Source organism: Geopsychrobacter electrodiphilus DSM 16401 (assembly GCF_000384395.1).
In the GTDB taxonomy this organism is placed as follows: domain Bacteria; phylum Desulfobacterota; class Desulfuromonadia; order Desulfuromonadales; family Geopsychrobacteraceae; genus Geopsychrobacter; species Geopsychrobacter electrodiphilus.
In genome coordinates, this window is sequence record NZ_ARWE01000001.1 from 2130989 (window position 1) to 2246331 (window position 115343).

Consider the following 115343-nt stretch of genomic DNA (forward strand, 5'->3'; position numbering starts at 1 on the left):
GATTGTTGCGCTGACCTTGTGATAAGCAATTGCATCAGCAACATAAAGACATCTCCACCCACAAAAATGAGCTCTGATACACAAATCAGAGTCTTCCAGGATAAGAAAGAAATCTTCATCAAAAAAACCGACGTCATCAATCATCTTCCGCCTATATACAGCCGCGGCTGCGCAAACAGATGTCACATAACGATTTTCTAAAAATTTTTGCGGGTCTTCAAACTCACCTTCCTTTGTGCAGGTAAAAGCTGTGGTAAAAGCATCTCCCGCACTATCAATAAGCCCGGTTTCAGGCACAATCAGACGAGAGGCGCAGATACCTACCTTTTCATCAGTCCCCAATGCCTGCTCCATTTGGACAATCCAATCGGGCAGCAAATAGGCATCGGTATTGAGTAGAGCGATAACATCTCCACTTGCGTATGGAAGGCCGGCGCAATTACCGCCAGCAAAACCTTTGTTTTCGGATAGACAAATGACTTTGACATCAGGGTAATTGGCCCGGACAAAAGCGACTGAATCATCATGAGAAGCATTATCAACAAGAATGATTTCGTATTTATCATATGTCTGCTGATAGATTGAATCGAGGCAACTCTCAAGGAGGCACCGACCGTTCCAATTAACAATAATAAAGCTGTACAGCGCACGGTTTGGCATTACTCACTCTTCCCTAGTGGTTGCCCGACTCCATCAAGAAAAGGAGGGATATCCACCCCTATCATCAAACCAGCAAACATTTTTGCACGAGCAATACGGCCAAATAAAAGGCGAGTCAATACTGCGCCAAACAGGCACAACCAAACAGTCACTATTGCTTCAGGGAAAAATCTTCGTGTGAAAAGAAGTCTATTCCTTGCGCTATAGTAATCACAGGCCAGACTCTTCTTGTTGGGCAAACTCGACGTCCCGATACTCGCACCGACCTTGTGATAAACGACACTTTCTGGTGCATAAACCAAGGAAAATTTACCTTCTGCACGAAGAGCCCAGTCAGTCTCTTCAAAATAAAGAAAGTAATCCTCACACATCAGGCCTATATCTCGAAGGAACTTTCTTGAGACGAGCATTGAGGCCCCGACAATATAATTCATCCACCTTTCCGCTCGATCTCGATTGCGTTTCAGTTCGGCTCGTTGCAACCGACCTTGATGCCAAGGCAGACCAATCCACTTACAATAGTACCCCCCGCCTAGCGCCTGAACCTTTTCTGGATGGTCATAATATAGCAGCGTTGACCCACAGATCCCGGCATCCGGCTTTCCATGCATCCTCTCGACCATATATGAAAGCGCATCGGAATTGACAACGGTATCGTTGTTCAGTAGCCAGACATAGTCAAAATCATCCCGCGCCAAGACATAGCGAAGCCCAACGTTATTACCACCGGCAAACCCCAAATTGGCACCAGTTCGAATCAGGATCAGTTCGGATATCTCACGACCTGTTCCTCCTGCTTCAGCTGCCTGGCGGTCATATTCAACATACGAAACTGGTTTAGTGACCGGCGGAAAGGACCGCAAACGATGCAAACTGCCTGCCGCAGGTAAAACGTTCAGTCGCCCTTCGGCCCAGGCTTTGATCCGCTCCATGGAACTGTCGGTAGAGTCGTTATCACAGATAATTATTCGAGGGATAGGAGCGTCAAGCCGATATAGGCTCTCTAGACATTCAAGCGTGTCGGCCCAACCGTTCCAGTTGAGTAGCAAGACGTAAGGGGAGCTCACTGGTAAATGCTCCACCCAACCATGACCGCCCACACGAATCCGGTGCAAAACAATGCTGGATCCCGCAACAGCGACTGGGTAGGATCTCCACCCTTGCCGGATTTGACTCGCAAAATATAACGCATCAAGCCGAAACAGCAGAGGGGTACGGTATAAATGAGCGCGGGCCGGGCGACCACATACATGGTATAGGTCACCAAAGCTGCCGCACCAACCATATACATTATTCCATCGAGAAAGCCTTCTGGATAACATTCCAAAACAGGCCGATGTTCTAGGGCGTTATCGGCAAGGACTATTTTTTCGCAAAGCCTCTTGCCTATGCTGAGGAACAAAGCTAGAAAAAACACACTTAGAAAAAGCCAAGCAGAGATCGCTGTACCAAATGCTTCACCGCCAGCCTGCAGACGCAACAGAAAGCCGGCGGAGATACAGAAAAGATCCAATAATGGAAGGTTTTTAAGGCGGAGCGAATAAAGCAAGTTGACCGCAACGTAAGCCAAGATCAACGCAATGAAAACGGGGGAAACCTGAGCAGCGAAAAGCAGCCCCGCGAGTAGCAGAACTGTCGCGATCAAATAAGCGGAGGAAGGCGAGATTTCTCCCGAGGCCAAAGGCCGCATCTTCTTGTTTTTGTGGACACGATCCTGTTCAATGTCACGCAGATCGTTAACAACATAAGCCGCACTGGAGACAAGACAGAAAGCCAACAAAGGGGAAATGGCGCTAACCACGCTGACCTGCATTATGTTCCCACCTAGAAACGAAGGGAACAGCAGAATAAGATTTTTAAGCCACTGGGCAGGCCGTAAAAGTCTTATGTATGAGAACGGAGTCATGGTGATTTCAGGCGCTCCGCAAGTTTTTGGGATGGTTTCTTATAAATTGAATTGTCGGGAAATTCTTCAGCGGCTTTAGCGAAAAATTGCTGTGCAGTTGCTGATTCATTAAGCTGAAGGTACATATTCCCCAACCTATAGTAATAGAAAGGGTTCCCCGATAATTCATGCAAGCGCCCTAGCCAGGATATGACTTCGCGTCTAAGACGAGTTTTCTCTATAACACTTGGAGATGACGCGACCATCTCCATCGTTAGTTTCACCAGAACTTCCAAGGATCTACTTTCAAGAGAATCTGAAGCTTCAACGTGGCTGAGCAACATCTTCCTCGCGCCATCAACATCACCATCACTAAAACGGAATAAAGCCTTGTTCAACGATGCAGCCTGCATCCCAGTACCATCTAGATTTCGTATAATTTCAAGAGCCTCTGCCGTTTTACCTTTTTCCCTCAGGGCATTGGCCAGTTCATTTTTGGCGGCGACAAAAGAAGGAGACTTCGCCACGGTATCTCTAAACAAAGCCTCGTTATCTTGCCAGGTCAGACATCGAGAAACAGTGGCATATGCAGTTGTGACCATAAATACAGGGAATAAAAGAATAAGGAATTTTTGAACCAATTTTTTGGTGGCAACAATCTTCCAAAGTAAAAATGTAACACCAATAACAAAAGTAGCACAGGGGATATACATATACCTCTCTGCAAACGGAGTCCACATGCCACCAGTAAAGACAGCTAAAAGAGCAGATGACCCTAAAAAGGCACTCATAAGAAAAAAAGTGGTCAGCACGTTTCGTTTCATAAATAAAAAAACAACAAGTATCATTAGAATAAAACCAGGAAGAACATAGCCATTTCCTACTTCAACGATCCCGAAATTAAGAGGGAATGGCATTACTAACTTGGTTAAATAAAAACCGCTGGTTTTAAGGAACAGAGTCGAAACGCTTACCAATGTAGAGATAACGTCAGATACAGATTGTGCTGAATTTTGTTCAGCAAAAGAGAGGACATACCTCACACCTCGGTCTGAATTTACAGCAATGAATCTCATTATGAAATATACAACTGCCGAAAATCCGTAACACCCCAATAGCGACAGTCGAAAAGTCAGATCAGTACGAGAAAACCAGAGTGAAGATGATTTCGGCAAAAAAAGCAGTAAAAACACACCTGGTATGAAAAAAAGTGCCGTTTCCTTACTCAAGCAACCGACTAACAAAAAGAACGCACCATACAGACCGTATTGAAAAGAGCCGAACCTTAAGGCGAATAGTAAAAATAACAACGCCAAAAGAACAAAGAAACCAGCAAGAAGGTCTGTCCGACCTACAACCCAGGCGACTGATTCAACATTGATAGGATGAATAGCAAAAATGACGCTAGAGAAGAACGGTAGGGTAACATTTTGAATTGAGAGAATACGACAAAGCTGCAATGAGATAAAAAAAACGAGGAGAACATTTGATAGATGGAGTAACACGTTTTCTAGATGCATAAAGGACGGATCGCCGCCCCATAAACACTGATCAGCAACATAACTAAGCATCAATACTGGGCGATAATAATTATGTTCACCGCCAGGAAAAAAATGTTTTGCTAAGTCAAAATGACCCAGATTTAATAAATATTTTGATAAAGCGAGGTCGTCGACAGAATTAAATGGAGAAAAAATAAGCGGGTAGTAAACTCCCAAAACAATAAGGCTCAATAAAAGGCAAACATATTTTTTGGATATCTTCATTGCCTATCTCGGTGAACGATATCCAAGAAAAAATCCTCCAGATTGTTCCTATTGGGTTCAATCTGGCTCACCTCTGCTCCGGATTTATGTACTTTCATCATAAAATTGTTAAATGCCACTTTTGGGACATAAACTTCAAAGTTGTTCCCAGCAGATTCACACTCAAATCCTACGAAGGATTCCTTGCTTCCACCGACCAATTGAACCCGGTAACCATCAATGCCTGTTTTCATAATGTCCTCAACAGAACTCAATGCGCGCAGGCAACCACCAACAATAACTCCAACCCGATCACAGACAGCTTCGATATCAGAAGTAACATGGGTGCTAAAAAAAACCGTTTTTCCCTGACTCTTTAGCTCGGTTAAAATCTGCTTAACAAGTGCTCGTCCGATAGGATCAAGACCACTCATCGGTTCATCCAGAATGTACACATCAGGGTCATGAATAAGCACCTGGGCAAGGCCAACGCGCTGCACCATACCTTTACTATATCCTCGCATGGGGCGTTTGCGACTTTCCCACAGGTCTAAAAGTTTTAGTACCTGTTCACTCTTTTCACGCAATATAGAACCCGCCAAGCCAAAGGCTCTCCCGACAAAATCAAGATACTCTACGCCAGTCAGAAAATCATAAAAGGCGGGATTCTCCGGCAGGTAACCAACGTTCAAACGAGCATCGGGGCATGAGATATCGAGTCCCATAATTTTGGCGCACCCCGAGCTGGGCCGAATAAGACCCACCAAGCTTTTAATGGTAGTACTTTTCCCCGCACCGTTTGGTCCAAGGAAACCAAAAACTTCCCCTTGTGCTACGCTTAGACTTAGATCGGTTAAAGCCTCTACACGCCTCCCCCTCTTCCCCCTGAACGTTTTACTCAAAGCCAAAGCTTCTATTGCATCCATATATGCCTCAATCTCTTTAATTTTTCTTTATTTTTTTGGCGAAGGCAAAATTACTGGTGGTTTTAACTTGGCCATCAGGCGCAAGATAAAACTCTCCCCCATAGGGATCATTGGGTATTTTTGCCAAATAGCCTCGGTCAATCAGGCCAGCTATTGATTTCGCTTGTCTACCCAAATCATGTTGAAAAGCAGCACTGGCGGATTCGATCTTTTTTACAGCAGTCAAGGCTGCTAAGCGTGTATCGAACACCTGTTTGACGGCAGCATTTTTGGCATTTTTTGACATGGTCGACAGATACACCAAAGCCAGATCGGTCTGCCCAGACTCTTGCATATAACGGCTTGCAAGATTGCTGAAAAGCGGTGAGCCTGAAAGTGCCCCGGCCAAACGATAATATTTAGCGGCCTGTTTAAAATCTTTAAGAAAATAGGCATGGTTAAACCCTGCAAAAAAAGGTAGGTACCAATCCCAAGTACGATACTTCATGCCGTAATCCAATAGGTTATTTGCCAACTGGATCTGCCCGACATCCCAGACAAGGATCGACTGCCCAAAATAATAAGCATCCATATTATAGGGATCGAGCTTAACCGCAGCATGCAGGACACGCGACATCGCTGGATAATCAGGGGGAATAATATATTCGGCTTTATTCTCCTCCATTAACCCGCCGAAATACATTATGACCTTCAAAATCAACAATTCACCAACCAATGTTTTTTGGTCGGCTGCACCAAACTGTATCAATTTGATACTGGGCATATTCCCGATTTTTTCGACAAACGGCTTATTTTGCATGTAGGTTGAAAAAGGGGTAACCAAAAAAACATAACAGGACAGTGCAACGAATAAAAACAAGTATCCCCTTGCTTTCGTTCTGGTCCAAAACAAACCCTGATTTTTGGTCTTTCCTCTCATTTACTTTATTTCTCTGCGAGAAAAAAGCATCGTGGCCAGTGTCAACACGATAGCGGAGTAAACAACAAGGTAACCTAGGGTCAGAAAAATACCCTCTGTCGCAATCGGCAACCCATATATGGCGTTAACCTTAAAATCAAAAGCACTAAAATTAGGTACAATATAATACAAACCTGATGCGCAGTTGCGGACCGTGACTGATAAAACCTGGCCGGCCGCAGAGTGAACATAGTCATAAACTTGCTGTGATGCATTCCCAACGAAAAAAATAGAAATAGCGCCAAATATGGGAAGGAAAAATGATGTACTAACCGTTGAAAAAAGTACAGCGAAGGCGACAAGTAAGATGTACTTGAGAGCATCAAAGCAAATGGCACTAACAATATTTAACCAGACAATTGGCCTATCGGGAGGAAAGTTACCGGAGACAAACCAGATAACCAACAGGGCGAGACCGCCAAGGATAAAAGCCGTAAACAGGAGAAACAGCGCGACACCAAAAAATTTACCGAGCAAATAAGATGTTCGTGATACGGGTAATGAAAGCACGCTGAAAGTGTAGCGCCTTTCCATATCTTTCCATATTGACGTGCCACCAAGAAATACTGCCAGAAGGAGGAGAATAAAAGATATCAAAGAAAGTGACAAAGTGATGGACAACTCTGTCACCTGGCGCATCGAAAACTGGCTGAGTAGCGGAATTGACAACAACAGCAATGCAACCATAAGTATCCCGTGAAATACACGATCCTTAAATATCCCCTTCATGGTTACTTGTAAAATCAAAAACATCACCTGGATCCTTTTTTGTTTTCAGTTCCTCTGCCAAGTTCCTTCGACAATTTCAATGCTGCCTTGTAGTAGTAAGCCGTGGGTACTGTTTGTGCGGCAGCACGGCCGAAGGCTTCTTGGGCATGTTCTTTATCATTCAAAAATAAATATGCCTGCCCCAGACGATAAAGATAAAAGGGATCATCAGACAACTCATAGAGGCGGATCAACAAGGGTACGGTTTCTGGAAGTATGAGTTCTTGGCCTGAGTCCAAACGCATGATCAATTGATCATACTGTGACAAAAAATGTTTAAGAATTTGCTGTTCGTAGCGGCCTGGGTTTTTAAGTGCCCTCTGAAGTAACCCGCGGGCAGCATGAATCTTGCCCTGCTGAAAAAGAGCAGTGGCCTGATCCATCAGCACGGAGGGCGAACTGCCTAAGGGATGCGCACCTCTTAAAGACACAAGTCCATCCTTTCCACTAATATCCAGCCCTTGTTCCTGCATGGCAAGGGCTAAATGAATTTTTGCCGGAGTAAAATAAGGGGATTTGTTCAGGGTATCCTGAAACAGCGCCAGATTACTCTGCCACAATAGGGTTCGCGTTTCGGTAGCATAAGCAAAACCACACAAAAGCACGCCTATAGAAAGCACTAAAATATGTGGGCGCGGTAACCGCACTGCCCAGGGTGTAGTTAAAAGTACTACCCCTACCACAAAAAAAGCAGAAGGAATGTACATATAACGCTCGGCCAATGGTGTCCAAGTCGCCTCGAGAAGGGGAACGAGCAGAGCAGAACTACCAATCGTAGCGGCGCTAAAGAAAAAATATGTGGTTAGGGTCCTTCTTTTTAGACAGAAGAAAACCAGTAACACAGCAAATACGCCGACAGGAATATAAAGGTCAGAGACATGAATAATGCCAAAATTTAACGGAAAGGGTATAAATAGCTTTTTTAGATAAAAACCAGCAGCCTTTAAAATCAGATGAGCACTCTCAAACAAACCGAAGCCCTGCCCACCTGTCAGTCGCGAAACGACATGAGAAACCCCTGCATCGCCACGAACAAACATTAAATGACGGAAGACAAAATAACCGATCCCCATTACAGGAAAAAAAATGAAAAGCGGCCAATGACTCAACAAAAAATAGCGGATAGAGGGACGACTTGGGGTTTGTGCTGGCAGGAAAAAAGGCAGTAACACTGCCGCAGGAAGATAAAAAATAGCCGTTTCTTTAGCCAAACATGCGACAAAAAGGCTTGTTGCCGCCAGAAGAACCACACCCCAATGACATTTTTCCCGCAGTAAAAGCCAGGTTGAAAAAAGTAAAAACAGTGCAGCAAGTAAATCAGTTCGGCCGACAATCCAATTCACCGCTTCGGTATTGAGTGGGTGAAGTGCAAAGATCAACGCTGCGATAAGTGGCGGCCAGTGTGAGCGAAAATTTTTCAACAAAAAGACGCGGTGCGCAACCGCAAAAACTAGTAGGACATTCAACAGATGGAAAACCATGTTTTCCAGGTGCATAAAACTCTCTTCCAACCCCCAGATATACTTATCGGCCCAATAAGACAGCCAATAGACCGGACGATAATAATGAACGCTACCCGCCGTAGAAAACATTTCCCGAATGCCAAAACTATTAACATTCAACAGGTAAGTGTAGACACCGGGGTCGTCTACCGAATTGAACGGTGAAAAGATGACCGGATAGTAGGTTCCCAGCACGACACATATAATTAACAATACGGTTGTGCGTGTTGTCATTTGCATAGACATATTTTAACCAAAAAAAAGCGGAGTGCCGAAACACCCCGCTTTAGTTAGCCAACAAAACTTTATTGTTTACATTGCAGTCCAGCTTGCAAAGTCAGTCGTACCTATATTGGTAAAGTTGGACGTTGCCGTCCCTGCTGTAACAACCTTCGAATAGATTGACGTAGAATCATTGGAAGAAGCAAAAGCCTTGGTTCCATTAAGGTGTTGTGTCACTGCAGCATAGCCAAGAGTGGTAGATTTGATACTGCAGCCAACCCCAGAAGAGGTCTTACCAATCAATGCAGCGTTGACATTCGTAGCGCTAGCATCTGTAGAATCACCGTAGACAGTTTTACCAGTGTTGGCCTTATCGAAAGTGGTGGGGAATGTAATAGCATTGGTAGCAGCAAATGCGGAAGAGGTCATAAATACAGCAAAGATTGTAATAATAAGTATTTTTTTCATAGGTAGATTCCTTTTCAATTGCTGATGAAATTAACGATAAGACATATCTGAGGGATATGCTTGATTATCGGCCATATACGCTTCCATACCGGTCTTGATGTTCTTCAAATCCGAGTTGGAAGCTGCATTGTAAGCCTTGGCACGGTATGCCGAGAACTGCGGAATAGCGATAGCAGCCAGAATACCGATGATCGCAACAACGATCAGCAGCTCGATCAGGGTGAAACCCTTTTCGTTTTTACGGAACTTCTTCAACATAGTAATTCTCCTTTGTCTATGGATGATAATTCGCCATATTTAAAATGGCTTCTGAATGTTTCGGGGGAGAGTATATACAGAAGTTGTGCCAAATCAACTAAAATAAAAAAAACTGTATATTTTCAAAGAGATAACCAGAGATTTCCAATTAAAATCGGTCATCCCTTCCACCAGGGTGACAGCCTGCGCGCCCCAGAATGACATTTTTTGTCACCCGTCAGAAATAACCGGAGATACTTCATTTCCCCACACACAGGTGATTCACTCTGGCATGCCTAAGATTCACCAGATCTATTTTAAGCTAATCTCTTGTCTATAGTGTTATTGTCAGACCCTTGTTTAATCGGCCAGACAAGAGTCTCCATCCCCCCATAGTTCAGCCCTCGTCGTCATCACCACCCAGACCAAGCTTCGCCAGCCGATAACGGATCGAACGAAAGCTGATGCCGAGGAGTTCGGCGGCGCGCTTTTTGACTCCCTGGCGTTGCTCCAGTGCCTGCAGCAAAAGCATACGCTCAATCTCAGCCATATGAGCTTCCAAGTCGAAACCTGATTCAGGAATTTTTGCTAACGCCTGGGCAGGCCGGGTACCCACCGCCGCCAACAATTGCGCGGGTAGGCAGTCCGCTGTTATTTCCTCATCCCAGCCGAGCACCACGCACCGCTCAACCAGATTTTGCAGTTCACGAATGTTCCCTGGCCAGTCGTATTCAAGCAGAAGGCGCAAGGTATCCCCCCGCACAGGCAGATGTTTCTCACCGGTCCGTTCTGCGTAAAAATAGTCGAGCAGCAGCGGAACATCTTCCAGACGTTCCCGCAGCGGCGGCAAGTTAAGGCTTACAACATTCAGCCGGTAATAGAGATCCTCACGAAATTTGCCACAACTGACCTGCGCCTCAAGATTTTTGTTGGTGGCCGCAACCAGGCGGATATCCAGAGGGTGACTTTGGGTGCCTCCGACCCGCCGGAACTCACGTTCCTGCAATACGCGCAACAGCTTGACCTGCATGCTCAACGGCAGCTCCCCAATCTCATCCAGAAACAGGGTGCCGCCGTTGGCGGATTCGAACAAGCCCTCTTTTTTGCGATCGGCACCGGTAAAGGACCCCTTTTCATGACCAAACAATTCAGATTCAATCAACGTTTCGGGAATAGCACCACAGTTAACGGGGACAAAAGGACCGCTCTTGCGTGGGCTATTAAAGTGAACCGCACGCGCCACCAGTTCTTTGCCGGTGCCACTCTCACCACACACGAGCACATTGGCCTGGCTGTCCGCGACCCGTTCAACCATCGAATAAAGCCTTTGCATTACGGGACTTTTACCGATGAGGTTGGAAAAAGAGTAGCGTTCACCCAGGGCGGTTCTCAGCGCAACATTCTCGCGCTTAAGCTTCGAATTCTCGAGCGCTTTGCCGATGACCAGACGCACTTCGTCGGTCTTGAACGGCTTTATAAAATAATCATAAGCTCCCAGCTTCATGGCCTCAACCGCTTCTTCAGTGGTCGAGAAGGCGGTCATCATAATCACCAGAGCATCAGGTTCGAGCGCTTTGATTTCGCGTAACAAGTCAATCCCCCCCATATGGGGCATGCGAATATCGCTGATTACCAGATCGATGTCGCCCTGACGGAACATCTCTAGCCCCTGAGCGCCATCAGACGCAGAGGAGACAGCGAAACCATCGCGAGTCAGCATGATCGCAAGCATTTCTCGCATACTGGCTTCATCGTCAACAACCAAAACCCGTTTTTCCTGTTTAGCCATAGTCAAATCCGACTTTCTTGAAAATACAGTTTAAAAGCCGCCCCTCCAAGGGGACTTTCGCCGAGGTCAATCCGTCCACCATGTGCTTCAACGATAGAAAAAACGTTCGCCAGTCCGAGACCAGTCCCCTGCTCTTTGGTTGAGAAAAAGGGGTCAAAGATTGTTTTACGAATATCCGCAGGGATCCCAGGCCCAGAATCTTCGATCGTCAGCCGGTTCGACACTTCGTCGAAGGCCAGGGTGATCTGCCCGGTATGATGCATGGCATCAACCGCGTTAAGTAACAGGTTCCACAACGCCTGACGGAGCATGTTTCGATCGGCACTCAGCCAGGCATCGAGACTGCAGTCAATCTGCAGAACAACCGCCCTAAATCGCTGGTCGGCTTCGAGGATGCTCTGCAGTTCGCGAAACAGCTCCACAACCCTGACCTTTTCATATTCGGGAGCGCGCGGGCGGGCGAACACCAGAAAATCGGTTAACAGTCGGGAGAGACGATCGGCCTCACGCAGGACGATGCGCATAAGTTGCGTGTCTTCCGCTGAAAGATGCGAACCTTCAAGCAGTAACTGCACCGAGCCGCTGATTGAAGCCAGCGGGTTGCGAATTTCGTGCGCCATGCCTGAGGCCAAGCGACCGACGGCGGCGAGCCGATCTGCCCGTTGAAGTTGGGCCTCAATCTCCTTTAACTGGGTCAGGTTCTGGAAGGTCACCAGCAAGCCGACATCCGCTTCCGTATGATCCTTGATCAGGATGCTGGCATACCCGATAATAAGCCTTTGCTGGTGGCGGTCCTCGATAACTGTTTCAGCGCGCGAAATGATGCGATACCCCTCCTCATCAATCAGACCTAATCCCGGGAAAAAATCATCGACCCCCGAATCATAAATCTCTTCAAGCCGGTAACCGGTTATCTCCTCGGCAGCCGCGTTAAACGAACGGATTCGACCGCGCCGATTAACGATCATCAAGCCGCTGCTGATATGCGACAGAATTGTGCGGTTGAGCCGTTCAAGTTCTTGATAATCTATCTGCTTACGCTGCAGTTCAACGGCACTGGAATGCCAGCGCTCCCCAAGCGTACCACTTAAAAATCCAGTCAGCAAAAAGGCAATAACATGCACAAAAACTGAATACAGGTAGGGGGCATATTCGGTCGAAACTTTGATATCAAGAAAGTTTAAATAACCGAAATACTGAAGATCGAGGATACCGCCGTAGAGAATTGCAGCGGTACCAGCAACATAGATCGTTTGTCTGCGCGCGAGTAAAAAACTGCCCGAGACAATAACCAGCAAATAGACAAAGGAGAAGGCGCTGTCAACGCCTCCTGTAATCAGAATGATAGCCGTAACGAACAGGAGGTCCCAGAAGAGTTGAATCTGGGCAAACAGGCGGAACCCTTTGATCCAAAGCAGGGCAAGAGCAGAAATGAGGGCTTCGGTATAGGAAAGGGCAAGCAGAAAAAAAAGAAGAGGAGCGATATCGCTCCCCATCTTGCCATTCAAAAAAAAGACTGCTGAGCCACCCAGAAAAAGGGTAATAACCGCGACCCGAAAAGCGAGAAACCAGGCCAGGCTTAGACGGTCAGGGCCGAGCCCGGAGAAGAGCTGTTTTCGGTCAGACATCAACCACCAACGGTGCCGGCAAGTTTAAAGATCGGGAGATACATGGCGATAACCAGGCCACCGACAGTGACCCCCAGGAAGAGCATCAGCAACGGCTCCATCATGGCAGTTAGATTGCCGACCGCATCATCGACCTCATCATCATAAAAATCGGCAATTTTGCTGAGCATCGCATCCAGAGCACCGGCCTGCTCACCGACTTCGATCATCTGGCAGACCATTGCCGGAAACACCCCGGACTGCTTGAGTGGTTCAGCTATGGTTTTACCCTCACTGATACTCTCACGCACATTGGCGATGGCCTTCTCTACGGTTCGATTGCCGGCAGTCTTCCGCACGATATCCAGGCCATCAAGAATCGGGACCCCACTCGAAATCATGGTGGACATGGTGCGTGCAAACTTGGCCACGGCCACCTTACGGATCAAAACACCGAAAACTGGCGCTTTCAGGGCCCAATCGTCAATAAAGTCACGTCCTTTATTCGTTGCATAGATCTTTTTAGTCCCAACTATAATGGCAAAAATTCCGGCGATAATAACAATAATATAATTCTGAATAAAGTTGCTCAGATTGATAACGATCTGGGTCGGCATTGGTAAAGAGCCCCCGAAATCGGCGAACATCTTCTCGAATGCGGGAATAACAAAGATCAGGATGACCGAGATAACCACCAGGGCGATACCAATGATGGTGGTCGGATAGGTCATGGCGCTTTTGACTTGTTTTTTCAGCTTGAGGGCTTTTTCAATGTATTCCGCCAAACGGTTCAGGATGGTATCCAGGATACCGCCGACCTCACCCGCCGCGACCAGGTTGACATAGAGCTCATTGAATATTTTCGGATGTTTACCCAGTGCATCGGCAAAGGTTGCACCGGACTCAACATCTTCCTTGATTTGCAGCAGCGCTTTTTTAAGGGTTTTATTCTCCTGCTGACTCGAGAGGATATCCAGACACTGCACCAGCGGGAGTCCGGCGTCGATCATGGTCGCAAACTGACGCGTAAAAACCACCAGATCTTTGGTAGTAACCTTCTGTTCAAACCCGGGGATCTTGATTTCGAAATCGAGACCGCCACCGCGCTGTTTGATGCGACCCGGCATGATCCCCTGACGACGTAACAGTGCGGAGGCCGAGGCCTCGCTTGTCGCTTCTATCTCCCCTTTGACGTTTTTACCGTCACGAGAACGACCACTCCAGGAAAATTTTGGCATCGATCCACCCCTTTCGGAATCGGTTTATTGAATTCAGCTAAACTAATAACTCGAACCGGCAGGCGCCATCGCTTGCTGCCGCCTTAATATTGCAGCTGGGTTAGCGAACATCTGCTTCAGTTCTTCGAGGTCCGAAGAACGAGACATGGCATCCTCCTGGGTAATCTTTCGATTATGTGCCAGCATAAAGAGGGTCTGATTCATGGTTTGCATGCCGAATTTATCTTGCCCGATCTGCATCTGTGAATAGATCTGATGGATCTTGTCTTCGCGAATCAAATTACGAATCGCGGGGTTTGGAACCATTACCTCCAGAGCCATTTCCCGGCCTGTCCCTGAAGCGCTCTTGATGAGTGCCTGCGAAAGCACCCCTTCAAGTACAAAAGAGAGCTGGGTCCGGATTTGCGATTGCTGGTTGGTCGGAAAAACATCGACAATGCGATTAATCGTCTGCACGCACCCGTTGGTGTGAAGTGTGGCAAAACAGAGGTGACCGGTTTCGGCGATGGTCAGAGCGGCCTCAATGGTTTCAATATCGCGCAACTCGCCGAGCAACACCACGTCTGGATCTTGACGCAGAATATATTTAAGGGCTTTTTTAAAACTCAGAGTGTCGGCCCCGACCTCGCGTTGATTAACCAGACATTTTTTATGCGGATGAAGATATTCGATCGGGTCTTCGATAGTAATGATATGTTCGGCACGCTCGGAATTGATAGCATCAATAATAGCGGCAAGAGTTGTTGACTTGCCACTTCCTGTCGGCCCCGTCACCAGGACAAGACCCCGTGGTTTTTTTGACATCTGTTTGACAATAGCCGGCAAGCCGAGTTCGTTGAAGCCTTTGATTTCAAACGGAATCGCACGAAATGCTCCGGCAACTGCGCCGCGCTGCATAAAGATATTGCCCCTGAAGCGCGACAGGCCTTTTACCCCGAAAGAGAGATCCAGCTCGTTCTCTTCTTCGAATGTCCTTTTTTGAGCATCGGTCAGGACGCTATAACACAGTTTCTTGCTTTCAGCCGGCGTCAATGTTTCAGTTTTAAGCACCACCATCTGCCCGTCTATGCGGATCTGCGGTGGAGATCCGGTAGAGAGATGCAGATCGGAGGCGCCTTTTTCAATCATGGCTTTGAGTAATTGATGCATATTAAGCATATGTTTTTCCTTCAGGAAAACACGCGTTGATTATCTTTTCAGTCATCGCCTACAGTGCAGCGCAAAACCTCTTCGAGAGTCGTCACCCCCTCCATAAATTTGGTCAAGGCTGATTGACGCATGGTTTTAACGCCCAGGCGCATAGATTCCTGCTTTATTTCAGCAGTATTTGCTCCAGAAAGGACCATCTCCTTAATCCCCTCAAACATCGGCATAACTTGATAGACGCCGATCCGACCTTTGTATCCAGTATCGTTGCACGTACTACACCCTCGCCCCTTATAGGTAACAAAGGAACCGAGTTTATCGGACGGGATGCCTGCTGAAATCAGGGCCTCATTGGAAAGCTCTGCTGGCTCCTTGCATTCGGAGCAGACCCTGCGGCCAAGGCGTTGGGCCGAGATCAGGTTCACTGCTGATGCGACCAGGAAGGGTTCAATCCCCATATTCAGCAGGCGGTTGATGGTACTCGGCGCATCATTGGTGTGCAGGGTTGAAAGAACCATGTGACCAGTCAAGGCAGCTTTGACCCCAATCTCAGCCGTTTCAAAGTCGCGGATCTCACCAATCATGATAATGTCGGGATCCTGACGTAAAAAGGCCCGCAACGCCGCCGCAAAATTCAAGCCGATCTCTTCATGCATCTGGACCTGATTGATCCCGGCAAAGTTAAACTCGACAGGGTCTTCAGCAGTCGAAATATTTTCGCTGATTTTGTTCAGTTCGGATAAGGCCGAATAAAGCGAAACGGTCTTGCCGCTGCCGGTCGGCCCGGTTACGAGGACCATCCCGAAAGGTTTATGAATCTCCTTTTTGAACCAGGAGAGCGCCTGTTCTTCGTACCCAAGTTTCGTCATATCGAGTTGCAGGTTGCTTTTGTCGAGCAGCCGCAGAACAACTTTTTCACCGAACAGCGTCGGCAGGCAGTTGACCCGGTAATCCATCTCAACGCCACGCGACAACTTTATTTTGATGCGACCGTCCTGAGGTAAGCGACGCTCGGCAATATCCATGGTCGCCATAATTTTGATGCGCGAAGTGATGGCATTTTTCAGTTTTTTGGGTGGTTTCATAACCTCATAAAGCACACCGTCTATGCGATAACGGACCCGAAAAACATGTTCGTAAGGTTCAATGTGAATATCGGAGGCTTTCCTCTTGATGGCATCCGTTAATATCAGGTTAACCAGCTTGACGACTGGAGCATCCGCACTGGCCTTCTCTAGAGAACCGGTGTCTTCCAGTTCGGCATCATCAACAAACTCAAGATCATCAAAATCCTCGAGATTCCCCATGACATCTGCGAGCGTAGCACTCTGATCATAATACTTATCAATGGCTTCCTTGATCGCCGCTTCGGCCGCGACAACCACTTCAACATTGTAACCGGTCATGAATTTGATGTCGTCGATGGCAAAAATGTTCGACGGGTCGGCCATGGCAACAATCAGCGTTGCACCGGCGCGATTGATCGGGATCATCTGATATTTCTGGGCAACTTCAGGTGGGACGGTTGCTATAATCGCGGGTTCAATGTCAAATTCGGAGAGATTAATCGATGGGACACCGTAGTGCTTGGACAAAAAGGTCGCGAGGTCCGCTTCCTGAATGTATCCGAGTTTGATCAGGGCAGCCCCCAGTCGGGTGCCCTCTTTCTTCTGTTCATCTATCGCTTTTTTCAACTGATCGTCGGTAATCAGCTGATTGCGGATCAGCAGCTCTCCAAGGCGATTTATACTCATTACAGTCCCGACCCCTCCATTAAATATTGCTTTTGGCACAGAGTTGTTGCAGGCATTTTTTCATCAGCCCTTTCTCAGGAGACAAACCAAACCAGAGACTAAAGGCCTCTTCCCCTTGCCCCGCAAGCATTCCCATGCCATCGGCTGCTGACAAACCAAGAGTTTTTGCCGCACGCACGAAGGGCGTTTCAGCCAGCGAATATACCATATCGTAAACTAATGCACTAGCTTTAATCTTTTCGAGCGGACAGAACGAGATGGGCTCACCCTTAAGGCCAAGGGAGGTAGTATTAACTACCAGATCAGCCTGCCGCAAGTCGGTTAGATAGGCACAATCACCAACGCCTCGGGCAATAATGTGCTGGTTCGGGAAGACCGGCACAAGCTGGCGGACAAGTCGTTCTGCGCGTTCCAGGTTGCGATTAACGACTGTCAAAGACCCGGTCCCGGCACGCAGAAGTGAGACTGCAGCAGCGCGACAGGCCCCCCCGGCACCGAGTAACAGCACCCGCTTCCCCTCTGGAATAAAATCAAGGTCTTCATCCAGGGCGCGGATAAATCCGAGACCATCGGTATTGTAGCCGACGAGTTCGTCCCCTCTTCTGACAAGAGTATTAACGGCGCCAATCAAGGCAGCGTCTTCGTCCACCCGATCAAGCAGAGGAAGAATCTGCTCCTTGTGAGGCAAGGTGATGTTGACTCCACCAACATGCAAAGCACGAAGCCCCTCAACCGCAGCAGGTAAGTCTTGAGGAACGACATGGAAAGGAAGATAAACGGCGTTCAGGCCGGCTTGGCGCATCGCCTGATTCTGCATGGCGGGAGAGAGTGAATGTGTCACCGGGTCACCCAAAATACCGTAAATCTGAGTCAGTCCATCTATCGCGCGCATGTGTTGTCTTCCGAGAGATACTCTTGATACTGAATAATTTTCGCGTCTTTAAGGAGCTCACGACCAAGTGCGACATCTTGCCTGATAGCGGCTATCAAGGCGTCGCTATCGGCAAAGATCTTCTCTTCGCGCAATCTGGCGACAAAATACAGGCGCAATTCATCAGCGTAAATATCCCCGCTGAAATCGAGCAGATAAACTTCGATGGTGGTTGCGCCTGGGCCATAGGTCGGCCGGCAGCCAATATTCACCAGACCCTGATAGTCGGTATTTTTATGCCGCACAATAACAGCGTAAACCCCTGCCGCCGGGAGCTGCTCTTTCTCGGTAGAAATATTCGCGGTCGGAAACCCCAGGGTGCGACCGCGCTTCTCACCGCCTACGACCTTTCCGGCAAGGGTATAGTGCCGACCGAGTAGCGAGGGGATCGCCTCAACCCGTCCCTCAGCTAGGAGTTCACGCACCCGACTGGAGCTGTAAGGCTGACCATCCATCCCTACCGGTTGCAGGACATCAACGCTGAACCCGTAAATTTCACCCTGAGCTCGCAAAAAGTCACCGGTTCCCCGTCTATCACGACCGAAGGCAAAATCATATCCAATCACCAGCGCGCGAATATGCAACTGCCCCACAAGAACATCTCGCACAAAATCTTCGGCCTCACAGGAAGCCAAAGCCACCGAAAAAGGGATGCACGCAAGGATATCGATATTGGAAGCAGCAATCAGGCGAACTTTCTCTTCGGCTGTGTTCAGGAGAAGAGGGGCCCGTTCCGGGGCGAGAACCTTCAAGGGGTGAGGATCAAAAGTATAAACCAGAGACCTGACCCCCAATTCTCGCGCGCGTCGCACCAGAGTGCGAAAGATGTCACGATGACCGAGGTGAACTCCATCGAAATTCCCCAGGGCAACCGCAGTGCCCTCCCCTGCGTCTTTGATATTGGCAAGATGATCTATCACCTGCATAATTACAGAACCCGTAAATGAAAACAAAACAAGATGAAATGCTTGATACTCTAACGAAATTACACATGGACCAACAAGCACAAAATATAACAGCTTTCACCTTCAAACCGAGCCACTAATTTGCTCTAAAAACCGGAAAGCGTATAATCAAGCGAAGGCCCTTCACCCTCATCAGCCCTCAGCCTCCAAAAGGAAAGCGCTTGAGCACCAATTCTAAACCATCATACCGCTATTGTATTTTCATCCTGTGCCTGTACCTTCTGACTCTTTCTGGGTGCTTTGGCCCTAAAGGGGGTCAAAATTCGACTTCGGCCGATGAGGAAGTCTACATTGATCTCAAACAGGGATTCTCCATCGTTGTGCCGACTTCATGGCAACGTCAGCATATCCCCGTCTCTTCCCCGAGATACAAGTCTGACACGGTGGGATGGAGAATTCCGGGGAAGAATGGATCCGAAAATTCCCTGAATATCAGATCAACACCCCAAACAGATTCCCCGGTGACATCCGAAACCTTGACCGACCTGCTCCCGAGGAGCGCGGGGGATGAGATCGTCACCCCCCTTAACTTTAAACATCCGGCGGGACAGGCCATTCGGGTCGAAAGCCAAACACCCTCTGGCAAACTCATCTCTCTCGCCATCGCGGGCCCGCACCGCTCCTATTTGCTTTCGGTTATTATCTCAGCGGCCGATTATGATCAGCTGCAATCAACAATCGAAAAGGTCCTTCTCTCCTTCTCTATTTTAACTGCAGACAATTTATGAGCTTTTCGCATCCAGCCGACCTTATCCGCAAGTACTATCAAACATCCCCGGCGGCTCACCGCTTATTACTCGAGCACAGTCGCCTGGTAACACGCAAGGCGCTGCACATTGCCCGTTCTCTTTCAGGGGTCTCTCAACCTGATCTTCAATTCATCGCCGAGGCCGCAATGTTACATGACATCGGCATGATTTATACTCATGCCCCCGAACTCCAATGTTTTGGCCAACTTCCCTATCTTGCCCATGGCATCAAAGGGGCAGAAATTCTTAGAACAGAGGGGATGCCGCGACACGCGCGGGTATGTGAACGACACACGGGCATTGGCCTGACGGCCGAGGAGATTCTGCAACAAAAGCTGCCGTTGCCACCTCGAGACTATCTACCCGAAACCCTTGAAGAAAAAATCATCTGTTACGCCGATCTCTTTTTTTCTAAAAACCAGCGTGACCATGGCCGCCAGAAAAGTCTGGCCGAGGTTCGAAAGACTCTTGTGTCCTTTGGAGAGGAGAAAGGTGAAGTGCTCGATGACTGGGCCAAACAGTTCGAGCCCGCGTCAGGGCAAAGGTCTGATTAATGGATGCCTGGCTTCAACAGATTGTTGTGCACTTACCGCATGGAACAACCTACCTTATCATCGTTGCCCTGATTGCATTTTTGGAGTCTATACCCCTCATCGGCCTGGCGATGCCAGGGAGCACTCTGATAGTTTTAGCAGGATTCCTTTCAGCTCACGACAAGGGGCAGTTCCTGGCCATCTGCCTTTATAGCGCTGGCGGCGCATTTGCGGGTGACCTTCTCAGCTATGGGATGGGACAGAAGTTAGGCCATAGGCGAATGACAACCCCCTGGCTTGCGAGACAGGAGAAAAAACTTCTGGCCTCACAAAAATTTTTAGCAGTTCACGGAGGGAAAAGTCTGCTATATGCAAGGTTTTTGGGCCCGATCCGCGGCACAATCCCTTTTTTAGCCGGCATGTCAAAAATGAAGAGAGCATTCTTCATCAGGGTCTCGCTTTGCAGCGCCCTGCTTTGGGGTCTGGCCTATCCCGGTCTTGGATATCTGGGTGGGGAGAGCTGGCGGCAAGCTGAAGATTTCACCGGTCGCTTCGGGCTGCTTATCCTTCTGGGCCTCGGCGCCAGCCTTTTTCATCTCTGGCTGAAACGTAAAGTAAAATAAAAAACGGCCGCCCCCTTGAGGAGCGGCCGTTTCTGTACAGTTTTACTGATTTAGTTAAAGCGTTTTTTCGTAACCAGCCATCTCGTCAAATTGCAGATATTGATAAATGGTCTCTTTGTTGGGAGAAACCTTCTCTTTAAAAACTGTCATATATTCGGCCGGTGTTGGGAGTTTACCCAGAGTTGAAGTTACGGCTCCGAGTTCAGCTGACCCCAGATAAACCTTGGCCCCGTTCCCAATACGATCATCGAAGTTCCGGGTACTGGTGGAGAACATATTCACGCCATCGGGAACCCGAGCCTGATTGCCCATGCAGAGGGAACAACCCGCAATCTCAATTCGCGCGCCCATGGCGCTGAAAACCGAGAACACCGCCTCTTCCTTTAGTTTCGCCTGATCCATACGGGTCGGGGGGCAGATCCAGGTACGAACATTCGGATTGAATTTCTGACCACGCCAGATTTCAGCAGCTGCACGGAAATGACCGATATTGGTCATACAGGAACCGAGGAAAATATCCTGAATCGGAGTCCCCTGAACATCGGACAGAAGCTTGACATCATCCGGATCATTCGGGCAGGCCAGAATAGGCTCTGTAATTTCCGCCAGATCAATTTCGATCACTGCGGCATACTCGGCGTTGGTGTCTGCTTCGAGGAGCTTCGGCGCTTTGAGCCACTCGGTAACGGCATCGATACGATTTTGCAAGGTCTGCGCATCTTGATAGCCATCGACAATCATCTTCTTCATCAGAGCAACGTTGGAGCGCAGGTAAGTGCTGACCGAGGCTTCACTCAGCTTAATGCAACCTGCTGCTGCACTTCGCTCGGCTGCAGCATCAGTCAGTTCAAAAGCCTGTTCAACGGAGAGGTCGGGCAGGCCTTCCATCTCAAGAATACGACCGTTGAAAATATTAACCTTGTTCTTCTTGGGCACGGTCAGATGACCTTGCTTGATCGCCCAATAGGGGATGGCATTGACAGCATCGCGCAGGGTAATACCTTCGTTGAATTTACCCTTGAAACGCACCAGTACTGATTCTGGCATATCCAGCGGCATGAAACCAAGCGCACCGCCGAAGGCGACCAGACCAGACCCGGCGGGAAAGCTGATACCAATCGGGAAGCGGGTGTGAGAATCGCCGCCGGTGCCCACAGTGTCAGGGATCAGCAACCGGTTCAACCAGGAGTGGATGACGCCATCGCCAGGACGCAAGGGGACACCGGCACGATCAGAAATAAATTTTGGTAGGTTAGCGTGCATCTTCACATCTGCCGGCTTCGGATAGGCGGCGGTATGACAGAACGACTGCATAAACAGCGGTGACAGAAACTTGAGGCAGGCCAATTCTTTAAGTTCATCTGCAGTCATCGGCCCGGTGGTATCTTGCGAACCAACTGTTGTCATCTTCGGCTCGCATGCGGTCCCGGGCAGAATCCCTTCGACGCCGCAAGCGCGACCGACCATTTTCTGGGCCTGAGTATAGCCCTGTCCCGCCTTGGGTATCGGATTTTCGGGCTGAGCGAAAAGAGCAGGTTCCTTCTTGCCGAGCGCCTTGCAGGCCATCGTTGTCACAGCGCGACCAATAATCAAAGGGATGCGGCCACCCGCACGAAACTCATCAGGGACGGTATTCGGCTTAATATCAAAGGTCGATACCACATCACCGGCCTCATTGGTCACTTCACCCTTCACCGTATTAATGGTGACGACATCACCCATATTCAGCTTGGTAACATCCATGCGCAGCGGCAGAGCACCGGAATCCTGAGCGGTGTTAAAGAAGATCGGCGCAATGACGCTACCGATGATAACGCCGCCACGCCTTTTGTTCGGCACAGCGGGAATGTCATTACCAATGTACCAAAGCACACTATTACACGCCGACTTGCGGGAAGAGCCAGTACCAACGACATCCCCTACAAAAGCGACCTGATGACCAGCTTCACGCCATTTAGCAATTTCATTGATACCACCAGGGAAACGGGTTTTACCCATGGCTAAGGCGTGAAGTGGAATGTCAGGACGACTCCATGCATCGCCTGCCGGCGAGAAATCATCAGTATTAATTTCCCCTTCGACCTTGAACACTTTGACCTTAATCGTTTCGGCCACTCCTGATTTGCTGGTGAACCACTCGGCATCGGCCCAACTTTCAACAACCTGCTTGGCAGCAGAATTATTTTTCGAAAGAGCAATGACCTGCAGAGCGGCATCATAAACGTATGTCATCCCGGACAGGGCGCTAACCGCCTCGTTTGCGAGCTCGGAGATTGATAACGCCTCAATCAAAGGTTGCACGTTATAGCCACCGATCATCGTCCCGAGGATTTTAACCGCCTGGACCTTACTGATCAGCGACGAACTCTTGGCACCAGTGAGTATCTCCGCCAGAAAAGCCGCTTTAACCTCGGCCGCAGGGTCGACTCCGGGTGAAATCCGTTCAGTAAACAAGTTGAACAGAAAGGCTTCCTTTCCTGCAGGGGGATTTTGGAGCAATTCGCATAATGATGCGGTTTGCTCGGGAGTCAATGGCAACGCCGGAATCCCCTGGGCGCTCCGTGCTTCTTCATGCTTCAAATAAGCTTCAATCATCTCTCTTCTCCATTATCAAGTGCGCAGCATCCGCTGCAAAACAACATCAAACCCTGGTCTCTGCGATACATAAAATGCACATGTGTCTCGCAGTTAATTGCATACTGTATACGATCCAGAATAGCATTGTCAATCAATTGCCGGGCACTATTCCGGGCAAGATATCGATAACGTTTTACGAAATAGAGTTACACAAGTACTTAGTATTATTAGCTTATAGTTTAGTGACATATTGTGTCATTCCAAGCTTATAGAGTTACAGCAACAAAGAAAATATGCTGATTAGGAACGAGGAATCAATGTTCGAAATACTCATGATAGTCTGCCTGATATTTCTCCCCTTAAGTCAACTCTTACCCCTGGGCCCCCAGACAAAAAAAGGGTCCGCACCAAAGTGCAGACCCTCAAAATAAGCTTGTTATAAGTAGTTATTTTTTAACGACCTTAAGCAATTCAACTTCAAAAACCAATGTGCTTCCCGGTCCGATAACCGGTGGTGCCCCACGGTCTCCATAGGCGAGTTGAGGAGGGATAACAAGTTTGAGCTTACCCCCTTCTTTCATCAACTGCAAAGCTTCAGTCCAACCCGGAATGACACCACCAACCCGAAAAGTTGCAGGCTGGCCACGTTTGTAGGAGCTATCAAATTCCGTCCCGTCAACAAGGGTACCACGATAGTTCACCGTAACTTGATCGTCAGCTGTAGGGGTAGCGCCTTTTCCGGCAGTCAACACTTCGTATTGCAGACCGCTGGCGGTCGTTTTAACACCAGTTTTTTTAGCGTTTTCGGCGAGAAAAGCCTTTCCGGCCGCCTTGTTGCTCTCAGACGCAACGGCAGCTTTGGCTTTCTGTTTTTCTTGCATCTCTTTCTGGAAAGCAACCAGAACTTTAACCATTTCATCTTCACTCAGAAGCGCATCAGTCTTATTGTAAGTCGCAGTCAATCCTGCCGTAAGTTGACCAAGATCGAGCTTAAGGTCCTGACGCAACAGGTCACTTCCGATACTCATGCCGATCGCGTAACTCAATTTTGACTGTCCATCTTCAAGAGGCGCACTAAAAGCAGGTGTCGCCAGACCGATGATGAGCAGCAACAAAGCCAAACGTTTCATGTTTAAACCTTTCATCTTAATAAAAGTAAAAAAAGACCCGGCACAATAGCCGGGTCCAGATAATAACAGTCAGATTCTAAAAATCAAAAGTTTTATTTTCCCAGCGCTTCTTTGACTTTCTGGAAACCGATGCTGTAGGCCTTTTTATTCAATTCAATAAAGGCCTCGGGAACTTTAGCTAGAACAGCTTTCTCACCGGATTCACGTGAAACAACATCAGTCAGTGCTATCATCGCCCCGAGGGCGACGACGTTGGCCACGATTTCACGGCCAATTTCCTCTTTAGCGGTGCGCATGATCGGAATTTTGACCACTCTGAAATCGCCAACCGGAACATTCTTCACAAAATCGGTATCGATCAGCAGCACGCCACCCGGCTTAATGCCATTGGCATATTTATCCGCAGCCACCTGGGTCATGGCCAAGCAGGCATCGACAACTGTTGCCTTGGGATAATCGATGGGGCTATCCGAGATAATAACCTCAGATTTAGATGCTCCACCACGAGCCTCAGGACCGTAGCTTTGCGACTGGACAGCGTACTTGCCTTCAACAATTGAAGCTGCCTCCGCTAAAATAATTCCGGCCGTAATCAAGCCCTGACCACCAGCACCGGAAAAACGAATTTCATATCTTTCTGCCATGATTCAAATCTCCTTGAGTTGATCAGAGGCCCTGAGCGCGTTGTATGACCTTGGCATATTGCTCAGTGTACTCAGGACGGTCTTCTTTATGCAGCACACCGGTCAAAACCTTGCCTTCGAGTTGTTCTGGGGTCATCTTGGCGGCGGCGGCAACAGGAACAGCAATGTCCTTGAGACGCTTCATCATGTCGATAACGCTACGAAATTTGTTGCGACGACCGTAGGTGGTCGGGCAGTCGTCGAGAATTTCGATAACGGCCATCCCCTTGTGCTTGATCCCCTCGGCGATCAACTTATCGATCTGAGCTGCATGGAATGCAGTACCACGAGCAACGAAGGTCGCACCAGCACCAATTGCCAACTTGGCGATATCAAATGTCGGATCGGGGTTACCGTAAACCGTGGTCGACGCCAGGGCTCCGGTCGGCGTGCAGGGTGAGAACTGACCACCGGTCATTCCGTAAATATTGTTGTTCATGATGAGGTAGGTCATATCGATATTACGCCGACAGGCGTGGATAAAGTGATTACCACCGATCGCGGTACAGTCACCATCGCCACTGACAACTAGCACCGTCATCTCCGGCTTGGCCATTTTGACCCCGGTAGCGAAGGCTGCAGCCCGACCGTGAGCAGTATGCAGGGTACAGGAATCGATATAGCCGGGCAGTCGACTGGCACAACCGATACCCGAGACGATGGCCGTCTGCTTAAGATCGAGTTCACAGGTGTCCATTGCCCGAATCAAGCCCTTCATGACAATCCCGTGACCGCAGCCTGGGCACCAGATATGCGGCAGCTTGCCAGGACGGAGTGATTTTTCGTAATCGTAAGCCATTATTAGACCTCCTTGACCTTGTCGATGATCTGGCCGGGATTAATCGGCTCCCCATCGACACGCCCGATATGGGAAACTGCACAATTCCCCTTTGCCACGCGCTCAACCTCACGCACCATCTGTCCCAGGTTCATCTCAGGGCAGATGATCGCCTTAGCCTGAGCAGCCAGTTCGGCAACACGCTTCTCCGGGAAGGGCCACATGGTCAGAGGACGGAACAGGCCAGCCTTCACGCCCTCTTTACGCAATTCATTAACTGCGTAACGAGCACTACGACTGGTCGAGCCATAAGCAAAAATAACAACCTCGGCGTCATCCAGCAGATATTCATCATTCTTCTGGATATCGTCCTGATTCAGCAGGACTTTGTCGATCTGACGCCGTTCTTCTGCGTCTACCAGTTCAGCTTTGGTAGTGGGGAAGCCGTCAGCGGCCTTATTCAGACCGGTCACATGAAAACGGTAGCCACTGCCGAAAGAAGCCAGCGGCGGAACAAGACCCTTACTTGAATCATAAGGTTTGTATTCCTCTGGTGTTGCCGTAGGAACTTCACGGTTAATAACCTCAAGTTCGCCGGGCTCAGCGAACACCACCCGCTCGCGCATATGCGCGCAGATTTCATCAAGCTGAATCTGAACCGGCATGCGATATTTCTCGGCCAGATTGAAGGCCCGCACGGTCTCTTCGTAGATCTCCTGGCATGAGGCTGGAGTCAGAACAATCGCCGCATGGTCGCCGTGGGTTCCCCACATCGCCTGCTGCATATCCGACTGACTCGGACCGGTCGGCATACCGGTCGAAGGACCGCCACGCTGGACGTTAACGATGACACAGGGGACTTCAGCAATGCAGGCATAGCCAAGCAGTTCCTGTTTGAGCGACATACCCGGCCCGGACGTGGAATCGAGAGCCTTGGCCCCGGTCAAGGCGGCGCCGATCAGTGCGGCAGTCGCACCGATCTCATCTTCCATTTGAATAAATGTTCCACCAATTTTGGGAAGTTCGATCGACAGAACTTCGGCAACCTCGGTTGACGGAGTAATCGGATAACCAGCGAAGAAATTGCAGCCAGCATAGAGCGCACCTTGAGCACACGCTTCATTGCCCTGCATAAGAGCTACTTTTTTAGCCACGAACCAACCTCCTGTCTCGACTACAGCTTGTGAACTTTAATGGCAAAGTCAGGGCAACGCAGTTCACACTGCATACATGCGATGCAAGCATCGGCATTCTCGACTTTCGCTACAAAGGCATCGATCGCCAGCACTTTCGTGGGGCAGAATTCTACACAAATACTGCACCCTTTACAGTACCGTTCGTTGATCTCAATATTCGCTTTCGCACCGCTCATTCGTATTCTTCTCCTTGCACGTTTTGGTCTGTCCTGCGACAGATATGACAAAGCGGCGGAATCCTACCACAGGCGGCAAACCCAAGCCAATAAAAACTTGTCTACAGGTTTTCCCGCATATTCCGCTTGTCTCTCCAGTAAATACCCGGTATCAAAAGTCACATACCGTATTATTCAGATATTGTAATATTAGTATTCGATAAGAGGGGTAGCCAGGTGGCTACCCCTCTTATCGTGCTGTTAAATAATAATAGAACTCAGAGATTCATGCTGCCGACAAGTTCTTTGACGGCGGCCACGGAGTTATCCATCAACGCCTGCTCGGTGGCATCAAGCTTAAATTCAATAATTTTCTCAATTCCACCAGCTCCCAGAACACAAGGGACGCCGACATAAAAACCATTGACCCCGAACTCTCCCTTTAACAGAGCACAGGTCGGCATAACCCGCTTCTGGTCTTTGAGGATCGACTCAGCCATGGCCACGGCAGAAGAGGCAGGACTATAGAAAGCGCTGCCGTTGCCGAGAAGCTTAACAACTTCGCCGCCAGCAGCCTTGGTCCGCTCAACCATGGCGGTCATGACTTCGTTGGCTTTTGCAGCGCTACCATATTTTTGCTCCAGCAATTCCATGACAGGAATTCCATTAACCGAAGCATAACGGACCAGAGGAACCATGGTGTCACCATGACCACCCAGAGTCATTGCGTTAACATCTTTAACCGAAACACCCAGTTCCCAAGCGATAAACGCCTTGAAGCGTGCTGAGTCAAGAACGCCCGCCTGACCCATGACGCGTGCAGAGGGGAACCCGGTAATTTTCTGACAGAGAGTCACCATCGCATCGAGCGGATTGGAAATAATAATAACAAAGGCATCGGGAGCGTTGTCGCGGATTCCCTCAGCAACTGAGGTCATGATTTTGGAGTTAACCCCGATCAGGTCATCACGGCTCATCCCGGGTTTACGCGGCAGGCCGGCAGTAACAATAACAACATTGGCGCCAGCGATATCTTTGTAAGAGTTGGTTCCGGTGACGCTGACATCAAACCCGTCGACCGGAGCAGCTTCGGCAATGTCGAGGGTTTTCCCTTGCGGCATACCTTCGACGATATCAAACAGCACAACATCGCCCAGTTCACGCAACGCGCAGAGTTGAGCCAGAACACCACCAATCTGTCCACCACCGATCAGAGCAATTTTAGGTCTTGCCATTTTCTCTCTCCTCTAGTCAGACTTAATTAGGCCTGCAGCATTTGTCAGGCACGGTTATCCCTCATCTAGCGAATAAAACCCCATATAATCTATATGCTGTATACAGTATACAAACGATATTTTACTGTCAAGATGCCTTTATACTTTGAAGTCATTTTAACAGAAGCAGTCATTACCAGCCTCTCACCTCTTGAAAAGAGGTCTGATTGAACATCGGATCAATCAACATGAAAAGGGGCGAAACTGCAACAGGTTTCGCCCCTTTTCCCAACAAAAACTGTGAATTAAAAATCAGTTAATAGCGTTAATAATCGCATTGAAGGTCGCGCTTGGGCGCATCGCTTTTTCGGTCATGCCAGCGTCTGGCTTGTAGTACCCGCCGATATCAACGGGGCTACCCTGAGCGGCAAGTAACTCTGCATTGATCTTGGCTTCATTCGCTTCGAGAGCTGCAGCAACATCGATGAAGCGGGCTTTAAGTTCTGCATCCTTGGTTTGAGACGCCAACGCCTTCGCCCAATATAAAGCCAGATAAAAACTGCTACCCCGATTATCAATCTCATTCACTTTGCGCGAAGGCGCCTTGGAGTTTTCCAGGTAATCTGAAACGGCCTGATCAAGGGTATCCGCGAACAGCTGCACCCGGGCATTACCAGTCCGATTGGCTACATGTTCAAGAGCCGGCACCAGCGCGCAGTACTCACCCAAAGAATCCCAACGCAGGTGGCCCTCTTTAAGGAACTGCTCGACATGTTTAGGAGCCGAACCGCCCGCGCCGGTCTCAAACAGCCCACCTCCTTGAAGCAGAGGCACGATAGAAAGCATTCTGGCACTGGTCCCCAGTTCGAGAATCGGGAAAAGGTCAGTCAGGTAATCACGCAGCGCATTGCCGGTAACGGTAACGGTATCTAAGCCCTTTCTAGCTCTGTCACAGGCTAACTGCATCGCTGCGTCAGGCGTCATAATACGAATGTCGAGTCCGGTCGTATCGTGGTTTTTCAGATAGGTTTCAACTTTTTTGATAAGCTGGGCGTCGTGACCGCGCTTGGAATCCAACCAGAAAACAGTCGGGACACCACTGGCCTTGGCACGCGTGACGGCCAACTTGACCCAGTCCTGAATCGGAGCGTCTTTGGTCTGACAGGAGCGAAAGACATCACCCTCTTCAACAGACTGCTCCAGCAGGGTCGCACCCGAAGCATCGACAACCTGGATTTTACCCTTGCCGGTGGCACGAAAGGTTTTGTCATGGGAACCATATTCCTCTGCCTTCTGCGCCATCAACCCGACATTGGAGACATGCCCCATGGTCGCAGGATCAAATTGACCGTGTTTCTGACAATCCTCGATGACGGTCTGATAGATAGTGGCGTAACACCGGTCAGGAATCATGGCGATGGTATCCTGCAGTTCATCCTGAAGGTTCCACATCCGACCACCATCACGAACTACAACAGGCATCGAAGCATCGATGATGACATCATTCGGTACGTGCAGATTAGTGATCCCCTTACGGGAGTCAACCATTGCCAGAGCAGGGCGGGTTTTGTAAACCGCCATGATGTCCGCTTCAATTTCAGCTCTTTTTGCTTCTGGCAGACGCTGGATTTTTACATAAACATCCCCCAGACCGTTGCTGACATTTACGCCCAACTCCTTGAAGGTCGCGCCATGTTTCTCGAAGACATCCTTATAATAGACGGTGACGCACTGACCGAAGATATAAGGGTCTGAGATTTTCATCATCGTCGCCTTGAGGTGCAGAGAGAGTAGCACCCCTTCATTTTTCGCGTTTTCAATCTGCTCGGCGTAAAATTTGCGGAGTGCCTTAATGTTGATCGTCGAGGAGTCAAGAACCTCCCCTGCCTGCACGGGCATTGCTTTTTTCAATACGCTTACGCTGCCATCAGCCGCGACAAATTCATAATTAACCGTAGTCGCCTCTTTAAGAGTCACTGAAGTCTCGCTGCCGTAAAAATCATCTGCCGTCATGTGGGCCACACGAGTTTTGGATCCAGCGGGCCAGGGTTTCATCATGCGATGAGGATTTTTCTGAGCAAATTTCTTGACCGAAGCAGCGGCCCTGCGGTCGGAGTTCCCTTCCCGCAAGACAGGATTGACAGCGCTGCCCAGACATTTGGCGAATCTGGTTTGTAGTGCCTTATCAGCCTCAGTCTTAGGTTCTTCAGGATAATCAGGGATGTCGAACCCCTTAGCCTGAAGTTCTTTAATCGCCGCCTGCAGTTGGGGGATGGAGGCGCTGACATTCGGTAACTTAATAATGTTGGCCGTTGGATCCTGTGTCAGATCACCGAGCTGGGCTAGATAGTCGGCGACTTTCTGATTGTCATTCAACTTGTCAGGAAAGTTGGCCAGGATTCGACCAGACAGGGAGATATCTCGCGTTTCAACCGAGACTCCGGAGCCCTGAAGATACTTTTGAACAATCGGAAGCAGGGCGTAGGTTGCCAGGGCGGGAGCTTCATCAATTTCTGACCAAATTATTGTCGATGTTTCCTTTGACATGTGTCTCTCCTCAAAATTGTTTCTGATATCGCCAGGGGCGGAATAAACCAGCTAAGCAATTACTTCTTTAATTCAAGCAGGTTATACCGAAGTTCAGAAGATATAATACGCTCGAACGCGGTATACAGTATGCAATATATTGAATACTGTCAAGCGAAAACAGGGCGATTTAAAGGCCCGCATCCTGCAGAAAACTACTCATTTCAACCCGACTGACCAGACACCGGACCGACACAACTTCAGGCTGATAAGGGGTTGATAATAAAGAAAGACAACAAATAAATACGGCCCGGAATGAACCACTTGAGGTAAGTTACCCTGTTCGGTAATTTTGGAATTATTAAAAGACCGGCTAACGCGGGAACAGGTCTGATTCACGAGCCTCTTTACGTGCAGCTTCCTTTTCCTGCTCAGTCTTGTCTCGGGGAATAGTAAGAATCTGTCCCTCAAAAATTTGCTGCGGGTCCTTAATCTGGTCACGGTTAGCTTTGTAAATCAGCGGCCAGAGCAGAGGCTCACCGTAGATATCCCGACGACTGGAAAGACTAAAAAGGGTCTCCCCAACCGAGACCCGCACCTGATCAAGAAGAACGATTTTTGGTTTTTGCACCACAGTTTTTACCGGTTCAGGCTTGAGTGGCGGGGGGGGCACCGGCTTTTTTTTGGCCAAGGCTCTGGCTATTTTTTCTGCAGCCTCTTTTGCCAGTTGGTCTTTATGGTTTTGGGCCGCAATTTCTGCGCTCTTCTCCTGGGCAAGGCTTGTAGCTTTGGCTGCGCTCAAAAGTGCCCTGTTTAAAACGGCCCGCGCATGGTTAAAACTCCCATGATAAACAAGAGTCTCCGCATCGTTCAAGGCCTTTGAAGCAGCATCATACGCCTCTGGTGCCAGAGTTCTCGCACCAGAGGCATAGGCTTTTGCCACCTCATTTCGAACAATCTCAAGCTCTATTTGTGGTCGCGTCGCACAACCAGCTAAAAGCAATAGTCCGAGACCTAAAATAATAAATTTTTGATACATTAAATCCTTGTACACCTTTATGTTCAGTGGTGGTCACTTAACAGGTTTGCGCAACCGGATTCCCAACTCCTGCAACTGTTTTTCACTTACCTCCCCCGGTGCTTCGGACAACAGACAAGTGGCTCTTTGCGTTTTCGGGAAGGCGATGACGTCACGGATCGAATCTGTTCCAGCAAGAATCATGACCAGGCGATCAAGACCGAAGGCGATTCCGCCATGAGGGGGTGCACCAAAGCTGAGCGCGTCCAGTAGAAAACCGAATTTTTCGCGCGCTTCTTCGCTCCCGATCCCGAGCAAAGAAAACATCTGCTGCTGAATTGCCTGATCGTGAATCCGGATAGATCCACCGCCAATCTCGGAGCCGTTCAGCACCAGATCATAGGCTTTGGCCCGTACTCTCCCCGGCTCGGTATCGAGATATGGGACATCCTCATCAAGAGGAGCCGTAAAAGGATGGTGTACGGCGAAGTGGCGTTGCTCCGCTTCATCCCATTCAAAGAGCGGAAAGTCCGTCACCCAGACAAATTTAAAATCATCCTTTTTTGCCAGGCCCAGTTTCTGCCCGAGGTGCTGACGCAAGCGACCGAGGGATTCATTCGCGATCTTAGCCGAATCCGCGATAAACAAGAGCAGGTCGCCTGCTTCGGCCCCCAGAGCCTTTTCAATCGAGCTCAACTCTTCAGCTGTGAAAAATTTAGCAATTGGCGACTGCCAGCCATCGGCATTAACCTTGACCCAGGCCATCCCCTTTGCCCCATAAATCGCGGCGAAAGCGGTCAGATCATCAAGTTCCTTGCGCGAGAAGGTTGCAGCGCCTTTGACATTCAGCGCCTTGACCATACCACCTTTGGCAGCGACTTCGGCAAAGACCTTAAACCCACAGCCTTTAACAAGCGAGGTAAGTTCGACCAACTCCAGGTTAAAGCGCACATCAGGGTTATCAACCCCGTATTTATCAAGGGCCTCAGCATAGGTAATCCGGGGTAGTGCGACCGGGATTTCAACCCCGATCCCGTCCTTGAAGACGCGCCGGATCATCCCTTCCATAATCGACATGACATCATCGCGATCAACGAAACTCATCTCACAGTCTATTTGAGTAAATTCCGGTTGCCGATCAGCGCGCAAGTCTTCATCGCGAAAACACTTTACGATTTGGGCATAACGGTCAAAGCCTGACACCATCAACAACTGTTTAAAGAGTTGCGGAGATTGCGGCAGAGCGTAAAACTGTCCATTGTTGACCCGACTCGGGACCAGATAGTCTCGCGCTCCTTCTGGAGTGCTTTTGGTCAACACCGGGGTCTCAATTTCGAGAAAGCCATTTTCGTCGAGATAGGTACGCACTGTACGTGAGACCCGATGACGCAGCATCAAACAGTTTTGAACCGCCGGACGCCGCAGATCAAGATAGCGGTATTTCAGCCGAATATTTTCAGCCACGTCAGTGTATTCATCCAACATGAAAGGAGGAGTTTCGGAGCGGTTCAAAATTTTGAGCTCACTGACTTCAATTTCGACCTCCCCGGTTTTCATTTTGGGATTCACGGTCCCGTCAGGACGCGGCGAAACCTTCCCTTTAACCGCGACGACAAATTCGTTTCGGACCTGGGCGGCTTTCTGATGTGAGGCCTGATCACGGTCAGGGTCAAGCGCCAGTTGAAGCACTCCTTCCCGGTCACGCAGGTCAATAAAGATCAACCCGCCGTGATCACGGCGGCGCTGGACCCAACCCATCACGCAGACTTCCTGTCCCAGTTGTGCGGCGGTGACAGTGCCGCACAGTTGTGTGCGTTTCCAATTTCCTAATGTATCGTTCAAGGTTGACCTCCGAGTATCGAGTTGCTGTTCCGACTAAAAACAAAAATATTATTAATAAAAGTTCAAACTGTTAATTATAAAGATAGGGTTCTTTTAAGGTCAAGCGGAAGCTCGTAATACGCCCATCCGGGCAATCAGTTCGTCAAGCCTGATCTTCTGTTGCGAACTCTGATCCATATCTTTCAATTCCGCCTCACCGCTCACCAACTCCTGCTCGCCAAGTATCAGCGTGTAGCGCGCGGCCAATTTATTGGCCCGACGCATTTGTGCCTTGAGACTCCTCCCCTGATAATCCATCTCGGCGCGAATACCCACGCGTTGCATCTGCGACATCAACACAAAAGCTTTTTCAGCTGCTTCATCCCCCATGGCGGCCAGGAATAAATCAGGACGGGGCGCCTGAACCCGTTCATCCCCCTTCATCAGAGCCAGTCGCTCAACCCCGATGGCGAAACCGATTCCCGGCAACGCAGGGCCATCCAGACTTTCAATTAAACCATCATAGCGTCCACCAGCCGCAACCGCGCTCTGGGCTCCCAATTTATCGGTAACCATCTCAAAGGTCGTCCGCACATAGTAATCCAGCCCACGCACCATCCGCGCATTAATCACAAAGGGGATCTGCAGGGCGCCCAGATGTTTCTTAACGTCCGAAAAGTGTTCTTCACAGCCACCGCAAAGATGTTCGAGCACCGAGGGTGCGCCCTGAGTTGACTCTTTACAGCCAGGGACCTTGCAATCGAGCACGCGCAGGGGGTTTGTCAGATAACGCCGCTGACAGTCCCCACATAAGGCATCGAGGCGACTTTCCAGAAACGTAATCAGCGCCTCTCGATAACCAGGGCGACAATCCGGGCACCCGAGGGAGTTCACCTGCAGCTCCACTGTTTCAATCCCGATTGCGCAAAAATAATGATGCAGCATCGCCAGCACCTGAGCATCGATCATCGGATTTTCGACTCCGATCACCTCGGCCCCTATCTGATGAAATTGACGATAACGCCCTTTTTGCGGGCGTTCATAGCGAAACATCGGCCCCATGTAATAGAGCTTATTGACTGGGTCAAGGGCATGTAAGCGGTTCTGGATAAAAGCCCGCATGACCGGAGCAGTCCCTTCGGGACGCAGGGTCAAACTGTTATTGCTCTTGTCGCCGAAGGTATACATCTCCTTCTCAACAATATCTGTTGTTTCGCCGATTGAACGGCAGAAGAGTTCAGTTTTCTCCACCACCGGGGTACGTATTTCACTAAATCCGTAGGTTCCAAAAACCTCCCGCGCCTTCTGCTCCAGAAACTGCCAGGTTTCAACATCACCCGGCAGGATATCGTTCATCCCTTTAATTGCACTGATTGCCAATGTCTTATCCTCTCAAACTATTTTGCGCTGATACCTTGGGGGGAACCCCGTCAATCACATCTGTCTCTTCCCGAACCAGGCGATCAGCCAATTCTATCCCTGCGCCACTCAATCCTTCGAGGCGATAGACCTTACAGGATGTCGTCTTCCCTTTCAACTGAATCGGTTCACAAGCAGCGACCAGCACAAAATCCCTGACACATGCGTAGGTCTGTTCCGATATGAGAATTTCACCGGCCCGGGCTATAGACTGCAAGCGGGCCGCGACATTGACGCTATCGCCAATAACCGTATACTCCATACGCATGGCAGAGCCGACATTACCGGCAATCACGGGCCCGGTATTAATCCCGATGCCAGCCAGAAGTGTTTGTTGCCCTTTTTTTTGCCCGGCCTGATTGAACTTCTGCAGCGCGGCCTGCATCGCAAGGGCGCAACAAACGGCTCGCATGGCCTCATTACCAACCGTTATCGGAGCCCCGAACAGGGCCAGCACCGCGTCCCCCATAAACTTATCGACCATGCCTTCAAAACGACCGATAACCTTGACCATCTCAGAGAAATAACCATTCAGCAGTTCAACAACCGCAGACGGCGACAAGCCTTCAGCCAGGCCGGTAAACCCCCGGATATCTGAAAACAGGATGGTCACCACTTTCTCTTCACCCCCGAGTTTCAACTGGTGACGATGACTGAGGATCTCACGTGCCAGAGGCTTACTGACATAGCGCTCAAAGGTTTTCTCAATAAACTCCTTTTCGCGCAGGCTGGCAGCCATGTCATTGAAGGCACTGGTCAACACGCCAAGCTCATCCTTACGCTGCAAAAGGATCTGCTGCCCAAACTGCCCCTCGCCGATCGCCTTGACCCCCTGCACCAAAGCATCCACCGGTCGCACAAAAAATGAGGCCAGCAGATAAGCCGCCGCGCTGGAGAGCAGAATACCGAGCAGCGAGAAGAGGCCCAACTGCCCCCGCATCTGGGCAATAGCCTGATTGACATGCGTCTGTGAGAGCCCTAAATGGATGGAACCGAGTTGTAACGGCTTATCCCCGACCAATAAGATCGGTACTTCAACGTCTAGCAGACTGCCTTCAGCGTTTCGTCGCAAGAGGTACCCATCACCGATCTCCTCTGGAGCAGCAGCCCCGGACCAAAGCCAATGCATACCAACCTGCCCGATATCACTGGCGGCCTTGACCCGATCCTTGTCATCGACGATCACGGCATAGGTGACCCCTTGAGAACGACCGGCGGTCTTAACCGCGGAGAAGAGATAAAGATCGTCGCCGGTCAACAGAGGGTCTTCGACATTGAACGCCACCGCGCGAGCGACGCCGACCCCTTTTTCGATATTCTCGCGCAGCAGTGAACGTCGCATATTCTGTTCGGTCAAAAAAAGCCCCCCCAGAATAAAAAAACCGATAACCATAGCCATCAGCAGGGTGAATTTAAATCTCAGGCTGGAGAAGAAGCCAATCTTGTCAACCACCCTCGCGCTCCTTGATCTGCTGAAGCTTTCGCTCAGCCTTATCGATATTCATACGCGCTTTCTGGTTCGCGGGCTCAAGATCAAGGAGTTGTGTCCATGCGTCAATAGCGCCGCCATAATTCCCCTCTGTATAAAGCTCAATTCCATGGAGATAAAGTCGATTGCGATCATCTGCCGTCAACCCTGCGCGATTGGCACGTTCGAGCATCTTAAGCCCCTTAAGGGCTGATGGCTGATGAGAGTCCAGAACCAGAACCCGGCGATAATCCCGCGCGGCCTGATCATAATGTCCCGCTTGATGCGACCTGCCCGCCTCCTTGAGAATTTGGGAAATTGTTGCGCTTAAAGCTTCCCGCCCATTTATTAAACCCGCAAGCGCTTCGGCGTTATTCGGTTCAAGGTCTAACACCCGCCGATAAGCCTTAATCCCTTGCTCAAAATCAGTGGCTGCTGCCTTCTTCCTGGCCAATGTCAGCTGACGGACAATCTCCGCGCTTCGCGCATTAGCAAACTCAGTCTCCAAATCGGCAAAATCTGATCGGTCACCAAGGAGCGCAGATTGAGCCAGCAGCTGAGAGGCTTTCCCAAATTGCAGTTTATCAAGTGCCGCTTCGACCAGAGACACAAAGGTCATCCTTTTGGCAGTGAGCTCACTTTCCACCTGGGACAATTCAACCTCAATCGCCGTTTCTGCGCCCTCATGACGACCTTTCTTCAACAGCTCGCGCGCGACGAGAAGCTTTCCGTCCTGTCTTGCACGACGCGCCTTAAAAAGTATTTCGGCATCCTGCTGAGCCAGTTTCTTCTTGACCTGTTTCAACCCCGACTGCGCTGCGACTTCAGTTGGCCAGGCTGCGAGAGCTACCTCGAACAAGCTTTGCGCCTCAATAAACTCGGCACGAGCCAGGGCCTTTTCCCCGGCGCCAACGGCCCGCTCAGCCTGCTGGTGTAATTCCTGGTCAATTTTTTCGCTGAACCTTTTTGTCGCAAGATGTCCAGGGGTCAAGAGACCCAGTTCGGCAAAACGGGTACGCGCCCCATGCATGTCGCCTTGTAGGTAAAGACTCTTTCCCTGAGACAACAACTCCTGAACCCGGTCAGCAAGTAAATCGACCAGACGTTTTTCGTGGCGCAGAAGGATCACTTCGCCCGGGGCGAGGATTAACCCTTGCCGGACCAGGGCCAGGGCCTCAGTATACTTTTGAGAGACCTCTAACTCGGCCGCTTTCCGCTGCAGAATCTTCCAGCTCTCGCTGGACGCCTTAGCCAGGCGAGCCTGGTAAATTCGCAGGCGATTATTATGCGGGAAAATCTTTGCGGCCTGATCCAGCGCCTGCTGAACCACGGGCAGATCATTCGCCGTGAAGGCATCTGCCGCAGTATTTAAAATTTCTTCGAATGCGCCTTTATCCGCGGCCTGAACTCCTTCCGCTGCGGCAGTAAAGGTTGGGTCCAACGACAACACCCTGAGATAACTTTGCCGGGCTAACAGAAATTTCCCCATTTGCAGCTGTAACCCGGCCAGCAAAGCGAGATCCTTTGCTCGTGGGTGAGTCGCCAGGCTCAGGGGCTCAAGTGCCTTCTGGGCAGACTCGAAATGATCTTTTTTCTTTAGACTGAGGGCCGTATTAAACAGCATTGACCTCGCAGACTCTTGCTGGGAATTCGTCAGGTCAGGATAAATCAGGGGTAGCCGCTCAGCAACTCGTTCGAATTGACCCTCCTGATAATCGAGCAGGATCAAATAATAGGAGACCGGGGTGCTATCTGGGTCAAAAGTCCGGGCACGCTCAAACTCAGCTCTGGCCGACGGGAAGTCTTGCCTGCCGTAGGCTAGAAGCCCTCGATTAAAGAGCACGGCAAAGATGTATGCCCTGGTCTCAGAGTCGTCAGGAACCTGCTTGAGGTAGCGCCTTAAGGTTATGACAGCCTCATCGATCCGTCCAAGCTGCGCCTGATAGTCCCCCAGCATTCGCAAGTAATGCAAGGAACTGGGGTTCTCCTGGACAAGTCGTTTTAAAAGATCAGCCGCCGCATCCAATCGTCCCTGTTTTTCATAAAGCAAAACCAGATTCGAATAGACATTTTGTAAAGGGTAAACTTCAGGCTGCTCAGCCGCGCCTGTTGCTGCGCTCTGATCAAGATAGATCAGCGCACTGTCAGGATCTTTCAGGCGACTGTACACAAGGGCAAGATTATAGTTGATTTCGGGATCACTGATGCGCTGCGAATAGACCGCACGAAAGGCGCTTAAAGCCTTTTGATCTTCGCCCTGACTCAGCAAGGCCACCCCGAGGTGGTAACGCAAAGAGGGGTTTTGCGGATCAGCATCGAGCGCTTTGAGATAATGATCAACCAGAGATGGGGCGGCCGCACAGGAGAGAACTGACCCCAACAACAGGACCAGGACACAGAGCGGAAACAGTGATTTCATTCGTGGCCGAGCTCCTGAACACCACGAATAACATTGCGCACCCGTTTGCCGTCGTACATCGCCTGATCAGCAAGATCAAGGAGGTCGATGCAATCAAGGGCGTCCGAGGGGAAGGTTGAATATCCGACGGTTGTAGTTAACCGGCAGGACTGATCACGATCCTGTAAAAAGTGATGATCCGCGATGCTCTTTCTGATGCGCTCCGCAACAACCCGGGCAGAACTTGTGTCAGTCTCAACCAGCAGGGCCGCAAATTCATCTCCACCAAAGCGAAACAGGGTGTCGACCTCTCGCACGCAGCCACGCAGCAGGCCAGCAATTTCCTGCAGTGCGGCACTCCCTGCCAGGTGCCCATAACGGTCATTGATCCCTTTGAAACGATCAAGGTCAAGGAAGATCAAAGAAAAATTAAGCCCGTACCGTTGAGAACGCCGCGCTTCCTGATTCAAGGCAATCTGCATATATCGATAATTATACAGACCGGTCAAATCGTCGGTGTACATTAATTCTTGAGCGTCATGGTAGCGGCTGGAATTTTCAAATCCGAGAGAAATCTGCTCAGATAAATAATGAAGGCGCTCATAAGGAAGGGTTTGATCAAGCATCGCCAGAGGCCCATCACCGAGAACAAGCCCCCCCTTTAATAAGCCGCCACTGTACAACGGCAAAAAACAGAGTGAATCAAAAGAGCGATTTTCGCTGGAAATCAGTTTCAATTCTTCAGAGGTCAGACACTTAAAACCGGAGCCTTTGGTCAGAAAAGGAGGCAACAGCCGTAAGATGGCATCGACATGGCCCCGCTCGATCCCAATGACTCCCTGCAAGATATAGATATTGTTGTCGTCCACCAGAAAACTGAAACCGTAGCCGCCACCAAGTTCGCGCTGAAAGACCTCAAGCGCGCGGGGGAGCAGGCGATCAAGTTCAATCAGCGAGGAGAGAGATTGACCATTCTGGAAGAGATGGATTTGTTGGCGTAACTGCACGTTTTCATTAAGCAGCCGACGCTGATCCAGACAGGTATTTACCAAGTGTTTGAGTTCTTCGGGGTTAAAGGGCTTTACCAGATAATCACGGGCACCATTTTTAAGCGCATGAATCGCCGATTCAAGGCTGGCATGACCGGTGACCAGAATAACTTCAGGAGGATCAGCCAGGGTTCGCGCCGCACGCAAAACCTCAAGGCCACAACGACCCGGCATCACCATGTCGGTAAGAACCAGATCGACATCACCGACACCCATACGCGAGATAGCTTCCTCGCCATTATCGTAAACCTCAACCTTGTGGCCGCTTTCGCTAAGAAGATCGCGATAGAGCTGACGAAAGAAAAGTTCGTCATCAACAACAAGTATTGTGGCCTGGTCCATTAAATATATAACTCCTGTATTATTCTAAGAATTTCTATCAGGCCCAGCAAAAACTGTCAATGGAAAAGCCCTTTTCCCCAGTGGCTGACTTGCCAATCACCTTCCAGGTTGCGCACGCGGATGCTTCCATCCAAATCGGTTCTAAAAACCTGAGCTTTAATCGCCATAGCCTGATCAAGTAATTGTTCTGAAGGAAAATGATAGGGGTTTTGATATCCAACAGAAACCAGTACGATCTTTGGCCTCAATTGAGCCACTAATCTGGCAGGTTGCGAACCGGCGCTACCATGGTGGGGCGCCTTAAGTACTGTGACAACACCGGGAATCGCGCTGCGAATGAGGGCATCAACGCCCTGAGACTCAAGATCTCCCGTCAGAAGCACGCCACCAGAAGCTCTAAATAAATAAACGCAAAGAGACTGGTTATTCAGACCCTGCGCCGTTTCAGGAGGAGTAAACAGAAACAGAGAATCCAAACCACCTACGGGCTGCAGTCGCCATTCAGGTTGAGCATACTGTCTGACAACCAATCCCTTGGTAATCAGGCTCTGGCGCAAATCGGGATTGAGAGAAGCAAGAGGCTGAGAGCTCCAAAATTCGTGAACATCAAAAGTGTCGATGATAAATTTCAGACCACCACTGTGGTCCGGGTGGTCATGCGTCAGGATGATCGCATCCAGCGAACTGATCCCGAGACGACCCAGCGCCGGGGCCAGCAAACGCTCACCAACATCAAAGCTGTCACTGCGGAGGCCGCCCCCGTCAATCAAAATCGTCTTGCCCTCAACCCGCAGCAAGATGGCTTCCCCCTGTCCGACGCTGAACATTGTCAGTTCGGCCGTCTTGGATCCTGACAATGGCATGCTCAATAAGCCGATAGCAGGTAAAATGAGTATCAGAATTTTGGGTTGTTTCCACCCCCAAAGCAGCGCCAGGGATCCAAGTAACACGGCCAGATTTTCCCACAGGGTCAGATAAACAGGCCGTGAAAGGAACCCTGGCAGACTTGCGCTCCAGGTCGCAAAGGCGAGAACTTGTTGTAAAACCCAAGCCGCGATCTGTAAAATTGACTGTCCCAGGTGTGGCAAAATCGGACTCAGCAAGAGCCCGAACAACCCTACCGGCAGGGAGATAAAACCAACCAAAGGTATGGCAAGCAGATTCGTTAACAACCCGGCGGGTGCGAAAAGGTGAAAAATCAGCACGATGACGGGCAGGGTTGCGATAAACGCTGCGCAACTCATGAGAAACAATTGCGTAGGATAACGCACATAAACGGGCCATTGCCCGCACAGCTCCTGCAGAGGTCCTTGCCACAAAAGAATCCCGAACACCCCGCTGAAAGAGAGTAAAAAAGACGGTTGCCATAGCGCTAAAGGATCGAGGAGCAAAAAAAGAAACGCCAATGTCATAAGCAAACACAAAGGGTCGGTCCGGCGCCGGAACAAAAGGAGACCAGAGACAATCAACAGCATATAAAAAGCGCGCTGCGTCGCGAGGGCATCACCAGTCAAAAGAAGATATAAAAAGAGCACCGGCAGAATTAATATCCACAAAACGCGTGCAGGCGGCTGCCAGAGAAGCAAATGCGTCGAACGGCTGTAAATAAAACGAAAAAGCCCGTACAGAAAAAAGGCCAGTAACCCAAGGTGCAGACCTGAGATGGCGAACAGATGAGAGATCCCTCCAGCTGCAAGCTCTGTCCGCAAAGAGGTCGACATCGCCCCCTTCTCGCCGAGGAGAAGTCCTTTAAGTAAAAGAGCTCTGTCATGGCTTAAGGCTGCATCCAAAAAGTCCAGCCCAGCCAGCCGGATCGCCCCGATTTTGGCTGCGATGCTCTTCTCCGTCCCGGCGAACCGCGCCAAACTCCCTGAATCGGAGAGATACGCGGTGTACCAGATGTGCCGATGGGCCAGATGCCGCGCATAATTAAATTCACCGGGAATACCAAAATTCCGCGTTCGTTGCAGTCGACTCCTAAACATAACCAGACTACCAACCGGCAGATGTCCATCGGAAGTGCCGATCGATAGTCTAAGTCGCAAGCCAGGCCTTCCCAAAACCGCCCTGGAGTTCAGTTTCAACACTTCCAGGTCGACGACCTGGCCCTTATCTGGTCGTTCCTCGGCCCAAAGGACACGAGCCTCAACGCGTAAAGGGCCCTGCGCAACCAGCCGATCAAACGAGGAAGCTATAGGCACCGAAAGATGCAGGGGATACCGAAGTAACCCTGTCAGCAGACAAAAGAGGAGGAAGAGACAAAGAGTCAGTGTTGTTTTTTTACGGAGCAGAAGGAGAACAAAGAGCAGAGCACAGCAACAAAAAAGAGGCAGGGCAGGAAGGTCAAGATACTGGGCGAGCAGCAAACCGCCAACATAAGCAGTAAAACAGACACCAACAAGATTCATCCCCCCTCCTCTGGTATCCGAGCCTAGCGCAGATCTCTAAGCCGATCAATTAAAGCCGAAAGTTTGTTCAACTGCTGCGGCGTGATGGAAGTAGCAGAAGTAAGCCCAACCAGCCGCAGGAGATCTGCCGGTTCTCCACGTCGGGGGCGTAACTCAAGACGATCAAGCGAACCACCGGCGGGGATCATAACATTGACAGTCAGCTCCCCCCGGGGCAGAAACATGGTCCCGAGGCTCCGATCAACAAAACGATAATCAAATTGCAGCTGACGCTCTACATGGCCGCTAACTTTCACCGCGACAGGTTTTAGTCCAGCCGCGCGAAGCATCACATCTGCCACGCCACCATGAACCCTTACCGTATAAAAATCGAACCTGGCCGGAGCAGCCCCAACCTGCACATAACGGCCGCCGCTGGCCGGGCCCCTATTGCTATCCTGATAAACCCTTACCCCATGAGGAAGAGCCAGGTTCTCAGCTTCCAGCTTAATACTACTGGCGGTAAGAGGGAGAGTTTTCTGCAGATTTAAAGCCTGAAGTGTCGTTTGTGCCGCGACTACAGCTGTTATTTGAGCATCAAAAATCCAACCGCCATCAGGCAGAATCGGTTCAAACGGAGCGGCCTCAAGTTCGAAATAATCGATACTCCCATCCGGCGGAAGACTCAGGACAGCTTCCTGCGGACCGGCCTGCAGATCGATATTGCCAACACTGACATCAGTGAATTTGGCGCCACCGTTCAAACGAAAATCGCGGTTCCCAAAGCGAAGATGATGGCCAGCCAGACGAACCCGCGCTTTGATTTGATAACTTCCAGAGTGAGGCAGATTGAATTTAAAATGTACCTTCGTCTCAACCCTGATGCCGTTCAACCATCCGGAGCCACTAAAGGCACCGAAGGTCTTAAACTGCATGACCGCAACTTCATCCTCTCTCTGATAGGCGTCTTCAGCCTCAACCCGATAAACCCGGCTCCCGTTAAGAATGCGGGCGTAATCCTTATCGGTCGGTTTCTCCGGAAGCCCAAAAGACCAGCCGAGGCTGTCAATCAATTGCAGGGCCCAGTCACGTTGTGTGATCTGGGCCTGGGCCAGAGCAGGCAGTAATATGAGGACAAAAAGCAACAGCAGTCGTTTCACGAAAAACTCCGCCCGAGGGGGCCTCAGGATTCAAGCGTCCGAATCAACTCCTCAATTTTTGCGACATCGGACTTACTGCCGATAAACACCGGCTGGCGATGATCAATCCCTTCAGGCAGGATGTCAAGAATCCGCTGCCTGCCGTTCGAGGCGGCGCCACCGGCCTGCTCGACCAGAAAGGCCATGGGGTTCAGTTCATACAGCAGACGCAACTTCCCTTGCGGCAGATCAGTCAGGTGCGGGTAAAGAAACATCCCCTGCCCCTTGATCAAGACCTGGTTGATATCAGGCACGAAACCGCCGCTGTAGCGCAACTTGCTCCCGCGACTCTCCAGATGACTGACAAAGGCTTCGACCGCCGGGGTGTATTTATTGCGCGTACCACCAGGGGCGTACATACTCGCGCGATCGGCAATTTTCAGGTCTTCCTGAACCAGGGTGTACTCCATCAAGGCGTTCATCGCAAATTCATGAGTGCCATTGCCGGTGGTATAAACCAGCGTACAGCGCGGTCCGTAAAGAATATAAAGGGCCGCAACCATCTCACGCCCCGGCTTGAGCACATCGGCCCCTCTGTAAATACCGACAATTGTGCCTACCGCCAGGTTGACATCGACCAGTGACGAGCCATCCAACGGATCGAAAACCAGTGAATATTTACCCTCGGGATCAATAACCCGAACCTCGGCATCTTCCTCAGAGGCGATACTTGCAATCACGCCAGTGTGGGTCATGCGTTTGCGGATTATCCGGTCAGCCAACACGTCAAGCTTGAGCTGTGCCTCGCCATAAAGATTCGAGGTTCCTGCAACGCCGAGTTCACCGGTCCGAATCGAATAAATAATATAGCGACTGGCGGTCGCAAGCTCACAGATAACGCGGGTGAGGTCACGATCTTCTTCACGCTCACGCAGATGCCGCCGCAAATCGACCTGAAAAGGTGTTGTCCCTGGTTCGATGGTCAAAGCAAGCTCCTTTGATAAAGATGAAAAGATGGCTGGATATAATCGGGATGAAGTCTAGTCGATGGGTCCTCATCCGGCAAGGAGAAATCCTCATACAGAAACCCGGTGGGAGTAAAGCCGAGATCATCAGTCCCGCTCAATCGGCACTAATGCGATACCGTGCCTTCTCAAGCGCTGCCGGCGCAAAGGCACCGCCCTGGAGACCACAGGCAGGAGCATCATCCTCTGGTGTTAGCCGAGACGCTCGACCGGGTCACGCTCAAAAGGGACTTGGCAGCAAAAACAGAAAATACCGCAGCAAATTATTCTTCCTCGGCATGGGGGAAATCGCACCAGAGCAGAGTCGCACCGCTGACCGCCAACGGAATGCAGAAAAACTGAAGCAGGGGGATGGCCAGCAGGCAGAAAACCGCGCTGCCGAACCCGGCCATCAACAATGGACGCCCAAAAACATAACGGTACTGACGACCAAAACTCAGCTGTTTGCGCATCAGCACAAAACCGAGGTATTCAATCACCAGAAAAAACAAGGTAAACAAAGGGGCCAGCACGGCATAGGCCAGGGGCCCCAGGCCAGGCAACAGATTAATCAACAACAACAGAACCATACCGACAATAAAAATCAGCTGTTTCTTGAACTCAACCAGCAGGGTACGACCCGACTCCGCAACGAACCTGGTCAGGGCGAAGGGATGATCGTCTATTGAACCCCGAACCAGAACCTCGATCCGCTCGGAGAGCAGTTCGTTAAACGGGGACGCCAGCAGATTCCCAAAAACAGTAAAACCAAAAAAGACAACCACCATAGTTAACAGGCCGGCAATCATCCAGGCAAAATAGTAAAGGACGGCCAGATACCAGGTGTTCCCCTGGGGAAGGTATTGATCGAGCAGGTGGTTAAACAGATCCAGCCCAAAGTAGACCGCGACGGAAAAAATCACCAGATTGATAAAAAACGGAATGGCGACGAAGCGCAGCAGCCCTGGATGTTTGAGCAAAAACCGCGGCGCCTGAAAAACATAACCGAAACCACGTCCAAAACTGGCCACGGGTTTTAAAATTGCTGTCATCGGAGTCATGCCTCAAGCTCCTTTTTGCAAGCATTCAATCCCGCAATCAGCCCAGGGTAGAGCAGCTGAATTCCCAATTTATGCAGCATTTTCCGATTATCCATACGTCGTGATTCATCAATATAGCTTAGCATTAGCGGGTTCATGACCAAATTCGCCTCGGCGCGACTGATCTGAACCGGCCGCGGCAGACCAAAGCAATCGGCCACGGCGTTGAAGTAATCGGTCATGGTGCCGTGTTCGCCGTCGCTGACATTGAAGATATCACCAGCCTCCCCTTTCAAAGCCGCCGCCACACAGACGCGCGCCAAATCCTCGGCATGAATCCGGTTGGTAATATTGGATTCTTCCGGAGTTAAAACGGGGTGGTTCTGTCGCAAGCGTTGCAATGGCAGCCGCGTCGGTCCGTAAATCCCGGTGACGCGCAGAATCAGCAGCGGCACAGAAAACTCCGCCGCCATCGATTGCATCCTGACCTCGGCATCAACACGTCTTTTAGCCCTCGTGGTCTGCGGGTTGAGCGGAGTCTGTTCGTCGACCAGTTCTCCTCCGCAATCCCCATAAACTCCACTGGTGCTGATATAAATCACCTTGGCCGGCAGATTGTCACTGGTGATCTGATCACAGAACACCCCGACCCGTGGGTCGGTATACCCACCCCCTGGTGGAGGTGCCGTGTAAAACACCGTGCGACCTGCCAGAGGTAAGGGTTCAAGATTGGCAGGATCATCGAAACTTCCAAGAATAGTTTCAAACCCGCGTGCCGCAAGCGCAGCAAACTTCTCCTCAGTGCGCGTTATCACAGCCTGTGGTAGAGGGGCGACTTCTGCCTGTTGCGAAATCCGCCGGGCGATATCACCAAAACCGGCAAAAAAAATCATCTTCATTGCATCGCCTTCGCTACTTCAAGCTCTTGTTGACAACTTCAAAAAGATCGCGTGACAACTCCTGCTGTTGAAGTTGCACGAGTTGATCTCGCATCAAACCGCTCCGTACCGATTCAAAACGTTTCCAGCGAGACAGAGGCAGGGCCATACGCGCGGCCAACTGAGGATTCCGCTGATTGAGATGAAGTATCTGCTCGGTCAAGAAACGGTATCCGGCCCCGTCGACCTGGTGAAAGCCGGCCGGATTGCCCGCCGCAAACGAACTGATCAGGCTGCGGGCCCGATTCGGATTTTCAAGCGTGAAGGCTGGATGCTGCAGCAACGTCGTTACATCATTGCAAACATTCTCGCGATCAGCGGTTGCCTGGAGGGTAAACCACTTATCAACCACCAGCGGCTGTTTCTGCCAGCGCTGATAAAAATCATCGAGAATCGTCTGGCGCTGGGGTAAGGCGCTCGAAGCCAGACAGGTCAGGGCCGCCAGACGATCGGTCATATTGCCGGCGAATTCATACTGCTGCAAGCAGAGCTCGACCGCCTGCGGGTTTTCATCCAGCATCAGCAGTGACAGACAAAGATTTTTCAGGCTGCGACCGCCGACCTGCTGCGGATCAAGGGCATAGGCCCGGGTCTGCCGCCCTTCGCGATAGCGGGCCAGCAAAAGTTCCGGAGCGGCGGCGGACAGTTGACGCCGAGCCTTCTGGCGGGTCTGATGAATAAGTCCAGGTTCGATGATTCCCATCTGTTCACCCAGATAGACTTCCGACGGCAGGATCAGCAGTTGTGTCAACAGACTTGGATCGGCGCTACGATCGCCAAGGGCCTGAATCCACCCCTTCACAAACAGCTCACTTAAGACATTCGGCTCCTCAATCTCGAGGACCGACAAGAGTTCACGTTTGGCCAGAAGTTGGGCGGCTTCCCAGCGGTTGAAGGGGTCCGAATCATGGCCCATGCGAAAAGCCAGCTCAGCATCCGGCTGCGGATATTCCAGAATCACCGGCGCCGAAAATCCGCGCAGCGGGGACAGAACAGGCTTCTCAGGCACGCAGGTGAAGACAAATTCCTGTTCCGCCTGATTCAGATCCAGAACGCGTGTCGTCAGGTCAGAGACCGCCTCCCCGGTCAGCGTCAGCGGCAAATCCGAACCATCCGCCGCAATCAGGCCCACGGCCAGCGGAATCTGGAACGGATATTTCGCACTCTTATCAGGGGTTGGCGGACAATATTGCTTGCAGAGCAGCCTGAATTCCTGTTTCTCAGCATCATAGCGCGCTTCGAGGGTCACCCTTGGAGTTCCGGCCTGCGCATACCACCGGCGAAATTGGGCCAGATTCTTACCACCGGCTTCTTCGAGGGCGATGACAAAATCATCAGTCGTCACCGCCTGGCCATCATGTTTCTTCAAATAGTGTCGCACACCGCGATTGAACTGTTCTTTACCAAGCAACGCCTGCTGCATACGGATCAGTTCGGCGCCCTTGTTGTAGACCGTCACGGTGTAAAAGTTATTGATCTCAACATAGGACGCCGGGCGCACCGGGTGAGCCATTGGACCGGCATCCTCCGGGAACTGACTCTGGCGCAGGATGCGCACGTCGTCGATTCGTTTAACCGCCGCCGAGTTAAGGTCGGCCGAGAACTCCTGATCGCGAAAGACCGTAAGCCCCTCCTTGAGACTAAGTTGAAACCAGTCGCGACAGGTCACACGGTTGCCGGTGTAGTTGTGGAAATACTCATGGGCGATGACCGCCTCGATGCCGAGGAAATCTACATCTGTGGCGATTTCTGACCGCGCCAGCACATATTTTGAATTAAAGACATTGAGTCCCTTGTTCTCCATCGCGCCCATATTGAAATCATCGACTGCCACGATCATGTAACGATCGAGATCGTATTCGAGACCGTAAACCTCTTCGTCCCATTTCATCGCTTTTTTGAGCGAGAGCATGGCATGATCACAGAATTCGCGGTTGCGGTGCTCGACATAGATCTGCAGCAGGATCTCACGCCCCGAACGAGTGATGAAGTGGTCTTCGATGCATGCCAAATTGCCGGCGACCAGGGCAAAAAGATAGCTCGGCTTGCGGAAGGGGTCTTCCCATTGCACAAAATGACGCCCGTCTTCGAGGCGTCCCTGTCCAATGAGATTGCCATTACTCAACAAAATCGGGTAAGCGCTGAACTCGGCCTCAATCCGGACCCGGAAACGAGCCATTACATCCGGACGGTCCGGGTAATAGGTAATTTTACGGAACCCCTGCGCCTCGCACTGGGTGCAAAAATTCCCGCTCGAAAGGTAAAGCCCCTCGAGGGCAGAATTCCCCGCGGGGTCAATCTCGGTTTCAACCTCGAGGGTGAACGCCGGTGGCACATCAGCGATCTCGATCCCCGCAGCAGTCAGCCGATACGCGGTCGACTCGAGCTGAACGCCATCCAACCGCAGCGAGAGTAATCTGAGGTTCTCGCCGTCAAGCCATAGAGGTGCCGCCGGTTTGCACTCAGGGTTGCGGACAAACTGTACGAGCGAGCGCACATGGGTGGCCGAGGGTTCCAACTGAAAGGTTAAATCGATGCTCTCAACCAGATAGGCAGGAAATTGATAATCAGTTAAATAGATCGTTTCAGGGACTGAATTTTTAATTTTGGTCATGAGTCGTCTTTTTTCGCTAAGCAGGCAGAAAGGACTTTCGTCAGTGGCAGTAACGAGGGTTGAGAATACCACTTGTAGGACTGGCATTCCAGCGTGGCGACAGGAGCCGTACAAAATTTAATGACTGACTGCAGGCAAAGTTATCAGCGCGGAACCCACAGGGACTGCAACTTCGCCAGATCCTTACCATCCGCAACGCGACGTATCAGGTGCGACCAGAGTGCTCCGTTGAAGATGGGGTCCTCGACCGTATATGACACAATCACGTCTCCCGCCAACGCCTCGGCCAAATAATTGATGTCAACCTGCTGCAGCCGTTGATTTTCGATTGCTTCAGCCGTCAGAGCTTCAACGGCCCAGTCAAAAAAGACCCGATTGTTAACATGGCAATTCAAATCAAGGTCGGCACGCCGTACGCGAAAATTAACCCCGATCTCAGGTTGCCTGGCAAATTTAATCGCCATTAACGGCTCAGCAAAGACTTGCTCATGAATCAGTTCCACCTCGCCGAGTCGATCACGCGGTCGCACTGGCCTGCGGGTTTCAAGGTCGATCAACATCCAGGCGCTGCTGGCGGCTCCGATCTGGACATCGTTACAAAAAATTTCAAATTCGCGGCATGCTGAAAGTCCCTTGTGGATCGAGGGCCAGGTCCTGATCTGGATGCAATCACCCAAACCAGCTACCGCATTCAGTGTAATACGGTAGCGACTGAGCATCCAGGTTAGACCGCGGGGTAACAACTGCTCAACCCCGAACCCTCGCCGAACTGCGTCTTCGCCGGCTATATCCTGCAAAAAGTCGAGCAGCACGCCGAAACGCAATTCGGCTTTCTGATCAAGTTCGAAATACCGGATAGAATACGATTTTTGGAATTTTCCGTCGCTCATCCAACAGTCTCCACGTCTCGCTGAAGTTCATAAAGCAAAAATCACTCCGCGGGATATTAACACAAATAAAACGAACCAGAGTTTTCACTTTGCTTCATCAAGTTAGGATCAAATCGTACTTAATATCTGCCCTAAAACCCAGGCAGGAGAATATATACACCGACCAGACGGGGGCAGAAGTCCCCGACGGTTTTAAGCGCGGCATCCTCAACATGGACCAGACAACTACCCCCTGATCAGCCACTCTCTATTTCGACGATGACATGAATAAATATGCATGGTACCAACCGGGATGAGACCGGGGATAAAAGATTTTATCGTTTATATTCAGCGTGTTGTGTAACTGTAACTTAATAATTTCTATGTAGCCCTGAGTGCCCCACCATCAAACGAGACCTGAAAGTCAGATAAATTCTTGAAATCGCACGTTCATTGCCTATATGATCGGGCATATTTCTGACACTTTATCTCTTCACTGCAGCTCACAAGGACTTTCCCAATGAAAACGCTCGTGACAGCACTGTGCCTGCTGACCTTTTTAGCGGGCCCCTCTTTTGCCGAAACGCGCTATATCTCTGACCTCCTGGTCGTTACTGTGCGCAATGCTCCGACTAACGATGCTGCCACTTTGACCACGGTTGTGACCGGCGAGCCGCTTGAAGTCCTTAATGACCTCAAAGAGTACGTTCATATCCGAACGGCTAAAGGCATTGAGGGCTATGTGCGCAGCCAATACGTCAGCACGGACCTGCCAAAGACCGTGCAAATTGAACGCCTCAACAATGAAAATACAAAACTGAAACAACAGGTCACAGAACTCTCAAAAAACCTGGACAGCAGTAAAAGTAATGGCGAAATTCTGGGCAAAACTGAAAAAGAGTTAGCTCAGGTTCAGAAAGAGTACAAATCCTTGCAAAACAGTTCGGCCAACGTGCTGCAGATCACGCGGGAACGCGACCTGCTCCAACAAGAAAACAGCGATCTGGTCAGCCGCATGGAGCAGCTCAAACAAGAGAATGATCTCTATCTGAGAACGGGTGTGATCAAGTGGTTTCTAGCCGGAGCCGGCGTCCTCTTGCTGGGCTGGCTCCTCGGTAAAATCTCGCGTAAGAAAAAACGGAACTTTTAAACAAGTCGTTTAATATACCTCTTCTGGGCTCCTCTCTGCGGTCCCCCTTTCCGTTCAAATATATTCCGAGTCTGTTCCTCGGTTTCCTCTTCAGGCGCAGTCAACCGCTCCGCCGCCGGACCATCCCCGGTCGCGGATGGCTGTGATCGGGGTTCCGCTTTGCCTTCGCCTTCGACCTTCCCGCAACCTGTGCCTGCCCATATTGACCGCGCGGATTCCAAATTCCAGCAACTTTAATTCCCGAGAGACCCCCAATCTGCAAAGCTGCATGTCTCCAGATCAATGGCAAGTCAAGCATCTTTTACCTTGGTGCTACAAACGACAACGATTGACAGGTGATTTCTAACTTTTTTTCGGGAGCTAAATCATTCGAGAATTTGTATTACCGGGACAATCCATTTTGTTTCAATTTTTATTTCAGCGAGCCAACTTTGTGTTAAACTCTCTTCGTGAGCTTAACTCAATGTTTAAAACATGCTTAAAACGCTGGCGTTAACCCCCGTTTTGTCACACAACCGACAATATCAACCACAGGCGCAGCTTCAAAGCCAACCCTGGCAACTGATGTTACGCGTGAAGGGACCCTGATGAGCAACGGGCCAATCCGTATTCTAACCATAGATGACGAAGAGAGCATCCGCACAAGCTTTCGCCTCTATCTCGAGGACTTCGACTATGAAGTGCTCGAAGCGAAAAACGGTCGCGAAGGACTTGCGTTATTTACCAGTGAAAAACCGGATCTGGTGCTGTGCGATCTGCGGATGCCTGAAGTTGATGGTCTGGAGGTTCTGTCCAGAGTACGTGAATCTTCTCCCGATACTCCGATCATTGTCGTGTCGGGTACCGGGGTGATCAGCGATGCCATCGAGGCGGTTCAATGCGGCGCCTGGAACTACCTGTTAAAACCGATCCAAAATTTCTCAACCCTGCACCATGCTGTCGAACAAGCGCTGGAACGAGCGCGTCTCATTCGCGAGAATCGTACCTATCAGACCCAACTCGAAGAAGAAGTAATCTCCCGCACTCAAGATCTGCAAGAGACAATGGAGGACCTGAAGAACACTAATTATCAGGTCAAGATGAGTGAAGAGCGCTATCGTTCAATTTACGAAAATCTTCAGGATGTCTATTTTGAGATTCTGCTCGATGGCGAGATTCGCGAAGTCAGTCCATCGATCAACCGCATTTCCGACTACACAAACAAAGAACTTATCGGAGACAATGTCTGGCAATTTTATCCCCGCCGTGAAGATCGGGAACGCTTCATCGACGACCTTAAACAGCAGGGCTATGTCTCCGACTATGAACTCCAACTTCGAGACAGAGGCGGGCGGATTATCCCCTGCTCAATCAATGCAAGACTCATAGCGGCCCGGGAAGACCGGCCTTCCATTATATGTGGCACCCTCCGCGACATCAGCGAGCGCAAACTCGCCGAGGCCCACATTGAGCGCCTTGCTTATTACGATGCACTGACCGACCTGCCAAACCGCCGACTGCTGATCGACCGCCTTGAACGCGACCTTGCCCGTGCCCGGCGCCACAAACACTATGGTGCCATGTTGTTTCTTGATCTTGACCGTTTCAAAAACATTAATGATTCACTTGGGCACCATGTCGGCGATGCCCTGCTTGAAGAAGTGGCTCGTCGCCTGACCAGTGACCTTAGGCTCGAAGATACGGTTTCGAGGCTCGGAGGAGATGAGTTCATCATGCTGCTGGCCGATATGGGGACAGAACCGTCCACCGCCGCGTCCCAGACCCAGGCCAAGGCCGAACAGGTTCAGAAGCACCTGTCACAACCCTACAAGGTGCTCGGTCACGACCTGCACATTACCCCAAGCATCGGTGTGGCTATCTTCCCGTCGGACGATGATCCTAACGAAGATGGCAATGATATTTTACGCCATGCCGACACTGCTATGTACCGTGCTAAGGATGATGGGCGCGATTTAATCCGATTTTTCCTGCCCAGCATGCAAGCTGCCGCCGATCAGCGCCTGAGTATCGAAAAAGACCTGCGATTCGCCCTGGAACGCAATGAAATGCAGCTGTATTTTCAGCCTCAGGTCGATGGGAAAGGGCAGATAGTTGGTGCCGAAACCTTACTGCGCTGGCAGCATCCAGAAAAGGGCTTTATCTCGCCCGCCGATTTCATCCCGGTGGCGGAAGCGACCGGGTTGATTCTCCCCATCGGACTTTGGGTTCTGGAGATGTCCTGCTGGCAGATCAAAAAATGGAGTGACGCTGGACTCTCAATTGGTCACCTCGCTGTCAACGTCAGCCCACGTCAGTTTCGTCAACCCGGGTTCATCAGCCAGATTCATCAGGTCGTTGCCAAGACCGGGGCAGATGCACAGCAGTTGGGACTGGAACTGACCGAAGGCATGGTCATCGACAATATCAACGATACAATCGAAAAAATGCAGGGTCTCAAGAGTATGGGAATCGAATTATCAATCGATGATTTCGGCACCGGGTACTCTTCGCTTGCCTACCTTAAACGCTTGCCCCTCGATATCATCAAAATCGATCAATCCTTTGTGCGTGACATTCAAACCGATGCCGGTGACGCCGCAATTGTTGAAACGATCATCGCCATGGCCCACCATCTTGGCTTACGTGTCATCGCCGAAGGGGTAGAAACTGATTTTGAGTTTGACTTTCTCAACCAGCGAAACTGCAGAGGTTATCAGGGTTACTATTTCAGTCGCCCTATTCCTGAGGCTGCCTTCACCAGCATGCTGGCCTCCAACAAGCCACTCCCCCTTGACTGACGCGGGATGAGTCGACCATTCAAACTGTGCTGCAATAAGTTCCAGTTCTGCGTACTCCTCGTGCAATACAGGGGGCACTCAAGGTGACACGACAACAACCTTCACTCCCTGAAAAAAAAAGCGAGCACTTACTTCATCGCGCGAGCGCTCCGTTTAAGTCTTTACTTTTCCCCTTCCTGCTTATCGTTGTATTAGTCATCGTCGGCACCAGCTGGGTCAGCTATTATGTTCACCGAAGGGCCCTGCAACAGAGCCTCATCCAGCAGGTTGAAGTACAGATGCGAACTGTCAGTGCCCCCATCCAAATGTATCTGCAGAATCAGCTTGATACCCTGATGAACGACAACAGATCAATCGCCGGACAATATAACATTCGGCGGGAGATCTATCGAATTTTGGACAATCCTCACCGCAAAGATTTCGGGACTGAACTCCACCGTCTTTTGATCCATAATGACTACGAGCTCAGGCAGGAAAATGTCTCCTTGCTTGATGATCAAGGTCGACAAATTTTCAATTACGGGAATAATTCAATTATCAACTCCGCCGATGTCGATATCGCCGCCGCTCTCAAAGGACTTGAGTTTAGCAATATTATCAAGGAGGGGAAACTCTGGAGGCTCAGATCTCTTGTCCCTCTCCGTGAAGGCAAGCGCACAAGGGGAGTATTGGTGCTGACACTGGGACTGAATATTGTCCTGAACGAATACGCATCGCAAAATCAAATGAATCTAGCGATCGCTGACCGCAATGGGATTCAAGCATTAAGCACTAATATTGTACTCGACCATTTAAACTTTGATCCCATCGTGATTGAACAGGTTCTTGATGGGACCCCGATACACCCCGAGATCAACTTGCAACATGACCGCCACTACCATTTCAAGGTATTAACTATCGGCACCCATAGGTTTGTGCTTATTACAGAAATCGGGCTGGGCCATATCTCACAAATTTTACAACAAAAAAAACAGGAGGTTATTCATTTAACCCTGATCATGCTCGCGCTGCTCTTACCCTTCAGTCTCTGGTTAGTGCGCCTGCTCCTGAACCCTCTCAATGAACTACGTCAACGGGTCGCCGGTGTCACACAAAAACTTTCAGGGATCTCTCTCGAAGATTATCACGGGCATGAAATTAAACGTCTGGTTGGAACCTTTGACGGCATGGCTGCGGCTCTTGAAGAGCATGAGGAAGCTCGTCAACAGGTTGAAGAGTTGCTGAAACAGGAGCGTGCAAGCCTTGAGGTCAAAATCAAAGAGCGTACTCAGGAAATGGAACTAACCAATGATTTACTGCAAAGAGAAATAGGAGAACGTACCCGCACCCAGCTGAAAGCCGAAGGCCTTCAGAAACTCCTTACCGGCATCATTGACGCCATGCCGTCGATGCTTATCGGTATTGATCGTCAGGGACGGATCACCCAATGGAACCTTGAAACGCAAAAAATCAGTGATCTTTCTCTGGAACAGGTTAAAGGCGATCCGTTTTATGAAGCCCTCCCCTGTTTGAAACCGGTCCGCGTTGCTATCGAACAAACGCTGCGCGAAGAGACCCCGCAAAAGCTATCTCACGTGAATTGGCCTGCCAACCCATCTGATCAACTGATGGATGTCATGATTTATCCTCTGGATGCTGAACAGGGCGGAGGAGCTGTGATTCGAATTGATAATGTCACCGAACGCACTCGGTTCGATGAAATGATCATGCAGACTGAGAAAATGGTTTCGGTTGGAGGCCTGGCTGCCGGAATGGCCCATGAGATTAACAACCCGCTGGCCAGCATTATTCAGAGCGCACAGATTATAAAGCAACGGCTCTCGCCAGAGATGCCCAAAAACATCAGCTGCGCAGAGAATCTCGGCATTCCACTCGAGAGCATAAACAGCTACCTTAATGAGCGTCAGATCCCCAATATGGTCACTACGATTCTTGATTCCGGACAACGTGCTGGCGAAATTGTTAAAAGCATGCTCAACTTTACCCAGGGGAATGATCCGAGTAAATCAGCTCAGAAAATCACGGAATTGCTGGAACAAGCCATTGAGCATGCAAAGAAAGATTATAATTTAAAAAAGCATCACCATTTTCAGCAGATCACAATAATTCGCGACTACGCTGAAGAATTGCCTGTAATTTTTTGCAATGCGGGACAAATTGAGCAGGTTTTTTTCAACCTGTTACAAAATTCCGCTCAGGCCCTTTCAACCAGAGCTCCAGATGAAGTCCCGCCGCAGATCAGGCTGCGCGTTGGGCAAGAGGAGCAGATGCTCGTCATCAGTCTGTCAGACAACGGCCCGGGGATTAGTTCTGATATCCAGAAACGCATCTTTGAACCTTTCTTCACCACTAAGGATATTGGGATGGGAACTGGTCTCGGTCTTTCTGTCACCTATTTCATTGTGACCGAAATTCATGGCGGCCAGCTCAGAGTTGACAGTGAGCCGAACAAGGGCTGTTCTTTCACGATCCATCTACCGTTAGGGCAACCACCGACTTCAAACATAACTCAAAAAAAACAAAACTAAGCCCGGTGAAGAATTTCCTTATTTTTCACATACTGCAAGAACATAATTTTGTGCGCATTCAATAAAACATCCCTGCCGTCAACAGCTTAGCCCTCAACTATTGACAGGCTGGCGCGAATCGTTCATCTTTTCGTCTCACCAAGCAGTTGCCAGAGTCATAGGTGTGTCCCTAAACTAAGTTTTGTTTATCTGTAGGACTGACCAACCCACCATCGTGGCATTACTGATATTTAAGCGCCCCAATAACCTTGAGAAAAATTTCAGGAGACCATTCAATGAGTCAAAACACTTCTATTATTTTACAAACCAGCATGGGCGAAATCACCATTGAACTCGATGGTGAGAATGCCCCGCTCAGCAGTGAAAACTTTCTGGCATATGCCAAGGACGCAATCTACGACGGCACGATTTTTCACCGTGTCATCCCTGGATTCATGATCCAGGGGGGTGGATTCACCAGTGACATGAACCAGAAACCGACCAGGGCGCCTATCAAGAATGAAGCCTCCAACGGCTTGAAGAACCTGCGCGGGACCCTGGCGATGGCCAGGACACAAGTCGTGGACAGCGCCACTTGCCAGTTTTTTATCAATCTGGTCGACAACGCATTTCTCGATCACAAGGGTCAAGCCGCTAACGCCTACGGATATGCCGTATTTGCCAAGGTGACCGCCGGGATGGATGTGGTTGATGCAATAGCCAAGGTCCCGACGGGCAGCCATGGCCCACATCAGGATGTCCCTAAAGAGGCGGTTGTCATCGAAAAGGTCAGCGTCTGTAGCTGATTGTTCTGATCGCGAGATTGTCAGACTAGCCGAATCGCTGCGGGCCGCCTCCTTGGGGCGGCCTTCTTTTACGGGATAATCGATGGATTTATTCACCCTGCTTGGGATTGCCATGGCGCTGGCCATGGACGCCTTTGCGGTTGCCCTTGGGGCAGGACTGATCTTGCCCCGACTGACCGGAAGACACCTGTTTCGATTCGGCTTTCATTTCGGGCTGTTTCAGGCCTTGATGCCCCTGCTCGGCTGGGCGGCCGGGCGCGGGTTGCGCTCTACCATTGAGGCCTATGATCACTGGATCGCGTTTGCCCTGTTGGCGGTGATAGGCGTGCGCATGTGTCAAGGCGCCCTCAGGCAGGATGCGAAGAATGCCGCACCCAAGGATCCAACACGAGGCTGGTCGCTGATCATGCTCTCGATTGCTACCAGCATTGACGCTTTGGCCGTCGGTCTGACTCTGGCGATGCTCGGCAGCCCAATTTTTATCCCAGCGTTAATCATTGGTCTCGTCTGTGCGGTCCTAACTTTGCTCGGGATGTTCCTCGGACGCAAGATTGGCCGAAACTGGGGGCCAAGGGTTGAATTCGCCGGTGGTCTTCTGTTGTTCGGCATTGGCCTGAAAATTCTGCTTGAACACACTCTGCTCAACGGATAATGCAGATGAAAAGCTTAAAAAAAGTCAGACTCCCTGCCGAGTGGGAAGCTCAGGACGCGGTACTTCTTGCCTGGCCCCATGAAAAAACCGACTGGGTCGATCAGCTTGCGAGTGCGCAACGAACCTTTATAAAAATTATCAAAGAGATCAGCCGCTTTGAGGTTGTTCTATTGATTGTTCATGACGAAGAGAGTGTCCGCCGTCAGCTGCAGGCAGCTAAACTCAACCTGGATCGGATCCATCTGTACCAACTCCCCTACAATGATACCTGGGCGCGTGATTTTGGTCCCTTGGGTGTTCAGGTCGATGCAAAGGTGCAGCTTCTCGATTTTATTTTCAACGGCTGGGGAAATAAATTTTGCGCCGAACAGGACAATCAAATCTCACAAAGACTTGCGGCGGCCGGCGCTTTTGGAGACACACCACTGCAATCGATCGACCTGGTACTTGAAGGGGGAAGCATAGAATCCGACGGTGCTGGAACCCTGCTCACCACCAGCGCCTGCCTGCTGGAGCAAAATCGCAATCCGCAATATTCCCAAACGCAAATCGAAGCAAAGCTTAAACGTCTCTTTGGCGTCGAACAGATCTTATGGTTAGAGCATGGGGTTTTACAAGGGGATGACACCGATAGCCACATCGACACCCTGGCGCGCTTCGTTCCGCACAACACCATTATCTTTCAAGGCTGCGGGGAGCCGGCGGATGAACATTATTCGGAGTTAGCGGCGATGCGCGAGCAGTTGGCCAGATTCAGAAACGCAGCGGGAGAACCGTACCAGCTTTTAACCCTCCCCTGGCCTGCGCCCTGCTATGATGGAGATAACAACCGTCTGCCGGCAACCTATGCTAACTTTCTGATCATCAATGATGCCGTCCTCGTTCCGACCTATATGGATCCGGCGGATGCCGAGGCGCTCAGAGTTATTGCGCAGGCATTCCCCGAACGGCAGATCGTTCCGGTTAACTGCCGTGCTCTCATCGAGCAGCATGGCTCCTTGCATTGCGTCACCATGCAATTTCCCAAGGGAGTTTTAAAATGACCCTGAAAATCGCCCTGCTTCAACAGAAACGTACGGGGAATCTCCAACAGAATATTGACGACAGCTGTGCCGAAATCCGCACAGCCTCAAGCTCAGGCGCACGGCTCGTGGTTCTGCAGGAACTGCACAACAGCCTCTATTTCTGTCAGACGGAGGACGCCAGACGCTTCGATCTGGCTGAAAGCATCCCCGGTCCATCGACCGAACTTTTTAGCGCATTGGCGGCAGAGCTCGGGATTGTGCTGGTCCTCTCGCTCTTTGAAAAACGCAGCAGCGGGCTCTATCACAACACGGCCGTGGTCATCGAAGCCGATGGCAGTATCGCTGGCTGCTATCGTAAAATGCATATCCCCGATGATCCGGGGTTTTACGAGAAATTTTATTTTACTGAAGGGGATCTTGGCTTTCATCCGATTCCGACATCCGTCGGCAAACTCGGGGTGCTGGTCTGCTGGGATCAGTGGTTCCCGGAGGCGGCGCGTCTGATGGCATTGGCTGGAGCTGAAATTTTGATCTACCCCACCGCTATCGGTTGGGATCCCGCCGATCAATTAGATGAGAAACAGCGCCAACTCGATGCCTGGCAAACCGTCCAGCGTGGACACGCCATTGCCAATGGCCTCCCGCTGCTGTCGATCAATCGTTGTGGTAAAGAGCTCGCACCTGAGGGTCCCGGCGAGATCGACTTCTGGGGGAAGAGTTTTGCCTGCGGTCCGCAAGGCGAATTTCTTTGTCAAGCCGGTGAAGACCCGGAAACCCTGCTGGTGGATCTCGACCTCGGACGCTGTGAGCAGGTCAGAAGAATCTGGCCATTTTTACGCGATCGGCGTATCGATGCTTATTCGGACCTACTGAAGCGTTTTAGAGACTGACAAACTAAAAAAGGGCGCTTCATCAATGGAAGCGCCCTTTTTAAAACAGCATTAAAACCCGTGTTAGAGCCCGGCGCGACTTCGCAGGGAATCCACACGATCCTTGCGCTCCCAGTAAAAATCAGGAAGTTCACGTCCAAAATGTCCGTAGGCAGCAGTCTGAAGGTAAATCGGACGCAAAAGGTCGAGTTGTTTAACGATTGCGGCCGGGCGCATATCAAACTCCGCCTGGACAAAGCGTGCGATTTCATCTGAAGGGATGACCCCGGTACCAAAGGTGTTGATCATCACTGAAACCGGCTCGGCAACACCAATAGCATAAGCCAGTTGAACTTCACATTTGGTCGCAAAACCGGCGGCTACAACATTTTTGGCGACATATCGTGCCATGTAAGATGCGCTGCGATCAACCTTGGATGGGTCCTTGCCGCTGAAAGCACCGCCACCATGGGAGCCGTGCCCACCGTAGGTGTCGACGATGATCTTGCGGCCGGTCAGTCCACAGTCTCCCATCGGCCCCCCGACCACGAAACGGCCGGTCGGGTTAACCAGGTAGCGGGTATTGTCGTTAATGAGATGCGCAGGCAGAGTCGGTTTAATAACCTCTTCGATAATCGCCTCTTTCAAATCGGCATAACTGACATCAGGGGTATGTTGTGTCGAGAGGACAACGGTATCAATGTGCACTGGTTGATCATCAACATACTGGATTGAGACCTGGGATTTGCAATCCGGACGTAAAAATTGAAGTTGACGGCTTTTGCGCACATCGGCCAATTTCTTGGTCAACCTATGCGCCAGGATAATCGGCATCGGCATCAATTCCGGAGTTTCGTTACAGGCGAACCCGAACATCAGTCCCTGGTCACCAGCGCCCTGCTCAGTATAAAGACCCTCCCCTTCAGAAACGCCCTGCGCGATGTCAGGGGATTGCTGGTCGATTGAAGTCAAGACCGCGCAAGTTTCATAGTCAAAGCCCATAGAAGAATCATTGTAGCCAATATCTTTGATAGTTTGCCGCACGATCGACGGGAAATCGGCATAAGCGGTGGTCGTAATTTCACCTGCGATAACGGCCATTCCTGTTGTAACCAGCGTTTCACAAGCAACCCTCGCCATTTTGTCCTGAGTCAGAATGGCATCAAGAATTGCGTCAGAAATTTGATCAGCAACCTTATCGGGATGTCCTTCGCCGACAGATTCTGAGGTAAAGAGAAAATTGGTCATTGCCATTGTTCAGATATCTCCAGTCTTTAGTTTTCAGCCTTGAACAGCCGGTAATACTAAGCAAAAAGAGGGGCGAGAGTCAACATGTGACCTCTCTTCCAGATTCAAATCTGGTCAAATCATGAATTCGCCGAACAGCTCCGGCAGTAACTTACGCATTTTACGGTCGAGACAGGCTGCGACTTCCTTACCCGTCGATAATTGCATCAGCGTCTGCAAAATCACTTCACAATCGGAACGTTTCATACTTCTCAAAACCCGTTTAACGCGCGGGATACAGGCATGGTTCATCGACAGCTCATCCAACCCAAGGCCAAGCAACACAGGGACGTACATCGGCTCCGCCGCCATCTCACCACACATGTTCACTTCAATTCCCGCAGCATGCGCGGCATCACAAACCGCTTTTAATGCCCACAGGATCGCAGGGTGAAGAGGTTCATAAAGATAGGCAACGTGCTCGTTGCTGCGATCCACCGCCAGGCAATATTGAATCAGGTCGTTGGTGCCAATGGAAAAAAAATCGACCTCTTTGGCCAAAAGCGGTGCAATCATTACTGCGGCGGGAGTTTCAATCATAATACCGATTTTAATTTTCGGATCGTAAGGTATCCCCTGCTCTGTCAACTCATTCTTTGCCGTCTTTAGAATCCGCTGGCAGGCCCGAATCTCAGCGACACCGCTGATCATCGGAAACATGATCCGCACCTGACCATGTGCCGAGGCACGTAAAATTGCGCGTAATTGAACCTTGAAAAATTCAATATTTCGCAACGAGAGTCTAATAGCGCGCAGACCCATGGCGGGATTGTCTTCCTGGTCAATGACGATACCCGACACAAATTTGTCACCGCCGGCGTCGAGGGTTCGAATTGTCACCGGATGCGGGGAGAAACTTCGAACCATCTCACTGTAGGTTGCGAACTGTTCCTCTTCATCTGGAGGCTGCTCACGATTCATGTAAAGAAATTCAGTACGATAGAGACCGATCCCTACGGCCCCATCATTCCTGGCGGAGGAGACCTCTGAGAGCAATTCAAGATTTGCCCGCAACTCAACCCCGATATGGTCGGAGGTTTCAGCAGGGAGGTCACGATAGCTCGAGAGTTCCTTCTCCAGGTACTCAAAAGCCAATTTTCGTTTTAAGTACTCAACAAAAGTGGCCTCACTCGGATTGAGTACCACGACACCCGTAGTCCCGTCGATAATCGCAGGCATCTCACCGGCAACGATTGCAGTCGCCGAATCAAGACCGACTACTGCCGGGATGCCGAGAGATCTCGCCAGAATTGCCGTATGCGAAGTTTTACCTCCGCGATCAGTCATAAAACCAACTACCTTGTTTTTATCTAACTGCATGGTGTCAGCTGGAGATAGATCGTGCGCTGCGACCAGGGATTTTTCTTTGATCTCTTCCAGCGTTGAATCAACACCCCCGGATAAAATCCGTTGCAAACGATGTCCTACGGCATCAAGATCCGAACTGCGTTCGCGCAGATAGTCGTCTTCGATCGTCTCAAACATGAGCCTCAGGTGTCTGAGCGTCTGATCAAGGGCGCTTTCAACATTGATCTGTTGTCGAATCAGACTTTCTGTCCGTTCCGTCAACATTTCATCTTTGAGAATAAGAAGGTGAGTGTCGAGAATATAGATATGTTCACGCAGGTGAGGTTGGCGAGCGACTTTCTGCTTGACCTCGAGAAGCTGTTCCGAGGCTTCAGCGATTGCCTTATGAAAACGTAAAATTTCAGCATCGATCTCAGCCGCATCAATCGACCACTCTGCGACATGCGACAGACGATTCAATAGATAGATCCGACCGATCCCGATTCCGGGTGAAACGCCCAGTCCGACCAAATAGGTATCCTCTTGAACTTCAGTCTTCCCCAAAACCATCCTCGATCAGATTTGCAAGCGCTGCCATAGCATCAATTTCATCCTCTCCCGCAACAGTCACCGAGATCGGTGTTCCCTTGGGGGCAGCGAGAAGCAGAATCCCCATGATACTTTTGCCATTGACCTCAATCCCCTCTTTTTCGACGAGAACCTCGCTTCTGAAACGATTGGCAGTTTGCACCAATTGCGCAGCGGCGCGGGCATGAAGGCCTAAACGGTTGACGATCATAAAACTTTTTTGCAAGAAAAATCCCCTTATTTTCAGGGCAGCCAGACCGCAACATCAGCGGAAAAAAGACTGCAAAGCAGAATCAGTCCAGACGACAATAGAACCAGCAACAGGGTAGAGACCCCGCGTCTGGCCAGATATCCGAAAAACAGAACAGCCGGGACGGCGAGAAACCCGAGCCAGATCGGTTTTTGTTTCTCCTCCAGAAGTTGAAAAACCATAAAAGCCGCTACTCCCCCTAAGAGCACAACCGAAGTTTCTTTGGCTCGAATTGCCAGGTCAGGCAGTTTTCGCCGCTGTAAAAATTCGACCGATTTGATTCCAAGCTCATATCCACTTAAAAAACCCGCAATCCGAAACCAGAGCGGTAAAGCATTAAACAGAAGCAAAAAAACAATCGGCGCAAAAAACAGGCCTTTTAACGCGAGCAGTATGGCAACACCAGCAGCGAGCGGTCTCAGCCCTCCCCAGAAAAGGGCGTCCCCCACAGCGGCATAGGGCGCAGCGACCATCTTCTTGAATTCTGCGATCCCCAGTGACGCTTCTTTCCCTCTGGCACGGTCCAATTCCATCCGAATAACTGCGCCGGCCACAGCGGGGGCGAGGTAGGGGTGGGTATTAAAGTACCCGACATGATCACGCGCGATCCGCTGCAACTCCTTCTCGCCATAAAGCAAGCGCAGCACAGGAATCAGGGCATAAAACCAGCCTCCGCCTTGCAGACGCTCAAAATTCCAGCTCCCCTGCAAAAGCAAAAGTCGCAACCAGACATGGCAGAGTTTCCATTTGCTGAGTTTCTGCATTACACCAGCCACATCAATAAAAAAGCCATTCCGAAAGAGGCTCCAAACAGGGTCAGGGATCGACTGACATTGGCCGTCCCTAAAAGAACGGCGATTCCGACTAATGGCAGATCAAGTCGCAACCACTGTGCCGTTTCACCGATAGAAGGGATTAACAGGGGTGCCAGGATCGGGATTATCAACAAGCCGCCACAGATGATCACCAGATAAGTCCCAAGGGCGGCGAGAGAAAAGCAACAGATTCCCAAACGGTGCAACTGTTCCATGCCGCGGAAATTACCAGCTTCAAGATATACGTCACTTAAAGCCACTTTGCTGCCGTTGTATTGGCGTGCGTAACGATCAAAAAACTGGCCAAACTTACCTAAAGGGATCGCAATCAGCAGGCAAAGAAGCTGATATTCCAGACCACTTTGTCCGAGGGCTCTCCCCAGGCTGACAGCCAGCACCGTCCCCGCGATAGAAACCTGGGTATCATCAGGCGGGATAGCAGCACCAACCGGCAACCGAGCGAGCCAGAGAAGCTCAACCATCAGACCGATTTCAAGTCCAGCACTAATGTCCCCAAGCAACCAGGCGACCAGGGGAGCAGCGACAATCGGCCGGGAAATCATAATCTGGAACGCGGCCGTACGATCGAGTCCACAGATCAGGGCAACTACGGCTCCAATGGAGAGTTCAGTAAAAATCAACTCTCCACCCTCTTCGACGGAATCAGCCGCCGCCAGTTACGCTCTGTGTCCGCGGGAATACATCGGGCCGATATTTCAACACCGGCCTGATCGATCAGCTCAAGGTTTTCAACATCTTCAGGATCCAGAAAAACTGTACAGCTGAACTGAGCTTTCCCATGTCCAGCATGAAGATTCCCTAGATTTAAACGCTCATATTTAAGTCCGGCATGCAATGCTTCGAGACAATCGGATGTCGTCGCGAACAGAAGTAACACCTTGAATTCATCGAATTCCCCAGACTCAAAGAGCTGTGCGATTTCACCGACACTGCCGATTTCAACACGCACACGGCTAGGGACAGAAGCCTCCATCATCATGCGCTTCAATGGTGACAAAGAAATTTCATCATTCGCCACGACGATGCAGTTGGCATGAATAAAAGGGAGCCAGGCCTCAAGGACCTGACCGTGAATCAGTCGATTATCGACACGGGTTAGAACAATACTCATCCAAACTCCGGCTATTGACGTTGTCCATTAAGAAGATCAGCAGGTCGCAGAATCGCCTGCTGTCCATAGTCGCGTAAAAACCCAGTCAGCTCAGCCAGGGGTTTACCCTGTCTGGCACTCGCCGCCTTGATCAACATCGGCAAATTGAAACCGGTCAGGATTTCAACAACTCCCTCATCAAGAAATTCAGCCGCGATATTGGTCGGTGTTCCACCGAACAGATCGGTCAGAATCAGCACGCCGTCCGCGTCAGCTCCAACATCGGCAATAGCTACAGCCAGCTCACGAGTCGCGACCTCGACCGCACAGCTTCGGTCGAGAGTAAGGGCAACGCAGGCGTTAACCGGGCCGATAATCATTTCGGCAGTGCGCAAACACTCAATTGCCATCTGCCCATGTGTCAGGAGAATAAGACCGATCATGGAAATCCATTATACAGAGTAAGAGATCCCTGTCTGGAACTCATTTTATAATTCATTATTTCTCGATATCACGATGATGAACCTGCACGCGAATTTCCTGTCCTCCGAGACGCCGCGCAAATTCCTCAACCAATGAAACACTTCGATGCCGCCCCCCGGTGCAACCGATCGCCAAGGTCAGATTGCTCTTTCCTTCACGATAATAGCAAGGGAGCAGAAATGCGAGCATACGGTCAAGATGATCTATAAATGCCTGACAATCATCCTTTTCCAGAACATATTTCTGCAACTCCAGATTTAGACCGGTCAGAGCTTTTAATTCAGGGACATAGTGGGGATTGGGCAGAAACCGTACATCAAACACCAGATCGGCATCCGTCGGAACCCCATATCGATAGCCGAAAGAAACAATCTGCAACATCAATGGCGGAGCTTCGCTATTGTCGATGATATTCAGCAGCATCTCTTTGAGTTGCTGGGTTCTTAGCCCGCTACTGTTAATTACGCGGGTTGCCCCCCCTCGCACCTCCTGCAGCAACTCACGCTCACGGCTGATCGCTTGACTTAAATTATCCACAGACGCCAAAGGGTGCCTTCTGCGTGTTTCAGAGTAGCGCCGCAGCAGAATTTCATCTGATGCTTCAAAAAATATAATCTGCATTGGATGCCCCAGAGCTGCGACCTCTTTGAGGATCGCATCGTACTGGAGCAAGAAATCGCGATTCCTGACATCAATGACAACAGCCAGATCCTGCGCTGCCTCCAGACGACTGCTGGTCAACTTAAGACATCGGGGAAGCAGCGGCAAAGGGAGGTTGTCTATGACAAAAAAACCCCGGTCTTCGAGGACCTGGGCTGCGGTACTTTTTCCCGAACCGGACAGCCCGGTAAGAATATAGACCGGCCTCTTACTCATTCAAGGTTGTCTCCGATGATCGTATGGGCATGCAGACGCGCGGCCTCTGCCATCCGTTTTTCAAGCAGATGCTGAAACTCCAGGGCACTATGATATCCCATCTCCTTGAGGAGTTGATTACGTGCTGCAACTTCGACAATTGTGCTGATATTGCGCCCATGACGAACAGGAATGCGCATCATCGGAATTTCAACCCCATGCACCACATAAAAATCCTGTTCAAGGCCCAACCGGTCATATTCCCTGCCCTGTTCCCATTCGACCAGTTCCAGGACAAGATCAATTTTCTTGCGTTCACGGATCGCTGCCACACCGAACAGGTGCTTGATATTGATAATCCCCAGCCCGCGAATTTCCATGTGATAATGCAATAAATCCATCCCTTCGCCAAAAATAACCGAGGGAAGTTTAAGTCTGGCCTTTATAACATCATCAGCAACCAGTCGGTATCCACGCAGAATCAGATCGAGGCCACATTCACTCTTGCCGATACCGCTCTTTCCCTGAAGAAGAACGCCTACGCCCAAGACATCAAGCAGCACGCCATGCAGCGTCGTTGTTGGCAAGAGTCGCTCTTCCAAATATTTGGTAATCAGGGAGATAAAATCTGAACTTAAATGGCAGGTTCGCAGAAGCGGGATATGGTGGGAATCCGCTTCTTTCCGCAGATAATCGGGAATTTCCTGATTTTTGGTCACTACCAGGCAAGCGAGATCGAGACCGCACAGTGCGTTGGCCGCCTCAACGGCTTTCTCTTCGGAAAGGTGGGAGAGATAACTCAGTTCCGTAGACCCGAGAACCTGAATTCGATCAGGATGCAAATTGGCATTATAGCCCGCCAAAGCCAGGCCAGGTTTTTGAATTCGGGGAACCGAAACGGTACGGGAAAGTCCTTCTGCCCCCGCGAGAAGCTGGAGGTCGAGGCCCGCTTCGCGCTCTTCAAGGATCTCCTGAATCGTTAACTCTATCATAGTGGCAGAAAGCACTCTCCGTATGAAGGTCTAGGTAATTGAAGGCGATAGATTACTCTTGGCGCTCACAGATAAGCTGGTAGATCTCTTCTGCACTGGTTGCATTAATCATCAATTGACGTACCGTGACATCTTTCAACAGTTTAGAAATTCGCGCCAGGGCTTTCAGATGAACCCCGACAGACTCTTCAGGTGCCAGCAGCAAGAAAAAAAGATGCGCCGGTTGCCCATCCATCGATTCAAAATCAACCCCCACAGTGCTCCGGCCAAATGCCAGCATCAAAGACGGCATCCCTTTCAGTTTGCCGTGTGGGATAGCAACCCCATCTCCGATACCGGTACTCCCCAGGCGCTCACGCTCGTGCAGGACCTTTAAAACGTCATCACGCTTAAGACCTGGAGCGACTGTCAACAGGGCATCGGTCAATTCGGCAAGAGCAGCATCTTTACCAGTTGCCTGCAGATTCGCCACAATTGCCTTCGGGTCCAATATCTCACTAATTTTCATGGTTCAAATCGTTTCTTTTAAAGAAAGAAAAAGGCGACACCTGTAGCATTTAAGGATTCAGGTATCGCCGAGTTATCTTGATCAACTATCCTGTGGAACAATCAGTCCATAGTTGCCATCATTTCTGCGATAGACAACATTCATCTCTGCGGATCGATCGTCAGTGAAAACCAGAAAGTTTTTGTCGAGCAAATCCATCTGCATCACCGCTTCTTCAACTGACATCGGTTTTATAAAAAATGAGTGGCTGCGAACAATTTCAGGTTCCGCCGCACCTTCATCAACGCTGCTGGCCACGAGAACCGATTTATTCAACTGGCGGCTATCGGCATTACTGCTTTTATGTTGTTTGAGCTTCTCTTTATATTTTTTCAGTTGCCGTTCTATCTTGTCGACCATCAGATCGATAGCTGAATACATATCGGCTGTCTCTTCGGAACTTTTCATCGTCAAGCCCTTGGCAACCATGGTCACCTCAGCCCGATGATGAATCTTCTTCTGGACCGACAATACAACCTGAGCATCAATCGGCTCGTCAATGTATTTCTTTACCCGGGAAAGCTTCTCCTCAATATAGGTACGGACGGCGTCACTGGTTTCCATATGACGAAAAGTTACAGCAATTTGCATAGACAATGCCTCCTTCGTGGCGAGACCCTCGCGGGTCGGTTTCTTTGATTTCTTCTGAACCCGCCAGGGTTGTACCTCAATTCAGGACTGAGCTCAGAACAATCTTTTCCGTTCGGTCGAAGACCCGATACCAAGCATTTCGCGATATTTAGTGACTGTCCGACGCGCAATATGGATGTCACTCTCCTTGAGCAACTGAACGATTTTTTGATCAGAGAGCGGTTTTTTTGGGTCTTCCTTTGCAACAATCTCCTTAATCCGAATCTTAACACTTTCTGAAGCAACAGAATCACCGTCTGTAGTGGAAATACCGCTGTTGAAAAAATATTTCAATTCAAACAAACCTTGAGGGGTCTGAACGTATTTATTGGTCGTAACACGGCTGACAGTCGATTCGTGCATCTCGATGTCTTCAGCAACATCGCGCAACACCAGAGGCTTCAGGTGTTCGATACCGTATTCAAAAAATTGCCGTTGGAATTTTACGATGCTTTTGGTGACTTTATAAATTGTACGCTGACGCTGATGAATACTCTTGATCAGCCAGACGGCGCTGCGCATCTTATCCTGAATATATTCACCGGCCTTTTTATCAACCGAATCACTGTTGGTCAGAGCACTGCGATAAAAAGAGTTGATCCGCAGATTCGGCAATCCCTCATCATTGAGGGTAACAACGTACTCGTCGCCAACCTTATGCACAAAGATATCGGGCGAGATATAATGGATATCTTCCTGATTAAAGGCTCTTCCTGGCCGGGGATCAAGTTCAGAGACGATTTTGGCCGCCAACAGAACGTCGTCAAGCGAGACCTTCAGAGCACGAGCAATCACCGGATATTTTCGTCCTTCAATATCATCAATGTGATCTCGTAAAATGACGGCCGACAGTGAATCCTGCAAACCCAGTCGCTCTAATTGAAGCAATAAGCACTCCTGCAGATTGCGCCCTGCGACTCCAGCCGGATCAAACATTTGCACACGATCTAATGCTTGTTGAGCTATTTTCTCGGTAACGGAGGTGGCCATGCAGATATCTTCAAGATTGGCGTGCAGATAACCGGCGTCATCAATATTCCCGATAATCTCTGCCGCCGCCAGATGCTCAGCTTCAGGGACCTTCGACATATTGAGTTGCCACATCAGATGATCAAAGAGAGTACTTTTTTTGGTAAGCAGGCTTTCAAATGAAGGCCGATCTTCGTTATCTTCATAGACATCGGTGGTTGTTGTACTGCTGAGACTGTAACCCTCGAGGTACGTCTGCCAGTCAATGTCATCAACCCCTTCCGATTCGCCTTTAATCTCTTCCGAACCCTCTTCTACGGCCGGTTTCTCTTCGGACTGAAGGTCAGATACCGGCTGGTCATCTCCCTCCTCGAGCAAGGGATTTTCGGCCAACTCCTCGGTCACAACATCGACCAGCTCCATCCGTGACAGCTGCAACAGCTTAATCGCCTGTTGCAACTGGGGAGTCATAACAAGTTGCTGACTGAGCTTGACTTGTAAGCGTAGATCTAAAGCCATAAAGACGTATTATCCGATTCTGCCCACCGGCAATTCATTAAACGATCCCCTCGAAACAGAGTTTATCATTCCCGGCCTGAAAAGTCTGTGCCAATTCTCATTCTTTGGAAAACTCTTATTTTCAATTCTGGAGATTCAACCTGAGATTTCACCCTTAAAGTCTAAACTTTTCACCAAGATAGATCGTGCGTGCCTTCTCGCTGCAGGCTATTTCCTCTGGTGTCCCGAATTCCAAAAGCTCCCCCTGATTCAGAATATAGGCCCGATCACAGACCCCAAGGGTTTCACGCACGTTATGGTCTGAGATTAATATACCTATGCCGCGATCTCTCAATTGTCCAATAACGCCCTGAATGTCAATGACAGCCAGAGGATCAATTCCGGCGAAAGGTTCATCCAGAAGCAGGAATGAAGGTTCTAAAACCAGAGAGCGTGCAATCTCAACCCTTCGCCGTTCTCCGCCGGAGAGAGCAAAACCTTTGGATTTTCGGATATGCCCGATGCGAAAATCTTCAAGAAGAGATTCGAGTCGCTCCAACTGCTCAGATTTGTTTAAGTTGAGGGTTTCGAGAATGGCCAGCAGATTTTCTTCAACTGTCATTTTACGGAAGACCGACGCTTCCTGCGGTAAATAGGAGATTCCCATCCGGGCACGCTGATACATCGGCAAATCGGTCAAGTCGATATCATCAAGGAACACCCGCCCGGCATCCGGCCGCGCCAGACCGACAACCATATAAAAACTGGTGGTTTTCCCCGCACCGTTGGGGCCCAAAAGTCCAATCACCTGGCCGGAACAAACCGTTAAGTCGACGCCGCCAACGACTTTGCGGCCGGCGTAGCTTTTTTCAAGTCCTCGCGCCTGCAAAGTTTTCACTTTTTCTCCTGTTCAGGGGTAAATATAGCCCGAACCCGGCCTTCCCGACCGCCCTTGACCAGAGATCGGTTCTCACGCAGAAAAATTTCAATTTCGTCACCCTCAACAAGATTGCCGGCCTGATGAACCTCGGCATGACCGCTCAAGGTCATTTTCTCAGTCGCTTGCAAAAAGTCCAGATGATCGGCGGTAGCAACCCGTTCGGCATCAACGATCCGCACCTTCCCTGTCGCTTCAATCCGCTCAAGCTTTCTACCGGTTTCATTCTCTATAAAAAAAAGGGTCATCTGTTCAGCGTAAATAGTCATCCCGCCACGTTTTCCAACAACGTTCCCGATGAACTGAACCTTGCCCGCCTGCTGATCAGCTTCCATGCGCATGGATGTTACTTCGATCGGGCCCTCAGGGGAGGCTGCTTTCTGAGCATTGGAGGCAAACGCCGGAGAAGCCGCTAAGAGTAACAGCAGGAACCAACTGCAATAAGTCACCTGGATGCTCCTTTACTTAAACGTTCATCAAACAGGGCATGGATTTTTTCGAGAAGTTGCAACTTCCCCTGATTCAGATCGAGGCGCATGCCGATTCCGGTTAGCTCGAGTTGACGCCCCCACATTCGCACCGGATCCTTGGTCGAAGCTATTTTTAGAGCATAATCAAGGTGCAGGGTTTCAGCCTGAAAGTTTTCACCGGTACTCATGGTAATATGGACGTTTCCGGCGAGGTCTATTTTCTTCTGCTGCCGATGAAGGACACCCGACGCCGCCTTCAGTTTCATCTCGCCAAAACGTCCGGCATTAAAAAAAGTCAGTTCGACAGCGGTTAAAACCAGCTCTTCCTCTTTACGCTGATATGCGGCACGATCAGCATCAAGCACCCAACTGGTGGCTCCGTTTTCGTTCTGACTATAGTGAACCCTGTCCAGACCCAGATCAACATTATCAGGAAGCTTTTCAATAACCTCAGTAACCGGGGCGTCAAAGAGATTACTGCGCAAGAGCATTCCAACCAACCCAAACAACACCAGAAGGATCAGCACCAAGATCAGACGCTGAGCCCGAAATCGTCTTTTACCTGCTGCGGCCAAGAAACAGCCCCTACCTGTCGGCTGAGAAATAGCGCGCCGTCACCTCGTCCCAGTGACCACCCGCCTTCAGCAACAGATCGCAAATTTCGCGCACGGCACCCGCCCCACCTGAAAACTTCGAAACATAATCTACCAGCCCTCTGACATCAGCGTCTGCATCGGCGACCGTAGCGGAAAACCCAACCCGTCGCAGGACAGGCAGGTCGATCAAATCATCCCCCATGTAAGCGATCTGCTCTTCCCTGAGACCACTCTGGGTGACAATTTCAAGATAGGGGTCAAGCTTGTTGAGGGCCCCCTGATAGAGGATTTCGATATCGAGCTCCGCAGCTCGCCGTGAAACGACCTGAGAGGAGCGGCCGGTGATAATTCCAACCTTGATCCCGGCGCGCTGAAGCAGCTTAAGTCCGTGACCATCACGCACGTGAAACATCTTCAATTCGTTGCCAGCACCATCATAAATAATCTGACCATTGGTCATCACACCATCGACATCGAGCAGGAGAAGTTTGATTCCGGCAGCTTTTCGTTGCATCAAACCACTCCGGCCTTAAGCAGATCATGTAGGTGGACAATTCCGACAGGCACCCGACCATCCTCGTCGGCAAACACAAACAGAGAGGTAATCGAATAGGTTTCCATCACCTGCAACGCCTTGGCGGCAAGGTTTCGTTGCAGTATCCGTTTCGGAGTGCTGGTCATCACCTCATCAATCGGTTTTTTCAGACTTTCCAGGCCCGTCTCCATGACACGTCGCAAGTCACCATCGGTGAAGACACCAAGGAGCTCCCCTGCATCGTTAACGACACCCGTCACCCCCATCTGTTTCTCGGTTATTTCGAAAAGGGCCTCGCGCAACAGGGTTCCACTGTTGACCCGCGGGATGGCATTTGCGGAATGCATCAGATTTTCAACGCGTAGCAACAGGCGTTTACCAAGAGCGCCGCCAGGATGGAAGAGCGCAAAATCTTCAGCGCGAAATCCACGTTGCTCGAGGAGCACAACCGCCAACGCGTCCCCCATCGCCAGGGTTGCAGTGGTACTTGCGGTGGGAGCTAGTCCGAGGGGGCAAGCCTCTTCGGCCACGCTGATATCAAGAAAAATATCTGAGGCCTGGGCAAGCGTGCTCTTTGAATTTCCAGCCATGCCGATCAAGGGCAACCCCATGCGTTTGATCACCGGCAGGATGCGACAGATCTCTTCGGTTTCGCCCGAGTTTGAAACCGCCAATACCAGATCGTTCTTGGTCATCATGCCGAGATCGCCATGAATCCCTTCGGCGGGATGAAGAAACAGTGCCGGGGTTCCGGTCGATGCCAGGGTCGCTGAAATTTTTTGACAGATCAGCCCAGATTTACCCATGCCGGTCACGACTATACGGCCTTCACATTTCAGGATCGCTTGAACCGCACGGGTAAAATCCCCATTGAGTCGTGGGATCATGGCCAATACGGCATCCGCTTCAATCTGGAGAACTCTTCTGGCTGATTCGATCATTTTCATTACCGATATCCTCAGGATTTGACCAGCGCATCAATCGCCATCATCTGTTGCAGCATCTGCTTGAGGCTGTCCAGTGGGAGTGAGTTCGGACCGTCACACAGGGCGTTGTCCGGATCTTCATGCACCTCCCAGAAGAGCCCGTCGATCCCCGTAGCTACTGCCGCACGTGACAGCGCTCCCACATACTGACGCTGGCCACTGGAAGTCCCCCCGGCACCACCGGGAAGCTGGACTGAGTGAGTGGCATCATAAACCACCGGGTAGCCGGTTTCGCGCATGATCACAAGCGAACGCATATCTGTCACCAGATTATTGTAACCGAAACTCGCGCCACGCTCGGTCAGCAGAATTTGCTCATTACCGGTCGACCGGATCTTGCCGATGCCATGCTCGATATCCCAGGGCGCCATAAACTGTCCCTTTTTAACATTGACCGGTTTGCCGGTCAGGCCGATGGCCACCAGCAGGTCGGTCTGACGACTCAAAAAAGCCGGGATCTGCAAGACATCCAGAACTTGGGCGGCGGCTTTAATTTGTGAGATATCGTGAACATCCGAGATCACTGGCAGCTCAAACTCATCCTTGACCTTCTGCAAAATCCGCAGACCTTCATCCATCCCCAAACCGCGAAAAGAGTCGACCGAGGTCCGATTCGCCTTATCGTAACTGGCCTTGAAGATCAACGGGAAACCCAACTCTTCGCTGAGCATTTTGAGACGCTCCGCGATGCGCAGACAGAGCCCCTCGCTCTCGATAGCACAGGGGCCGGCAAAGAGCACCAGCGGCAGTCCCCCCCCGCAGTGAACCGGGCCAATCTCGACAATCTTCATCTATTTCCCCTGCTTTTTAACGCACGCACCAATAAAGGACTCAAACAGTGGATGAGGATCGAGCGGACGACTGCGAAATTCAGGATGGAACTGACAAGCCAGAAACCAGGGATGGTCCTTCAGTTCAACGATTTCAACCAGATCGGCCTCGGTATTAAGCCCCGAGAAGGTCAAACCGCAGTCAGTCAATTTCTGGCGGTAAGCGTTATTAAACTCATAGCGATGCCGATGCCGCTCGTCAATATGCTGTTGCCCGTAGATGCGACGGGCCAGCGTCCCTTCCTGCAATTCACAAGGATAGGCCCCAAGTCGCATCGTTCCCCCCTTGGTATCAACCTTCTTCTGGTGCTCCATCAGGTCAATAACCGGATTTTGGGTCTCTTCATTGAATTCACGTGAATAGGCATCATCAATACCGCAGACATGACGCGAAAATTCGACCACCGCCATCTGCATGCCGAGACAGATGCCGAAGAACGGAATATTATTCTCGCGCGCATAATGAATAGCCGCGATCTTCCCTTCACTGCCCCGCTCGCCAAAACCGCCGGGGACAAGAATCCCGTCGACCTTATCAAAAACACCATTAACGCCGAGCCGCTCAATCGATTCTGAATCGATATATTCCAGCTCAATTTTACTATTATTGGCAATTCCGCCGTGAGTAAGAGCCTCGGCCAACGACTTGTAGCTCTCTGTTAAATCGACATATTTGCCAACAATTGCAATCCGCGTAAATTTTTTGGGATCACTGACCCGCTTGGAAATCCGCTTCCAGGCAGCCAGATCAGGAGCCTTTGTCCAGATATTCAAATAATCAACGATCCGCTCATCAAGACCCTGCTCGTGAAACGCAAGCGGCACATCATAGATTGATGGTACGTCACGCGCGGTAATAACCGCATCCTCGGGAACATTACAGAAAAGGGCAATCTTCGCCTTCATATCGTGGGGAATTTCGCGATCACAACGACAGAGCAACAGGTCGGGCTGGATGCCGATCTCGCGTAATTCTTTAACACTATGCTGGGTTGGCTTGGTCTTCAGCTCACCGGCAGTCTGAATATACGGGACCAGCGTCAGATGAATATACAAAACATTATCGCGGCCGCGATCAGAACGAAACTGGCGAATCGCTTCCAGAAAAGGGAGAGATTCAATATCGCCGACGGTGCCACCAACTTCAATGATCGCGATATCTACGCCTTTGGCGTTGGCGAGGATCTTCTCTTTGATTTCATTGGTAATATGAGGAATAACCTGAACAGTGCCGCCAAGATAGTCACCCCGACGTTCCTTGCGGATGACCGAATCATAGATCTGACCCGTGGTGAAGTTCGATTTTTTCGAGAGCAGCGCAGTTGTAAAGCGCTCGTAATGTCCCAGATCAAGATCGGTCTCAGCGCCATCATCGGTGACAAAGACTTCACCGTGCTGAAACGGGCTCATGGTCCCGGGATCAACGTTGATGTAGGGGTCCATTTTCTGCATCGATACCTTGAGACCACGGGCCTCCATCAATGCGCCGATCGACGCAGCGGCCAACCCTTTTCCGAGGGACGAAACAACACCACCGGTGACAAAGAGAAACTTCGTCTTCATAGCCAGAATCTAGCTCCTTGAAGGATAAAAAAACAGTTAACCTGAGGCTCAAAAATCACAATAAAGACCGTCTTGCTGAGCTCAGCCCGAAAGGAGCGATGTTACACAAAAAAGGCCCCAGAGGATAGACCTGAACTGACTAAAAATCAGGATTGATTCTGCCCAGGTTGAAATCGATGGTCCCAGCCCATGACAGTTGATTCATAAGGAGAGGTTTTCGCGCTGCATAATCGCTGCAACACGCTGAAGATCCTCAGGCGTGTCTACCCCATGGCAGTCATAGCTGGTCAGCGCCACATGGATGTCTATGCCATGCTCCATAGCGCGCAATTGCTCAAGAGACTCCAATATCTCCAGCGGAGTTTGGGGCAGTAAAGGGTACCGCAGCAAAAACTCTCTCCGGTAAACATAAAGGCCGATGTGCCGGCGAGCATTCAATTCATTCAAACGCTGGCCCAGTTCAGCCGCCGGGATATCACGCGGAGCAGGAATGGGGGCGCGCGAAAAGTAAAGTGCGCGGCTTTGCTGATCACAAACCAGTTTCACCACGTTGGGACTGAGATAATCCTCAATCCGGTCGATACGGCTACAGAGCGTCCCCATTTGCAAGGCCGGATTATTCAGTAAGGGGCGTACGGCTTCATCAATCATCTGCGGCACAATCAATGGTTCATCCCCCTGGACATTGACGACAATATCCGTGTCAATTTTAGCCGCCACTTCAGCCAGACGATCCGTCCCTGAAGGATGATCACCACGCGTCATCATCACCTCGCCACCGAAGGCCAGAACCTCGTCAAAAATCCGTTGATCATCGGTTGCAACAAGAACCTGGTCGATCGTTTGCGCGGCAAGCGTCCGCCGGTAGACGTGCTCAATCATGGTTTTACCCAGAATCAGGGCCAAGGGTTTGCCAGGAAACCGGGTCGAGGCAAAGCGGGCAGGAATAACAGCGGTAACTTTCATGATTAGATTCTCCGTCTGTGCAGACATGATGAAATGGGATACTGACGCGAATTTTCCAGACTGTCAACGACTGGCAAAAGTCCGGCAGTCAGTTATTAAGCACCCTGATCGTCATGCGCAACCGAAGGGGTTGCAGTTCCCTGGTTCCTTGGCTATATTTGCCGTCCGATTAATGTAAAGGAGAAACTTATGATTACCGACATCAGCCCCATTGACGGGCGTTACGCCACCAAAGTCGCCCCGCTCAGCGAGTGTTTTTCCGAATACGCCCTGCTCAAGAACCGGGTCAAGGTCGAAGTCATGTGGCTGCTCGCCCTGTGCAAGGAGAGCGGTATCCCTGAATGTCGCGCTGTCTCCTCCCGGGAAGAGGAACAGCTGCGTGCTATTGTGACCAACTTCAGCCCGGAAGAGGCCGAGAAGATCAAGAAGATCGAAGCGGTGACCAACCATGACGTCAAGGCGGTTGAATATTACCTGAAAGATCAGATTACCGGGTCTTCGCTTGAAGAGCTGTCGGAATTCCTCCACTTTGCCTGCACCTCGGAAGATATCAATAATCTGTCGCATGCCCTGATGCTAAAGGACGGCACCGCCGCCCTTAGGCCGCTGCAAGAGCAGATTATCAATACCCTTAAAGCTCTGGCACATGAGTTCAAGGATATCGCGATGCTGGCCCGCACCCACGGTCAAACCGCTTCACCGACGACAGTCGGTAAAGAGTTGGCGGTCTTCGCTGCGCGCCTCCAGAAACAGAGCAGCAACATCGCCAGGGTCGAACTGCTCGGCAAGCTCAATGGTGCGGTCGGCAATTTCAACGCCCACCTCTCCGCCTACCCGCAGGTCGACTGGACCAGACTTGCCAAAGGTGTCATCGAAAATGATCTGGGTTTGGTCCAGAATCTGTTCACCACCCAGATCGAACCGCACGACTACATGGCCGAACTCTTTGATGCCATGGCGCGTTGGAACACGATCCTCACCGATCTCAACCGCGACCTCTGGACCTACATCTCGATGGCCTATTTCGGCCAGAAGACGGTTACAGGCGAAATCGGTTCTTCGACCATGCCGCACAAGGTCAACCCGATCGACTTCGAAAATTCCGAGGGCAACTGTGGCCTGGCCAATGCCCTGTTCGGACATCTCTCTGCCAAGCTGCCCATCTCACGCCTGCAAAGAGATCTGACTGATTCCACGGTGCTGCGCAACATGGGGGTCGGTTTCGGTTACAGCATGATCGCCTACCATTCGACCATCAAAGGCTTGAGCAAGTTGAAGCTTAATGAACAGAAGCTGTGCGACGATCTCGACAACGCCTGGGAGGTCATGGCAGAACCGATCCAAACGGTGATGCGCAAGGCGGGGATCGAGAAGCCCTATGAAAAACTGAAGGAATTGACTCGTGGCCAGAAGATCGATCGCGAGACGATTCGCCAGTTTGTTGAAGGCCTCGACCTGGCTGATGAGGATAAAAAGCGCCTGCTCGCGATGAGTCCGGCGAGCTATGTCGGGATGGCGGCGAAAATTGTCGAGCTGCTCGACTGATTATTTTTGATAGTCATAAAGGATAAACACCTCCGGTTCCCCTGTGGCTCGGAGGTGTTTTTGTTTCCGATACTTACCGGGAGGGAAAGGGGCCGGCGGCGGCAGTACCCTCAGCCAATACCAAAACCATAAAACGCTCAGCTGCCCTCGACACAACCGGGGCATAATTCCGCTTAATTAAATGCGATGGTCCAACTAATAACTCCAGGAGGTAAAACGTTGACAGGACACAGTGAAGAGGACCAGGAAGGGAAACTCGTTCTACGTCCTGATCGGGAGAAACGCAATTAGAACTAAAACGGGACAGGCACCTACAGAGCCTGCCCCTTCGCCAACACCAGAGCTTTAAATCTTTGGGCTGCAACCGATAATTTAAACCCCTTTGCCTGAACCAGGTAAAAACTGCGGCGTAGCGGACCTTCGACAAGCTGAAGTGCGATCAGTTCGCCGCGTTGCAGTTCACCGGCGACGGCCAGTTTTGAGATCACCGCAACACCCAATCCAGCCAGCACCCCCTGCTTCAAAGCCTCATTGCCGCCAACTTCGGCAATTAAATTTTCGGGGAGTAACCCTTTGCCATGACTCTTCAGATGTTCTTCAAATAATTTACGCGTAGCAGAGCCCTGCTCGCGCAACAACAAAGGGACCTTGAGCAATTCTATCTCAGCAATGTACTCCCGACCAGTCCACGCGTGACCGGGGGCCACAATTAATATCAGTTCATCACCGAAACAGGGAACAGCCTCCAGTGTCTTGTCGCGCAATTCTCCCCCGACCAGGGCCAGCTCTAACTGATTATGACGAAGACCTTCCACCATTTTTGCCGTTGAGGCGATCTGTAAACTGACACCAATCTGGGGATAAAGGCAGCGAAATTCGGCAACAAGGGAGGGCAGCAGGTAGGTCCCCGGCACAGTACTCCCTCCAAGTACCAGTTCCCCGTGCTCACCAGCTGACAAAGACTTTAAGTCGGCCTCAGCCTCTTGTCGCAATGAAAATATCTTCTTCGCATAGCCCTGCAACAGCCGCCCGGAATCCGTCGGCAGGATTACACGGCCCTGGCGATTAAGTAATTGCGTACCCAACTCCTCCTCAAGCAGACGCACGGCTTCACTCAAGGTCGGCTGGGTCAGGGACATTACTCGAGCCGCTTTAGTAAACCCGCCTTCTTCGATGACGCGATAAAAAATTTCCAGCCGCCGCATATCCATAGACGATTCCTATCCTGTTAAAAGTTATTATCGATATTTTATATTGGACTATAGCAGTCGATCAAAGTATTTTCTTCCCTCCGTTCAATATAATTATAAAGAGGTGCTCTCCTTGAAAAAACTTATTTTGACCCTGATGATCTGCCTGTTTTCTCTTCCCGTTCTAGCAAAAAGCCAAACAGGCACAGTGACAATGGAATTCGACCTTTCAGCACACACTACCGGGCAAGAGGTCAAACTCTGGCTCCCCTACCCGATTTCCAGCGAATCGCAGAAAATTGACCAGATTTCATGGCACACAGATTCTGCAGAAACTGCCGTTTACACCGATAGCAAGGACGGGAATCCGATTCTTTATTCACGATGGGACGAAGACGCAAAATCCCGCAAGCTGATCCTTAAGTTCCGCGCCGAGCGGGCAGAACAGACCAGCAGCAAGTTGATTGACCAGGGAATTCCTTTAGACCAGGCAACCTTCGGTCGTTATCTGTCGGCAACCAGGCTCGGGCCGATTGATGGCCCGGTCAAAGCGTTGGCCAATGAAATTACCGCTGGCAAAAAGGGAATTCTTGCCAAAGCCCGTGCCATCTATGACTGGACCGTCGACAACAGTTTTCGCGATCCTGAGACCCGCGGCTGTGGCCTGGGCAATGTGCCGCAACTCTTAGAGCGCCCCGGCGGCAAGTGCGCCGACATCAGTTCGCTCTACGTTGCCATCGCCCGCTCGGCAGGCGTTCCGGCGCGTGAAATCCTGGGATTGCGCCTCGGCAAGGAAGACGGGACCGACATCACCGGCTGGCAACATTGCTGGGCTGAATTCTATCTGCCCGGAACCGGCTGGGTGGCTATCGATCCGGCCGATGTACGCAAGGCGATGCTCAAACAAAACCTTAATTTAAATGATCCCAAGGTCGCCAAATTGCGCGCCTACTATTTCGGCAACGTTGATCCCTACCGCATCCGCCTCTCCGAAGGGCGCGATCTGACCTTGAATCCGCCACAAGTGGGAGTGGAGATCAACTATCTGATGTACCCCTTTGCCCAGGTCGGCGGCCAGACCATCGACTGGTTGGATCCGACGACCTTCAAATACAAGATTACCTTCAACCAGGAATAATAAAAAAAGCGGGCGTCCCGTTTGGGGCAGCCCGCTTTTTTGCTTGTAAATGTTTAAAAGCCCCCTTCTTTTGGAGAAGGGACTAAATCATCATCCTATCCCTTAGCCTGCCAATGCCCATGTAAATTACAATATTCCCGCACCGACAGATTCTTGGCTCCTGAAACTTCGAACACAGCCGCAGGGGCTTCACCCGGCTTTAAAAACTGGGTGTATGACTTCCCGTCAGCAATCAGTTCGATCCATTCGATAAAGTGCTCATTCTGCATGGGATGGGGGACGCTGCCGACCTGGACTTTAACCTTGTTACCGGCAACCTCAACAACCGGCACGTGCTTTTCGGTTGCGGCGTCAGTAGTATTTTCGGTCAAGAGTGCCATGTTCTGGCCGCAGCAGGCTAGAGCCCCGGCTGCACCATGCATAACTTCTACGATGTTGCCACAGATCGAACATTTGTAAATCTCGAGTTGCTTAGCCATTGGTCAAAATTCTCCCTGTTAGTAGTTTTCGCCCAAAATTTCAAAATGATCAATCGGATGAACGCAGGCTGGGCATACCCCCGGCGCACCCGACCCCTCATGCAGATAGCCGCAATTGCGGCAGCGCCACACAACTGATTCACTACGTTTGAATACTGTACCACTCAATATATTACTGCGCAGGTCATTGTATCTTTTTTCGTGCTGTTTTTCAGCTACGCAGATCGCTCGAAAGACCTCTGCAATTGCGGGGAATCCCTCATGGTCGGCTATTTTCGCGAAAGAGGGATACAACTCCGTATGCTCAAAATGCTCTCCCGCTGCCGCCGCCGCGAGATTATCGGCAGTCGAGCCAATTATCCCGGCGGGAAACGCCGCAACAATTTCGAGTTCACCCCCTTCAAGAAAGCTGAAAAACCGTTTGGCGTGCTCTTTTTCCTGATCTGCGGTCTCCTGAAAGATCTCAGAAATCTGGACATAGCCCTCTTTGCGGGCCTTGGCCGCAAAATAAGTGTAACGATTACGCGCCTGGCTCTCGCCGGCAAAAGACTTGAGCAAATTCTTTTCCGTTTCGGTCCCCTTGATCCCCATGACATTCATCTCCTTATTCATCTGATAGTTTTCGACAACACGGCCATTTCAACCAACCGCCCCAGCTACCACATCCCCCTGCCAAAAGGAGATCAGGGCGGCAGTAACCAGCTCTGGTTCATCCTCCTGGATAAAATGGCCTGCGGTCGGAATTCTCAACAGTCGACAACCCGGAATTTCACGCTTGAGGCGCAATGAGATCTCTTCGCTTAAATAAACATCAGCCTCACCACGAATCAGCAGCACCGGAATGTGCAGCTTCCGTAACTCCCCGGCGATGCTGGTCAGGTTGCGATTATCAAGGCACCGGGCAAAATGAAGAAAAGCCTTTCTCCCGAGGGAAGTGCTTACGGGTTCACTGAAAAGCTCGAGGAGTTCAGGATCAAGGCGATCTTTGTGATACAGGCCACGACGGATGACCATTCTGAAGGCGCCAATATCAAGGGTCGACATGACAAAATGGCGAAACAGGGGGATGCGCAGGGTAGTGATCGGCTGAACCGGCCAGTAGTCATAGGCGACCGAATTTATCAGACAGAGATCGATCAGGATCTCGGGATAACGTACGGCAAGAATCTGCCCTACCCCGCCGCCAACATCATGCCCGACCAGATGGGCCCGTCTAACTCCCAACTGTTGCAGGAGCGGGACAAGACGCTCAGCATGTTCACTGAGGGAATAACCAACATCCAAGGGCATGTCAGAGCCACCGCAACCAAGCAGATCTAGGGCGATCACTCGTTTTGAGGTCGGCAATAACGGCAGGATTTTACGCCAGATAAAAGAATAGGTCGTAATGCCGTGAATCAAAACGACTGCTTCATCCCCCGCCCCTCGGTCCAACAGGGCATAGTTATATCCGCCGACGCTCACAGTTTGTATTTCAGGATGCCAGGCCATTTTTCCCCTTATTATGGCAACGCCCAACAATTCAATCCGGGGAGCCGAAGCAACCCGGTTCAACCTCAGCAAGTCTAGCTCTTGCCTGATTGTTGTCAATCCGCCGGGACTTTCTGATGAGTTCTGGCAACAGCGGTTGTTTCATGCTAAAAAAGCGGTCTTCACTTCTTTTTAAGGAGCCCGTCATGCAGAGGATGTTGCGCCAGATCCTGACCTCAAAGGTCTACGAAGCGGCGATCGAAACCCCACTCGAGGAAGCGACAGCGCTCTCCGCCCAGCTTCACAACCGGATCCTGCTGAAACGCGAAGATCTGCAGCCGGTTTTCAGTTTCAAACTCCGCGGAGCCTACAATAAGATTGCACATCTCAGCGCGACCGAAAAAGCCAAGGGCGTCATCGCAGCCTCAGCCGGAAATCACGCCCAGGGGGTCGCGTTCTCGGCGCTTAAATTAGGGCTTAAAGCCCTGATAGTCATGCCCGCCACTACCCCGGAGATTAAGGTCTGCGCCGTCAAGGCTTTAAAGGCCGAAGTGGTGTTACATGGTGACAGTTATTCGGAAGCGGCCGCGCATTGTACCAAGTTGGCAGGCCTGAACGGGATGACATACATCCACCCCTTTGATGATGAACTTGTGATTGCCGGTCAGGGGACGGTTGCCGATGAAATCATGCGTCAGAGCGCCGGTAAACTTGATGCGGTCTTTGTCCCGGTTGGTGGGGGCGGGTTGATTGCCGGGATGGCCTGCTATCTGAAAGCTCTTGACCCACATATTAAAGTCATCGGCGTCGAACCTTACGACAGTGATGCCATGTACCACTCACTCAAGGCCGGCTATCCAGTCGAACTCGACGCAGTCGGAATTTTTGCCGACGGCGTTGCGGTCAAAAAAGTGGGACAGTTCACCTTTGATCTTTGTCTGAAGTATGTCGATGAAATCATTCGGGTCAGTACGGATGAGATCTGCGGTGCGATTAAATCGGTTTACCAGGCAACCCGTTCGATTGTGGAACCAGCGGGCGCACTCGGTATGGCCGGGATCAACCAGTATGTACGTGAGCGAAAACCAGAAGGGCAAACGCTGGTCGCCATCAACTCCGGCGCCAACATGAATTTTGAACGCCTGCGCTATATCGCCGAACGCACCCTGACTGGCGAGCAGCGCGAGTCTCTGTTTGCCGTGACCATCCCAGAAAAACCGGGATCCCTGCGTCATCTATGCAGCGAAGTTCTGGAAGAGACAAATATCACCGAGTTCAGCTATCGCCTGTCAACCCGTGAAGAGGCACATATATTTGTCGGGGTCTCACTGGGTGGCAGCATCGCCCGGACCGCCTTTACCGAGCGTCTGCAGCAACAGGGATATGCCAGCACAGACCTGACCGACAACGAACTCGCCAAAACCCACCTGCGCTATATGATTGGCGGTCGCTCTCCTGAGGCCTTGCGCGAAAAGCTCTACCGCTTCTGGTTCCCGGAAAGACCAGGGGCTCTCACCCGGTTTCTGGCCGACATGGGTGCCAACTGGAATATCTCACTCTTTCAATACCGCACAATCGGTGGAGATTTCGGCCGGGTGCTGATCGGACTCGAAATTCCGGCAGAGGATGAAGCTAAATTCGCGCATTTTTTGAAGGCACTGGGCTACCGCTATGAAGAGGCAACCAGCGACCCGGCCTATCATCTGTTTCTGTGAATGACGACTGCAACGATTCGCCTGGCTGTTACGACTAATGCTGGGAATTGGTTAAGAATCAGGTGAGGACCGGATAAATTCGTGGAATTGAATAATTCCCGACATATTTATTTGATGAAAGGGTTTGGTTGAACAGTCTGGACCTGCCAATGCCTGTGGGTGCGAATGGAGAAACAGATATCACTGGACGGCCGGTATCCAAATTGATGCCGGCCATATCTTGACTGGATTGGGCATAAAACAGATTCTTTAGAAATGAATCGGTTCAAGCATATGGTTCCAGTTCTCAATTGCACCTTCAAGGCTGTCTGCTGTCGACATCCGCTGGCAGGAATCTTTGGCGCAATAGACTCCCCAATGGCTCCGTGGCGCAAATTCACAGGGACCAAAAACCTTGACCTGCCCTCCACAGCGGCAAGGAACCGCTTCATTGATTTGCAATGCTCCCATTTTCTATTTCCTCCTGGCCGTAGTCTTCAAACAGCCTGGCTATAAACCGCCCAGGGATAATCATCAGCTTCAACACATTCACTCTGAGCTTCAAGAAATGACGCCCGCTGGGTATCGACCACCACTTGAGCATGGCCATGGTTAATTGACCAACTGCTAGAGCAGACAGCACACTCAACCAGACTCTCGATAAATTGTTCTGATCTCATGTCAAACGATTTTTGTTCATAACTTCCACACACGGGACATTTCATGACAGGCTCCTTTCGCCTTATGGTTTATTTTACCTCAAAGGGTTTTATGTCTGACATTCTAGCTCCATTAAAGTTAAAGTCAAGCCGTTTTTTTTAATTTTTTCTTTATATAACAACATGTTAGCTGATATAATATTCTACTGAGCATACTTATAGTTTATTTACTGCGCTTTAAAGTATTCATGGAACACAAAAAACCACCTATACTGCTGAAATAACTTGCTATATTTCAATAAAACCGGGGTTTAATTTTAGCATATCAATATATGCCACGGATGGTCATGAGCTCCTGATTCATGCTATGGAAGAGGACAGGTCGTCAGAGAATTGTTCATACCAGAAGCCAAAGACTCACAATCACCACTGTGCCAAAAATGTCACGATAGGATCCTAATCCCTGAAAAATTTTACGCGCTATAATTTTCTTCCTACCTGCCGAGCCGACATGCAACAGCGTGGCTGGGACGAGCTGGATATCCTCCTCATCAGTGGCGATGCCTACGTTGATCATCCTGCGTTCGGTACTCCGCTGGTTGCACGTCTGCTTGAAGGCGCCGGGTACCGGGTCGGAATCCTTGCCCAACCAGACTGGAAGAATCAAGCAGCCTTCCGAACGATGGGTCGTCCCCGCCTGTTCGCCGCAATCTCCGCTGGCGCCATGGATTCGTTGGTCAACCATTACACCGCAGCTAAAAAAATCCGCCGCGATGATGCCTATACTCCCGGAAGCCGAGCCGGAAAACGTCCAAACCGCGCTGTAATTGCCTACACCGCAGCGGTCAAAGGGGCTTTTAAAGGGCTACCGACGGTCATTGGCGGGATTGAAGCCAGCTTACGCCGATTAGCCCATTACGATTATTGGGATGACCGCGTTCGGCGCTCGGTTCTGATCGACAGCAAGGCCGACCTGCTGCTTTACGGCATGGCCGAAACGGCCTTACTAGAATTGGTTGCGCGTCTGGACGCGGGGGAAGATTTCAGCGAGATCCGAGATATCCGCGGGACCGCAGTAATTTCGAATGAAATTCTTGCAGGCTGGGTCCCCCTCCCCTCCTTCGAAGAGGTTAGCGCAGATCCGCAGGCCTATAATCTGGCATTCAAATTGACCTGCGAGCAGCAGAACCCCTATTCCGCGAAGGGCTTAAGTCAAAAGCACGCCCAACGTCAGGTCCTGGTTAATCCACCTGGGCTCCCACTTTCTGAAGAGCAACTGGACCGGGTTTATGCCCTCCCCTTCACACGCCTTCCGCACCCCGATTACCAGGAGAAGATCCCGGCCTACGAGCAGATCAAGTTTTCGGTCACCAGCCATCGCGGCTGCTTCGGTGGCTGTGCCTTTTGCGCAATTACGCACCATCAGGGGAAGACCATTCAATCCCGCTCCGAAGCTTCGATCCTGAACGAAGTCGATCGCCTGACCGAGCACCCCGAGTTTCGCGGCACCCTCAGCGATGTTGGAGGGCCGACCGCCAACATGTACGGCCTGCGTTGTGGTAATCCAGCGGCCGAAAAAGTCTGCCGCCGCGGCAGCTGCCTATACCCGACTCTGTGTAAGAACCTTCAAACCGATGAGCGTCCCGCGGTACGTCTGCTCGGCAAGATCCGCGAGCGTCAAAGGGTGAACCATGTCTTCGTCGCTTCGGGGGTGCGTTACGATCTACTCCCTTTTCAACCTCAATATTTTGATGATCTACTAAAGCACCATGTCGGTGGCCTGCTCAAAGTCGCCCCGGAATCAACGGTTGACCGGGTAACGGATGTCATGCGCAAACCCGGAGCCAAAATATTCACCGATTTTTTAGATAAATTCAGGCAGCGCAGCGCACAACTCGGGCTGCGTCAGGCCATCGTCCCTTATCTGATTAGTGGCCACCCTGGCTGCACCCTGGCAGATATGGTAGAGGTCGCCCTTTATCTTAAACTGCACCGCTTGCGCGTCGAACAGGTTCAGGATTTCACCCCGACCCCGGGGAGTCTGGCGACCTGTATTTATCACACCGGCACTGACCCATTCAGCGGCGCACCCATTCATGTCCCGCTTTCAACAAAAGAGAAACGCCTGCAAAAGGCCTTGTTGCTCTATCACAAACCCGAATCCAAGCAGGATGTGCTTGAAGCCCTTCGACTATGCGGACGCGGGGATGCCCAACAACAACTCTTCAGCGAGACACGAGATCAAAAGGCTGCAGGAGTAAAGCGAACGGAAACCAGCAAAACACGACGCGCATCAAGGAAATAGAAAAACCCTCCTCTATGCAATCCGATTTTACCTTTCGGAACGGATCAGCCCACAGGTAAAATCTTTAGTCTGGCTAGAATTTTTTCTTTGTGACTCTCGATTGATTTCTGCCTTCAGGGGCTCGGTTCGAATCATCCGTTTACTTTGTTTCATAACACTTTTCACCTCATCAGAAACGGGCGCCCTTTCAATAAAGAATTTCAATCATTCCCGCTAACTTTCCTTCCACCCGAAGTCTTTTTCAGTCTGCCGCAACAACCCGATTTCACCCCCCTCTTCAAACATCAAAAGATGTTTGCTAAATCACTCCACCGCCATTCCAAAACCCGCAATTCAAAGGACATAAAAATTTTACGCTGAGTAAATATCCCTTGACAGCATGCCTCATATTTTGCTTGTTTACAGGGATATAAAAACGCCGTTTTACCTCTATGTCTAGCGATTAACAGTATTTCCAACCAGTTATGGCAGGGGAGTTATCAGCCAGCAAGACTGCCGGCAAGACTTCTGAACGCTAATTCCAATGTAAAGGGATGACCGAAATGTCAAAAACCGCAATCAAACCATCTTTAAAAAATCCGTTTGCTCCGGACGAAAAAATCGAGTTCAACATCCCCGGTGAAATTGCCGGGAAGACCGGTGCCTATGAAGAGGTGATGCAGGAGGGACACGACCTGATTCTACGTCCGATCAAGTCGGTCGCTGTTGGCCAGATTGAAAAACAACACTTTAAAAAACGGATGACGGTCTGGGAGCGGATCAAGGTTCTCACTGACGCCGAGCCGAATATTCTGTTTCAAAACTGGGGTAAAAATCTGGACGGTGCTTCGCTGGTCACCGGCATCCTGAACATAGGCGGGCGTGATGTCGCTCTCTACGGCCACGACTTTACGGTCCGCGCCGGCTCGATTGACGCCACCAACGGCAGCAAGCTGGCCAAGCTGTTCACAATGGCGGGAGAAAAGGGGATCCCGGTGATCGGCATGAATGACTCGGCCGGAGCCTTCGTGCCTGCTGGAGTCGGCGGTCTAGACGGATACGCCGAAGCCTTTACCGCCTTGCGCAAAATCAGCGGCGTCGTTCCTTCGATCATGTGCATGTTCGGCTTCAACGCCGGCGGCGGATCCTACCTGCCACGCCAGGGGAGTTTCGTCATCCAGCCCGAGGACACCTTCTTCGGCCTGACCGGCCCCGGCGTTGTCAAGTCGGTCCTGGGTGAGGATGTCACCCCGGAAGAATTGGGTGGACCCAAAGTCCACGGGGCAACCGGTGTCGCCGATCTGACCGTTTCAGATGAAACGGCGGCCCTGCGCACCGCAATCCGTCTGCTCAGCTACCTTCCCGACAATAACGGAGTAATGGCCCCTTACCAACCGACCAGCGATCCCCTGGACCGTAAAACCTGGGAGATCAACACCCTGTTCAAGAAAGCCTTCAACTCACCGACCGGCTTCAACACCCCGGTCGATGTTTCGATTGTTATCCAGCAGATTTGCGATCACGGCGACTACTTTGAACTGCAGCCGACCCGTGCCCGTGAGGTCATTACCGCCTTCGGTCGTCTCGACGGCAGCGTTGTCGGCTTCTGCGCCAACAACTCGGCGGTCTCTTCTGGACAGATCGACTGCGATTCGGCCAATAAAATTGCGCGCTTTGTGCGCTTCTGCAACCTGTACAATATTCCGATTATCTTCATCGAAGACACCACGGGTTTCCTCCCCGGGCGCGAACAGGAAGCACGTGGAATCGTACAAGCGGGCCGTTCAATGCTTGATTCGATCGTCGATGTGCGCACCCCCCGCATTCTGCTGATCCTGCGCAATGCCTACGGCGGAGCCTATGCATCATACAACAACTATCCGACCGGAGCCGATCTGGTGCTGGCCCTGCCGACCACTCGTCTGGCCGTAATGGGGCCTGCCGGTAAAGAGTTCGTCTACAAGAATGAGCTGCGCACCCTGCGAGCCGGGATGCCCGCCATGATCAAGAAGTTGACCGGCGAACGTGTCAAAGCCGGGGTGGATGGGGTCGAAGCCCAAAAGGATGCCGAAAAAGAGGCGACTGACTTCCTTAAAGCCCAGGAAGCCGCCCTAAATTTGCGCTATGAAAAAGAGTTGATGAACCCCAAAGAAGGTCTGGCACTCGGCTCGATCTCTTCACTCGTCATGCCGACCGATTTGCGCAAGGTTCTGGGAGAAAACATGAACTTCTTCCTCCGGCACTATAAGGCTGCGCCGATGCAAGGCGTCCAGCGTGAATTCCACTAAGCACGCAGGAGCCTGAAGACCTATGAAAAATCGTGATGCGTCCATAAACCCCATGGCATTGGAGATTAAAACCATGGCACAGAAAGATAACTATACTAACAACCCGCTGATCCACAGTGATCGCCGTCTCGGCCTGTCGACCTCCAAGTGGGTCAAATCCTTTACCTGTGAAAACCTTAAGCCTTTGATTGTTTGCCGCGGCCCGATTCGGATGGAAGCGATGACCGTCTACAATGAGATGGGGATCAGCCATTACGGCATCCTGCTCTCTGAGAAAGATTCGATCGTCTATCCGAACGCCCTCTCTCCCGAATTGCGTCAACTGACCGAAAACAGCCGGGTACATCGGGTCCCCGATTACTCTGGCGCTTCCAAAGAGGAGCGTGTCGAGCGGATCGGCCAGATTATCCAAATCGCCAAGGATAACGGTTATAACGCGGTCTTCGCCGGCTATGGTTTTATGGCGGAAGATGATGAGTTCGTCGCGGCCATCGAAGATGCTGGTTTGATGTTTATCGGCCCCTGTGCCGCGACCCAGCGAGCCGCAGGCAAGAAGGATGAGGCCAAGCGCACTGCTCTGACGGTAAATGTCTCAGTCACTCCGGGTATTGACAATGTCACCGCCCGGACGCTGGTCAAAAAACACCCCAGCCGCGAATCTTTGCTCGCCCTGATCAAAGCCGAAGAGTTAAAGGTTGATCCGAAGATCATCAAGGATGAGAAGCTCAGCCTCGAATCCTTGGCCGACCAGATCCTGTTTGCATCCTACGCCAAGGGAATCGATCTCTTCTCGATTGAGGAGCTCTGCAAGCAGGTTGAGGCCGAGTGTGTGGCTATGTTTAAGAACTACCCTGGCGCCCGTATCCGCCTGAAAGCGATCGGCGGCGGCGGCGGTAAGGGGCAGCGGATTCTCGGTGCTTCGCTGCTGACAAAGAAAACCCCCAGTGAAAAAGAGATCGCCGCAGCGGCCGCAGCCGCCCCGGAACTGGCGCGTGAAGTTCTGGCCGAGGTCAAGGCCAACGGAATCGGTGACAATAAAAACGTGTTGATCGAACTCAATATCGAACAGACCCGTCACAATGAAATCCAGCTCATCGGTAACGGTGAGTGGACGATTGCGCTAGGCGGCCGCGATTGCTCACTCCAGATGCATGAACAGAAGCTACTCGAGATTTCAGTCACTCAAGAAGCCCTGACCCTTGAAATCAATAAAGCCAAAAAAGCCAAGAACCAGGCGCAGGCCGAAGCCCTTGCCTCAGACCTGAAGGTCCTCAAGCGGATGGAGGAAGAATCGGAGCGTTTTGGCGTTGCCGTCGGTCTCGATTCGGCGTCAACTTTTGAGTGTATCGTCGACGGAGAACGGCACTATTTCATGGAGGTCAACACCCGTATCCAGGTCGAACACCGGGTCACAGAACTGGTTTACAGCCTCCAATTCACCAACCCCAAAGACAAAACTGACTTCTTCGTCGTCGAGTCTCTGGTCGAAGCAATGGCCTTGCTGGCGCTGCACAAAAAACGCCTCCCCCGCCCAACCCGCGTCCCTCGTTTCGGGGCCGCCGCCGAAGCGCGCCTGAATGCCACCGACTGTTCCCTCTCGCCGAGCGCTGGTGGCGTGATTCGCTACTGGTCTGCACCCATCGACGGTGAAATTCGTGACGATCAGGGGATCTGCCTCCCCAATCCGGATACCGGGCTGTTCATGAAGTACAACGTTGCCGGGGCCTACGACTCAAATATCGCGCTGTTGCTGACACAGGACGTCGATCGCGCCACGAGCTACGAACACCTCTCCAAAATTCTGCGCAATACAGTATTGCGCGGTTCCAATCTGGCGACCAACCTTGACTTCCATTACGGCCTGGTCAACTGGTTTATCGGCAACAACGTCATGGCCAAACCAACCACCCGTTTTGTGGTGCCCTATCTAACTCTGGTCGGCCGTCTCAAAGAACACGCCAGCAAGATCGATGAGGTCTTTGCCTTCTTCGCCATGAAGAAGCATTACGCCACCCTTCACGCCGACGATTCAGAGAGCAGAAAAGCCATTTCCGAGACCCTCGATCGCAAAGGGACTCTGCTGACGCGCCCGATGGAAATCCTGCTTAAGGATCCGCATCTGCTCTCCGGCTGGCTGAGCCTGAACAAACATAGTTTCAAGCTCGAAAAAGGCAAAATCACCTGGCTGCGCAACCCACTAGCTGTAATTGGTGAGACCTACGAGTACCTTAATATGATGCCTCGCGAGGATGCTCCAGCTGCTGAAGTGATCTGGGATCATGACTATCAGCTACTCTCAACTGCCCTTCAGTTTTATGCGGGTCTGCGTGACCGCTTCGGTCTCGACAAAGACGACTACCTCAAACTGACCAAGATGCTGTCTAACGACAAGCCACAGGGAAACCTCGACCAGAAGACCTGGGAACAGGTTCAGGCCGCGCATTACGGTTTCGAAGCCGGCAACGAACTCCTCGGGGTGCTCTTCTCCATCGCCGAAGCGACCGACTTTTATGCGCTTAAGGTCGAGGAAAACCTTGAAGTCACCATCCCTGAGTACCTTCACGATCCGGAGCTCCAGGCGGCGATGAAAAAAATCCTGGTGCCGCCACCAGCCACCAAGGCCGACGAAATTGTCACCCCCGGCGGCGGTATGTACTACGCTCAGGAAGCCCCAGGAATTCCACCTTTCGCCACGGTTGGTATGCACTTCGAGAAAGGACAGCCGCTCTTTATTCTTGAAGTCATGAAGATGTTCAATAAAATACCGGCCCCCTTTGCCGGGACTATTGATAAAATTTTGATCGAAAGTGGTGACGGGACCATTGTCTCCAAAGGTCAACCGATCTTCAAGATTACCCCCGATGAAAAGTTTGTTGAGACGGACCCCAAAGAGTTGGAGCGCCAGCGACGTGCAGCAACCAGTGCCGCACTGGTCACCGTTCTGCCCTAAACCCTTATTATCCTGATATAAAAAGAAGAAGCCCTGCTGGCAGTGACCAGCAGGGCTTCTTCTTTTTATAAGGGTTAAACTCAGCGACGGCTGGGCCTTAACTCAAAGCCAGCCGTTCCTCAAGTTGTGCCAATAGTTCGATCTTACTCAAGCCGGTCGCCTGAAGTTCTCCGAGTCCCGTGCCCCTCCGTACATATAAATTAAATTGTGCAACCCGTGTTTCCCCCTCGCGCCTCAAACTGCTGGGAATAATTCCGAAATCAGCCAATTGCGGCTGTGCGCAAGAATTCGGGCAGCCCGAGATGGCAAGGGAACGATTTTGCAATTTTGGGCCGAAATCCCTGCGAATCCGCAGGGCCAGATCCCGCGTGGCGCAGAGCCCCATACGGCACTCCTGGTTGCCCGGGCAAACACGCAGAGCCCCTACTTCATCTGCCTGATAAAATCCGGCGGCGGTCAGGGACTGTTGCAGAGCCGCCATATTCCCGTCAACCAGCATTTCGATATTCTGATCCGGAGTCACAAGGAACCAATCGCAACTATGCCGGGAAGCCAGCGTTACAAGTTGGTTAAGTTTCGCGGCAGGCAGTTCCCCGACAAAAATATCCAGCGCAACCCGCTGAGAAGACTCAGCCGGCAAGAGTTGTTTGGGAAAAGCATCGGAAAATCTAACCACAGGGTGCTGTTCCAGATGCTCAGTGATACGGCGACGCAGTTCTGCTTCTCCAAGTGTATTCAGCATATATTTCAGACGCCGGCCCTTTTCACCCCAGTTTTTATAGATCGCGATGATCGCTTCTGCCAGCGGGAGCAGTTCGGCTTCAATCACCCTCTCGGCCAGGATAAAACCGGCCTGAGGTTCACGGCCCAGCCCACCAGCAATCCAGACGTCATAGCGTGACTCATCGCCCTGCTCTTCGACCAGCACCAGTGCCAGATCCTGAATCAGATGACGACTCTGCGCGTATCCTGCCTCAATCGCGATTTTGAATTTTTTCGGCAATCCTTCAAAATGTGGGTTCCCGCTGAAATGAGTTAAAAAATGGCGCAGCAAAACTTGAGTCCGGCCAAATCCGGGACCGAAACTGCTGCTGCAGGAAATCCCGCGCACGGCCCCGCCACAAGCACCGCGCGAGAACAGACCGACGCTCGCCAGACCGCGATAAATCTTGCTCAAATCCCCGGCTTTTAGTCCATGGAACTCTATGCTGCCCCGGGTGGAAAGATGCAGGATCCCGCTGCCGAATCTTTCTCCAAGTTTGGCCAGGGTGCCAGCCTGCTGGGTCGAAAGAATCCCTCCCGCCAGCTTAACCCGCTGCATATATTCGCCCTGCTCATTCTGTTTATAGATCCCCTCGAGGCGCAATTTCTGTTCATCAAGCTCCATGAGTACAACTCCTCATCAATTAGTGTGGTAGGAATCTAGACTTTGTTGATCATGCTTGTCAAGTTAGTTTTTTGTCCTAATTAAAATAAATAACCACAGAATTACGGATAGTTAAAATTTACCATACAATTGGTGGTATTAGTTTAGATTTTATTGTTGACAAAAAGAGTATGTTTATATAGTTTGTATTTCACATTCGGCTAAGGGGATTTAAAGATGGAATCAAACCGTAGAAGTATTGCTAAAGCTCTCTCATGGCGCGTCCTGGCAACAATTATCACGACATGCCTCGTCTACTGGCTGACAGGCAAGGGCGAATTCGCCGCCACTGTCGGCCTGGCCGACACGCTGATCAAGTTTGCCCTCTATTTCGCGCATGAGCGGATATGGAACCGCATCGACTACGGTCGTCCGAAAACTGAGCCGGAATACTCGATCTAAAAAGGATGAGACATGAACGCAACCTCCCAAGAGCAAAACCAACCCACCGCAGAAAAGATTCTGGAACAAGGAATAATCAAAGCCGGCAGTCAGAATATTGCCATGGCCTGCTCCTTCAGTGTCGAAGACCTTATCGTCATCGACCTGCTGCGCAAGCATGCAAGCGATGTCAAATTTTTTGCCCTCGATACCGGCCGCCTGCATGAAGAGACCTACGAGGTCGCCGAAGCGCTGCTCCAGAAATACCAACTCGCGATCGAGTGGTACCTGCCCCAAACTGAGGCGCTGCAAAACCTAGAACGGGAAAAGGGACTCTTCTCTTTTCGTGAGAACGTTGGAAATCGTCTCGAATGCTGTCATATCCGCAAGGTCGAACCCTTATCCCGCGCCTTAAAAGGTCGAGCGGGGTGGATCACCGGGCAGCGCCGGGCACAAAGTGCAACTCGCGTAGAACTCGCCGGGATTGAAGTCGACGCAGCCCACGGTGGAATCATCAAAATTAATCCCCTGATTGACTGGAGCGATGCGCAGGTCTGGGCCTATGCAACAGAGCACCGCCTGCCGTTTAATCAGCTCCATGAACAGGGTTATCCGTCGATCGGTTGTGCACCCTGCACCCGCGCCATCAAACCCGGTGAAGGCATCCGCGCCGGCCGCTGGTGGTGGGAAAACCCCGAGAATAAAGAGTGCGGCCTGCATCGCCGCTGAAAAGCCGGAAATCATTTCAATTTGCACCACCGCTTATCTTGAACGATTCCAAAAAGGACGACTGATGACCCACCTTGAATTGTTAGAGGCCGAAAGTATCCACATCATGCGCGAGGTCGTTGCCGAGTTCGAAAACCCGGTGATGCTCTACTCCATCGGCAAAGACTCAGCGGTCATGCTGCACCTGGCGCGCAAGGCCTTTTATCCGGCTAAAATCCCCTTTCCGCTGCTCCATGTCGATACCACCTGGAAGTTCAAGGAGATGATCGCCTTCCGCAATAAGATGGCTGAAGATGTCGGATTCGATCTGCTGATTCACACCAATCAGGAAGGGGTCGAAAAAGGGATCTCCCCCTTTGTGCATGGCAGCGCACGCTATACCGACATCATGAAAACCGACGGTCTCAAGCAGGCGCTGGACAAGTACGGTTTCGATGCCGCATTCGGCGGTGCGCGCCGCGATGAAGAGAAATCCCGCGCCAAGGAGCGGATCTTCTCCTTCCGCAGCGCCAATCATCGCTGGGACCCTAAAAACCAGCGCCCCGAGCTGTGGAACATCTACAACGCCCGGGTCAACAAAGGGGAATCGATCCGCACCTTCCCGCTTTCAAACTGGACTGAGCTGGATATCTGGCAATATATCTACCTCGAGCAGATCCCGATCGTGCCGCTTTACTTAAGCGCCGTTCGTCCGGTGGTTGAACGCGATGGCATGTTGATTCTGATTGACGATGACCGCCTTGTGCTGCAACCGGGCGAAATCGTCAAAAACATCCCCGTCCGCTTTCGGACCCTGGGCTGTTATCCATTGACCGGCGCCGTCAAATCGATCGCTGCAACCCTTCCGGCGATTATCCAGGAGATGCTCCTGGCCCGCACCAGTGAACGCCAGGGACGTGCCATTGATCATGATCAGGCCGGTTCGATGGAGAAGAAAAAACAGGAAGGATATTTTTAAGATGACACACCAATCAGAACTGATCGCCGAGGATATTCTCGGTTACCTGAAACAGCAGGAAGAGAAATCACTCCTGCGCTTCATCACCTGCGGCAGCGTCGACGACGGCAAAAGCACTTTGATCGGGCGCTTGCTGTGGGATTCGAAGTTTATCTTTGAAGACCAGCTTGCAGCCCTGGAAGCTGACAGCAAGAGAGTCGGCACCCAGGGGGAAGAGATTGACTTCTCCCTGCTGCTCGATGGCCTGCAGGCCGAACGTGAACAGGGGATCACCATCGACGTCGCCTACCGCTTCTTTTCGACCGACAAACGTAAATTTATTGTCGCCGACACCCCCGGCCATGAGCAGTATACGCGGAATATGGTCACTGGCGCCTCGTCAGCTGATGTCGCGGTAATTCTGGTCGATGCCCGCAAAGGACTCTTGACCCAGACCCGGCGTCACAGCTATCTGGTCTCGCTGGTCGGGATCCGCAAAGTGGTACTGGCGATCAACAAGATGGATCTGGTCGCTTATGATCAACAGGTTTTTCAAGATATTTGTCGGAAATATCATGAATTTGCGGCCGATCTCGGGTTTGAGGAGATCTGCTGCATTCCGCTCTCGGCGCTTAAGGGGGAGAACATCATCTCCGCTGGAGAAAACACCCCCTGGTACCAGGGTCCGAGTCTGCTGCATCACCTGGAAACGCTGGGCCTCCCCGACAACAGCCACAACAAACCATTTCGGATGCGGGTGCAGTGGGTCAACCGGCCTAATCTCGATTTTCGTGGCTTCTGCGGCACCATCGCCAGCGGGACAATTCACCCCGGAGACCAGATTATCGTTGCATCATCAGGGAAGCAGAGCAGGGTCGCCCGCATCATTACCATTGATGGGGATCTTGATGTCGCCGTAGCCGGCCAGGCTGTCACCCTGACCCTTGAAGATGAGATCGATATCAGCCGCGGTGAGATGCTCACCGCCAGTGACAGTAAATCGGCCTCAAGTGATCGTTTAAAAGCCAAAATTGTCTGGATGCATGACCAGCATCTGTTACCCGGTCGCAGTTACCTGCTCAAGATGGGCGCAGCAACCACTCCCGTCCAGATCGCCGAGATCATCCACAAGGTCAATGTCAACAGCCTGCAGAAAGAACCAGGCAAGGCGCTGGGACTAAACGAAGTCGGTCTGTGTCGGCTGAACCTGAGCAATGTCATCTCCTGTGACTTGTACCTCGAGACCCGTATGACTGGCAGTTTCATTCTGATCGACCGGCTGACCAACGCGACCGTCGGTGCCGGTATGGTAGAAGAGATCCTGTCACCCTCTGACCGCATCCCCTGGCAGGAGATTGATGTCGACAGCGCCGCTCTGGCCGATATCAAAGGACAAAAACCGGCCGTGATCTGGATTACCGGCAGACGTCGCTCTGGAAAAACGACTCTTGCCAATATGGTGCAAAAGCACCTGCACTCCGCAGGACGTCACAGTTGCCTGTTCGATGGCGACAATCTGCGCCGCGGTCTGAACTCTGATCTCGATGATTCTGACAGCGGACAGGTTGAACACATTCGCCGAATTGGGGAAGTCGCAAAACTCGCGGCCGAAGCCGGACTGATCGTGCTGGTGGCGACCACATCCAGGTATGCCATCGAACGCAAGAGAGCCCGTGAGATTACCGGCAAAATCGATTTCCTTGAAGTTTATCTCGACAGTCCACTGGAAACCTGTATTGCGCGCTACAACGGATATGACCAGTCCCAACCAGGGACAAATCAGAGCATGCGAAATATGTCAGAAATAAGCTATGAACCGCCAAAATCGGCGGAGTTAACACTTGATGGACGACTCAATCCCAAGGCGCTTGCCGAAGAAGTTATTCAATTTCTCGAAGGGATGAACCCTTCCCCGGAGTGGATAATTTAAATAGAAAAAACCGCAAAGATTTTATTGCATCACTTAGATGATCATGGTACTTGTACCGTCCTCGGAGCGTAGCGCAGCCTGGTAGCGCGCCTGGTTTGGGACCAGGATGTCGGAGGTTCGAATCCTCTCGCTCCGACCATTAAAGAGATAAAAGGGTTAGCCGTTTTCGGCTGACCCTTTTTCGTATCTCCGGTCCCATTTCTGTCCACAAGCCAAAGACCATACGTCCTATATATCCATTGAACTCCCGTTAATGCTTCATACGCGCGCGTCTCGTCAGCAGCAAAAATGAAACTCAATCATTCAAACAGAAACCACCTCTTTATTTGTAAGCGAAATTGGGGTATGTATTCGTCCGGGGATGAACAAAGACGCCCCAAAAAAACTAACAAATAAAGGCGCGTCACTTCGCCTATTTCTTTCTATAAAATTTTCTCCTAGCAAAAGGATATCATGACGCATGAATACAGAAATTCTCATGATTGGGGTGGGCCTTCTTATTTTAATTGCGTCAGTCGACCTGATCGTCGGTGTCAGCAATGACGCAGTTAACTTTCTTAATTCCCCTATCGGTTCGCGGGTAGCCTCGCGCCGGACAATCATTTTTGTTGCCAGCCTCGGAATCCTAGCCGGAGTCACCTTCTCCAGCGGCATGATGGAAGTCGCACGCAAAGGTATTTTCCACCCCGAGTTTTTCACCATGCCTGAATTGCTGACCATATTCCTGGCGGTGATGATCAGCGATATCATTCTGCTCGACCTGTTCAACACCTACGGGCTGCCGACCTCGACCACGGTTTCGGTGGTTTTTGAATTGCTCGGCGCGGCGGTTGCCGTGTCGCTCCTGAAGATCCTTGCCGCGGGTGACAGCCTGATCGACATCGGACATTACATCAACTCAGCCAAGGCCATCGCCATCATCATGGGGATACTGCTCTCGGTCGTCGTCTCCTTTGTCTGCGGTGCCATCGCTCAGTTTCTGAGTCGCCTTCTGTTTACTTTTGACTACCAGAAGCGTGTCAGGCGCTACGGCGCCCTCTGGGGTGGGATGGCACTGACTTCGATCACCTATTTTATTCTGGTCAAAGGAGCCAAAGGCGCCTCATTCATTACCAGCGAAAATGTGGACTGGATCAAGTCCCATGCCGAACTGATCATGCTCGTCATGTTCATCGTTTCTGCGCTTCTGCTACAGATCATGCAACAACTCAAGTTCAATATCTTCAAACCCATTATCCTCATCGGCACCTTCGCCCTGGCCATGGCATTTGCTGCCAATGACCTGGTTAATTTCATCGGCGTACCTCTGGCGGGGCTCTACGCTTTCAAAGCGGCAATGGCAACAGCGGACCCCCTACACGCCACCATGGGTGCACTGGGGCACAAAATCCCTTCCAATACCCTTTACCTGCTGATTGCCGGAGGGCTTATGGTCGGCACCCTCTACTTTTCACGCAAAGCCCGAGGCGTAACCGAAACGACTATCCAACTCAGCCAGCAAGATGAAGGGATCGAGCGCTTCGAATCCATCGGCCTGTCACGGGCGATCGTACGTCTGGTTCTGCACCTGTTTGACAGTATCCGCGTTATTATTCCCAGCAGGCTGCGCATCCTGATTGCCGAGAGATTTGATACTGAAAAGGCACCAAAAGTTATTCTGCACGGCGAGCGGCCATCTTTTGACCTGCTTCGCGCCTCCGTCAATTTGATGGTTGCGAGTATTGTTATCTCCTACGCCACCGCCAACAAGCTGCCCCTTTCAACAACCTACGTCACCTTCATGGTCGCCATGGGGACCTCCTTTGCCGACCGCGCTTGGGGACGAGAGAGTGCTGTCTACCGTATCACTGGTGTGTTGACGGTTATCGGTGGTTGGTTCATGACCGCGGTCATCGCCTTTATCTTCGCCTCGATCTTCGCCTCGGTTATCTTCTACACCGAAGGAATCGGCGTTCTCCTGCTGCTGGCGCTGGCGGTGATACTGATTCTCAATGCCCATCGCAAACATCGGGCAATGGCCGAAGAGACAAAAAAAGAGACTATTTTCAATCTCAAGTCGGTCGATGACGCTCACCTGACCGTCGTGACAACCTTTAGACAGATGAGTTATCTGCTGCATGAGATCAGTGATTCCCTCGATGTGACTCTAACCGCCCTGTTCAAAAGCAATTTCGACCAGATCGGCGTACAACGCAAAAAGCTTAATAAAATTCAGCAGTGGTCGGGGATCATCAGCGCGAACATCTTCAAAGCGATGCGCCACCTGGATCAGAAGGGGGTCCCTTTAAGTCATAAGTACCCTCAAACTGTTCGCCGCCTGCAGAAACTCAGCGATGGTCACCGCGACATCGTTCTGCGCGCCTACGTCCACGTCGGCAACCATCACAAAGGGATGTTGCCCGAACAGGTTGCCGAACTGGAAGTAGTGCGTCTGCAGCTACGTGAAATCCTGCGGGAAGTCGCTGAAACCATCGGTCAAGGACAGACCATAGACCTGAAGCACCTGGTCCAAAAAGACGAAGAGCTGCGCGAATTGGCCGCCAAGTTGAACGAAAAACAAGTTGGCCGCATCAAGGACAATTCATCTAAAACCCGCCTCAGCATCCTGTACTACGGCATCATCGGCAATGCGATGATGATCTCGAAACAGAATTTGGAACTGCTGGAGATCTTCAACCACTCCTTCTCCGGGCTCAAAAAGATCGACTGAAGCGATTCCGGAATCTGAACCAGGTTGCAGAACAAGCGCTGACAATGTCATCAGTATAAGTGCTCTCAATAGCGATCACTTATCGGGAAAGTACAATTATCTCCGTCTTGTAGCAAAAACGCAGGGACATGAAATCAATAGAGATACTGGCTTCCCCTTCCGTAAATCTGGGTTTTTAATTTATTTTGTTGGCCCTTAAAGTGAAACAGCCCCGGCGGCCTTATAGCCATCGGAGCTGTTAGAGTGAAAAAAACGAGACCCGCTTAAAAGACTGCGGCCAACCGTTCAAACGATTTTCTCAGGCGCCGTGCAACTGCAAGGAACATCCCTTTCAGCAACTTGCCCCCGATGACAGGGTGCTCCTTCAACAAGGCTTCAAAATTCTTATCGTTAATTTTTAGCAACCTTGCATTGGTTAACGCCGTAGCGGTCTCCGCACGGTTATCCCCGGAGAATAAACAAAGCTCCCCGACAACAGAGCCCTCAGCGTAGATACCTACAATGACATGCTTATCTTCGAATTCGGTCGCTTTTTTAACTTCAATTTTCCCCTCAACCACGAAGGCAGCTGCATCACTCTCATCACCCTCCTGCCACAAAACGGTCCCGGCCGGAACTTCACAACATTCCAGATATCGTCCAACTACCACTCTTTCAGAATCGTCAAGATATTGAAAAAAGCGGAAGTTTGACTTAATCTCCCGACAAAGATTTTCAGCAAGCATTGTCATGAGTGATCAGGCACCTTTTTTCATCTGGGCAAGCTTTTCATCCATCCGCTTAAATAGCCCGTCAAATCCTTCTTTACGGAGAATTTCGTTATAACTTGACCTATAACTCCGGACCAGACTGACACCTTCGATTAAAACATCGTAAATCTGCCAGACACCATTCATTTCAAGCATCTTATATTTGACTGAAATCTTACGCTCAGGGGAAACAAATTCGGTATCAAGAATCGCCTTGTCTTTATGGATTAACTCCTGAAGATAATCGACCTTTCCGCCAGAATAATCATCAACCCGATTCAGGTAAGTCTGTTCAAGAATTTGCACATAAAGCGACATAAAATGCTTCAATTGATCAGCAGAAGCCTGTCTCCAGTAGACCCCGAGGGTACGTTGTGAAAGAGACTCCACACTCAGATACTTCTGGACGGTGCCGCTGATCTTTTGTTTTTTTGCCTCAGGGGTAAGATCACTGTTCAACACGGCAAAGACACCATCAACCATCTGCTTCATCTGCTCGCGAGGCGAGATTGTCGACGCGTGAACAGGTAGGGCAAAACTCAGCATAACGAGAACTATAAGTAATCGCATAAAGCATACTCCAGAAATAGGTTAATTAATTACGCAGGTAATTATAGCTTTATTGCGCCACTTTTGCCAGCCGATACTGAGCATAGGCCGCGCGCATAAACAGGTAGGGATCGAGAGAGTCACGTTTGATTTTTTCATAACTGTCATCATCCAATGACAGGTAATTTATAGCCTGTCCAACTCTTAAACCGGTTTTTTCCGTCAAATTCCAATTTTGCGTCAGATGAAGCGTGAAGGGATCAAGAAATGCCGTATCAACCAAAGTCCCCCCAGCGTCCCGCAGGCTTGATGGCCCCAGAAATGGAAGTATCAGATAGGGGCCCTGACCAAGATGATAAAAGCCAAGAGTCTGACCGAAATCTTCTTTTTTCTGCGGGATCTTCGCCCATTTGTCGGCCACATCAAATAAACCGCCTAGACCAATGATGCTGTTGATAAAGAACCGACTGATCTCACGACCGGCATCGTCCAGCTTCAGCTGCAGTACAGAGTTAATAACACGCACCGGGCTGCTGAGATTGGAAAAAAAATTCCCGACTGACGTTCTGGCAGGTCGCGGCACTATGGAGTAAACGCGGGCTACCGGCTTCAAGAAGTAAAAATAGAGCTTATCGTTAAACCAGAAAGTTCCACGATTCATTGTTTCAAAAGGGTCTGAAATTAACGGGGCAGAATCTTCGTCGGCAAACGCGTCTGAAAAAGCATTGGCAAAGGCAGCATCAGTCACATTTTTCGTAGATATCCGTTGAGGTGTCTGTTGAGCATGGACAGCCCCTACGAAAAGGGAAAATACACAAAAAATACTAATAAAAATTGTCCAACGCACAGGAACCTCTACTTTTGAAAAATATATTTGCTGAGCAATTGTTCCAGATTGATAGCCGATTCAGTCTCGGTAATTACACCACCATCTTTTAACACCTTATCCATACCTCCTGGGGATATACTGACATAGCGATCACCAATAATACCGGCAGTACGAATCGATGCGATAACATCCTCCTGCAGCAGGACACCCTGATCAATCTTCATCTGCACGATCGCCTGGTAGGACTTTGGCTCCAGCCGAATACCAATAACTTTCCCAACCTGTACCCCGGAAATTTCAACCCTTCCGTCAGGTTTTAATCCTGAGACCGAACCAAATTTAGCGCTGACAGTGTAAGAGGGTTTTTCGAATAGGCCAACATCGCCCAAACGCATGGAAAGCCAGGCAAAGCAGAGGAAGCCAAGAACCACAAACAGGCCGACTGCCACTTCAGTATTGATCCGTTTCGTTATAGAGAGCCGTTTCATTATAGAGATGTTTCCTCTCTTTCACTGGAGTAGATTGGTCCCATGGTCGTTTCAACAAACTCGCGTATCAGCGGGTTTTCTGAACGTTGGAACTGTTCGGGAGTCAACTGCCCTTGAATAATTCCCTCAGCCAGCAAGGCAACATGATCTGAGAGTTTAAATATTTTAGGCACATCATGACTGACGATAACGGCGGTGTAACCCACGCGCTCCTGGGTGTGATGAAAGAGACGATAAATCTCGTTGCTCTTCATGACATCAAGGCCTGTCGTCGGCTCATCAAAAAACATAACCTTGGGATTTAAAGCCAAAGCCCGCGCCAACCCGACACGTTTCTGCATACCCCCAGAAAGTTGTGCCGGGTACTTGCTACCAACGCCGGGGAGATCCATCATACTGAACAACTCCTCAACGCGGGCGGCAACCTGCTGCTTAGTATCCTTGGTTCGTTCACGCAGGGGAAGAGCGACATTATCAAAGATCGTCATCGAATCGAACAGGGCGACATTTTGAAATAATACGCCAAAATCTTGACGTACAATATTCAATTCGCGCGCCGAGGCCTTGGCGATATCCCTACCAAAAATTCTAACTTCTCCTTCGTCGGGCCGCATCAAACCCAACATATGCTTGAGGATAACACTCTTGCCCTGGCCACTGGCGCCAACAATGACTGTTGTCGTTCCTTCACACACACGCAGATCAACCCCTGCTAAAACCTTTTGACGGCCAAAACGTTTCACCACGCCGGCTAATTCTATGACCACAGGACATTCTGAGCTTTTTTCATCATTCATTTACATAGAATCCTAAAGCATTATGGCGCTAATCAGATAGTCCCACACCAGGACCGTCACCGAAGCCAACACTACCGAACTCGTCGTCGTGCGGCTTACCCCTTCGGCGCCAAACCCCCCACTTCTCTCCCAGTGAAGAAAATAACCCTTCGCCGTCGAAATCCAGACTATTAACAGACCAAATACCAAAGATTTAACCAACCCCATTTCAACATCATTCCAATGAACACTCTGGTACATCCCTTGAAAATATGTACCACTGTTGACACCAAGAATCAGGCCACCAACAAGATACCCTCCAACAATACCGACGACGTCAAAGACGGCCGTCAGCAACGGAAGACTGATTACAGCGGCAATAAATTTTGGAACCATCAGATAACGACGGGGATCGACGGCCATACACTCAAGGGCATCAATCTGCTCAGTATTACGCATAATCCCGATTTCGGCTGTTATCGCCGACCCGGCGCGACCGATCACCATTAATGCGGCCAGCACGGGACCTAGTTCACGAATCAGGCTAAGAGCGACACCGGAGCCTAATAACCCTTCAGACCCAAATTTACGCAAGGTATAATAACCTTGTAGAGCCAGAACCATGCCGGTAAACCCCCCGGTAAAAAAAATGACAAAGATGGAACGTGCACCAATAAAATCAATTTGTTGCAGCACCGGGAACAGTTTGTAGGGTGGCGTCAATATCCGCCAAAGACACTGAAAGAGAAAAATCGTCATGCGCCCGGCATGTTCAAGATAGTAAAGGGTGTAATCCCCAATTTTTTCTAGAAATTGCAGCATAGAGTTATCCACGGAGGAGCAGGGTCAGCTTTGTTTACTGGCCGTAAGTAAAAATGGTGAGCGCGGGCGATTCAGAACGCGTAAATGCAACACCTCAAACTGGCTCTCTTCAAGTTGATTGAAAAATAGTTCAACCGCCTCGGCTTCGACAAGGCCGCCTGGATGAACGGGGTAGACAACGACGGCAATGCGACCTCCAAATGCCAGGCGATTGCAAGCAGCCTTTAGTGCCGCGAGAGTGGATTCCGCTTTTGTCACCAGCGTTCGATCTCCACCGGGCAGATAACCCAGGTTTGCAATAATCGCCCGCGGTGGCATGACACACCAAGCATCAAAGTCGGCATGATCAGCCTGAACCATATTTACCCCTGCCGCTATCTCCGTTCCCGGAACGGATAACCTGCGCACCGGGAGGCCTAGCCCAGCCAGACGGCTGGCGGTATTTTCCAGCGCTTTATTTTGCACATCAAAAGCCAACACCCTGCCCATTGCACCGACCGCCTGAGCGAGCATCAGTGTATCATATCCGTTACCAGCCGTGAGATCGACAGCGAAATCACCCGTGGAGAGCACCTCTTTGATCAGGCGCTGGCTCCAGGCAGATAGATTGGAAAAAAGCTGCGCCACTGATAACTTCAGTTACCAGAATCAAGTTCACTACGAACTTTGATTTTGGCATCGATCAATTGGCGATCTGACAAGCCGATCAAGCTACCGAGTTGCCGGAGTAGCGTTTCCTCATAAACATCAAGCCGTCCGTCGGCGAAGGCCAGGTGCCAAAAAGCTTCAATAATCTGTTCTTTTTCAGGCTGACTGAAGTTTCGATTGATCTGGCTTGTAAACTGGTAAAGATCAACACTCTGCTGTTGAGTTTCGGTAGCCAGAGTCAATAGTTCATCCAGCTTTTCACCAGCAAGATTAAATCGTTGTTGAAGTAAATTCCGAATTAATTCTTCCTCTGAGTTGCTACACTCACCGTCAGCATAAGCAACCTCAAGCAGCAGTACCGCTGCGGCCAGCGAGATACGATCAGGTTGCGATATTTCTTCAGAAGAAGTGAAGAGCGAAAATATTTTTTTTAGCATGTATCGGTCTCTATTTAGAGGGACGGTAACGAATAACCCGTGCTTTTTCGAGGGTAATCATCCCTCCGAGCATCAAAGTGTCAAACTGCGGAATAATCTGTTGTATCTTCTCTTCATCGTCGACGACCTCAATTACCAGAGGTAACTCTGCAGAGAGACGCAAAAGTTGGTCAGTGTGCATCACCGAATTTGCACCAAACCCGGCGACCCCTTTTAAAACGGTTGCCCCGGCAAAGCCCTGCTTTCTCAACAACTCGAGTAACGCCCTGTATAGAGGTTCCCCCTTGTGACGGTCAGCTTCACTAATAAAGATCCGCATCAGCGTTTTTTCTCCCGCAAAACCAGTCATAGAGCAAACTCCTTTATATCTGGCGAGCCAGCATCATTCCAGCTGCAGCAAAAACAAGACAAAGCAGGACGTTCAATATCACATTGGTACCTGCCTGTATGAAACTCCCCTCTTCGATCAACTTTAAGGTCTCAAAAGAAAATGTGGAAAAGGTCGTAAACCCACCCATAAAACCGATGGTTAAACCAACCCTGAGACCTGAAGGGATCAAAGTGCTTCGCAGACCGAAGGTCATCAAAAATCCAAGAAGAAAAGACCCCCCGATATTAACCACAAGGGTCCCATAAGGCAAAGCTCGTCCTAAAACCTGATAAGTCCAGCCCGAGACGAGATAGCGTGTTACGCAACCAAAACCACCAAATAAGCCGATCAGCAACAACTGCATATCATTATCCCAACAATTTCCTGAATTTAAATAAGAATGTATTATCAAGCGATTCCTCACCATCTGTCAAACGACAATCACGCTTCACCCAGAGTCCAAAATATGCTCCATGAAGAGTCATCCTTTTTCGTCCTTGCTCCAATATCAACCTCGGCCTATACTGTAGCCGTATCATTGATCGACTCTCTGCCCGGCAGGTGAGGTCAGAACGCCCACGCGGAATAGCTGTTATAACGGGAATTCCTTGCATCGTCTGGTGTGCCAGCCCGCCTTGAGCGGGACGCCTGAAAGATGAGCAGGAGAACCCACCTTTTTGGTACTCGTAGTGAGGCCCAAGACCCACGGCTGAGTGGAGAGTCCTTTCATGGTTACATTGCATCCTTCGATTTGAAGGATGCTTTTTTTTGGGGATCCAGATAGATTCTCACGCCGCCCAGAAATACCAATAAAGTCTATTAAAACTTCGCTCTCCCATGTTAAACTTCGCCGCGCTTCCAACCATCACACCCCAAAGGAACTCCGGTGAATACCGAAATTGACAATAACCAGGACCAACCCACCATCGTCACCCTTGATGGTCGACAAATCATTCTGATTGGCACCGCGCATATTTCACAGGAATCAGTTGATACAGTCATCCGTTCTATCGATGAGCATCGCCCCGATACTGTCTGTGTAGAGCTTGATGCGCAGCGCTACCAGGCCCTGACCAATCAAAAAGGCTGGGAATCGCTCAACATCAAAGAAGTCATAAAAAAAGGACAAATGCCTTTTTTGCTCGCCAATTTGGCGCTATCAAGCTACCAGAAAAAGATGGGACTGCAAACCGGGGTCAAGCCTGGGGCGGAACTTGCGGCAGCAGCACAAACGGCTGAAGAACGTGGCATGCAAATCGAGTTGGTCGATAGAAACATCCGCACAACTTTATTGCGCACCTGGCGCAAGGCTGGATACTGGAACAAAATGAAGGTACTTGCCGCCCTGATCGGCAGCCTGTTCGAAAAGCAGGAACTTGACGAGGCTCAACTGGCCGAACTACGTAAGGGCGACACTTTGTCACAAATGCTTGAGGAGATGGGCAAACTACTGCCATCAGTCAAGGCCATCCTGGTGGATGAGCGCGACACCTATATGGCCTACCATATTCGCAATGCGCCAGGAGAAAAGATTGTTGCAGTTGTAGGCGCCGCCCACCTGCCAGGAATCATAAAAAATTTACAGCTCGAAATTTCAGCCGAAACAATACACGAAATCGGCTCAATTCCACCAAAAACCAAATTATCGAAGGCCCTCCCATGGCTGATTCCAGCGGCTGTCATTGCCCTTTTTATCGGTGGGTTTATCTACGGCGACCACCAGAAACTGGCTGACGCCGCTATCGCCTGGGTTCTTGCTCACGGCCTGCTCTCGGCAGTAGGCGCCCTGATCGCCATGGGCCATCCAGTGACCATCATCTCAGCCTTTGTCGCCGCACCAATCACAGCGCTGAACCCAACCATCGGTGCCGGCTTCGTTACCGCTTTCGTGCAGGCCTTTGTCGCTCCCCCAACAGTACGCGATATGGAACATATCGGCGACGACCTGACCACATTTAAAGGCTGGTGGAGTAACCGCTTGGCGCGCATCATGCTGGTATTTTTTTTCTCTTCACTTGGCTCGGCCGCCGGCACATTTGTCGCGCTCGGCTGGCTGAAGAATCTAGTCTAGTCTCATCCCAAAGGCACAAAAGCCGTGGCCCCCACAATAATCAACTGAAGGAACCACGGCTTTTTTATCTAACAACCAAAAGCGCTCAATAACGGGCGTCAGCGAACTCCACCCAGCCACCGGCTTCAACCAGTGCCTTGTCAAACGGACTGATCTCGAAGTCTAAGTCGAGACTTTTACTCCCGACTGAAGCGTTAATCTTTTGCCCAGGCAGATCGACATTAACCTGGATATCTCCTGCCGATTCAAGCGCTAAAATCTGCTCAATATCTTCCTTTGGCAGTTCAATCGCCAACATCCCGCAGTTAAACATGTTCTGACGAAAAATTCGTGCGTAGCTCTCGGCAATGACCGTATGGACCCCATTAACCTCGAACACCCAGGGGGCGTGCTCTCGTGATGAACCACAACCGAAATTTTCACGTGTGATAATCACTGTCGCATTCTTCAACTTTTCACCGTTGGGATCAAACCCGTCGAGTTTAAGATCTTCAAGGATAAAAGGAGTCAGTGCCTCCTTGGTTACTTCAGTCAGGTACTTGGCTGGAATAATTTCATCGGTATTGATATCGGCACGGTCGAGAACAATCGCCAGGCCGCCAAAAATTTTCTTGCTGCTCATATTTTCTGTGTCTCCTTGTCGGCTTAAAGACTGCGCGCGTCAGTAATTGAGCCAGTTACCGCCGTAGCGGCCGCCGTAGCCGGGCTCATCAGATGAACCATACCACCCTTACCCATCCGCCCATTAAAGTTGCGGTTACTGGTAGAAGCACAGACCTCATCTTCAGCCAAGACACCATTACTCATGCCGAGACAGGCACCGCAGGTCGGGTTAGTAACACAAAAGCCCGCGTCCATGAATATCTGGATAATACCTTCTTCGAGGGCATCACTGAAAATCTTGGGGGTCGCAGGCGAAACTATACCGCGCACCGAATCCGCGACCTTCTTCCCCTTAAGGACTGCTGCAGCCTCACGTAGATCTTCAATCCGGCCATTGGTACAGGTGCCGATATAGACCTGGTCAACGCGCGTTCCAGCCATTTCGGCGACCGGCTTCACGCAGTCCGGTTTGTAGCCGAAAGTAACCTGCGGAGAAAGGCCTGATACGTCAAAATCAAGTACCTTGTCGTATCTGGCCGCGTCGTCAGAAATCCACTTGGAGTACTCCGCTAAGGCAGCTTGTTTTGTCCCGAACTCATTTTGAATAAACGGCCAGAGGTAATTAACCGTGGTCATATCCGGCATGCAGATCCCACATGTGCCACCGGCTTCAATTGCCATATTGCACAGGGTCATACGTGCTTCCATGCTCATCGCTTCAACGACCGGACCGCGAAATTCAAGAATGCGGTCAGTTGCACCGTTGACACCGAGGTGGCTGATAACATGCAGGATGACATCTTTCGCAACCACACCTGAGGGCAGGGTGCCATTAATATTAATCCTGATGGATGCCGGTTCACGAAAGGCACAAACGCCCTTCAAGATACCCACCTCCAGATCAGTAGTTCCGACCCCGGCAGCAAAGGCACCAAATGCCCCATGAGTACAGGTGTGGCTATCACCCATGATGACCGTGAATCCTGGCCGGATAAAACCTTTTTCGGGGAAGATAGCGTGGCAGACGCCGTTTCGACCGACGTCAAAAAAATCAGGGATTTCATGCCGATGCGCCCAGTCACGCAGAATTTTCGCCTGCATTGCGGTCTTACTGTCTTTGGATGGCGTAACGTGATCGATAACAACCTTGATTTTGTCACGGTCATAAACACGATCTTTGTCACGCCACACCAGATCGGCAATCGCGACCGGAGTGGTGATTTCGTGACAGAGCACTCGATCGAGGCTGAGCACGCGTGTCCCCTCAAAAGGTTCATCACGCAGATGTGCCGCAAAAATCTTTTCAGCTATGGTCTTACCCATGAAAACTCCTTTTCTTCCCTATCTTAATATTAGCCCTGATTAAACGGGTGATTTCATACTCGCAATCGCTTTTCCGGCAATCTTGTTCAATGCATTGATATAAGCCTTTGCACTGGCAACGATAATATCGGGATGCGCTCCGGCACCCAATGTTTCACGCCCATCTTCGACCAGACGCACGGTACATTCTCCCTGCGCATCAGTCCCCCCGGTTATTGCGCCGACCGAAAAATTGAGCAACTTCGCCTGACTCTTAGTTAATTTTTTGATGGCCTTAAAGGTCGCATCAACCGGACCATCCCCCAAGACGGCTACCTTCTTAACCTTGCCCCCGATTTCCATTTCAACGGTCGCGGTCGGAGTAGCAAAGGAGCCACAGCTGATATTCATCTGCAATAATTTAAATGTTTCGGGAACGCGCAAAACCTCATCGGCGACAATGGCATCAAGGTCTTCATCAAAGATTTCTTTTTTCTTGTCGGCCAATGATTTAAACCGCACGAAAGCCTTTTCACTCTCCTCACGATTCAGATCATAACCAAGGCTCTTGAGCCGATCATTAAAAGCGTGTCGCCCGCTGTGCTTGCCAAGAACGAGTTTGTTCTGATTGAGGCCGACCGACTCCGGGGTCATGATTTCATAAGTCGATTTTTCCATCATGACACCATGCTGATGAATGCCAGCCTCATGGGCAAAAGCATTCGCACCGACAACCGCCTTGTTTTGTTGAACCTGAATCCCTGTGATTGTCGAGAGTAATTTACTTGCAGGGACGATCTGCTCAGTCATCACGTCGGTTGAATAGGCGAGGATATCCTGCCGTGTCCGCAAAACCATGACAATCTCTTCGAGGCTGCAATTTCCGGCCCGCTCGCCGATGCCATTGATGGTACATTCGACCTGGCGTGCCCCCGCCTGAACTGCAGCTAGTGAGTTTGCCACGGCCAATCCGAGATCGTTATGGCAGTGAACCGAAATAATCGCCTTATCAATGTTGCTGACGTTCTGCTTGAGGTAGCGGATCATATCGAAATACTCGGACGGAACGGTATACCCGACGGTGTCGGGGATATTGACCGTTGTAGCGCCAGCTTCGATAACAGCCTTGATCACCTGAGCCAAAAACGGCAGGCGGGTCCGGACAGCATCTTCAGCGGAGAATTCAACGTTCGGCGTATAGCTGGCGGCCAGTTGAACTGCCTTGACTGCGCCGTCCAAAACTTCCTGATCGCTCATTTTGAGCTTATATTTCATGTGGATATCGCTGGTGGCAATAAAAGTGTGAATTCTTCCACGCTCGCCGGCATATTTTAACGCTTCCCAGGCGCGGTTAATATCGAGTTCACTCGAGCGGGACAAACCGGCAATTTGTGGTCCTTTGATCGTTTGCGCAATCTTCCGGACCGCTTCAAAATCCCCATCAGAAGCGATGGGGAACCCGGCCTCGATAACATCAACATTCATTTTTTCGAGTTGATGGGCAATACGCAACTTTTCTTCGATATTCATGCTGGCGCCGGGAGACTGTTCACCGTCGCGTAAGGTTGTATCAAAAACAATAATTCTCTCAGTGTTCGCCATGTCATTCACCCTTAGTCGGTTAAATGTTATATGCCAAGACCAGAATCCCGGTGGTTTCAACCCCCTGCCCTCGAGACAATTCAGCCCCCAGGTCACCCAGATCAGATTCCATGAAACCACCCCCTTTCAGGTTGCATCGCCAGCAACAAAAAAAGCCCCAGCCCCGTGCAGGGGCGAGAGCTTAATGCTTCGCGGTACCACCCTGTTTCAGCCAGCAAAGAAAGTTCCTTGCTGACCCTTGATTCGCCATTTACGCTGGCTCACGGCAGGACCTAGACCTAAGGCTTCAACCCTGCAGCTCCAAGGCGAGTTCAACCCTCTTTCGTGTCGGCTTGCAGCAACCGCCGACTCTCTGGGACGAAAGATAGAGTCTACTACTCCTCTTCAATGCTTTTCTAAAATGTGATCATACATTCAACATTAAAGGCACAATCCTGTCAAGTTTTTTGCAAAACTTAGAATGCAATGAATTTTCTCATCTCCACAAGTCGACTCTGATTCGCCTAAAATTTTAAATCTTCGTCCCCGACAGGATCCATGCTCTCCAGATGTTTGTTCTTTTTTTTAAGCTTCAAGGTCCAGAGCGGACCTGAGATCAAATACAGACAACCAATAATAAAAAGCATCACTACTGGCTGTGCGACAATGACAATCAAGAGGACAATTCCAAGGACCAGAAAGAAGAATGGCTGGCGTTTAAAAAGATCGGGGTCTTTAAAACTGTAATAGCTGACATTACTCACCATCAGGAAGGCGAGAATATAAATCAGGATCATAATGGAACCCTGACGGATGGTTCCAGAACCGCCCATTTCATAGAAAAGAAGAACACAGGTCGCAACGATTGTTGCAGCAGCTGGAATTGGTAAACCAACAAAACGTTTTGACTCAACCGTATTCACCTGGATATTGAACCGGGCCAGGCGCAGGGCACCGCAGACGACAAACAGGAAAGCAGCGAGCCAGCCGAGTTTGCCGAATCCACGCAAAGCCCAAGTGTACATCAGAACCCCGGGGGCGACGCCAAAGGCGACCAGGTCGGCGAGCGAATCAAGTTCGACCCCGAATTTACTGGTCGTGCCGGTCAGGCGTGCAACCTTACCATCGAGCCCATCCAGGACACCAGAGACCAGAATAAACCAGGCTGCCCGTTCGAAATTTCCATCTGCGGCTAGAATAATGACATAAAAGCCAGCGAACAAACTGCCCACGGTAATCAAATTCGGCAACAGGTAGACACCACGATGCGGCGGCTCTTTTTTCTCAACAGGCTTTGCCTCAGTTGTCATTCCATCTCCCGAGAATTGACTCTCCGGCGATCGTTTTATCCCCCAGGCTGACCTGAATGCTACAGTCAGTAGGAAGATAAACATCTACCCGTGAGCCGAAGCGAATCAAACCATAGCGTTGCCCGACCCTGAGGAGGTCACCAATGACAGGATAGGTAACGATCCGCCGGGCGATCAAACCTGCAATTTGGACAAACAGAATCCGGCGCCCCTTTTCATCTTCAAGCAGGATGCCGCCTTGCTCATTCTGCTCACTCGCTTTATCCAGTGAAGCGTTAAAAAATTCGCCGCGCCGATAAAACATATCTACCACTTTACCGCTCAGTGGCACGCGATTGATATGAACGTTAAATACCGACATGAAGATGCTGATTTTTTGTACCGGCCCCATAGAATAATGATTTTCTTCGACATTTCCGACAAAGATGACCTCACCGTCCGCTGGAGCAATGACCAGTCCTTCACCTGGTGGGGGATTACGCTCAGGATTGCGAAAGAAATAGATGGTAAAAAGTGTCAACGCAAGGAGGATCACCGCCAGAAAACCCCACCCGAGCAGGGCAAAGATCAGAGTGATAAAGGCGAACAGTCCGATAAAAGGATAACCTTCTTGGGCAACGGGTAGATTGGCATTTCGCATGGGATTTCAAACGCCTCTTAAAGTAGAGAAAGGGCAGCGGGACAACTGCCCTTTCTGAAAGTTTGCTTGGGAAAAGGTCTTAGTTTTTGTCTACGATCTTCTGAATCCAGGGCATCATACTGCGCAGCCTTTCCCCAATTACCTCAATCTGATGGACGGCATTATTCCGGTGACAAGCGGGCATCTCAGGATAGTTGGACTGCCCTTCAAGGATAAAACGCTTTGCACATGTTAAACCCCTATATTTAAATAGGAATTTAACAGGGTTTGCGTGTTTCTAGGTGCTTAAAATGATTGAAACAAATAACACAGCCAGTAGCTTCAAGGCAAACAAAAGCCAAGTTGCCCCTCTGCAAAAGCAACGGAAATCAGGCTAGCCAGTGACCCCTTTGGCACCACGGCCGATGACAACCGGACCCGAACGCACAACCTCTTTAATCCCCATCGGCGTCAACAGTTGTAAAACCGCATCAATCTTAGCAGGGGCACCTGTCATCTCAACCGTATAGGATCGGGCTGTGACATCAACCACTTTGGCGCGAAAAATATCTACGATTCTCAGAACCTCTGCACGCGACTCTGATTCAGCGGTCACCTTAATAAGAGCCAACTCACGAGCAACGTACTCTTCATCGGTGAAATCGACAACCTTGATCGTTGAAATTAATTTATTCAATTGCTTGGTTATCTGCTCCAGGACTCGGTCATCACCACGCGTAACGATGGTCATTCGTGAGGTGTCTGGTTCCAGTGTAGGTGCAACCGATAGGCTCTCAATGTTAAAACCACGTCCAGAAAAGAGCCCCGACACCCGAGCCAGCACACCGAACTCATTTTCGACCAACACAGATATTGTGTGTTTCATCTTGTCTCTCCGCTATTTCAATAAAAAAACACTCTGACCTC

The 115343-nt window shown here is 50.7% G+C and carries 103 protein-coding genes, 1 tRNA gene, 1 other RNA gene, 1 pseudogene and 1 other annotated feature (1 of these 107 cut by a window edge); of the genes and pseudogenes, 24 read left to right on the forward strand and 82 right to left on the reverse strand.

The window, feature by feature from the left end; translation table 11 throughout:
• The 17 genes from D888_RS21330 to D888_RS0110170 form a co-directional block, all read right to left on the reverse strand.
• Positions 1 to 660 carry the 5' portion of a glycosyltransferase family 2 protein gene (locus tag D888_RS21330; protein ID WP_020676429.1) on the reverse strand. Its footprint begins 327 nt before the window's first position, so only the first 660 of its 987 coding nucleotides appear in the window; its start codon is at positions 658 to 660; the stop codon falls past the left edge of the window.
• Entirely contained in the window at positions 660 to 1592 is a 933-nt protein-coding gene (locus D888_RS0110090) for a glycosyltransferase (RefSeq protein ID WP_245555008.1), read from the reverse strand. The genes D888_RS21330 and D888_RS0110090 overlap by 1 nt, the downstream gene beginning before the upstream one ends.
• A 131-nt stretch (positions 1593 to 1723) precedes the next feature.
• Complete coding sequence (locus D888_RS0110095) at positions 1724 to 2473, reverse strand: decaprenyl-phosphate phosphoribosyltransferase (protein ID WP_020676431.1); 750 nt, start codon at positions 2471 to 2473, stop codon at positions 1724 to 1726.
• 89 nt (positions 2474 to 2562) lie between these two features.
• A complete protein-coding gene (locus tag D888_RS0110100; protein ID WP_020676432.1) occupies positions 2563 to 4311 on the reverse strand; it encodes a tetratricopeptide repeat protein in 1749 nt (582 codons plus the stop codon).
• A complete protein-coding gene (locus D888_RS0110105) occupies positions 4308 to 5216 on the reverse strand; it encodes an ABC transporter ATP-binding protein (protein ID WP_020676433.1) in 909 nt (302 codons plus the stop codon). The genes D888_RS0110100 and D888_RS0110105 overlap by 4 nt, the downstream gene beginning before the upstream one ends.
• 16 nt (positions 5217 to 5232) lie before the next feature.
• Positions 5233 to 6135: a hypothetical protein gene (locus D888_RS0110110; protein ID WP_051092375.1), complete on the reverse strand. Its 903-nt coding sequence runs from the start codon at positions 6133 to 6135 to the stop codon at positions 5233 to 5235.
• Positions 6136 to 6927: an ABC transporter permease gene (locus tag D888_RS0110115; protein ID WP_020676435.1), complete on the reverse strand. Its 792-nt coding sequence runs from the start codon at positions 6925 to 6927 to the stop codon at positions 6136 to 6138.
• Positions 6927 to 8690, reverse strand: a complete 1764-nt coding sequence (locus D888_RS0110120) for a tetratricopeptide repeat protein (protein ID WP_156826989.1) — start codon at positions 8688 to 8690, stop codon at positions 6927 to 6929. The genes D888_RS0110115 and D888_RS0110120 overlap by 1 nt, the downstream gene beginning before the upstream one ends.
• 66 nt (positions 8691 to 8756) lie before the next feature.
• Positions 8757 to 9134 carry a hypothetical protein gene (locus D888_RS0110125; RefSeq protein ID WP_020676437.1) on the reverse strand — a complete coding sequence of 126 codons (378 nt, stop codon included), beginning with the start codon at positions 9132 to 9134 and terminating at the stop codon, positions 8757 to 8759.
• A 30-nt stretch (positions 9135 to 9164) separates the two neighbouring features.
• Complete coding sequence (locus D888_RS24755) at positions 9165 to 9392, reverse strand: type IV pilin protein (RefSeq protein ID WP_020676438.1); 228 nt, start codon at positions 9390 to 9392, stop codon at positions 9165 to 9167.
• Between the two features lie 376 nt (positions 9393 to 9768).
• Positions 9769 to 11160 (reverse strand): sigma-54-dependent transcriptional regulator, encoded by a 1392-nt coding sequence (locus D888_RS0110140; RefSeq protein WP_020676440.1) that lies wholly within the window; start codon positions 11158 to 11160, stop codon positions 9769 to 9771.
• A gap of 2 nt (positions 11161 to 11162) precedes the next feature.
• A complete protein-coding gene (locus D888_RS0110145; protein ID WP_020676441.1) occupies positions 11163 to 12788 on the reverse strand; it encodes a two-component system sensor histidine kinase NtrB in 1626 nt (541 codons plus the stop codon).
• Entirely contained in the window at positions 12788 to 14005 is a 1218-nt protein-coding gene (locus D888_RS0110150; protein WP_020676442.1) for a type II secretion system F family protein, read from the reverse strand. The genes D888_RS0110145 and D888_RS0110150 overlap by 1 nt, the downstream gene beginning before the upstream one ends.
• Positions 14006 to 14047: 42 nt before the next feature.
• Positions 14048 to 15163 carry a type IV pilus twitching motility protein PilT gene (locus D888_RS0110155; RefSeq protein ID WP_020676443.1) on the reverse strand — a complete coding sequence of 372 codons (1116 nt, stop codon included), beginning with the start codon at positions 15161 to 15163 and terminating at the stop codon, positions 14048 to 14050.
• A gap of 38 nt (positions 15164 to 15201) precedes the next feature.
• Positions 15202 to 16905, reverse strand: coding sequence for a type IV-A pilus assembly ATPase PilB (gene pilB / locus D888_RS0110160; protein WP_020676444.1), 1704 nt, complete (start codon positions 16903 to 16905; stop codon positions 15202 to 15204).
• 19 nt (positions 16906 to 16924) lie between these two features.
• Complete coding sequence (gene aroE, locus D888_RS0110165; protein ID WP_020676445.1) at positions 16925 to 17797, reverse strand: shikimate dehydrogenase; 873 nt, start codon at positions 17795 to 17797, stop codon at positions 16925 to 16927.
• The gene (locus D888_RS0110170) at positions 17785 to 18762 is read right to left on the reverse strand and encodes a bifunctional riboflavin kinase/FAD synthetase (RefSeq protein ID WP_020676446.1); all 978 of its coding nucleotides are present in this window, start codon (positions 18760 to 18762) and stop codon (positions 17785 to 17787) included. The genes aroE and D888_RS0110170 overlap by 13 nt, the downstream gene beginning before the upstream one ends.
• Positions 18763 to 19262: 500 nt before the next feature.
• On the opposite strand from D888_RS0110170, the gene D888_RS23990 reads away from it, so the two are divergent.
• From D888_RS23990 to D888_RS0110185, 3 genes are read left to right on the forward strand one after another with little or no spacing between them, the layout of a single operon-like run.
• On the forward strand, positions 19263 to 19529 hold the full coding sequence (locus tag D888_RS23990; RefSeq protein WP_156826990.1) for a hypothetical protein: 267 nt from the start codon (positions 19263 to 19265) through the stop codon (positions 19527 to 19529).
• Positions 19526 to 20104, forward strand: a complete 579-nt coding sequence (locus D888_RS0110180; RefSeq protein ID WP_020676448.1) for an HD domain-containing protein — start codon at positions 19526 to 19528, stop codon at positions 20102 to 20104. The genes D888_RS23990 and D888_RS0110180 overlap by 4 nt, the downstream gene beginning before the upstream one ends.
• Positions 20104 to 20706 carry a DedA family protein gene (locus tag D888_RS0110185; protein WP_020676449.1) on the forward strand — a complete coding sequence of 201 codons (603 nt, stop codon included), beginning with the start codon at positions 20104 to 20106 and terminating at the stop codon, positions 20704 to 20706. Before D888_RS0110180 ends, D888_RS0110185 begins: the two co-directional genes overlap by 1 nt.
• Before the next feature lie 54 nt (positions 20707 to 20760).
• Here D888_RS0110185 and D888_RS0110190 read toward each other — a convergent pair whose 3' ends face one another.
• The 21 genes from D888_RS0110190 to D888_RS0110290 all read right to left on the reverse strand — a co-directional run bounded on the left by D888_RS0110190 (position 20761) and on the right by D888_RS0110290 (position 50492).
• Positions 20761 to 23301 (reverse strand): bifunctional aconitate hydratase 2/2-methylisocitrate dehydratase, encoded by a 2541-nt coding sequence (locus D888_RS0110190; protein WP_020676450.1) that lies wholly within the window; start codon positions 23299 to 23301, stop codon positions 20761 to 20763.
• A 428-nt stretch (positions 23302 to 23729) separates the two neighbouring features.
• Positions 23730 to 24413 carry a BamJ family beta-barrel-assembly machinery protein gene (bamJ, locus tag D888_RS24760; RefSeq protein WP_020676451.1) on the reverse strand — a complete coding sequence of 228 codons (684 nt, stop codon included), beginning with the start codon at positions 24411 to 24413 and terminating at the stop codon, positions 23730 to 23732.
• Between the two features lie 92 nt (positions 24414 to 24505).
• Complete coding sequence (locus D888_RS0110200) at positions 24506 to 25057, reverse strand: 2-oxoacid:acceptor oxidoreductase family protein (RefSeq protein WP_020676452.1); 552 nt, start codon at positions 25055 to 25057, stop codon at positions 24506 to 24508.
• Positions 25058 to 25079: 22 nt separating this feature from the next.
• Complete coding sequence (locus D888_RS0110205) at positions 25080 to 25895, reverse strand: 2-oxoacid:ferredoxin oxidoreductase subunit beta (RefSeq protein WP_020676453.1); 816 nt, start codon at positions 25893 to 25895, stop codon at positions 25080 to 25082.
• A gap of 2 nt (positions 25896 to 25897) precedes the next feature.
• A complete protein-coding gene (locus tag D888_RS0110210; protein WP_026362329.1) occupies positions 25898 to 27028 on the reverse strand; it encodes a 2-oxoacid:acceptor oxidoreductase subunit alpha in 1131 nt (376 codons plus the stop codon).
• A 20-nt stretch (positions 27029 to 27048) separates the two neighbouring features.
• Complete coding sequence (locus D888_RS0110215; RefSeq protein WP_020676455.1) at positions 27049 to 27246, reverse strand: 4Fe-4S binding protein; 198 nt, start codon at positions 27244 to 27246, stop codon at positions 27049 to 27051.
• Positions 27247 to 27503: 257 nt separating this feature from the next.
• Positions 27504 to 28460, reverse strand: a complete 957-nt coding sequence (mdh, locus tag D888_RS0110220) for a malate dehydrogenase (RefSeq protein ID WP_020676456.1) — start codon at positions 28458 to 28460, stop codon at positions 27504 to 27506.
• 291 nt (positions 28461 to 28751) lie between these two features.
• Positions 28752 to 30986, reverse strand: coding sequence for an NADP-dependent isocitrate dehydrogenase (locus D888_RS0110225; protein ID WP_020676457.1), 2235 nt, complete (start codon positions 30984 to 30986; stop codon positions 28752 to 28754).
• A 352-nt stretch (positions 30987 to 31338) separates the two neighbouring features.
• Positions 31339 to 32004, reverse strand: a complete 666-nt coding sequence (locus tag D888_RS0110230; protein WP_020676458.1) for a LysM peptidoglycan-binding domain-containing protein — start codon at positions 32002 to 32004, stop codon at positions 31339 to 31341.
• Between the two features lie 33 nt (positions 32005 to 32037).
• The gene (aspS, locus tag D888_RS0110235; protein ID WP_026362330.1) at positions 32038 to 33825 is read right to left on the reverse strand and encodes an aspartate--tRNA ligase; all 1788 of its coding nucleotides are present in this window, start codon (positions 33823 to 33825) and stop codon (positions 32038 to 32040) included.
• Between the two features lie 99 nt (positions 33826 to 33924).
• Positions 33925 to 35160, reverse strand: a complete 1236-nt coding sequence (gene hisS, locus D888_RS0110240) for a histidine--tRNA ligase (RefSeq protein ID WP_033423561.1) — start codon at positions 35158 to 35160, stop codon at positions 33925 to 33927.
• A 28-nt stretch (positions 35161 to 35188) separates the two neighbouring features.
• On the reverse strand, positions 35189 to 36676 hold the full coding sequence (locus D888_RS23120; RefSeq protein WP_020676461.1) for an adenylate/guanylate cyclase domain-containing protein: 1488 nt from the start codon (positions 36674 to 36676) through the stop codon (positions 35189 to 35191).
• Positions 36669 to 39110: a tetratricopeptide repeat protein gene (locus D888_RS0110250; protein WP_020676462.1), complete on the reverse strand. Its 2442-nt coding sequence runs from the start codon at positions 39108 to 39110 to the stop codon at positions 36669 to 36671. The genes D888_RS23120 and D888_RS0110250 overlap by 8 nt, the downstream gene beginning before the upstream one ends.
• Positions 39107 to 40480: a GGDEF domain-containing response regulator gene (locus D888_RS0110255; RefSeq protein WP_020676463.1), complete on the reverse strand. Its 1374-nt coding sequence runs from the start codon at positions 40478 to 40480 to the stop codon at positions 39107 to 39109. The genes D888_RS0110250 and D888_RS0110255 overlap by 4 nt, the downstream gene beginning before the upstream one ends.
• A 56-nt stretch (positions 40481 to 40536) precedes the next feature.
• On the reverse strand, positions 40537 to 42888 hold the full coding sequence (locus D888_RS0110260) for a DNA internalization-related competence protein ComEC/Rec2 (RefSeq protein ID WP_020676464.1): 2352 nt from the start codon (positions 42886 to 42888) through the stop codon (positions 40537 to 40539).
• Positions 42889 to 42911: 23 nt separating this feature from the next.
• Positions 42912 to 44027 (reverse strand): carbohydrate-binding protein, encoded by a 1116-nt coding sequence (locus D888_RS0110265; RefSeq protein ID WP_020676465.1) that lies wholly within the window; start codon positions 44025 to 44027, stop codon positions 42912 to 42914.
• A gap of 23 nt (positions 44028 to 44050) precedes the next feature.
• Positions 44051 to 44992 (reverse strand): class 1 fructose-bisphosphatase, encoded by a 942-nt coding sequence (locus D888_RS0110270; protein ID WP_020676466.1) that lies wholly within the window; start codon positions 44990 to 44992, stop codon positions 44051 to 44053.
• A 302-nt stretch (positions 44993 to 45294) separates the two neighbouring features.
• Positions 45295 to 46071 (reverse strand): EI24 domain-containing protein, encoded by a 777-nt coding sequence (locus tag D888_RS0110275; RefSeq protein WP_020676467.1) that lies wholly within the window; start codon positions 46069 to 46071, stop codon positions 45295 to 45297.
• Positions 46068 to 46949 carry an SDR family oxidoreductase gene (locus D888_RS0110280; RefSeq protein ID WP_020676468.1) on the reverse strand — a complete coding sequence of 294 codons (882 nt, stop codon included), beginning with the start codon at positions 46947 to 46949 and terminating at the stop codon, positions 46068 to 46070. The genes D888_RS0110275 and D888_RS0110280 overlap by 4 nt, the downstream gene beginning before the upstream one ends.
• Before the next feature lie 13 nt (positions 46950 to 46962).
• The gene (gene pepN, locus D888_RS0110285) at positions 46963 to 49602 is read right to left on the reverse strand and encodes an aminopeptidase N (RefSeq protein WP_020676469.1); all 2640 of its coding nucleotides are present in this window, start codon (positions 49600 to 49602) and stop codon (positions 46963 to 46965) included.
• A 143-nt stretch (positions 49603 to 49745) separates the two neighbouring features.
• Positions 49746 to 50492, reverse strand: coding sequence for an acyl-[acyl-carrier-protein] thioesterase (locus D888_RS0110290; protein WP_020676470.1), 747 nt, complete (start codon positions 50490 to 50492; stop codon positions 49746 to 49748).
• Positions 50493 to 50991: 499 nt separating this feature from the next.
• Between D888_RS0110290 and D888_RS0110295 the strand changes: the two genes are divergently transcribed.
• From D888_RS0110295 to D888_RS0110325, 7 genes are all read left to right on the forward strand, one after another.
• A complete protein-coding gene (locus tag D888_RS0110295) occupies positions 50992 to 51621 on the forward strand; it encodes a TIGR04211 family SH3 domain-containing protein (protein WP_020676471.1) in 630 nt (209 codons plus the stop codon).
• A gap of 587 nt (positions 51622 to 52208) precedes the next feature.
• Positions 52209 to 54398 carry an EAL domain-containing protein gene (locus D888_RS21340; RefSeq protein WP_020676472.1) on the forward strand — a complete coding sequence of 730 codons (2190 nt, stop codon included), beginning with the start codon at positions 52209 to 52211 and terminating at the stop codon, positions 54396 to 54398.
• Between the two features lie 83 nt (positions 54399 to 54481).
• The gene (locus D888_RS23125) at positions 54482 to 56926 is read left to right on the forward strand and encodes a sensor histidine kinase (protein ID WP_020676473.1); all 2445 of its coding nucleotides are present in this window, start codon (positions 54482 to 54484) and stop codon (positions 56924 to 56926) included.
• 275 nt (positions 56927 to 57201) lie between these two features.
• On the forward strand, positions 57202 to 57711 hold the full coding sequence (locus tag D888_RS0110310; RefSeq protein ID WP_020676474.1) for a peptidylprolyl isomerase: 510 nt from the start codon (positions 57202 to 57204) through the stop codon (positions 57709 to 57711).
• A gap of 82 nt (positions 57712 to 57793) precedes the next feature.
• Positions 57794 to 58363 (forward strand): manganese efflux pump MntP, encoded by a 570-nt coding sequence (locus tag D888_RS0110315; protein ID WP_020676475.1) that lies wholly within the window; start codon positions 57794 to 57796, stop codon positions 58361 to 58363.
• Positions 58364 to 58368: 5 nt separating this feature from the next.
• Positions 58369 to 59406 (forward strand): agmatine deiminase family protein, encoded by a 1038-nt coding sequence (locus tag D888_RS0110320; protein ID WP_020676476.1) that lies wholly within the window; start codon positions 58369 to 58371, stop codon positions 59404 to 59406.
• Positions 59403 to 60278, forward strand: a complete 876-nt coding sequence (locus D888_RS0110325) for a carbon-nitrogen hydrolase (protein ID WP_020676477.1) — start codon at positions 59403 to 59405, stop codon at positions 60276 to 60278. Before D888_RS0110320 ends, D888_RS0110325 begins: the two co-directional genes overlap by 4 nt.
• A gap of 63 nt (positions 60279 to 60341) precedes the next feature.
• Here the strand turns inward: D888_RS0110325 and metK are convergent, their stop codons facing one another.
• The 20 genes from metK to kdsB all read right to left on the reverse strand — a co-directional run bounded on the left by metK (position 60342) and on the right by kdsB (position 77452).
• Positions 60342 to 61511, reverse strand: coding sequence for a methionine adenosyltransferase (gene metK / locus D888_RS0110330; RefSeq protein WP_020676478.1), 1170 nt, complete (start codon positions 61509 to 61511; stop codon positions 60342 to 60344).
• A gap of 108 nt (positions 61512 to 61619) precedes the next feature.
• Positions 61620 to 63401, reverse strand: coding sequence for a phosphoenolpyruvate--protein phosphotransferase (gene ptsP / locus D888_RS0110335; protein WP_033423241.1), 1782 nt, complete (start codon positions 63399 to 63401; stop codon positions 61620 to 61622).
• Positions 63382 to 63645, reverse strand: coding sequence for an HPr family phosphocarrier protein (locus D888_RS0110340; RefSeq protein ID WP_020676480.1), 264 nt, complete (start codon positions 63643 to 63645; stop codon positions 63382 to 63384). Before D888_RS0110340 ends, ptsP begins: the two co-directional genes overlap by 20 nt.
• Positions 63646 to 63662: 17 nt before the next feature.
• Entirely contained in the window at positions 63663 to 64433 is a 771-nt protein-coding gene (locus D888_RS23130) for a PTS system mannose/fructose/sorbose family transporter subunit IID (protein ID WP_020676481.1), read from the reverse strand.
• Positions 64433 to 65125, reverse strand: coding sequence for a PTS sugar transporter subunit IIC (locus D888_RS23135; RefSeq protein ID WP_020676482.1), 693 nt, complete (start codon positions 65123 to 65125; stop codon positions 64433 to 64435). Before D888_RS23135 ends, D888_RS23130 begins: the two co-directional genes overlap by 1 nt.
• The gene (locus D888_RS0110355; RefSeq protein WP_020676483.1) at positions 65122 to 65616 is read right to left on the reverse strand and encodes a PTS sugar transporter subunit IIB; all 495 of its coding nucleotides are present in this window, start codon (positions 65614 to 65616) and stop codon (positions 65122 to 65124) included. Before D888_RS0110355 ends, D888_RS23135 begins: the two co-directional genes overlap by 4 nt.
• A gap of 11 nt (positions 65617 to 65627) precedes the next feature.
• On the reverse strand, positions 65628 to 66038 hold the full coding sequence (locus D888_RS0110360; protein ID WP_020676484.1) for a PTS sugar transporter subunit IIA: 411 nt from the start codon (positions 66036 to 66038) through the stop codon (positions 65628 to 65630).
• Between the two features lie 55 nt (positions 66039 to 66093).
• Positions 66094 to 66954, reverse strand: a complete 861-nt coding sequence (gene rapZ / locus D888_RS0110365) for an RNase adapter RapZ (protein WP_020676485.1) — start codon at positions 66952 to 66954, stop codon at positions 66094 to 66096.
• Positions 66951 to 67925 (reverse strand): HPr(Ser) kinase/phosphatase, encoded by a 975-nt coding sequence (gene hprK, locus D888_RS0110370; protein WP_020676486.1) that lies wholly within the window; start codon positions 67923 to 67925, stop codon positions 66951 to 66953. Before hprK ends, rapZ begins: the two co-directional genes overlap by 4 nt.
• 52 nt (positions 67926 to 67977) lie before the next feature.
• The gene (locus tag D888_RS0110375) at positions 67978 to 68433 is read right to left on the reverse strand and encodes a PTS sugar transporter subunit IIA (protein ID WP_020676487.1); all 456 of its coding nucleotides are present in this window, start codon (positions 68431 to 68433) and stop codon (positions 67978 to 67980) included.
• An 81-nt stretch (positions 68434 to 68514) separates the two neighbouring features.
• On the reverse strand, positions 68515 to 69063 hold the full coding sequence (gene hpf / locus D888_RS0110380; RefSeq protein ID WP_020676488.1) for a ribosome hibernation-promoting factor, HPF/YfiA family: 549 nt from the start codon (positions 69061 to 69063) through the stop codon (positions 68515 to 68517).
• Positions 69064 to 69156: 93 nt separating this feature from the next.
• Positions 69157 to 70590 carry an RNA polymerase factor sigma-54 gene (gene rpoN, locus D888_RS0110385; RefSeq protein WP_026362333.1) on the reverse strand — a complete coding sequence of 478 codons (1434 nt, stop codon included), beginning with the start codon at positions 70588 to 70590 and terminating at the stop codon, positions 69157 to 69159.
• A gap of 154 nt (positions 70591 to 70744) precedes the next feature.
• Positions 70745 to 71467, reverse strand: coding sequence for an LPS export ABC transporter ATP-binding protein (gene lptB, locus D888_RS0110390; protein ID WP_020676490.1), 723 nt, complete (start codon positions 71465 to 71467; stop codon positions 70745 to 70747).
• On the reverse strand, positions 71464 to 71955 hold the full coding sequence (gene lptA, locus D888_RS0110395) for a lipopolysaccharide transport periplasmic protein LptA (RefSeq protein ID WP_020676491.1): 492 nt from the start codon (positions 71953 to 71955) through the stop codon (positions 71464 to 71466). The genes lptB and lptA overlap by 4 nt, the downstream gene beginning before the upstream one ends.
• On the reverse strand, positions 71952 to 72551 hold the full coding sequence (gene lptC / locus D888_RS0110400) for an LPS export ABC transporter periplasmic protein LptC (RefSeq protein ID WP_020676492.1): 600 nt from the start codon (positions 72549 to 72551) through the stop codon (positions 71952 to 71954). The genes lptA and lptC overlap by 4 nt, the downstream gene beginning before the upstream one ends.
• A 10-nt stretch (positions 72552 to 72561) precedes the next feature.
• Entirely contained in the window at positions 72562 to 73086 is a 525-nt protein-coding gene (locus tag D888_RS0110405; protein WP_020676493.1) for a KdsC family phosphatase, read from the reverse strand.
• Positions 73086 to 74054, reverse strand: coding sequence for a KpsF/GutQ family sugar-phosphate isomerase (locus D888_RS0110410; RefSeq protein WP_020676494.1), 969 nt, complete (start codon positions 74052 to 74054; stop codon positions 73086 to 73088). The genes D888_RS0110405 and D888_RS0110410 overlap by 1 nt, the downstream gene beginning before the upstream one ends.
• Before the next feature lie 11 nt (positions 74055 to 74065).
• Positions 74066 to 74884, reverse strand: coding sequence for a 3-deoxy-8-phosphooctulonate synthase (gene kdsA, locus D888_RS0110415; protein WP_020676495.1), 819 nt, complete (start codon positions 74882 to 74884; stop codon positions 74066 to 74068).
• Positions 74885 to 76486, reverse strand: coding sequence for a CTP synthase (locus D888_RS0110420; protein WP_020676496.1), 1602 nt, complete (start codon positions 76484 to 76486; stop codon positions 74885 to 74887).
• A 201-nt stretch (positions 76487 to 76687) separates the two neighbouring features.
• On the reverse strand, positions 76688 to 77452 hold the full coding sequence (gene kdsB, locus D888_RS0110425; RefSeq protein WP_020676497.1) for a 3-deoxy-manno-octulosonate cytidylyltransferase: 765 nt from the start codon (positions 77450 to 77452) through the stop codon (positions 76688 to 76690).
• Positions 77453 to 77641: 189 nt separating this feature from the next.
• Between kdsB and purB the strand changes: the two genes are divergently transcribed.
• Positions 77642 to 78997, forward strand: coding sequence for an adenylosuccinate lyase (purB, locus tag D888_RS0110430; RefSeq protein ID WP_020676499.1), 1356 nt, complete (start codon positions 77642 to 77644; stop codon positions 78995 to 78997).
• A 311-nt stretch (positions 78998 to 79308) separates the two neighbouring features.
• Here purB and D888_RS21365 read toward each other — a convergent pair whose 3' ends face one another.
• Positions 79309 to 80208 (reverse strand): selenium metabolism-associated LysR family transcriptional regulator, encoded by a 900-nt coding sequence (locus D888_RS21365; RefSeq protein WP_020676500.1) that lies wholly within the window; start codon positions 80206 to 80208, stop codon positions 79309 to 79311.
• Between the two features lie 103 nt (positions 80209 to 80311).
• Here D888_RS21365 and D888_RS0110440 point away from each other — a divergent pair, with 103 nt between their 5' ends.
• Positions 80312 to 81325, forward strand: a complete 1014-nt coding sequence (locus tag D888_RS0110440; protein WP_245555009.1) for a transglutaminase-like domain-containing protein — start codon at positions 80312 to 80314, stop codon at positions 81323 to 81325.
• A 95-nt stretch (positions 81326 to 81420) separates the two neighbouring features.
• Here D888_RS0110440 and D888_RS0110445 read toward each other — a convergent pair whose 3' ends face one another.
• From D888_RS0110445 to D888_RS0110455, 3 genes are read right to left on the reverse strand one after another with little or no spacing between them, the layout of a single operon-like run.
• Positions 81421 to 81804, reverse strand: a complete 384-nt coding sequence (locus D888_RS0110445; RefSeq protein ID WP_020676502.1) for a desulfoferrodoxin — start codon at positions 81802 to 81804, stop codon at positions 81421 to 81423.
• A gap of 18 nt (positions 81805 to 81822) precedes the next feature.
• The gene (gene rbr / locus D888_RS0110450; protein ID WP_020676503.1) at positions 81823 to 82395 is read right to left on the reverse strand and encodes a rubrerythrin; all 573 of its coding nucleotides are present in this window, start codon (positions 82393 to 82395) and stop codon (positions 81823 to 81825) included.
• Positions 82396 to 82443: 48 nt separating this feature from the next.
• Positions 82444 to 83295: an alpha/beta fold hydrolase gene (locus D888_RS0110455; protein WP_020676504.1), complete on the reverse strand. Its 852-nt coding sequence runs from the start codon at positions 83293 to 83295 to the stop codon at positions 82444 to 82446.
• Positions 83296 to 83480: 185 nt separating this feature from the next.
• On the opposite strand from D888_RS0110455, the gene ilvA reads away from it, so the two are divergent.
• Positions 83481 to 84989, forward strand: a complete 1509-nt coding sequence (gene ilvA / locus D888_RS0110460; RefSeq protein WP_020676505.1) for a threonine ammonia-lyase, biosynthetic — start codon at positions 83481 to 83483, stop codon at positions 84987 to 84989.
• Between the two features lie 249 nt (positions 84990 to 85238).
• On the opposite strand, the gene D888_RS0110465 is transcribed toward ilvA, so the two are convergent.
• A complete protein-coding gene (locus D888_RS0110465; RefSeq protein WP_020676506.1) occupies positions 85239 to 85439 on the reverse strand; it encodes a hypothetical protein in 201 nt (66 codons plus the stop codon).
• Positions 85440 to 85465: 26 nt separating this feature from the next.
• Positions 85466 to 85693, reverse strand: coding sequence for a hypothetical protein (locus tag D888_RS0110470; RefSeq protein ID WP_020676507.1), 228 nt, complete (start codon positions 85691 to 85693; stop codon positions 85466 to 85468).
• Positions 85694 to 86138: 445 nt separating this feature from the next.
• On the opposite strand from D888_RS0110470, the gene D888_RS21370 reads away from it, so the two are divergent.
• The 3 genes from D888_RS21370 (at position 86139) to D888_RS0110485 (ending at position 93149) form a co-directional block, all read left to right on the forward strand.
• Positions 86139 to 87932 carry a YgiQ family radical SAM protein gene (locus D888_RS21370; protein WP_020676508.1) on the forward strand — a complete coding sequence of 598 codons (1794 nt, stop codon included), beginning with the start codon at positions 86139 to 86141 and terminating at the stop codon, positions 87930 to 87932.
• A gap of 542 nt (positions 87933 to 88474) precedes the next feature.
• Positions 88475 to 90199 (forward strand): acyl-CoA carboxylase subunit beta, encoded by a 1725-nt coding sequence (locus D888_RS0110480; RefSeq protein WP_020676509.1) that lies wholly within the window; start codon positions 88475 to 88477, stop codon positions 90197 to 90199.
• Positions 90200 to 90272: 73 nt separating this feature from the next.
• On the forward strand, positions 90273 to 93149 hold the full coding sequence (locus D888_RS0110485; RefSeq protein ID WP_026362334.1) for a biotin/lipoyl-containing protein: 2877 nt from the start codon (positions 90273 to 90275) through the stop codon (positions 93147 to 93149).
• A 97-nt stretch (positions 93150 to 93246) separates the two neighbouring features.
• On the opposite strand, the gene D888_RS0110490 is transcribed toward D888_RS0110485, so the two are convergent.
• Complete coding sequence (locus D888_RS0110490; RefSeq protein ID WP_020676511.1) at positions 93247 to 94536, reverse strand: nitrite/sulfite reductase; 1290 nt, start codon at positions 94534 to 94536, stop codon at positions 93247 to 93249.
• A 216-nt stretch (positions 94537 to 94752) separates the two neighbouring features.
• On the opposite strand from D888_RS0110490, the gene D888_RS0110495 reads away from it, so the two are divergent.
• From D888_RS0110495 to D888_RS0110520, 6 genes are all read left to right on the forward strand, one after another.
• Positions 94753 to 94977 (forward strand): DUF2061 domain-containing protein, encoded by a 225-nt coding sequence (locus D888_RS0110495; protein ID WP_020676512.1) that lies wholly within the window; start codon positions 94753 to 94755, stop codon positions 94975 to 94977.
• Between the two features lie 12 nt (positions 94978 to 94989).
• Positions 94990 to 95685 (forward strand): phosphoadenylyl-sulfate reductase, encoded by a 696-nt coding sequence (locus D888_RS0110500; protein WP_020676513.1) that lies wholly within the window; start codon positions 94990 to 94992, stop codon positions 95683 to 95685.
• 64 nt (positions 95686 to 95749) lie between these two features.
• Positions 95750 to 96643 carry a sulfate adenylyltransferase subunit CysD gene (gene cysD / locus D888_RS0110505; protein WP_020676514.1) on the forward strand — a complete coding sequence of 298 codons (894 nt, stop codon included), beginning with the start codon at positions 95750 to 95752 and terminating at the stop codon, positions 96641 to 96643.
• Between the two features lies 1 nt (position 96644).
• Positions 96645 to 98552 carry a sulfate adenylyltransferase subunit CysN gene (cysN, locus tag D888_RS0110510; protein ID WP_020676515.1) on the forward strand — a complete coding sequence of 636 codons (1908 nt, stop codon included), beginning with the start codon at positions 96645 to 96647 and terminating at the stop codon, positions 98550 to 98552.
• 62 nt (positions 98553 to 98614) lie between these two features.
• A tRNA-Pro gene (locus D888_RS0110515) sits at positions 98615 to 98691 on the forward strand.
• Between the two features lie 321 nt (positions 98692 to 99012).
• Positions 99013 to 101262 carry an inorganic phosphate transporter gene (locus tag D888_RS0110520; protein ID WP_020676516.1) on the forward strand — a complete coding sequence of 750 codons (2250 nt, stop codon included), beginning with the start codon at positions 99013 to 99015 and terminating at the stop codon, positions 101260 to 101262.
• Positions 101263 to 101525: 263 nt separating this feature from the next.
• Here the strand turns inward: D888_RS0110520 and D888_RS23140 are convergent, their stop codons facing one another.
• Genes D888_RS23140 through crcB form a run of 10 tightly spaced genes read right to left on the reverse strand, consistent with a single transcriptional unit; the run spans position 101526 to position 107294 of the window.
• Positions 101526 to 101993 (reverse strand): Crp/Fnr family transcriptional regulator, encoded by a 468-nt coding sequence (locus D888_RS23140; RefSeq protein ID WP_020676517.1) that lies wholly within the window; start codon positions 101991 to 101993, stop codon positions 101526 to 101528.
• A 6-nt stretch (positions 101994 to 101999) separates the two neighbouring features.
• Positions 102000 to 102581, reverse strand: a complete 582-nt coding sequence (locus tag D888_RS0110530) for an MlaC/ttg2D family ABC transporter substrate-binding protein (protein WP_083928838.1) — start codon at positions 102579 to 102581, stop codon at positions 102000 to 102002.
• Positions 102582 to 102630: 49 nt separating this feature from the next.
• Positions 102631 to 103407: an MlaA family lipoprotein gene (locus tag D888_RS21380; protein ID WP_156826991.1), complete on the reverse strand. Its 777-nt coding sequence runs from the start codon at positions 103405 to 103407 to the stop codon at positions 102631 to 102633.
• 8 nt (positions 103408 to 103415) lie between these two features.
• On the reverse strand, positions 103416 to 103877 hold the full coding sequence (mlaD, locus tag D888_RS0110540; RefSeq protein WP_020676520.1) for an outer membrane lipid asymmetry maintenance protein MlaD: 462 nt from the start codon (positions 103875 to 103877) through the stop codon (positions 103416 to 103418).
• Positions 103877 to 104674, reverse strand: a complete 798-nt coding sequence (locus tag D888_RS0110545) for an ABC transporter ATP-binding protein (protein ID WP_020676521.1) — start codon at positions 104672 to 104674, stop codon at positions 103877 to 103879. The genes mlaD and D888_RS0110545 overlap by 1 nt, the downstream gene beginning before the upstream one ends.
• A 12-nt stretch (positions 104675 to 104686) precedes the next feature.
• Positions 104687 to 105475: an MlaE family ABC transporter permease gene (locus tag D888_RS0110550; RefSeq protein WP_020676522.1), complete on the reverse strand. Its 789-nt coding sequence runs from the start codon at positions 105473 to 105475 to the stop codon at positions 104687 to 104689.
• 24 nt (positions 105476 to 105499) lie between these two features.
• Positions 105500 to 106102, reverse strand: coding sequence for a tRNA 5-(aminomethyl)-2-thiouridylate-methyltransferase MnmM (gene mnmM / locus D888_RS0110555; RefSeq protein WP_020676523.1), 603 nt, complete (start codon positions 106100 to 106102; stop codon positions 105500 to 105502).
• Positions 106103 to 106110: 8 nt separating this feature from the next.
• A complete protein-coding gene (locus D888_RS21385) occupies positions 106111 to 106560 on the reverse strand; it encodes a tellurite resistance TerB family protein (protein ID WP_020676524.1) in 450 nt (149 codons plus the stop codon).
• A gap of 10 nt (positions 106561 to 106570) precedes the next feature.
• Positions 106571 to 106909 (reverse strand): DUF190 domain-containing protein, encoded by a 339-nt coding sequence (locus D888_RS0110565; RefSeq protein ID WP_020676525.1) that lies wholly within the window; start codon positions 106907 to 106909, stop codon positions 106571 to 106573.
• Between the two features lie 13 nt (positions 106910 to 106922).
• A complete protein-coding gene (gene crcB, locus D888_RS0110570; RefSeq protein ID WP_020676526.1) occupies positions 106923 to 107294 on the reverse strand; it encodes a fluoride efflux transporter CrcB in 372 nt (123 codons plus the stop codon).
• Positions 107295 to 107474: 180 nt separating this feature from the next.
• Here crcB and ssrS point away from each other — a divergent pair.
• Together ssrS and D888_RS0110575 are read left to right on the forward strand one after the other, a co-directional pair.
• A non-coding RNA gene (gene ssrS / locus D888_RS23650) (6S RNA) lies at positions 107475 to 107654 on the forward strand.
• 162 nt (positions 107655 to 107816) lie between these two features.
• The gene (locus tag D888_RS0110575) at positions 107817 to 109001 is read left to right on the forward strand and encodes a TraB/GumN family protein (RefSeq protein WP_020676527.1); all 1185 of its coding nucleotides are present in this window, start codon (positions 107817 to 107819) and stop codon (positions 108999 to 109001) included.
• Between the two features lie 85 nt (positions 109002 to 109086).
• Here D888_RS0110575 and leuD read toward each other — a convergent pair whose 3' ends face one another.
• The 7 genes and pseudogenes from leuD to ilvN form a co-directional block, all read right to left on the reverse strand.
• Positions 109087 to 109623: a 3-isopropylmalate dehydratase small subunit gene (gene leuD / locus D888_RS0110580; RefSeq protein ID WP_020676528.1), complete on the reverse strand. Its 537-nt coding sequence runs from the start codon at positions 109621 to 109623 to the stop codon at positions 109087 to 109089.
• 23 nt (positions 109624 to 109646) lie between these two features.
• Positions 109647 to 110927 carry a 3-isopropylmalate dehydratase large subunit gene (locus D888_RS0110585; RefSeq protein ID WP_020676529.1) on the reverse strand — a complete coding sequence of 427 codons (1281 nt, stop codon included), beginning with the start codon at positions 110925 to 110927 and terminating at the stop codon, positions 109647 to 109649.
• Between the two features lie 39 nt (positions 110928 to 110966).
• Positions 110967 to 112508, reverse strand: coding sequence for a 2-isopropylmalate synthase (locus D888_RS0110590; RefSeq protein WP_020676530.1), 1542 nt, complete (start codon positions 112506 to 112508; stop codon positions 110967 to 110969).
• A gap of 166 nt (positions 112509 to 112674) precedes the next feature.
• Positions 112675 to 112905, reverse strand: a binding site (T-box leader).
• A 106-nt stretch (positions 112906 to 113011) separates the two neighbouring features.
• Complete coding sequence (gene pssA / locus D888_RS0110600) at positions 113012 to 113797, reverse strand: CDP-diacylglycerol--serine O-phosphatidyltransferase (protein ID WP_020676532.1); 786 nt, start codon at positions 113795 to 113797, stop codon at positions 113012 to 113014.
• Positions 113787 to 114437: a phosphatidylserine decarboxylase family protein gene (locus D888_RS0110605; protein WP_020676533.1), complete on the reverse strand. Its 651-nt coding sequence runs from the start codon at positions 114435 to 114437 to the stop codon at positions 113787 to 113789. Before D888_RS0110605 ends, pssA begins: the two co-directional genes overlap by 11 nt.
• A 79-nt stretch (positions 114438 to 114516) precedes the next feature.
• Positions 114517 to 114663, reverse strand: a pseudogene (locus D888_RS24875) (ketol-acid reductoisomerase); the annotation flags it as partial.
• A gap of 147 nt (positions 114664 to 114810) precedes the next feature.
• The gene (gene ilvN, locus D888_RS0110610) at positions 114811 to 115302 is read right to left on the reverse strand and encodes an acetolactate synthase small subunit (RefSeq protein ID WP_020676534.1); all 492 of its coding nucleotides are present in this window, start codon (positions 115300 to 115302) and stop codon (positions 114811 to 114813) included.
• Between the last annotated feature and the right edge of the window lie 41 nt (positions 115303 to 115343).

Bases quoted from the DNA above. Each gene is read 5' to 3' on its own strand.
- D888_RS0110090 (WP_245555008.1), bottom strand. From the start codon at position 1,592: ATGGAGCGGATCAAAGCCTGGGCCGAAGGGCGACTGAACGTTTTACCT.
- D888_RS0110095 (WP_020676431.1), bottom strand. From the start codon at position 2,473: ATGCAGGTCAGCGTGGTTAGCGCCATTTCCCCTTTGTTGGCTTTCTGT.
- D888_RS0110100 (WP_020676432.1), bottom strand. From the start codon at position 4,311: ATGAAGATATCCAAAAAATATGTTTGCCTTTTATTGAGCCTTATTGTT.
- D888_RS0110105 (WP_020676433.1), bottom strand. From the start codon at position 5,216: ATGGATGCAATAGAAGCTTTGGCTTTGAGTAAAACGTTCAGGGGGAAG.
- D888_RS0110110 (WP_051092375.1), bottom strand. From the start codon at position 6,135: ATGAGAGGAAAGACCAAAAATCAGGGTTTGTTTTGGACCAGAACGAAA.
- D888_RS0110115 (WP_020676435.1), bottom strand. From the start codon at position 6,927: ATGTTTTTGATTTTACAAGTAACCATGAAGGGGATATTTAAGGATCGT.
- D888_RS0110120 (WP_156826989.1), bottom strand. From the start codon at position 8,690: ATGTCTATGCAAATGACAACACGCACAACCGTATTGTTAATTATATGT.
- D888_RS0110125 (WP_020676437.1), bottom strand. From the start codon at position 9,134: ATGAAAAAAATACTTATTATTACAATCTTTGCTGTATTTATGACCTCT.
- D888_RS24755 (WP_020676438.1), bottom strand. From the start codon at position 9,392: ATGTTGAAGAAGTTCCGTAAAAACGAAAAGGGTTTCACCCTGATCGAG.
- D888_RS0110140 (WP_020676440.1), bottom strand. From the start codon at position 11,160: ATGGCTAAACAGGAAAAACGGGTTTTGGTTGTTGACGATGAAGCCAGT.
- D888_RS0110145 (WP_020676441.1), bottom strand. From the start codon at position 12,788: ATGTCTGACCGAAAACAGCTCTTCTCCGGGCTCGGCCCTGACCGTCTA.
- D888_RS0110150 (WP_020676442.1), bottom strand. From the start codon at position 14,005: ATGCCAAAATTTTCCTGGAGTGGTCGTTCTCGTGACGGTAAAAACGTC.
- D888_RS0110155 (WP_020676443.1), bottom strand. From the start codon at position 15,163: ATGCTTAATATGCATCAATTACTCAAAGCCATGATTGAAAAAGGCGCC.
- pilB (WP_020676444.1), bottom strand. From the start codon at position 16,905: ATGAGTATAAATCGCCTTGGAGAGCTGCTGATCCGCAATCAGCTGATT.
- aroE (WP_020676445.1), bottom strand. From the start codon at position 17,797: ATGCGCGCGATAGATGGACTGACTCAGATTTACGGTATTTTGGGTGAC.
- D888_RS0110170 (WP_020676446.1), bottom strand. From the start codon at position 18,762: ATGCAGGTGATAGATCATCTTGCCAATATCAAAGACGCAGGGGAGGGC.
- D888_RS0110180 (WP_020676448.1), top strand. From the start codon at position 19,526: ATGAGCTTTTCGCATCCAGCCGACCTTATCCGCAAGTACTATCAAACA.
- D888_RS0110185 (WP_020676449.1), top strand. From the start codon at position 20,104: ATGGATGCCTGGCTTCAACAGATTGTTGTGCACTTACCGCATGGAACA.
- D888_RS0110190 (WP_020676450.1), bottom strand. From the start codon at position 23,301: ATGATTGAAGCTTATTTGAAGCATGAAGAAGCACGGAGCGCCCAGGGG.
- bamJ (WP_020676451.1), bottom strand. From the start codon at position 24,413: ATGAAACGTTTGGCTTTGTTGCTGCTCATCATCGGTCTGGCGACACCT.
- D888_RS0110200 (WP_020676452.1), bottom strand. From the start codon at position 25,057: ATGGCAGAAAGATATGAAATTCGTTTTTCCGGTGCTGGTGGTCAGGGC.
- D888_RS0110205 (WP_020676453.1), bottom strand. From the start codon at position 25,895: ATGGCTTACGATTACGAAAAATCACTCCGTCCTGGCAAGCTGCCGCAT.
- D888_RS0110215 (WP_020676455.1), bottom strand. From the start codon at position 27,246: ATGAGCGGTGCGAAAGCGAATATTGAGATCAACGAACGGTACTGTAAA.
- mdh (WP_020676456.1), bottom strand. From the start codon at position 28,460: ATGGCAAGACCTAAAATTGCTCTGATCGGTGGTGGACAGATTGGTGGT.
- D888_RS0110225 (WP_020676457.1), bottom strand. From the start codon at position 30,986: ATGTCAAAGGAAACATCGACAATAATTTGGTCAGAAATTGATGAAGCT.
- D888_RS0110230 (WP_020676458.1), bottom strand. From the start codon at position 32,004: ATGTATCAAAAATTTATTATTTTAGGTCTCGGACTATTGCTTTTAGCT.
- hisS (WP_033423561.1), bottom strand. From the start codon at position 35,160: ATGAACGATATCCTGCCGGGTGATGTTGAAACCTGGCAGTTTCTGGAG.
- D888_RS0110250 (WP_020676462.1), bottom strand. From the start codon at position 39,110: ATGAAATCACTGTTTCCGCTCTGTGTCCTGGTCCTGTTGTTGGGGTCA.
- D888_RS0110255 (WP_020676463.1), bottom strand. From the start codon at position 40,480: ATGGACCAGGCCACAATACTTGTTGTTGATGACGAACTTTTCTTTCGT.
- D888_RS0110260 (WP_020676464.1), bottom strand. From the start codon at position 42,888: ATGAATCTTGTTGGTGTCTGTTTTACTGCTTATGTTGGCGGTTTGCTG.
- D888_RS0110275 (WP_020676467.1), bottom strand. From the start codon at position 46,071: ATGACTCCGATGACAGCAATTTTAAAACCCGTGGCCAGTTTTGGACGT.
- D888_RS0110280 (WP_020676468.1), bottom strand. From the start codon at position 46,949: ATGAAGATGATTTTTTTTGCCGGTTTTGGTGATATCGCCCGGCGGATT.
- pepN (WP_020676469.1), bottom strand. From the start codon at position 49,602: ATGACCAAAATTAAAAATTCAGTCCCTGAAACGATCTATTTAACTGAT.
- D888_RS0110290 (WP_020676470.1), bottom strand. From the start codon at position 50,492: ATGAGCGACGGAAAATTCCAAAAATCGTATTCTATCCGGTATTTCGAA.
- D888_RS0110295 (WP_020676471.1), top strand. From the start codon at position 50,992: ATGAAAACGCTCGTGACAGCACTGTGCCTGCTGACCTTTTTAGCGGGC.
- D888_RS21340 (WP_020676472.1), top strand. From the start codon at position 52,209: ATGAGCAACGGGCCAATCCGTATTCTAACCATAGATGACGAAGAGAGC.
- D888_RS0110310 (WP_020676474.1), top strand. From the start codon at position 57,202: ATGAGTCAAAACACTTCTATTATTTTACAAACCAGCATGGGCGAAATC.
- D888_RS0110315 (WP_020676475.1), top strand. From the start codon at position 57,794: ATGGATTTATTCACCCTGCTTGGGATTGCCATGGCGCTGGCCATGGAC.
- D888_RS0110320 (WP_020676476.1), top strand. From the start codon at position 58,369: ATGAAAAGCTTAAAAAAAGTCAGACTCCCTGCCGAGTGGGAAGCTCAG.
- D888_RS0110325 (WP_020676477.1), top strand. From the start codon at position 59,403: ATGACCCTGAAAATCGCCCTGCTTCAACAGAAACGTACGGGGAATCTC.
- metK (WP_020676478.1), bottom strand. From the start codon at position 61,511: ATGGCAATGACCAATTTTCTCTTTACCTCAGAATCTGTCGGCGAAGGA.
- ptsP (WP_033423241.1), bottom strand. From the start codon at position 63,401: ATGGTTTTGGGGAAGACTGAAGTTCAAGAGGATACCTATTTGGTCGGA.
- D888_RS23130 (WP_020676481.1), bottom strand. From the start codon at position 64,433: ATGCAGAAACTCAGCAAATGGAAACTCTGCCATGTCTGGTTGCGACTT.
- D888_RS0110355 (WP_020676483.1), bottom strand. From the start codon at position 65,616: ATGAGTATTGTTCTAACCCGTGTCGATAATCGACTGATTCACGGTCAG.
- D888_RS0110360 (WP_020676484.1), bottom strand. From the start codon at position 66,038: ATGATCGGTCTTATTCTCCTGACACATGGGCAGATGGCAATTGAGTGT.
- rapZ (WP_020676485.1), bottom strand. From the start codon at position 66,954: ATGAGTAAGAGGCCGGTCTATATTCTTACCGGGCTGTCCGGTTCGGGA.
- hprK (WP_020676486.1), bottom strand. From the start codon at position 67,925: ATGATAGAGTTAACGATTCAGGAGATCCTTGAAGAGCGCGAAGCGGGC.
- D888_RS0110375 (WP_020676487.1), bottom strand. From the start codon at position 68,433: ATGAAAATTAGTGAGATATTGGACCCGAAGGCAATTGTGGCGAATCTG.
- hpf (WP_020676488.1), bottom strand. From the start codon at position 69,063: ATGCAAATTGCTGTAACTTTTCGTCATATGGAAACCAGTGACGCCGTC.
- rpoN (WP_026362333.1), bottom strand. From the start codon at position 70,590: ATGGCTTTAGATCTACGCTTACAAGTCAAGCTCAGTCAGCAACTTGTT.
- D888_RS0110405 (WP_020676493.1), bottom strand. From the start codon at position 73,086: ATGCAACGAAAAGCTGCCGGAATCAAACTTCTCCTGCTCGATGTCGAT.
- D888_RS0110410 (WP_020676494.1), bottom strand. From the start codon at position 74,054: ATGAAAATGATCGAATCAGCCAGAAGAGTTCTCCAGATTGAAGCGGAT.
- kdsA (WP_020676495.1), bottom strand. From the start codon at position 74,884: ATGAAGATTGTCGAGATTGGCCCGGTTCACTGCGGGGGGGGACTGCCG.
- D888_RS0110420 (WP_020676496.1), bottom strand. From the start codon at position 76,486: ATGAAGACGAAGTTTCTCTTTGTCACCGGTGGTGTTGTTTCGTCCCTC.
- kdsB (WP_020676497.1), bottom strand. From the start codon at position 77,452: ATGAAAGTTACCGCTGTTATTCCTGCCCGCTTTGCCTCGACCCGGTTT.
- purB (WP_020676499.1), top strand. From the start codon at position 77,642: ATGATTACCGACATCAGCCCCATTGACGGGCGTTACGCCACCAAAGTC.
- D888_RS21365 (WP_020676500.1), bottom strand. From the start codon at position 80,208: ATGGATATGCGGCGGCTGGAAATTTTTTATCGCGTCATCGAAGAAGGC.
- D888_RS0110445 (WP_020676502.1), bottom strand. From the start codon at position 81,804: ATGGCTAAGCAACTCGAGATTTACAAATGTTCGATCTGTGGCAACATC.
- rbr (WP_020676503.1), bottom strand. From the start codon at position 82,395: ATGGGGATCAAGGGGACCGAAACGGAAAAGAATTTGCTCAAGTCTTTT.
- D888_RS0110455 (WP_020676504.1), bottom strand. From the start codon at position 83,295: ATGGCCTGGCATCCTGAAATACAAACTGTGAGCGTCGGCGGATATAAC.
- ilvA (WP_020676505.1), top strand. From the start codon at position 83,481: ATGCAGAGGATGTTGCGCCAGATCCTGACCTCAAAGGTCTACGAAGCG.
- D888_RS0110465 (WP_020676506.1), bottom strand. From the start codon at position 85,439: ATGGGAGCATTGCAAATCAATGAAGCGGTTCCTTGCCGCTGTGGAGGG.
- D888_RS0110470 (WP_020676507.1), bottom strand. From the start codon at position 85,693: ATGAAATGTCCCGTGTGTGGAAGTTATGAACAAAAATCGTTTGACATG.
- D888_RS21370 (WP_020676508.1), top strand. From the start codon at position 86,139: ATGCAACAGCGTGGCTGGGACGAGCTGGATATCCTCCTCATCAGTGGC.
- D888_RS0110480 (WP_020676509.1), top strand. From the start codon at position 88,475: ATGTCAAAAACCGCAATCAAACCATCTTTAAAAAATCCGTTTGCTCCG.
- D888_RS0110485 (WP_026362334.1), top strand. From the start codon at position 90,273: ATGGCACAGAAAGATAACTATACTAACAACCCGCTGATCCACAGTGAT.
- D888_RS0110490 (WP_020676511.1), bottom strand. From the start codon at position 94,536: ATGGAGCTTGATGAACAGAAATTGCGCCTCGAGGGGATCTATAAACAG.
- D888_RS0110495 (WP_020676512.1), top strand. From the start codon at position 94,753: ATGGAATCAAACCGTAGAAGTATTGCTAAAGCTCTCTCATGGCGCGTC.
- D888_RS0110500 (WP_020676513.1), top strand. From the start codon at position 94,990: ATGAACGCAACCTCCCAAGAGCAAAACCAACCCACCGCAGAAAAGATT.
- cysD (WP_020676514.1), top strand. From the start codon at position 95,750: ATGACCCACCTTGAATTGTTAGAGGCCGAAAGTATCCACATCATGCGC.
- cysN (WP_020676515.1), top strand. From the start codon at position 96,645: ATGACACACCAATCAGAACTGATCGCCGAGGATATTCTCGGTTACCTG.
- D888_RS0110520 (WP_020676516.1), top strand. From the start codon at position 99,013: ATGAATACAGAAATTCTCATGATTGGGGTGGGCCTTCTTATTTTAATT.
- D888_RS23140 (WP_020676517.1), bottom strand. From the start codon at position 101,993: ATGACAATGCTTGCTGAAAATCTTTGTCGGGAGATTAAGTCAAACTTC.
- D888_RS0110530 (WP_083928838.1), bottom strand. From the start codon at position 102,581: ATGCGATTACTTATAGTTCTCGTTATGCTGAGTTTTGCCCTACCTGTT.
- mlaD (WP_020676520.1), bottom strand. From the start codon at position 103,877: ATGAAACGGCTCTCTATAACGAAACGGATCAATACTGAAGTGGCAGTC.
- D888_RS0110545 (WP_020676521.1), bottom strand. From the start codon at position 104,674: ATGAATGATGAAAAAAGCTCAGAATGTCCTGTGGTCATAGAATTAGCC.
- D888_RS0110550 (WP_020676522.1), bottom strand. From the start codon at position 105,475: ATGCTGCAATTTCTAGAAAAAATTGGGGATTACACCCTTTACTATCTT.
- D888_RS21385 (WP_020676524.1), bottom strand. From the start codon at position 106,560: ATGCTAAAAAAAATATTTTCGCTCTTCACTTCTTCTGAAGAAATATCG.
- D888_RS0110565 (WP_020676525.1), bottom strand. From the start codon at position 106,909: ATGACTGGTTTTGCGGGAGAAAAAACGCTGATGCGGATCTTTATTAGT.
- crcB (WP_020676526.1), bottom strand. From the start codon at position 107,294: ATGCAGTTGTTGCTGATCGGCTTATTTGGTGGTTTTGGTTGCGTAACA.
- leuD (WP_020676528.1), bottom strand. From the start codon at position 109,623: ATGAGCAGCAAGAAAATTTTTGGCGGCCTGGCGATTGTTCTCGACCGT.
- D888_RS0110585 (WP_020676529.1), bottom strand. From the start codon at position 110,927: ATGGGTAAGACCATAGCTGAAAAGATTTTTGCGGCACATCTGCGTGAT.
- D888_RS0110590 (WP_020676530.1), bottom strand. From the start codon at position 112,508: ATGGCGAACACTGAGAGAATTATTGTTTTTGATACAACCTTACGCGAC.
- pssA (WP_020676532.1), bottom strand. From the start codon at position 113,797: ATGACAACTGAGGCAAAGCCTGTTGAGAAAAAAGAGCCGCCGCATCGT.
- D888_RS0110605 (WP_020676533.1), bottom strand. From the start codon at position 114,437: ATGCGAAATGCCAATCTACCCGTTGCCCAAGAAGGTTATCCTTTTATC.
- ilvN (WP_020676534.1), bottom strand. From the start codon at position 115,302: ATGAAACACACAATATCTGTGTTGGTCGAAAATGAGTTCGGTGTGCTG.